Source organism: Agromyces protaetiae, assembly GCF_030866785.1.
GTDB classification, from domain to species: domain Bacteria; phylum Actinomycetota; class Actinomycetes; order Actinomycetales; family Microbacteriaceae; genus Agromyces; species Agromyces silvae.
Window position 1 is genome coordinate 114,425 of sequence record NZ_CP133018.1, and the last position, 112,220, is coordinate 226,644.

At 70.6% G+C, this 112,220-nt stretch carries 111 protein-coding genes and 1 pseudogene (2 of these 112 running past the window's edge); 63 read left to right on the forward strand and 49 right to left on the reverse strand.

All coding sequences use genetic code 11. The features are described from left to right. The 3 genes from QU602_RS00530 to QU602_RS00540 all read left to right on the forward strand — a co-directional run. On the forward strand, positions 1–427 hold the 3' portion of the coding sequence (locus tag QU602_RS00530) for an MFS transporter (RefSeq protein ID WP_308798166.1). Its footprint begins 917 nt before the window's first position; the window shows 427 of its 1,344 coding nt (coding positions 918–1,344); its start codon lies beyond the left edge, outside the window; the stop codon is at positions 425–427. A 163-nt stretch (positions 428–590) separates the two neighbouring features. Then, on the forward strand, positions 591–1,406 hold the full coding sequence (locus QU602_RS00535; RefSeq protein ID WP_308798167.1) for an IclR family transcriptional regulator: 816 nt from the start codon (positions 591–593) through the stop codon (positions 1,404–1,406). A gap of 87 nt (positions 1,407–1,493) precedes the next feature. Continuing rightward, a complete protein-coding gene (locus QU602_RS00540; protein ID WP_308798169.1) occupies positions 1,494–2,348 on the forward strand; it encodes a fumarylacetoacetate hydrolase family protein in 855 nt (284 codons plus the stop codon). 52 nt (positions 2,349–2,400) lie between these two features. On the opposite strand, the gene QU602_RS00545 is transcribed toward QU602_RS00540, so the two are convergent. Next, positions 2,401–3,222, reverse strand: coding sequence for an MBL fold metallo-hydrolase (locus tag QU602_RS00545; RefSeq protein ID WP_308798170.1), 822 nt, complete (start codon positions 3,220–3,222; stop codon positions 2,401–2,403). A gap of 84 nt (positions 3,223–3,306) precedes the next feature. Next, positions 3,307–3,801 (reverse strand): winged helix-turn-helix transcriptional regulator, encoded by a 495-nt coding sequence (locus QU602_RS00550; RefSeq protein ID WP_308798171.1) that lies wholly within the window; start codon positions 3,799–3,801, stop codon positions 3,307–3,309. 86 nt (positions 3,802–3,887) lie between these two features. On the opposite strand from QU602_RS00550, the gene QU602_RS00555 reads away from it, so the two are divergent. After that, positions 3,888–4,550 carry a dihydrofolate reductase family protein gene (locus tag QU602_RS00555; RefSeq protein WP_308798172.1) on the forward strand — a complete coding sequence of 221 codons (663 nt, stop codon included), beginning with the start codon at positions 3,888–3,890 and terminating at the stop codon, positions 4,548–4,550. Between the two features lie 12 nt (positions 4,551–4,562). Further along, the gene (locus QU602_RS00560; protein ID WP_308798174.1) at positions 4,563–5,129 is read left to right on the forward strand and encodes a dihydrofolate reductase family protein; all 567 of its coding nucleotides are present in this window, start codon (positions 4,563–4,565) and stop codon (positions 5,127–5,129) included. A 40-nt stretch (positions 5,130–5,169) separates the two neighbouring features. Here the strand turns inward: QU602_RS00560 and QU602_RS00565 are convergent, their stop codons facing one another. Genes QU602_RS00565 through QU602_RS00575 form a run of 3 tightly spaced genes read right to left on the reverse strand, consistent with a single transcriptional unit; the run spans position 5,170 to position 8,289 of the window. Continuing rightward, positions 5,170–5,991 carry a carbohydrate ABC transporter permease gene (locus tag QU602_RS00565; protein WP_308798175.1) on the reverse strand — a complete coding sequence of 274 codons (822 nt, stop codon included), beginning with the start codon at positions 5,989–5,991 and terminating at the stop codon, positions 5,170–5,172. After that, positions 5,988–6,926, reverse strand: coding sequence for a carbohydrate ABC transporter permease (locus QU602_RS00570; RefSeq protein WP_308798176.1), 939 nt, complete (start codon positions 6,924–6,926; stop codon positions 5,988–5,990). Before QU602_RS00570 ends, QU602_RS00565 begins: the two co-directional genes overlap by 4 nt. Positions 6,927–6,942: 16 nt before the next feature. Then, positions 6,943–8,289: an ABC transporter substrate-binding protein gene (locus QU602_RS00575; protein ID WP_308798177.1), complete on the reverse strand. Its 1,347-nt coding sequence runs from the start codon at positions 8,287–8,289 to the stop codon at positions 6,943–6,945. Between the two features lie 118 nt (positions 8,290–8,407). Between QU602_RS00575 and QU602_RS00580 the strand changes: the two genes are divergently transcribed. After that, complete coding sequence (locus QU602_RS00580; RefSeq protein ID WP_308798178.1) at positions 8,408–9,079, forward strand: TetR/AcrR family transcriptional regulator; 672 nt, start codon at positions 8,408–8,410, stop codon at positions 9,077–9,079. Here QU602_RS00580 and QU602_RS00585 read toward each other — a convergent pair. After that, the gene (locus QU602_RS00585; protein ID WP_308798179.1) at positions 9,025–9,768 is read right to left on the reverse strand and encodes an alpha/beta hydrolase; all 744 of its coding nucleotides are present in this window, start codon (positions 9,766–9,768) and stop codon (positions 9,025–9,027) included. The genes QU602_RS00580 and QU602_RS00585 overlap by 55 nt on opposite strands. A 167-nt stretch (positions 9,769–9,935) precedes the next feature. On the opposite strand from QU602_RS00585, the gene QU602_RS00590 reads away from it, so the two are divergent. After that, positions 9,936–10,400 carry a heme-degrading domain-containing protein gene (locus QU602_RS00590; RefSeq protein ID WP_308798180.1) on the forward strand — a complete coding sequence of 155 codons (465 nt, stop codon included), beginning with the start codon at positions 9,936–9,938 and terminating at the stop codon, positions 10,398–10,400. A gap of 77 nt (positions 10,401–10,477) precedes the next feature. Here the strand turns inward: QU602_RS00590 and QU602_RS00595 are convergent, their stop codons facing one another. Together QU602_RS00595 and QU602_RS00600 are read right to left on the reverse strand one after the other, a co-directional pair. Next, positions 10,478–10,801, reverse strand: coding sequence for a DMT family transporter (locus QU602_RS00595; protein WP_308798181.1), 324 nt, complete (start codon positions 10,799–10,801; stop codon positions 10,478–10,480). Continuing rightward, a complete protein-coding gene (locus tag QU602_RS00600) occupies positions 10,798–11,157 on the reverse strand; it encodes a DMT family transporter (RefSeq protein ID WP_308798182.1) in 360 nt (119 codons plus the stop codon). Before QU602_RS00600 ends, QU602_RS00595 begins: the two co-directional genes overlap by 4 nt. A 108-nt stretch (positions 11,158–11,265) precedes the next feature. Between QU602_RS00600 and QU602_RS00605 the strand changes: the two genes are divergently transcribed. Next, on the forward strand, positions 11,266–12,972 hold the full coding sequence (locus QU602_RS00605) for a long-chain-fatty-acid--CoA ligase (RefSeq protein ID WP_308798183.1): 1,707 nt from the start codon (positions 11,266–11,268) through the stop codon (positions 12,970–12,972). Between the two features lie 34 nt (positions 12,973–13,006). On the opposite strand, the gene QU602_RS00610 is transcribed toward QU602_RS00605, so the two are convergent. Together QU602_RS00610 and QU602_RS00615 are read right to left on the reverse strand one after the other, a co-directional pair. After that, positions 13,007–13,987: an aldo/keto reductase gene (locus QU602_RS00610; protein ID WP_373692957.1), complete on the reverse strand. Its 981-nt coding sequence runs from the start codon at positions 13,985–13,987 to the stop codon at positions 13,007–13,009. 43 nt (positions 13,988–14,030) lie between these two features. After that, entirely contained in the window at positions 14,031–14,471 is a 441-nt protein-coding gene (locus tag QU602_RS00615; protein WP_308798185.1) for a MerR family transcriptional regulator, read from the reverse strand. 181 nt (positions 14,472–14,652) lie between these two features. Here QU602_RS00615 and QU602_RS00620 point away from each other — a divergent pair, with 181 nt between their 5' ends. Beyond that, positions 14,653–15,291: a hypothetical protein gene (locus tag QU602_RS00620; RefSeq protein WP_308798186.1), complete on the forward strand. Its 639-nt coding sequence runs from the start codon at positions 14,653–14,655 to the stop codon at positions 15,289–15,291. Then, positions 15,288–16,052 carry a PspA/IM30 family protein gene (locus QU602_RS00625; protein ID WP_308798187.1) on the forward strand — a complete coding sequence of 255 codons (765 nt, stop codon included), beginning with the start codon at positions 15,288–15,290 and terminating at the stop codon, positions 16,050–16,052. The genes QU602_RS00620 and QU602_RS00625 overlap by 4 nt, the downstream gene beginning before the upstream one ends. Positions 16,053–16,150: 98 nt before the next feature. Here the strand turns inward: QU602_RS00625 and QU602_RS00630 are convergent, their stop codons facing one another. After that, the gene (locus QU602_RS00630) at positions 16,151–16,387 is read right to left on the reverse strand and encodes a hypothetical protein (protein ID WP_308798188.1); all 237 of its coding nucleotides are present in this window, start codon (positions 16,385–16,387) and stop codon (positions 16,151–16,153) included. A 362-nt stretch (positions 16,388–16,749) separates the two neighbouring features. Between QU602_RS00630 and QU602_RS00635 the strand changes: the two genes are divergently transcribed. Continuing rightward, positions 16,750–17,619 (forward strand): PrsW family intramembrane metalloprotease, encoded by an 870-nt coding sequence (locus QU602_RS00635; protein WP_308798189.1) that lies wholly within the window; start codon positions 16,750–16,752, stop codon positions 17,617–17,619. Between the two features lie 170 nt (positions 17,620–17,789). Here QU602_RS00635 and QU602_RS00640 read toward each other — a convergent pair whose 3' ends face one another. Both QU602_RS00640 and QU602_RS00645 read right to left on the reverse strand, forming a co-directional pair. Then, positions 17,790–18,692: a polysaccharide deacetylase family protein gene (locus tag QU602_RS00640; RefSeq protein ID WP_308798190.1), complete on the reverse strand. Its 903-nt coding sequence runs from the start codon at positions 18,690–18,692 to the stop codon at positions 17,790–17,792. A 153-nt stretch (positions 18,693–18,845) separates the two neighbouring features. Further along, entirely contained in the window at positions 18,846–19,460 is a 615-nt protein-coding gene (locus QU602_RS00645) for a polysaccharide deacetylase family protein (RefSeq protein WP_308798191.1), read from the reverse strand. Between the two features lie 849 nt (positions 19,461–20,309). Between QU602_RS00645 and QU602_RS00650 the strand changes: the two genes are divergently transcribed. Continuing rightward, positions 20,310–22,364 carry an HNH endonuclease signature motif containing protein gene (locus QU602_RS00650; protein ID WP_308798192.1) on the forward strand — a complete coding sequence of 685 codons (2,055 nt, stop codon included), beginning with the start codon at positions 20,310–20,312 and terminating at the stop codon, positions 22,362–22,364. Positions 22,365–22,500: 136 nt separating this feature from the next. On the opposite strand, the gene QU602_RS00655 is transcribed toward QU602_RS00650, so the two are convergent. The 6 genes from QU602_RS00655 to QU602_RS00680 all read right to left on the reverse strand — a co-directional run bounded on the left by QU602_RS00655 (position 22,501) and on the right by QU602_RS00680 (position 27,085). Beyond that, on the reverse strand, positions 22,501–23,556 hold the full coding sequence (locus tag QU602_RS00655) for an NAD(P)H-dependent flavin oxidoreductase (RefSeq protein WP_308798193.1): 1,056 nt from the start codon (positions 23,554–23,556) through the stop codon (positions 22,501–22,503). Positions 23,557–23,578: 22 nt separating this feature from the next. Continuing rightward, entirely contained in the window at positions 23,579–23,932 is a 354-nt protein-coding gene (locus tag QU602_RS00660; RefSeq protein WP_308800238.1) for a Fe-S protein, read from the reverse strand. A 138-nt stretch (positions 23,933–24,070) separates the two neighbouring features. Further along, a complete protein-coding gene (locus QU602_RS00665; RefSeq protein ID WP_308798195.1) occupies positions 24,071–24,532 on the reverse strand; it encodes a GNAT family N-acetyltransferase in 462 nt (153 codons plus the stop codon). A gap of 389 nt (positions 24,533–24,921) precedes the next feature. Further along, complete coding sequence (locus QU602_RS00670) at positions 24,922–25,734, reverse strand: M23 family metallopeptidase (RefSeq protein ID WP_308798196.1); 813 nt, start codon at positions 25,732–25,734, stop codon at positions 24,922–24,924. Positions 25,735–25,751: 17 nt separating this feature from the next. Continuing rightward, positions 25,752–25,949: a hypothetical protein gene (locus tag QU602_RS00675; RefSeq protein WP_308798197.1), complete on the reverse strand. Its 198-nt coding sequence runs from the start codon at positions 25,947–25,949 to the stop codon at positions 25,752–25,754. Positions 25,950–26,026: 77 nt separating this feature from the next. Then, positions 26,027–27,085, reverse strand: a complete 1,059-nt coding sequence (locus tag QU602_RS00680) for a DNA polymerase IV (protein ID WP_308800239.1) — start codon at positions 27,083–27,085, stop codon at positions 26,027–26,029. Positions 27,086–27,231: 146 nt separating this feature from the next. Between QU602_RS00680 and QU602_RS00685 the strand changes: the two genes are divergently transcribed. The 6 genes from QU602_RS00685 to QU602_RS00710 all read left to right on the forward strand — a co-directional run bounded on the left by QU602_RS00685 (position 27,232) and on the right by QU602_RS00710 (position 33,374). Next, the gene (locus QU602_RS00685) at positions 27,232–28,038 is read left to right on the forward strand and encodes an aldose epimerase family protein (protein ID WP_308798199.1); all 807 of its coding nucleotides are present in this window, start codon (positions 27,232–27,234) and stop codon (positions 28,036–28,038) included. After that, positions 28,035–28,907: an NAD-dependent epimerase/dehydratase family protein gene (locus tag QU602_RS00690; protein WP_308798200.1), complete on the forward strand. Its 873-nt coding sequence runs from the start codon at positions 28,035–28,037 to the stop codon at positions 28,905–28,907. The genes QU602_RS00685 and QU602_RS00690 overlap by 4 nt, the downstream gene beginning before the upstream one ends. Beyond that, a complete protein-coding gene (gene dgoD / locus QU602_RS00695; RefSeq protein WP_308798201.1) occupies positions 28,904–30,058 on the forward strand; it encodes a galactonate dehydratase in 1,155 nt (384 codons plus the stop codon). The genes QU602_RS00690 and dgoD overlap by 4 nt, the downstream gene beginning before the upstream one ends. Before the next feature lie 111 nt (positions 30,059–30,169). Next, a complete protein-coding gene (locus tag QU602_RS00700) occupies positions 30,170–31,435 on the forward strand; it encodes an ABC transporter substrate-binding protein (protein ID WP_308798202.1) in 1,266 nt (421 codons plus the stop codon). Positions 31,436–31,521: 86 nt separating this feature from the next. Next, positions 31,522–32,436, forward strand: coding sequence for a carbohydrate ABC transporter permease (locus QU602_RS00705; RefSeq protein ID WP_308798203.1), 915 nt, complete (start codon positions 31,522–31,524; stop codon positions 32,434–32,436). Positions 32,437–32,516: 80 nt separating this feature from the next. Next, positions 32,517–33,374: a carbohydrate ABC transporter permease gene (locus QU602_RS00710; protein ID WP_308798204.1), complete on the forward strand. Its 858-nt coding sequence runs from the start codon at positions 32,517–32,519 to the stop codon at positions 33,372–33,374. Positions 33,375–33,449: 75 nt separating this feature from the next. On the opposite strand, the gene QU602_RS00715 is transcribed toward QU602_RS00710, so the two are convergent. The 3 genes from QU602_RS00715 to QU602_RS00725 all read right to left on the reverse strand — a co-directional run bounded on the left by QU602_RS00715 (position 33,450) and on the right by QU602_RS00725 (position 36,361). Further along, entirely contained in the window at positions 33,450–34,382 is a 933-nt protein-coding gene (locus tag QU602_RS00715) for an amidohydrolase family protein (RefSeq protein ID WP_308798205.1), read from the reverse strand. After that, positions 34,369–35,511 (reverse strand): SDR family oxidoreductase, encoded by a 1,143-nt coding sequence (locus QU602_RS00720; protein ID WP_308798206.1) that lies wholly within the window; start codon positions 35,509–35,511, stop codon positions 34,369–34,371. The genes QU602_RS00715 and QU602_RS00720 overlap by 14 nt, the downstream gene beginning before the upstream one ends. A gap of 82 nt (positions 35,512–35,593) precedes the next feature. Beyond that, on the reverse strand, positions 35,594–36,361 hold the full coding sequence (locus QU602_RS00725) for an IclR family transcriptional regulator (protein ID WP_308798207.1): 768 nt from the start codon (positions 36,359–36,361) through the stop codon (positions 35,594–35,596). A gap of 144 nt (positions 36,362–36,505) precedes the next feature. On the opposite strand from QU602_RS00725, the gene QU602_RS00730 reads away from it, so the two are divergent. Genes QU602_RS00730 through QU602_RS00745 form a run of 4 tightly spaced genes read left to right on the forward strand, consistent with a single transcriptional unit; the run spans position 36,506 to position 39,977 of the window. After that, positions 36,506–38,473 (forward strand): alpha-ketoacid dehydrogenase subunit alpha/beta, encoded by a 1,968-nt coding sequence (locus QU602_RS00730; protein WP_308798208.1) that lies wholly within the window; start codon positions 36,506–36,508, stop codon positions 38,471–38,473. 9 nt (positions 38,474–38,482) lie between these two features. Beyond that, on the forward strand, positions 38,483–38,803 hold the full coding sequence (locus QU602_RS00735) for a muconolactone Delta-isomerase family protein (protein ID WP_308798209.1): 321 nt from the start codon (positions 38,483–38,485) through the stop codon (positions 38,801–38,803). Continuing rightward, the gene (locus tag QU602_RS00740; RefSeq protein WP_308798210.1) at positions 38,800–39,267 is read left to right on the forward strand and encodes a VOC family protein; all 468 of its coding nucleotides are present in this window, start codon (positions 38,800–38,802) and stop codon (positions 39,265–39,267) included. The genes QU602_RS00735 and QU602_RS00740 overlap by 4 nt, the downstream gene beginning before the upstream one ends. Continuing rightward, positions 39,264–39,977 (forward strand): SDR family NAD(P)-dependent oxidoreductase, encoded by a 714-nt coding sequence (locus QU602_RS00745; protein WP_308798212.1) that lies wholly within the window; start codon positions 39,264–39,266, stop codon positions 39,975–39,977. Before QU602_RS00740 ends, QU602_RS00745 begins: the two co-directional genes overlap by 4 nt. A gap of 80 nt (positions 39,978–40,057) precedes the next feature. Here the strand turns inward: QU602_RS00745 and QU602_RS00750 are convergent, their stop codons facing one another. Further along, complete coding sequence (locus QU602_RS00750) at positions 40,058–43,213, reverse strand: hypothetical protein (protein WP_308798213.1); 3,156 nt, start codon at positions 43,211–43,213, stop codon at positions 40,058–40,060. A gap of 191 nt (positions 43,214–43,404) precedes the next feature. Between QU602_RS00750 and QU602_RS00755 the strand changes: the two genes are divergently transcribed. From QU602_RS00755 to QU602_RS00815, 13 genes are all read left to right on the forward strand, one after another. Then, the gene (locus QU602_RS00755; RefSeq protein ID WP_308798214.1) at positions 43,405–43,953 is read left to right on the forward strand and encodes a dihydrofolate reductase family protein; all 549 of its coding nucleotides are present in this window, start codon (positions 43,405–43,407) and stop codon (positions 43,951–43,953) included. A gap of 305 nt (positions 43,954–44,258) precedes the next feature. Further along, positions 44,259–44,723, forward strand: coding sequence for a fluoride efflux transporter FluC (locus QU602_RS00760; protein ID WP_308798215.1), 465 nt, complete (start codon positions 44,259–44,261; stop codon positions 44,721–44,723). Further along, positions 44,720–45,097 carry a fluoride efflux transporter CrcB gene (gene crcB / locus QU602_RS00765; protein WP_308798216.1) on the forward strand — a complete coding sequence of 126 codons (378 nt, stop codon included), beginning with the start codon at positions 44,720–44,722 and terminating at the stop codon, positions 45,095–45,097. The genes QU602_RS00760 and crcB overlap by 4 nt, the downstream gene beginning before the upstream one ends. Positions 45,098–45,164: 67 nt before the next feature. Beyond that, the gene (locus QU602_RS00770) at positions 45,165–46,211 is read left to right on the forward strand and encodes a LacI family DNA-binding transcriptional regulator (RefSeq protein WP_308798217.1); all 1,047 of its coding nucleotides are present in this window, start codon (positions 45,165–45,167) and stop codon (positions 46,209–46,211) included. 208 nt (positions 46,212–46,419) lie between these two features. After that, positions 46,420–46,917 carry a RidA family protein gene (locus tag QU602_RS00775; protein ID WP_308798218.1) on the forward strand — a complete coding sequence of 166 codons (498 nt, stop codon included), beginning with the start codon at positions 46,420–46,422 and terminating at the stop codon, positions 46,915–46,917. 1 nt (position 46,918) lies between these two features. Then, positions 46,919–48,082 carry an ABC transporter substrate-binding protein gene (locus QU602_RS00780; protein WP_308798219.1) on the forward strand — a complete coding sequence of 388 codons (1,164 nt, stop codon included), beginning with the start codon at positions 46,919–46,921 and terminating at the stop codon, positions 48,080–48,082. Positions 48,083–48,153: 71 nt separating this feature from the next. Continuing rightward, on the forward strand, positions 48,154–49,062 hold the full coding sequence (locus QU602_RS00785) for a branched-chain amino acid ABC transporter permease (protein ID WP_308798220.1): 909 nt from the start codon (positions 48,154–48,156) through the stop codon (positions 49,060–49,062). A 3-nt stretch (positions 49,063–49,065) separates the two neighbouring features. Next, entirely contained in the window at positions 49,066–50,997 is a 1,932-nt protein-coding gene (locus QU602_RS00790; RefSeq protein WP_308798221.1) for a branched-chain amino acid ABC transporter ATP-binding protein/permease, read from the forward strand. Continuing rightward, positions 50,994–51,728, forward strand: coding sequence for an ABC transporter ATP-binding protein (locus QU602_RS00795; protein ID WP_308798222.1), 735 nt, complete (start codon positions 50,994–50,996; stop codon positions 51,726–51,728). The genes QU602_RS00790 and QU602_RS00795 overlap by 4 nt, the downstream gene beginning before the upstream one ends. Then, entirely contained in the window at positions 51,725–53,368 is a 1,644-nt protein-coding gene (locus QU602_RS00800; protein ID WP_308798223.1) for a gamma-glutamyltransferase, read from the forward strand. Before QU602_RS00795 ends, QU602_RS00800 begins: the two co-directional genes overlap by 4 nt. A 63-nt stretch (positions 53,369–53,431) precedes the next feature. Next, positions 53,432–53,626, forward strand: a complete 195-nt coding sequence (locus tag QU602_RS00805) for a hypothetical protein (protein WP_308798224.1) — start codon at positions 53,432–53,434, stop codon at positions 53,624–53,626. A 111-nt stretch (positions 53,627–53,737) separates the two neighbouring features. Next, positions 53,738–53,953, forward strand: a complete 216-nt coding sequence (locus QU602_RS00810) for a hypothetical protein (protein WP_308798225.1) — start codon at positions 53,738–53,740, stop codon at positions 53,951–53,953. 64 nt (positions 53,954–54,017) lie between these two features. Beyond that, entirely contained in the window at positions 54,018–54,233 is a 216-nt protein-coding gene (locus QU602_RS00815; RefSeq protein ID WP_308798225.1) for a hypothetical protein, read from the forward strand. Between the two features lie 159 nt (positions 54,234–54,392). On the opposite strand, the gene QU602_RS00820 is transcribed toward QU602_RS00815, so the two are convergent. From QU602_RS00820 to QU602_RS00830, 3 genes are all read right to left on the reverse strand, one after another. Continuing rightward, positions 54,393–54,905: an ASCH domain-containing protein gene (locus tag QU602_RS00820; protein WP_308798226.1), complete on the reverse strand. Its 513-nt coding sequence runs from the start codon at positions 54,903–54,905 to the stop codon at positions 54,393–54,395. Positions 54,906–55,009: 104 nt separating this feature from the next. Next, positions 55,010–58,270 carry an immunoglobulin-like domain-containing protein gene (locus QU602_RS00825; protein WP_308798227.1) on the reverse strand — a complete coding sequence of 1,087 codons (3,261 nt, stop codon included), beginning with the start codon at positions 58,268–58,270 and terminating at the stop codon, positions 55,010–55,012. Between the two features lie 201 nt (positions 58,271–58,471). Then, positions 58,472–58,828, reverse strand: coding sequence for a DUF7882 family protein (locus QU602_RS00830; RefSeq protein ID WP_308798228.1), 357 nt, complete (start codon positions 58,826–58,828; stop codon positions 58,472–58,474). A gap of 180 nt (positions 58,829–59,008) precedes the next feature. Here QU602_RS00830 and QU602_RS00835 point away from each other — a divergent pair, with 180 nt between their 5' ends. Next, positions 59,009–59,470: a MarR family winged helix-turn-helix transcriptional regulator gene (locus QU602_RS00835; RefSeq protein WP_308798229.1), complete on the forward strand. Its 462-nt coding sequence runs from the start codon at positions 59,009–59,011 to the stop codon at positions 59,468–59,470. Positions 59,471–59,493: 23 nt separating this feature from the next. Here the strand turns inward: QU602_RS00835 and QU602_RS00840 are convergent, their stop codons facing one another. After that, positions 59,494–59,838: a hypothetical protein gene (locus tag QU602_RS00840; protein ID WP_308798231.1), complete on the reverse strand. Its 345-nt coding sequence runs from the start codon at positions 59,836–59,838 to the stop codon at positions 59,494–59,496. A 206-nt stretch (positions 59,839–60,044) separates the two neighbouring features. Here QU602_RS00840 and QU602_RS00845 point away from each other — a divergent pair, with 206 nt between their 5' ends. Continuing rightward, positions 60,045–60,191 (forward strand): hypothetical protein, encoded by a 147-nt coding sequence (locus tag QU602_RS00845; protein ID WP_308798232.1) that lies wholly within the window; start codon positions 60,045–60,047, stop codon positions 60,189–60,191. A 71-nt stretch (positions 60,192–60,262) separates the two neighbouring features. Then, positions 60,263–62,167 carry a Na+/H+ antiporter NhaA gene (nhaA, locus tag QU602_RS00850; RefSeq protein ID WP_308798233.1) on the forward strand — a complete coding sequence of 635 codons (1,905 nt, stop codon included), beginning with the start codon at positions 60,263–60,265 and terminating at the stop codon, positions 62,165–62,167. Between the two features lie 211 nt (positions 62,168–62,378). On the opposite strand, the gene QU602_RS00855 is transcribed toward nhaA, so the two are convergent. Genes QU602_RS00855 through QU602_RS00870 form a run of 4 tightly spaced genes read right to left on the reverse strand, consistent with a single transcriptional unit; the run spans position 62,379 to position 65,924 of the window. Further along, the gene (locus QU602_RS00855) at positions 62,379–63,209 is read right to left on the reverse strand and encodes a class II fructose-bisphosphate aldolase (protein ID WP_308798234.1); all 831 of its coding nucleotides are present in this window, start codon (positions 63,207–63,209) and stop codon (positions 62,379–62,381) included. Beyond that, positions 63,206–64,186, reverse strand: a complete 981-nt coding sequence (locus tag QU602_RS00860) for a 1-phosphofructokinase family hexose kinase (RefSeq protein WP_308798235.1) — start codon at positions 64,184–64,186, stop codon at positions 63,206–63,208. The genes QU602_RS00855 and QU602_RS00860 overlap by 4 nt, the downstream gene beginning before the upstream one ends. Continuing rightward, positions 64,183–65,052, reverse strand: coding sequence for an ROK family protein (locus QU602_RS00865; protein ID WP_308798237.1), 870 nt, complete (start codon positions 65,050–65,052; stop codon positions 64,183–64,185). The genes QU602_RS00860 and QU602_RS00865 overlap by 4 nt, the downstream gene beginning before the upstream one ends. Further along, the gene (locus tag QU602_RS00870; RefSeq protein ID WP_308798238.1) at positions 65,049–65,924 is read right to left on the reverse strand and encodes an SIS domain-containing protein; all 876 of its coding nucleotides are present in this window, start codon (positions 65,922–65,924) and stop codon (positions 65,049–65,051) included. Before QU602_RS00870 ends, QU602_RS00865 begins: the two co-directional genes overlap by 4 nt. A gap of 147 nt (positions 65,925–66,071) precedes the next feature. Here QU602_RS00870 and QU602_RS00875 point away from each other — a divergent pair, with 147 nt between their 5' ends. The 5 genes from QU602_RS00875 to QU602_RS00895 all read left to right on the forward strand — a co-directional run bounded on the left by QU602_RS00875 (position 66,072) and on the right by QU602_RS00895 (position 71,452). Continuing rightward, a complete protein-coding gene (locus tag QU602_RS00875) occupies positions 66,072–66,869 on the forward strand; it encodes a DeoR/GlpR family DNA-binding transcription regulator (RefSeq protein WP_308798239.1) in 798 nt (265 codons plus the stop codon). Between the two features lie 192 nt (positions 66,870–67,061). Next, positions 67,062–68,291 carry a Gfo/Idh/MocA family protein gene (locus tag QU602_RS00880; RefSeq protein WP_308798240.1) on the forward strand — a complete coding sequence of 410 codons (1,230 nt, stop codon included), beginning with the start codon at positions 67,062–67,064 and terminating at the stop codon, positions 68,289–68,291. Next, complete coding sequence (locus QU602_RS00885) at positions 68,288–69,592, forward strand: ABC transporter substrate-binding protein (protein WP_308798241.1); 1,305 nt, start codon at positions 68,288–68,290, stop codon at positions 69,590–69,592. The genes QU602_RS00880 and QU602_RS00885 overlap by 4 nt, the downstream gene beginning before the upstream one ends. Then, positions 69,589–70,554 (forward strand): carbohydrate ABC transporter permease, encoded by a 966-nt coding sequence (locus QU602_RS00890; RefSeq protein ID WP_308798242.1) that lies wholly within the window; start codon positions 69,589–69,591, stop codon positions 70,552–70,554. Before QU602_RS00885 ends, QU602_RS00890 begins: the two co-directional genes overlap by 4 nt. After that, entirely contained in the window at positions 70,547–71,452 is a 906-nt protein-coding gene (locus QU602_RS00895) for a carbohydrate ABC transporter permease (RefSeq protein ID WP_308798243.1), read from the forward strand. The genes QU602_RS00890 and QU602_RS00895 overlap by 8 nt, the downstream gene beginning before the upstream one ends. A gap of 244 nt (positions 71,453–71,696) precedes the next feature. Here the strand turns inward: QU602_RS00895 and QU602_RS00900 are convergent, their stop codons facing one another. From QU602_RS00900 to QU602_RS00920, 5 genes are all read right to left on the reverse strand, one after another. Then, the gene (locus tag QU602_RS00900; RefSeq protein WP_308798244.1) at positions 71,697–72,533 is read right to left on the reverse strand and encodes a MetQ/NlpA family ABC transporter substrate-binding protein; all 837 of its coding nucleotides are present in this window, start codon (positions 72,531–72,533) and stop codon (positions 71,697–71,699) included. Positions 72,534–72,627: 94 nt separating this feature from the next. Next, positions 72,628–73,383, reverse strand: a complete 756-nt coding sequence (locus QU602_RS00905) for a methionine ABC transporter permease (RefSeq protein WP_308798245.1) — start codon at positions 73,381–73,383, stop codon at positions 72,628–72,630. After that, entirely contained in the window at positions 73,380–74,360 is a 981-nt protein-coding gene (locus QU602_RS00910; protein ID WP_308798246.1) for a methionine ABC transporter ATP-binding protein, read from the reverse strand. The genes QU602_RS00905 and QU602_RS00910 overlap by 4 nt, the downstream gene beginning before the upstream one ends. Before the next feature lie 119 nt (positions 74,361–74,479). Continuing rightward, entirely contained in the window at positions 74,480–76,408 is a 1,929-nt protein-coding gene (locus QU602_RS00915; protein WP_308798247.1) for a glycoside hydrolase family 15 protein, read from the reverse strand. A gap of 40 nt (positions 76,409–76,448) precedes the next feature. Beyond that, on the reverse strand, positions 76,449–77,843 hold the full coding sequence (locus tag QU602_RS00920) for an MFS transporter (protein WP_308798248.1): 1,395 nt from the start codon (positions 77,841–77,843) through the stop codon (positions 76,449–76,451). 144 nt (positions 77,844–77,987) lie between these two features. Here QU602_RS00920 and QU602_RS00925 point away from each other — a divergent pair, with 144 nt between their 5' ends. Genes QU602_RS00925 through QU602_RS00940 form a run of 4 tightly spaced genes read left to right on the forward strand, consistent with a single transcriptional unit; the run spans position 77,988 to position 79,234 of the window. Next, the gene (locus tag QU602_RS00925; RefSeq protein ID WP_308798249.1) at positions 77,988–78,272 is read left to right on the forward strand and encodes a hypothetical protein; all 285 of its coding nucleotides are present in this window, start codon (positions 77,988–77,990) and stop codon (positions 78,270–78,272) included. A 39-nt stretch (positions 78,273–78,311) separates the two neighbouring features. Then, positions 78,312–78,560: a hypothetical protein gene (locus QU602_RS00930; RefSeq protein WP_308798250.1), complete on the forward strand. Its 249-nt coding sequence runs from the start codon at positions 78,312–78,314 to the stop codon at positions 78,558–78,560. Positions 78,561–78,608: 48 nt separating this feature from the next. After that, positions 78,609–78,851 carry a type II toxin-antitoxin system Phd/YefM family antitoxin gene (locus tag QU602_RS00935; RefSeq protein WP_308798251.1) on the forward strand — a complete coding sequence of 81 codons (243 nt, stop codon included), beginning with the start codon at positions 78,609–78,611 and terminating at the stop codon, positions 78,849–78,851. Further along, the gene (locus QU602_RS00940) at positions 78,848–79,234 is read left to right on the forward strand and encodes a type II toxin-antitoxin system VapC family toxin (protein ID WP_308798252.1); all 387 of its coding nucleotides are present in this window, start codon (positions 78,848–78,850) and stop codon (positions 79,232–79,234) included. The genes QU602_RS00935 and QU602_RS00940 overlap by 4 nt, the downstream gene beginning before the upstream one ends. 27 nt (positions 79,235–79,261) lie before the next feature. Here the strand turns inward: QU602_RS00940 and QU602_RS00945 are convergent, their stop codons facing one another. Next, complete coding sequence (locus QU602_RS00945) at positions 79,262–79,645, reverse strand: DUF2255 family protein (protein WP_308798253.1); 384 nt, start codon at positions 79,643–79,645, stop codon at positions 79,262–79,264. 138 nt (positions 79,646–79,783) lie between these two features. Between QU602_RS00945 and QU602_RS00950 the strand changes: the two genes are divergently transcribed. Then, positions 79,784–80,869: an alpha/beta hydrolase gene (locus QU602_RS00950; protein ID WP_308798255.1), complete on the forward strand. Its 1,086-nt coding sequence runs from the start codon at positions 79,784–79,786 to the stop codon at positions 80,867–80,869. A 58-nt stretch (positions 80,870–80,927) separates the two neighbouring features. On the opposite strand, the gene QU602_RS00955 is transcribed toward QU602_RS00950, so the two are convergent. Continuing rightward, positions 80,928–81,731, reverse strand: a complete 804-nt coding sequence (locus tag QU602_RS00955; RefSeq protein ID WP_308798257.1) for a GAP family protein — start codon at positions 81,729–81,731, stop codon at positions 80,928–80,930. 109 nt (positions 81,732–81,840) lie between these two features. Between QU602_RS00955 and QU602_RS00960 the strand changes: the two genes are divergently transcribed. Then, positions 81,841–83,013, forward strand: coding sequence for a sensor histidine kinase (locus tag QU602_RS00960; RefSeq protein ID WP_308798258.1), 1,173 nt, complete (start codon positions 81,841–81,843; stop codon positions 83,011–83,013). After that, complete coding sequence (locus QU602_RS00965) at positions 83,010–83,669, forward strand: response regulator transcription factor (protein WP_308798259.1); 660 nt, start codon at positions 83,010–83,012, stop codon at positions 83,667–83,669. Before QU602_RS00960 ends, QU602_RS00965 begins: the two co-directional genes overlap by 4 nt. A 336-nt stretch (positions 83,670–84,005) precedes the next feature. On the opposite strand, the gene QU602_RS00970 is transcribed toward QU602_RS00965, so the two are convergent. Beyond that, positions 84,006–86,525: an MMPL family transporter gene (locus tag QU602_RS00970; RefSeq protein WP_308798260.1), complete on the reverse strand. Its 2,520-nt coding sequence runs from the start codon at positions 86,523–86,525 to the stop codon at positions 84,006–84,008. A 91-nt stretch (positions 86,526–86,616) separates the two neighbouring features. On the opposite strand from QU602_RS00970, the gene QU602_RS00975 reads away from it, so the two are divergent. Beyond that, on the forward strand, positions 86,617–87,228 hold the full coding sequence (locus tag QU602_RS00975) for a TetR/AcrR family transcriptional regulator (protein WP_308798262.1): 612 nt from the start codon (positions 86,617–86,619) through the stop codon (positions 87,226–87,228). Positions 87,229–87,322: 94 nt separating this feature from the next. On the opposite strand, the gene QU602_RS00980 is transcribed toward QU602_RS00975, so the two are convergent. The 3 genes from QU602_RS00980 to QU602_RS00990 form a co-directional block, all read right to left on the reverse strand. Continuing rightward, positions 87,323–88,315: an NAD-dependent epimerase/dehydratase family protein gene (locus QU602_RS00980; protein WP_308798263.1), complete on the reverse strand. Its 993-nt coding sequence runs from the start codon at positions 88,313–88,315 to the stop codon at positions 87,323–87,325. Between the two features lie 109 nt (positions 88,316–88,424). Further along, positions 88,425–89,807: a flavin-containing monooxygenase gene (locus QU602_RS00985; protein ID WP_308798264.1), complete on the reverse strand. Its 1,383-nt coding sequence runs from the start codon at positions 89,805–89,807 to the stop codon at positions 88,425–88,427. Between the two features lie 4 nt (positions 89,808–89,811). Next, entirely contained in the window at positions 89,812–91,500 is a 1,689-nt protein-coding gene (locus QU602_RS00990; RefSeq protein ID WP_308798265.1) for a glycoside hydrolase family 13 protein, read from the reverse strand. Between the two features lie 219 nt (positions 91,501–91,719). On the opposite strand from QU602_RS00990, the gene QU602_RS00995 reads away from it, so the two are divergent. The 3 genes and pseudogenes from QU602_RS00995 (at position 91,720) to QU602_RS01005 (ending at position 92,854) form a co-directional block, all read left to right on the forward strand. Beyond that, positions 91,720–92,334, forward strand: coding sequence for a TetR/AcrR family transcriptional regulator (locus QU602_RS00995; protein WP_308798266.1), 615 nt, complete (start codon positions 91,720–91,722; stop codon positions 92,332–92,334). A gap of 89 nt (positions 92,335–92,423) precedes the next feature. Then, positions 92,424–92,615: pseudogene (locus QU602_RS01000) on the forward strand (hypothetical protein); the annotation flags it as partial. A 47-nt stretch (positions 92,616–92,662) separates the two neighbouring features. Continuing rightward, positions 92,663–92,854, forward strand: a complete 192-nt coding sequence (locus QU602_RS01005; RefSeq protein ID WP_308800272.1) for a hypothetical protein — start codon at positions 92,663–92,665, stop codon at positions 92,852–92,854. A gap of 17 nt (positions 92,855–92,871) precedes the next feature. Here the strand turns inward: QU602_RS01005 and QU602_RS01010 are convergent, their stop codons facing one another. Continuing rightward, the gene (locus QU602_RS01010; protein ID WP_308800273.1) at positions 92,872–93,204 is read right to left on the reverse strand and encodes a hypothetical protein; all 333 of its coding nucleotides are present in this window, start codon (positions 93,202–93,204) and stop codon (positions 92,872–92,874) included. 116 nt (positions 93,205–93,320) lie between these two features. Here QU602_RS01010 and QU602_RS01015 point away from each other — a divergent pair, with 116 nt between their 5' ends. The 3 genes from QU602_RS01015 to QU602_RS01025 all read left to right on the forward strand — a co-directional run bounded on the left by QU602_RS01015 (position 93,321) and on the right by QU602_RS01025 (position 94,717). Next, positions 93,321–93,641 carry a DUF7882 family protein gene (locus tag QU602_RS01015; protein WP_308798267.1) on the forward strand — a complete coding sequence of 107 codons (321 nt, stop codon included), beginning with the start codon at positions 93,321–93,323 and terminating at the stop codon, positions 93,639–93,641. A gap of 13 nt (positions 93,642–93,654) precedes the next feature. Beyond that, positions 93,655–94,119: a DUF4383 domain-containing protein gene (locus QU602_RS01020; protein WP_308798268.1), complete on the forward strand. Its 465-nt coding sequence runs from the start codon at positions 93,655–93,657 to the stop codon at positions 94,117–94,119. An 85-nt stretch (positions 94,120–94,204) separates the two neighbouring features. Continuing rightward, entirely contained in the window at positions 94,205–94,717 is a 513-nt protein-coding gene (locus QU602_RS01025) for a MarR family winged helix-turn-helix transcriptional regulator (protein ID WP_308798269.1), read from the forward strand. 3 nt (positions 94,718–94,720) lie between these two features. Here QU602_RS01025 and QU602_RS01030 read toward each other — a convergent pair whose 3' ends face one another. Together QU602_RS01030 and QU602_RS01035 are read right to left on the reverse strand one after the other, a co-directional pair. Continuing rightward, positions 94,721–96,544, reverse strand: coding sequence for a glycoside hydrolase family 2 protein (locus tag QU602_RS01030; RefSeq protein ID WP_308798270.1), 1,824 nt, complete (start codon positions 96,542–96,544; stop codon positions 94,721–94,723). Between the two features lie 125 nt (positions 96,545–96,669). Continuing rightward, positions 96,670–97,695, reverse strand: a complete 1,026-nt coding sequence (locus QU602_RS01035) for a LacI family DNA-binding transcriptional regulator (protein ID WP_308798271.1) — start codon at positions 97,693–97,695, stop codon at positions 96,670–96,672. Positions 97,696–97,857: 162 nt separating this feature from the next. Here QU602_RS01035 and QU602_RS01040 point away from each other — a divergent pair, with 162 nt between their 5' ends. From QU602_RS01040 to QU602_RS01055, 4 genes are read left to right on the forward strand one after another with little or no spacing between them, the layout of a single operon-like run. Beyond that, positions 97,858–99,168 (forward strand): ABC transporter substrate-binding protein, encoded by a 1,311-nt coding sequence (locus QU602_RS01040; protein WP_308798272.1) that lies wholly within the window; start codon positions 97,858–97,860, stop codon positions 99,166–99,168. A gap of 2 nt (positions 99,169–99,170) precedes the next feature. After that, a complete protein-coding gene (locus QU602_RS01045; RefSeq protein WP_308798274.1) occupies positions 99,171–100,226 on the forward strand; it encodes a carbohydrate ABC transporter permease in 1,056 nt (351 codons plus the stop codon). Further along, positions 100,223–101,119 (forward strand): carbohydrate ABC transporter permease, encoded by an 897-nt coding sequence (locus QU602_RS01050; protein ID WP_308798276.1) that lies wholly within the window; start codon positions 100,223–100,225, stop codon positions 101,117–101,119. The genes QU602_RS01045 and QU602_RS01050 overlap by 4 nt, the downstream gene beginning before the upstream one ends. Next, positions 101,116–102,126: a glycoside hydrolase family 43 protein gene (locus tag QU602_RS01055; protein WP_308798277.1), complete on the forward strand. Its 1,011-nt coding sequence runs from the start codon at positions 101,116–101,118 to the stop codon at positions 102,124–102,126. Before QU602_RS01050 ends, QU602_RS01055 begins: the two co-directional genes overlap by 4 nt. Before the next feature lie 46 nt (positions 102,127–102,172). Here QU602_RS01055 and QU602_RS01060 read toward each other — a convergent pair whose 3' ends face one another. Beyond that, the gene (locus tag QU602_RS01060; RefSeq protein ID WP_308798278.1) at positions 102,173–102,886 is read right to left on the reverse strand and encodes an SOS response-associated peptidase; all 714 of its coding nucleotides are present in this window, start codon (positions 102,884–102,886) and stop codon (positions 102,173–102,175) included. Between the two features lie 326 nt (positions 102,887–103,212). Between QU602_RS01060 and QU602_RS01065 the strand changes: the two genes are divergently transcribed. Next, entirely contained in the window at positions 103,213–104,520 is a 1,308-nt protein-coding gene (locus QU602_RS01065; RefSeq protein WP_308798279.1) for an ABC transporter substrate-binding protein, read from the forward strand. Between the two features lie 110 nt (positions 104,521–104,630). Next, positions 104,631–109,211 carry a polysaccharide lyase family 8 super-sandwich domain-containing protein gene (locus tag QU602_RS01070; RefSeq protein WP_308798280.1) on the forward strand — a complete coding sequence of 1,527 codons (4,581 nt, stop codon included), beginning with the start codon at positions 104,631–104,633 and terminating at the stop codon, positions 109,209–109,211. A gap of 137 nt (positions 109,212–109,348) precedes the next feature. On the opposite strand, the gene manB is transcribed toward QU602_RS01070, so the two are convergent. The 3 genes in view from manB to QU602_RS01085 are tightly spaced (at most 59 nt apart) and all read right to left on the reverse strand, a layout consistent with a single transcriptional unit that may run on beyond the window. Continuing rightward, positions 109,349–110,797, reverse strand: coding sequence for a phosphohexomutase domain-containing protein (manB, locus tag QU602_RS01075; protein ID WP_308798281.1), 1,449 nt, complete (start codon positions 110,795–110,797; stop codon positions 109,349–109,351). A 1-nt stretch (position 110,798) separates the two neighbouring features. Next, complete coding sequence (locus QU602_RS01080; protein WP_308798282.1) at positions 110,799–111,887, reverse strand: glycoside hydrolase family 130 protein; 1,089 nt, start codon at positions 111,885–111,887, stop codon at positions 110,799–110,801. A gap of 59 nt (positions 111,888–111,946) precedes the next feature. After that, positions 111,947–112,220, reverse strand: partial view of a carbohydrate ABC transporter permease gene (locus QU602_RS01085; RefSeq protein WP_308798284.1) — the 3' portion only. 629 nt of this gene lie beyond the right edge of the window; only the last 274 of its 903 coding nucleotides appear in the window; its start codon lies off the right edge, out of view; the stop codon is at positions 111,947–111,949.

A 112,220-nucleotide genomic window follows, 5' to 3' on the forward strand; every position in this document is an offset into this window, starting at 1 on the left:
GCTGTGGGCGGCCCTGAGCGACCGGGTGGGCCGCCGGCCCGTCTATGCCGGCGGCGCGATCGCCTCGATCGTCTGGCTCGCGCCGTTCTTCATGCTGCTCGAGACGCTCTCCCCGCCACTGCTCATCATCGGGTTCGTCGTCGGTCTTGGCATCTTCTACCCGGCGATGCTGGCGCCGCAGGCGGCGTACTACGCCGAGCTCTTCGACACCCGCACCCGCCTTTCCGGATTCGCGTTCGCGCGTGAAGTCGGCTCCGTGCTCTCCGGCGGCTTCCTCCCACTCATCGCGACCGCGCTCCTGGCGGCCGTCGGCCACTGGTGGGTCATCCTCGTCTACCTCGGCTTCCTCACGCTGCTGACGCTCATCGCGCTCGCGTTCGGTCCCGAAACCCGGCACGAAGACATCGAAACCGTGCCCTCGGACTGACCAGAGCTCCGGGAGGCGATATCTCCGGGCGCGCAGCGGTGACCTCGCCGCTGCGCGCCCGGCTTCTTCACGGGCCGGCTGCGGGACGTCGCGGGCGACTACTCGACGTGCGTTCCATCTGGTGGAATACTGATCTGATACATTGAACGGTATCAGGAGCAGAATGTCCGAATCAGAATCGGTCCCCGTGGACCCCTCCGTCTCCGATGCCGGTCCCGTCGGCGCGGAGCGCGTGCTGACGGTGCTGGTCGAGCTGGCGAAGGAGCCCGAGGGGTTGAGCCTCGACGAGCTGACCAAGCGTGTCGGAGCGGCGAAGCCCACCGTGCACCGCGCGCTCGGATCGTTGGCGCGCCTCGGCCTCGCGAACCGGCTCGCGCGTGGCCGCTATGTGCTCGGCGACGAGTTCCTCCGCTTGGCGTTCCTGCACCAGGACCGACGCCCCGACCGTGCACGGGTGGAGCCGTTGCTGGAGGCGCTGACGGCGACGTTCGGAGAGACCAGTCACTACGCCGTGCTCGACGGCGACGACGTCGTCTACCGCGCGAAGCGCGATCCGGCCGAGGGCGCCGTGCGACTCACCTCGACCGTCGGCGGCCGCAATCCCGCCTATCGCACGGGAGTCGGCAAGATGCTGCTCGCCTGGCGGTTCGAGTCGTTCGAGGAGGCCGAGCACTGGGCCGCCTCCGAACCCCGGGAGCAGAAGACGCCCACGACGTTGACGGCGCCCCGGGCGCTCGCGACCGCGTTGCAGGAGGCTCGGGAGCGTGGCTACGCGACCGACGATCAGGAGAGCGAACCCGGGGTCAACTGCATCGCGCTGCCGGTCTTCCTCGATTCGCCGCAGGTGCCGACCGGCGCGCTCTCGGTGAGCGCGCTCGCGTTCCGGACCCCGCTCGGCGAGCTCACCGACGCCGTCGAACGCATTCGTGCCATCGCCGACGAGCACCACGTGCGCACCCGGCCGGAGACCGACGGGTAGACGAGATCACCGGGTAGACGAGATCACCGGGTAGACGAGACCACCGGGTAGACGACCCGGCTCAGAGAGAAAGAGGAACACGGCAGCATGCGATTCATCAGAGTGGGAGAGCCCGGCCGCGAACGACCCGGCGTCGATGTCGGATCGGGCCGGTTCGTGGACATCTCAGATCTCGTCCCCGAGATCGACGGCGCGTTCCTCGCGTCCGTGGCCATCCCCGAGATCGAGGCGCTCGTCGCGGAGCGCGTCGCCGCGGGATCGGTCGAGACGCTCGGCGACCGGCGCCTCGGCGCGCCGATCGCGCGGCCGCACCAGATCCTGTGCATCGGACTGAACTACCGGGACCACGCCGAGGAGACGGGGCAGGCGGTGCCCGACGAGCCCATCCTCTTCACCAAGGCGCCGAACACTCTCGTCGGCCCCAATGACGACGTGCAGATCCCCCGGAACTCGACCAAGACGGACTGGGAGGTCGAGCTCGGGGTGGTCATCGGCCGCCGGGCGAGCTATCTCGAGACCGACGAGGAGGCCGAAGCCTGCATCGCCGGGTACGTCCTCGTGAACGACGTGAGCGAGCGGGAGTTCCAGATCGAGCGCGGCGGCCAGTGGTCGAAGGGCAAGTCCTGCCCCACGTTCAATCCGGCCGGTCCGTTCCTGGTGACGCCCGACGAGGTCGGCGACGTGCTCGACCTCGGGCTCTGGCTCGACGTCGACGGGGTGCGCAAGCAGGACAGCTCGACGTCGCAGATGGTCTTCAGCCCCGCCTTCATCGTGCGCTACCTCAGCTGGTTCCTCACCCTCGAGCCCGGCGATCTGATCAACACCGGCACGCCGCCCGGCGTCGGCATGGGCTTCAGCCCGCAGCAGTTCCTGCACGGTGGCGAGGAGGTCCGGCTCGGCATCACGGGTCTCGGCGAGCAGCGGCAGCGCGTCCTCGCCTGACGCGCCGACGCGCAGACCTGGTGGGGCGGCGGTGACCGCCCCACCAGGTCCGCTACTCGGAGGCCGCGTCGGAGGAGCGGCGCGTCAGCGCCTCGAGTTGCCATCGGTGCACGTCGGGCAGCCACTCCAACGGGGCCGCGGGCCCGACTCGCACGTCATCGGGCTCGCGGCCGTCGCGCACGGCTTCGACGTAGGCGCGATCCTGTGCGATTCGCGCCCGGAACGCCTCGGATCCGCCGACCGAGCCGTGGCCGGGAATGACGACGTCGACCTCGTCGGCCACGCCTTCGAACAGCCGCAGTGCGGCGAGGTAGTCCGCGATCGGGTCCGCGGCCTCGAGGTCGAGGAACGGCATCAGGATGTCGGAGAGCATGTCGCCCGCCACGAGGACGCGGGCGTCCTCGATCAGCAGTGCCGCGTGGCCTGTCGCGTGGGCCCGGTGCTCGAGGACCCGGATCTCGGGGCCGTCCCACGGGATCAGAGCGGCCCCGGCCGGGAGGGCGGTCAGGAGTCCGAGCAGGTGCATCGGGATCTCGTCGGCATGCTCCGGCGGCAGCCCCTCCGCGATCTGGGCCTGCCAATCGGCATGGGTCAGCAGCTCCCGGATCGAGGCGGCACCCCGCGCGGTCCCGTACCGCGGCACGTCGCCGAAGGCGGCGTGCCAGAGCACATGGTCCCAGTCCGGATGCGTCGAGAATCCCGCCACTACGGGCTGACCGAGCTCGGCCACGTCGTGCGCGAGGTCCGCCAGGTCGCGGTCGGTGACGCCGGGGTCGACGAGCAGCACTCCATCGGTGCCCTGCACGACCGTCGAGGTGCTCTGGATGAACTCGCTCTCGTGCACGAGCACGCCGTCAGCGACTCGAGTGAGCATGAACTGCCTCCCGCCTTCGGGTGCGATCGTGTGTGGTCGAGACGGTAGTACGGCGCGGTCGCCGCCGCCATCGCGGGCGGTGCGTCAGCCGGCGCGCATCGTGTCGTCGTAGGCGGCCGCGAGCTGCGCACTGGGCCGCGGTGCGTCGGGGACGGGCCTGGCGATGCCGAGGTGCAGCTCTCGGAGTTCGTCCATCATGGCGTCGACGAGCTGCGGGCCGCCATCCCGCAAGAGCTCGGCACGCACCCTGAGACGGCGCTCCCCGTCGCGATGGGCGAGGCCCCAGTTGCCGAGCGCGACCATGATCGGCAGTACCTGGATGCCCGCCTCGGTGAGCGAGTACGCCGCGCGCTGACCGCGTCGAGCCTCGTCGCGGGTGAGGAGCCCGGCGCCGACGAGCCGCTTGAGCCGGTTCGCGAGGATGTTCGACGCGATGCCCTCCTCGGATCCGGCGAGCAGCTCCCGGAAGTGACGGCGGTTGCCGAACATGACGTCGCGCAGCACGAGCATCGACCACGGGTCGCCGAGCACCTCGACGGCGGCATTGATCGCACAGCCCGAGCGCGGAGCGTCTTCCATGACACCCAGCCTAGTGGTTGCACATTGCAATCGCTTCCGTTAGCGTGCCGAGTGATCCTGATCCGCGCTCACTCCGGAGGCCGACGATGTCGCTCGTACGCGTACAGAACTTCTCCATCTCGCTCGACGGGTTCGCCACCGGGGAGGGGATCAGCGTCGACGCGCCGTTCGGTCACGCCGGCGAGCGGTTGCACGAGTGGATGTTCGCGACCCGCTTCGGGCGGGCGATGTTCGGCGGCGACGGCGGCTCCGACGGGGTGGACAACGCATTCGCCGAGCGCCACGAGAGCCTCGGCATCGGCGCCGAGATCATGGGTCGCGGCAAGTTCAGCGCGTCGACCGGGCCGTGGACCGACCTCGGCACCGACGACGAGTGGCGGGGCTGGTGGGGCGACAATCCGCCCTTCCACACCCCGGTGTTCGTGCTCACGCACCATCCACGACCATCCATCGAGATGGAGGGCGGCACCGTCTTCCACTTCGTCGACGCGTCGCCGCAGGAGGCCCTCGCGCTCGCGCGCGAGGCGGCGGGCGACCGCGATGTGCGGCTCGGTGGCGGGGCGACCTCGATTCGCGAGTTCCTCGCCGAGCGGCTCGTCGACGTGGCGCACCTCGTGGTGGTCCCGATCGTGCTCGGCCGAGGCATCCGGCTCTGGGATGGCCTGGAAGGCCTCGAAGCCGACTACGACGTCGAGCAGGTCTCCTCACCGAGCGGCGTCGTCCACCTGACGTTCACGCGGCGAGGCTGAGGGGAGCGGCACATGGGAAAGGTCGCCTGGGGGTTCACGTCCTCGATCGACGGATTCATCGCCGGGCCCGGCCATGACATGAGCTGGCTGTCCGCGGGCGAACCGTTGGTTGACGGCACGATCGAACGCATGGCGCGACGGGTCGGGGTGATCATCTCGGGCCGGGCCGGCTACGACGCGGCGCTCGCGCAGCGCGACGAGCGCGACGAGATGACCTCCGAGGCCTACGGCGGCGCGTGGTCCGGTACGGAGTTCATCCTCACCCACCGTCCGGAGGAGCTCGCCGACGATGCATCCGTCATCGCGCTCGACTGCGACGTCATCGAGGCGATCCGCCGGGCGCAAGAGATCGCCGGCGACGCCGACGTGCAGATCATCAGCGCCGACATCGCCCGGCAGGCGCTCGAGCACGACCTCATCGACGAGCTGCAGGTGTTCGTCGCCCCGGTGTTCCTCGGCGACGGCACCCGCATCTTCGACGTGCCCGGCGGGCGCCGCGTCGACTGGGAGCTCGTCGAGATCTTCGAGGACAGCCCGCGCAGCTTCGGACGGGTGTACCGGCCGAAGGGGCGGCTGTGACCGCCGTGAGCTGAGGTGAGCGGACCTCCGGGACGCGCCGTCAGCCCTTGACGGCGCCCGCGAGGACCGCCTTGACGAAGTGACGTTGGAGCACCAGGAACACGAGCAGCGTGGGCACCATGAGCAGGATCGCTCCAGCACACAGGAGCGCCAGATCCGTTCGGTACTGACCCTGGAACGCGCCGAGGGCTCCGGCCATGGTGCGCCGCGACGGATCGTCGATGAGCACGACGGCGAGGATGAAGTGGTTCCACGTGTTCAGGAACTGCAGGAGGCCGAGCGTCACCAGTGCAGGGACCGCGAGGGGCAGGTGCACGTGTCGGAACAGCTGCCAGGCGTTCGCACCGTCCATACGGGCGGCTTCCGAGATCTCGGCCGGGATGGAACGGAAATGGCCGGTCATCCAGAACACACCGAACGGCATGGCGAGGCCGATGAGGGGCAGGATGATCGCCCACTGCGTGTTCAACGTGCCGAGATCGCGGGCCTGGTAATAGAGCGGGATGACCGCGGACTCGAACGGAATGGTCAGTCCGAGCAGGAAGGCGACGAAGATCGCCCGGCGACCCCATGGCCGGAGGTGCCCGAGCGCGAAGCCGGCGAAGGTGGCGAAGGCGAGTGCTGCGGGGACGACGCCCAGGACGATGAGCACGCTCGACTGTGCGAGCGTCAGGAAGTCGGTGGCCTCGAACGCGATCGCGAAGTTGCCCCACTGGGGGTCGGCCGGCCAGGTCAGCCCGGCCGGGGTGCGCCCTTGCGGGTGCAGCGCGGTGACGAGCATGGCCAGGAAGGGCAGCACCATGGCGAGCATGAGCGCCACGAGGGTGAGGGTGCCGAGGGCCTCCGATCGTCGGTCTCTCATCGCGTACCCCGCTCCCGGTTGAGCCGCTGCACCGGGAGCACGATCGCGACGATGATCACGAGGAGCACGATCGCGAGAGCCGAGGCCAGCCCGACCCGGTTCTCGGTGAAGGCGAGCCGGACGATCTGCACACCGGGGACCATCGTCGTGTAGCCGGGTCCGCCCTGCGTGGTCATGTAGACGAGGTCGAAGCTGGCGATGGCGGCGATCAGCGTCACCGTGACGCACACGACGACCTCATGGCGGAGGCCGGGGAGCGTGACCGCGAAGAACTCCTGCACCGCATTCGCACCATCGAGTCGGGCGGCTTCGTAGAGCGACGCGTCGATACGCCCCATTCCCGCCGAGAACACCACGGTGCAGAACCCGATCATGACCCAGGACCCGATGATCCCGATCGCCGGGAGCGCGGTCGTGAAGTCCCCGAGCCATGGGCGCGCGAGCCCGCCCGCACCCACGGCACGGAGCACTTCGTTGATGGGGCCGGTATCCGCGTACATCCACGTCCACGCGACGGCGGCCGCGGCGAACGGGACGATCTGCGGCAGGAACAGCACGGTGCGGGATGCCGAGACGAGGCCGGACCTCCCGACCGCGCGTGCGGCCGCGGCGGCGAGCAGCCCGAGCGCGACCGGCACAGCGCAGAAGAACAGGATCAGGGTGAGCGTGTTGCGCAGTGAGCCGTAGAGCTGGGGGTCCGTGATGACGCTGACATAGTTGTCGAATCCGGCCCAGGTGGCCGGCCCGATCCCATCCCAGTCGTAGAAGGAGTATCGGAGCGCCTGCGCCAGGGGGTACAGGGCGAAGACGGCATACATCACCGCCGCGGGGGCGATCCAGAGGTACACGGCGGCTCGACGCAGGCGGCGCCGGGTAGCGGATGGCTCGATCGCCGGCGCCTCGGTCGCCGGTGCCTCGATCGTTCGGTCGGTCACGTGCAGCCCTCGGTGCCTATCGGCCGCGCGCCGACGTCGCCGCAGCGTAGTCGGCCTGGAGGTTCGCGAGGAACTCCTCGGCGGTGACGTGACCGGCGATGAGCAGATCGCTTTGGGGGTCGAGGGTCGCGCTCGACATGCCTGCGGTCGCGTTGGCGAGGAAGTCGACGATCCCGTCGGCCTCGACGACCTGGTCGAACGCAGCGATCGTGTCGGCGAACACCGTCCCCGTGGGGACAGGCGGCGGCGACAGATCGGCGGGTCCTCCGGCGGCGAGGCCGCCGACCTCGGCGAGGATGGCTCGTGCCTCGTCGCCGTTGAGCCAGTTCAGGAATGCGGCGGCCTCGTTCGGGTGCTCTGCGCCGGAGGGGATCACGAGTGCATTCGGGGCGGCCATCGTCTGGAACCCCGTCGGCGGCTCGGCCGGCGGGAGGAGGAAGAAGCCGAACCGGCCGGGGTCGACCGTGTCCAGGCCGGCCGCGAACCAGCTGCCGTTGTGGAAGAACAGGCTCTCGCCGTCGCTGAACCGCCCGAAATCCAGGCCCGGGTCTGCGGAGCCGAAGTCCCTTGGGAAGTACCCCGCCGCGATCCACTCCTGGAGGGTTCGCGCGGCGGTCTCGGCCTCCGGGGTCTCGATCGTCGCGCCCGGCACATTGAACACCCAGTCGGAGACGGCGTCGGCGCCGCCGTACGCCTGCGTGAGGCCCTGGAACAGGTAGGCGGGATTTCCCATCAACGGCGTCGTGCCGTGTTGGGCGGCGGTGGCGAGCATGCCCTCGAACTCGTCGAGCGTCGAGGGCGGGCTCGTGTAGCCGAGCTCTTCGAGTCGGTCCCGGTCGTAGTAGACGCCGACCAGGCCGAACCCCGCGCCCATGCCGTACAGCGCGCCCTCCCCGCGGACCCGGCCGTCCTCCGCGATGGTCCACTGCTCCAGTTGCGAGCGCGGGAAGTCGTCCCATCCGTACGCCTCTGCATATGGGTCGAGGGTGAGCAGCAGGCCGTTCTTCACGGCGTCGCCGGGCGCGGCCAGCCGGAGCAGGTCGGGTGTGTGCTCGGCCGCGAGGTATCGCGGGGCGTTCTGCTGCAGCGTGTCGAACGCCTCGGTCTCGAGCTCGACGGTCACCGTGGGGAACTCGACCTCGAAGGCCTCCGTGAGTGATTCCCACAGCGCGACCTGATCTTCGTTGACGCGGGCCGTGATGCGAACGGGATCCGATCCGAGCTCGGTGCTCACGGCCGGTGTCGACCGGGTCGGGGCGACTCCGCCGGGCGCATCGCAGCCGGTGAGCAGGAGCGCGGCGCTCAGTCCGAGTGCCGCGGCGAAGCGGGTTCGCGAACGGATCGCGTGGTCGGTCGTGTGCATCGGGCGCCGCCTCTTCCTTGAAAACGAGTCGTGATGGACTGCCGAAAACTGAATTGGCAGTCAGTATCGCATAAAACTGACTGCTCGGTAAACTATCCGGTGAATCGAGGAGGAGCCGATGGCACAGTCCCGCACGTCGCCGACGGGTGGCTACGCCAAGGGCAGGGAACGGCGAGACCGGTTGGTCGATGCGACCATGAAGCTCGTGGCCCGCAACGGCTCCCGCGGGACCACGCTGGCGCAGATCGCCGCGGAGGCCGAGGTCTCTCAGGCCGCGGTGATGTACCACTTCGCCACGAAGGACGATCTGCTCAAGGCGGCACTCGACAAGCGCGATGAGCTCGAGAGTCCCGACTTCGAGGACGTCACGATCGGCCTCGGCGTCTTCGACCTCATCGCGGGTGCCGTGCACCAGTGGGGCGCGCGCCCCGACGCGGTGGGCATGCACACGGTGCTGGTCGCCGAGAACGTCGGCGTCGACGGCCCGCTGCGGCCACGTCTGCGTGCACGGTACGAGCGCACGGTCGACCAGCTCGCCGGCATCCTCGCGTCGGGTCAGGCCGACGGGCGGATCCGTCCCGACGTCGACCCCCAGCTCAAGGCGATCGAGGTGCTCGCCTTCCTCAATGGCCTGGAGACCGCCTGGCTGCTGAATCCCGAGGCGCCCGTCGCCCAGGCGGCGACGCAGTGGGCCGCCCACCAGAAGCTGAGCCTTGCGTCGGGCGGGCGGATCGGTCACGCGGGCACTGGCAACCAGGAGATGACGTCACCGATCCGGCGATCCCAGTAGTCCCAGGTGTGCGCGCCCGGTCCGAAATCGACGTCGATCGGAAGGTTCCGTTCGCGAGCTGCGGTGACGAACACCCGGTTCTCGTCATAGAGCGCATCCTCGGTTCCGCAGCACACGCGCAGCGCGGGGAGGGTCGCGCCGGTCGACCGCGTGTGGAGGAGATGGACGACGTCGTCCTCGCCGCCGACGATCGACTGCGAGTCGAAGATGCGGTCCCAGAGGCCGGACTCGAGCCGCCCCGCGCCGGGGACCGTGCGAGCCGCGAGACCGAGTGCGCCCGACAGGCTCGCGGCCGCGGCGAATCGCTCGGGGTGTCGGAGGGCCCATTTCATCGCCCCGTAGCCGCCCATCGACAGTCCGGCCACGAAGGTGCGATCCCGGGCCACGGGCACCTGGAACATGCGCTGCACCATCGCCGGGAGCTCGGTCGTGAGGAACGACCAGTAGGCGCCCCCGTGTGCCTCGTCCGTGTAGTACGACCGATGCACCTGCGGCATCACGACGGCGAGGCCGCGGGCCGCGGCGTACCGTTCGATCGCGGTGTGCCGCAGCCACATCGTGTCGTCGTCGCTCAGGCCGTGCAGCAGGTACAGCAGCCCGCGCGCGGCCGTCCCCTCGGGGAGGATCGCGGTGAAGGATGAGCTGAGCTCGAGCACCTCCGAGCGGAAGGCGCAGGATAGGACGGCCATGAACGCTCCAATACTGAGTAGGTAGTCAGTATCGCCGGAGCGAGCCCGCCGCGCAAGCTCGTGGCGGGGAGCGCCCTCAGCCGATCGCCGGCCGCCGACCCCGGACGACCCCGCCTGCGCCTACTCTGTCGAGCGAGGCATCCGATTCGTCTCGGAGGAGAGAGCACATGAGCGACGTCACCGAACTCGAGGCCGAGGCCGCCGGCCTCGTCTTCGCGCGGTTCGACCACGAGGACGCGTGGGCGATCGGCGCCGACCTCAGGGCACGCGCGCTCGAGGAACACCTGCCGATCGCGATCGACATCCGCACGGCCGCGGGCACCGTGCTGTTCCACGTGTCGCTGCCGGGCGCATCGGCCGATCAAGAGCATTGGCTCCGCGGCAAGGCGGCGGTCGTGTTCCGCTTCTCGGCGAGCTCGGCGCTCATCGCGGCTCGCTTCGCCGAGACGGGCGCCGGGCCGAACGGATGGCTCGATCCGAACGAGTACGCGCCCACCGGTGGTGGCGTGGCGGTCACGGTCGAAGGGGCCGGGGTGGTCGCGGCGGTGACCGTGTCCGGCCTGGCGTCGGCCGACGACCACGCGCTGGCCGTCGACGCGATGCGTCGCCGCATCCGCGACCAGCTCGGGTGACTCCTCGTCGGCGCCTCCGGCCATTGCTCGCGACGACGCGCTCGCCCGCATGACCGATTCCCGTACGCCCGGCTGGCTCAGTGCGCCGGGTTGCCGAGCTCGATCAGCAACACCCCGCCGACGATCAGCGCGACGCCGAGTGCCATCACCCAGGTGAACGGCTCCTTGAAGAGCAGACGACCGAGCAGGGCGGTCAGCGCCACGCCGACCGCGGTCCAGATGCCGTAGGCCACGCCGATGGGCATGCCGTTCGCAAGCGTAAGCGACAGCAGCCAGAACGCCACGAGGTAGCCGGTGACGACGGGCAGCAACCAGATCTTCCTGCCGTGGGCGGCCATGCGCAGCGACAGCGTCGCACCGACCTCGGAGACGATCGCGCCGCCGAGCAGCAGCCAGATCATGCGCCGACCCGTTCTGCCGCCGCCGCGCGCCGCGTCGCGAGCTGCGAGCCGAGCTCGACGAGGAGGACACCGCCGACGACGAGGCCGATGCCGATGAGCATGACCGGCGTGAGCGGGTCGCCGAGGAGCGCCCAGCCGAGCACGGCGGTGAGCACGACGCCCGAGGCGCCCCAGATGCCGTAGGCGACCCCGAGCGGCATCCCGAGCCGCAGCACCTGCGAGAGCAGTGTGAACGAGCCGACGTATCCGACGACCACGATGACGAAGAAGAGCGGCTCGGTCTGCGCCGCGCTGAGCGAGAGCGACGCCGCGACCTCGAGCGCGATCGTCACCGCCAGCAGCCACCATTTCGCCATGTGATCTCCTCCTGCGTCTCCTGGCCGCGAGATCACCGTAGTGGCTCGACTGACAGTGGTTGAGGAGGTTGCCCGGGTAAAGATGGGCGGAGCGGGTCTGGGGGAACGATGAACGCGTATGAGCAACGGCCATGGTTGGCGCACTACGCCGAGGGCGTGCCCGAGGAGATCGAGGCGCCGACGCAGACGCTGGTCGACATGATCGAGGACGCGACCGCGCGGTTCGGGCGGCGCACGGCCCTCGAGTTCTTCGGCGCCGAGACCAGTTATCGCGACCTCGGCCGGCAGATCGCGCGCGTCGCCGAAGGGCTGCGGCGGCTGGGCGTGCGGCCCGGCGACCGGGTCGCACTCGTCCTGCCGAACTGCCCGCAGCACGTCGCCGCGTTCTACGGCGTGCTCCGCCTCGGCGCGATCGTGGTCGAGCACAACCCGCTGTACACGCCGCCCGAGCTGCGGCACCAGTTCGAGGACCATGAGGCGAAGGTCGCGATCGTGTGGGACGCCGTCGCCGACACGGTCGCCGACTTCCCCCGGGACATCCGCCCCGAGCACATCGTCGCGGTGGACCTGACCCGGGAGCTCCCGCTCGGAAAGCGCCTCGCGCTGCGCCTGCCGATCCCGAAGGCGCGCGCCTCGCGCGCCGCGCTGACGACCAGGCCGACCGCGCGGGGCATCCTCGACTGGGGACGCCTCGCCGGCAGCCGGCCGATCTCGAAGCGGCACCCACGCCCCGCGCTCGGCGACACCGCGCTGCTGCAATACACCAGCGGCACGACCGGGACGCCCAAAGGCGCCGTGCTCACGCACCGCAACCTCCGCGCGAACGCCGCGCAGGGACGCGCCTGGGTGCCCGGCCTGCGCGACGGCGACGAGGTGTTCTACGGCGTCCTCCCGCTGTTCCACGCCTACGGCATGACGCTCTGCCTCACGTTCGCGATGAGCATCGGCGCGCGGCTCGTGCTGTTCCCGAAGTTCGACGTCGACCTGGTGTTCGCGGCCGCCCGGCACTCGCCACCGACCTTCCTGCCCGCGGTGCCGCCGATCTACGACCAGCTCTCACGCGCGGCCGAGCGACGCGGCACGGGGCCGCTGACCGGGATCCGGTTCGCGATCTCGGGCGCGATGAGCCTGCCGCCGCAGACCGTCGACCGCTGGGAGACCGTCACCGGCGGACTGCTCGTCGAGGGGTACGGCATGACCGAGTCCTCGCCGGTCGCGCTCGGCAACCCGATGGGGCCCACCCGGCGCCCGGGCACGGTGGGCGTGCCGTTCCCGAGCACCGAGATCCGGGTCGTGGACCCGGAGCGGCCCGACGTGGACCGCGCGGCGGGCGAGGAGGGTGAGCTGCTCCTCCGCGGACCGCAGGTGTTCGAGGGGTACTGGCGCCGACCGGCGGAGACGGCGGAGACGCTGTCGCCAGACGGCTGGCTGCGCACCGGCGACATCGTCCGCGTCTCCGACGACGGGTTCGTCACGATCGTGGACCGGGTCAAGGAACTCATCATCACGGGCGGGTTCAACGTCTCGCCCTCCGAGGTGGAGGGCGTGCTCCTCCGCCATCCCGATGTGCGTGGTGCGGCCGTCGTCGGGCTGCCGCGCGCCTCGGGCGGCGAGGAGGTCGCCGCCGCCGTCGAGCTGCGTGAGGGCGCGGTCTTCGACGACGGCGCGCTCCGTGAGTTCTGCCGGGCGAGCCTCACGCCGTACAAGGTCCCGCGGCGCATCGTCGAGGTCGACGAGCTGCCGCGTTCGCTCATCGGCAAGGTGCAGCGGCGCACGGTGCGCGACGTCCTGCTCGAGCGGCGCGCGAAGGGCTGAGGCGCGGCCGGCGCCCTCCCGGGCAGGGCGCGCCTCAACGGTCGGCACCCGGCGGCGCCTCCCGCACGTCGCGGTGGCCGACGATCTGCTCGCTCGGCAGTGCGTCTGCGAGCTCCGAGCGGTCGCGCTCGGTGAGCACGAGCCCGGTCGCGCCCAAGTTCTCGTCGAGCCGCGCGCGCCGGCGCATGCCGGGGATGGGCACAGCGCCCTCGGCGATGACCCACGCGAGCGCGACCTGGGCGAGCGTCGCATCGTGCCGGGCGGCGATGGCGGCGACACGATCGGCGAGGCACCGGTTGGCGGCGAACGCCTCGGGCTGGAACCGGGGCAGCGTGCGCCGGGCGTCGTCGGCGTCGAGCTCGTCGAGTGAGGCGAGCGCGTCGGTCAGCATGCCGCGACCGAGCGGCGAGAACGCGACGAGCCCGATGCCGAGTTCGCGCATCGCGTCGAGCTCGCCATTGTGCAGCACGTCGCGCGCGAACAGCGAGAACTCGGACTGGACGGCCGCGAGCGGGTGGACGGCGTGCGCGCGCCTGATGGTCGCGGCCGATGCCTCGGACAGGCCCAGGTGTCGCACCTTGCCCTCGGCGACCAGCTCGGCCATCGCGCCGACCGACTCCTCGATGGGCACGTCGGGGTCGACGCGGTGGAGGTAGTACAGGTCGATGCGGTCGGTGCCGAGGTGCCGGAGCGAACGCTCGGCCGCCCGCCGGATGTAGGCCGGCGTGCCGTTGCGCCCGTGGACGGTGCCGTCGTCGTCGGTTTCGGCCGACGCCTTCGTCGCGAGGATCACCTCGTCGCGGCGCGGGCCGAGAGCGCGGCCGATGAGCCGCTCGTTCTCGAACGGGCCGTACGCCTCGGCGGTGTCGATGAACGTGACGCCGAGGTCGACGGCCCGCCTCAGCGTGGCGATCGACTCGGTCTCGTCGCTCGAGCCGTAGAAGGCGCTCATGCCCATCGCGCCGAGTCCCATGACGGGGACGCGCAGCCCGTCGCCGAGCGAGGTGAGCGGCATCGGGCCGGGTGCCGGGCTGGGTGCGGTGGTCGAAGCGGGGTGTTCAGTCGTCATGGATCGCATCCTCCTCATCGCCCACGTACGCGCGGTACGCGGCGATCTTCGTGTCCAGCGCGACGAGGTGCCGCCGCGTCTGCTCGAGTCGTGCCACCACGGCGTCGCGGTGCGTCTGCAGCACCTCGAGCCGCTCCCGCTCGGACCCCGGGGTCCGGCTGATCGCCGCGATCTCACGGATGCGGGCGATCGGCATCCCCGTCTCGCGAAGCATCACGAGTCCGGCGAGCCAGTCCAGGTCGGCCCGCCGGAAACGGCGATGGCCGTTACTGCGGCGAGCTGCTGGGTCGAGCAGCAACCCCTCCCGCTCGTAGTAGCGGAGCGTCTCGACGCTCAGCCCGACGACCGCGGCCGCCTCGCCGATCGTGAGACCGTCGGCGGGCACGTCGGCGTCGAGCTGGGGGACGAGGGCGGGTGGCACGCGATCCATGGAACAACCTATAGCGCGCTTCAGGTCAAGCGGGAAGGCCCGACGCGGATACGCTTCTCGACGCCTGTCTGAGAATTCCTCGGGCGGGGGTGCCGCGCGACTCGATCAGGGGTATGTTGACCGAAACACGCGTTATATCGCGTGCTGACGTCGTCGTCGCTACCCGGAAGGGGTGAGGCTCGTGACCGGTATCGAGATCGTCCTGGCCGTGCTCGGAGTGATCGTGCTGCTGTCGGTCGGCGTGGTCGTGGCGTTCGTGTTCGTGCTCCGAGCCGTGTTCCGCAAGATCCGGCACAGCCGGGCCGTCGGTGGCGCGGCGCTCCGTGCCCGTGCCCGGGTCGCGCGCGGTCCGCAGCGCACGGTGCTCGGGCTCCGGGTCCGGCTCGACGAGCTCATGCGCAGCGGCCGGGCGGCCGTGCAGATCGCCGCCGACGGCGGCGGCCCCCGCGGCGAACTGCCCAGGCTGTTCGCACGTGTTGAGACCGAGGCATCCGTACTCGACCGGCAGCTGCGCTTCATGGAGAGCGAGACCGACCAGGCGGCGCTCGCCGCCGAGCTGCCCGCGGCGCGCGGGCGCGTCGAGCAGGTCGAGGTGCTCGTGCGCCGCGTGCGGCACGCCGTCTCGGCGGGGCTCACCGGCACCTCCGACGACGCGCTGTCGACGCTCGGCGCCGAGGTCGACCGCGAGGTCGCGGCACTGCACGCCGGTGTCGAAGAGCTCCAGCGACTCAACCGGCGCGACGGTCGCGTCGGGATGACCGGGCAGGCCGGGCCGTCGCCCGCCGCCTCCACCGTCCGAGCGAGAGGGAACCAGCCATGAGCAACAGCAACTCGTCGAGGGTGCGCACGATCTTCCGAGCCAAGACCACGAAGGCGCTCGACCGCATCGAGGACCCGAGGGAGACGCTCGACGACAGCTACGACCAGCAGGTGAAGCTCTTGCAGCAGGTGCGCCGCGCGGTCGCCGAGGTCGCGACCGCGAAGAAGCGCATCGAGCTCCAAGGTGAGGAGATGGGCGCCCGCTACCAGCGGCTCGGCTCGCAGGCGGGCGAAGCGCTGGCGCAGGGCCACGAGGACCTCGCCCGCGCCGCCCTCGAGCGCCGGGCGATGATCGAGGGTCAGGTCGCCAAACTGCAGCAGCAGTTCGCCGCGCTCGACCGGCAGACCGCGCAGCTCCAGGAGCGTGAACGTCGCCTGACCGACCAGGTCGCGGCATTCCGCATCGAGAAGGAGACGATCAAGGCCACCTACACGGCGTCCGAGGCGCAGGTGCGGGCCAACGAGGCGGTCTCGGGCCTCAGCTCGTCGATCCAGGACGTCGGGTCGAGCCTCGACCGCGCACGCGACCGCGTCGCGCAGATGCAGGCCCGAGCCGCGGCCACCGACGAGCTGCTCGCGAGCGGCGCGCTCACGGACCTCACCGCGACCCCCGACGCCGACATCGAGCGCCAGCTCGCGGCGGTCTCGGCGCAGGCCGACATCGACCGGCAGGTCGAGGCGATGCGGCGGGGCGGCCCCGGCGCGGCGCGGCCGGGCGAGGTCGCCGGCGGCTGGTTGAGCATCGGGCGGTCGGGCGAGTAGGGGCGGATGTCGAGGCGCCGCCGCCGCCCGGGGGTGTGCGGCGCCGGCGCGGCGCCGCTCAGGGTGGTGCGGAGCCGGTGAGGGTGGTGCGGCGCCGCTCAGTGCGCGTCGTTGTCCGCCGGGGGCGGTGACCCCGGCGCGGCGCGGCGCGACGTGATCTCCGTGCCGAGCCGGATGCCGCCGAGGACCACCAGGACGAATCCGACGACCATGCACACGATTCGCAGCCACATGGGTGCGTCGGGATAGAGCGACGTGGCGGCGAACGCGAACGTCGCGCTGACGAAGTACCAGACCGCGATCTGCGCCGGGGCCTGGTCGGAGTCGGTGGTCACGTGACATGCTCCTCACTGCTCGATGGGTGCGGCTCGTGGGTCCGACGCTACGCGGAACGGATGCCCCGGACATCCGTCGCGCGGGGGACGTCGCGGGGGACGTCGCCGGGGAAACTGAGTAGTTCCATACGTTTGACTAGACCGCGTGCGCCGAAGCTGCCATCGTCAGCTGATTTGTCCACCTGATAGGGGAGAGCACACCGATGGTCAGCGCGTCATCCGAGGCGACGAGGTCAGTGGATGCGGCTTCGGAAGAAGCGCACGCCACACACTCGAGGCGCCCGCACGGCTCCAAGCACGAACGTCACTCCAAGCACCACAAGCCGGGCAAGATCTCGCACCGCGGGAGCCGAACGATCCCGTTGCTGCTCGCGGGAATCGCGCTGTGGGCGTTCATCGGCCTCGTGCCACTGCACCTCCTGCACAACGGCGTGCTGATCTACGTCTGGATCGTGCTCGGCGCGGCCGTCGTGCCCGCCGCGGTGCTGTGGGCGATGGCGCACCGGCTGCTGCCGGGCGACTCGCTGCGGCCGGGCAAGCTCGCGCTCATCGCGGTGTTCGGCGGATTTCTCGCGGTGACCCTGGGCGGCACGCTCGACAGTCTCGTCGCGCTCATCCCGCAGCCGCACCCGGGCGACAGCCCGGACGGCGTGGTCTCGCTGCTGGCCGCGGGCTTCGTGGAGGAGTTCTCCAAGGCCGTCATCATGGTCGTCGTCGGCTGGCAGGTCGCGAAGACCACGCGGAACGGCCTTTTCGTGGGTGGCGCCGTGGGTGTCGGGTTCTCCGTGCTCGAGACGATCGGCTACATCGCCGCCAGCTACGCCGGTGAGCACCCGGTGATCGACGCCGGCTGGGTCGCGATCCAGCGCGGAGTGTTCGAGCCGGTCGGTCACGTGCTCTGGAGCTCGCTGCTCGGCGCCGCGATCTTCTACGCCGCCTCCAAGACCGGTCGTTTCCGCCTGACCTTCGGCGTGATCGGCGCGTACGTGGGTGTCGCGGTGCTGCACGGCATCTGGGACGGAGCCGCCGACCTCGTGTCCGCGCTGACCGGCAGCCAGCCGCTCACCGGTCTCACCGAGATCCTGTCCTGGATCGTCGTGATCCTCGTCGGCGGTCTGGTCTGGCGGAAGGTCGCTCGGGCGCACGACCCGCGCCGGGTCGCCGCGGCTGCGGGGGCGGATGTCTCGGCGGATGCTCCGGCCGAGGACTCCCCGGAGCGGTCGGCGACGTAGCACGCGAACGATGAAACGGCACGGGTCGCAGGACCCGTGCCGTTTCGCGTGTCCGGGAGACAGGTGCCCGAGGCATCCGGATGTCTCGGGTGTCTGGATGTCTCGTCGCGTCTGGGTCGCGTGGAGTCTGGATGTCGCGTGGCCGAGGGATCCCGCAGGCGACGCTCGGGTCAGAGATCCAGGTGGACCAGCGAGACGCCGTGTGCGCGAAGGTCGGTCGCGGCCCGGATGGCTCCCTGGGCGGTGCCGCTGCCCGGCTGATTCAGGTGTGCGATGACGATGTCGCCGGGGCCGGCGCTCATGAACTCGGCGTGCACCGTCGCCGCGTCATAGGTGGCGCCGCCGTCGCCGTTCACCGTGAACCCGATCGGCAGCTCGCCGAGGTCGTGCACGATCTGGACCGAGACGTCGTCGTAGTGGGCGGTGCCCGAGCGGAAGTACCGGGGCGGCGCGCCCGTCACGCCGGCCAGCAGCTCGTGGTTGCCCCATACCTCGGCGACCGCCTCGTCGACGCTCGTGGTGCCGCGGATGCCGTAGGCGTCGGCGCCGTCGACGGAGAGCGGGAGATGGCGGGTGCCGTGGTTGGCGAGCACGAAGAGCGGCTCGGCGGCGAGTTCCGACGTGAGCGCGGGGTGCCGCTCGACCCAGCGCGCATTGAGGAACAGGGTCGCCGGCACGCCCGCCCCGCGGAGCCCGTCGAGCAGTGCGTGATCCACGCCGTCGCCGCCCGACCCGCCGCAGGCGTCGAAGGTCCACGCCACGCGCGGGCGCCCGTCGGGCTCGAACGGCACGTGCAGTGACGAGCGGATCCCGGGGAGCGATGTGCCCCACGCGCCGGCGCGCGTGTTCGCGTGGCGGGCGGCGACCTGCGCGGGTGCGGGTGCGGGTGCGGGTGCGGCGGGTGGTGGCTCGAGCGGGTGCGGGGGTGGCGGCGCCGATGGTCGCGGGCGGGTCCGGATCGGAGCAGGGGGAGCGGTCGAGGCATCCGGACCGCCGGATGTCGTGCAGCCGGCCAGGGTGCCGACCGCGCCGACCGCAAGGACCGCGAGCAGGCTTCGGCGGGTCACGGTCACTTACAAGAGGATAGCTGTCTCCGTATGGCGGGCGTTGCGTGGCTGCGCCGGGTGGCCGGGCGGGGCTCATGGGTGGGAGCGGCGGGGCTCGTGGGTGGCCGGGGCGGGGCGGGGTGTTGGCCGCGGCGGGGCTCAGGGGTGGCCGGGTGCGGCTCAGGGGTGGGATTCGCTGGCGAACACGTCGTTGAGGGTCACGGTGGTCAGGCCGCGATCTTGGATGATCGAGCGCAGCTGCGGGAAGACGTGGGTCACGGGGTCGAAGTTGAGATGCCCGATCACGATGTGCTGCGGCAGGAACCATTGGGTCGCGAGCTCGACGATGAGGGTCTCGCTGACCAGGCCGGAGTCCGAGAGCGAGCCGTACCAGAGTGTGGGCGTGGTGTAGCCGATGGATGCGGCGACGTCGATCACCCGGGCGTCGTAGTAGCCGTACGGCGGCCGGTAGAAGGGGCGCGCGTCGACGCCGTACAGTTCGCCGATGAGGTCGTGGGTGCGCTGGAGCTCGTCGCGGATGCCCTCGTCGCTGAGTTCGGTGAGATCAGGATGGCTCCAGGTGTGGTTCGCGAGCTGCACCTGGCCGCTCGACACGAGTGGCTGGAGGGCGGGCTGGTTCTCCCGCCAGGCATCGTACGTGCCGGTGGCGAAGAGCGTCAGCCGCGTGCCGGTGTCCGCGGCGAACGCCGCGTACGCGGCCACGACGGCCGAGCTCGCGCCGTCGTCGACGGTCCACGCGAGGAGCTGCCCGTCGCCGGGTAAGGAGGTGATCACGTCGGCGGGAGCGGGGATTCTCGTGAGGACCGGGGCCTGTTGCGGGGTCTCGACGGCGACCGGCGCAGTGGGAGCGGTCGGCTGCGGGCGGCCCGGAGGTGGGGGCGGTGGTGGTGGGGGTGGTGAGGCGCTCGGCGGGACCGGTGCGGCGCAGGCCGACAGCAGGGTGAGGGCCGAGCCCGTCGCGATACCGATCATGGCGCGACGGGTCACCGCTCGGTCGTTCGCTGACACCCGGGCCTCCTCGCTCGACGCGACACGCTGTCGCCAAAAGTGCTGTCGCCAAGAGTAGGGAGCGCGAGCGCTGCGTTCGGCGCAACGCGCAGGACCTGTGGAGAAATTCGGATCGATACCTCCGATTGGGGTGCGCGCGGATGGGCTGCGCGGGCCGAGCTCAGGGGACCGCGTCGGGGGGCGTGGCGGGGCGTGGCGGGGCCGGGGCTGTACCGGGCCGGGGGTGGGGCTGTATCGGGGGGCGTACCGCGGCCGTGTCGGTGCCTGGCTGAGCCGCACCGGGGCAGATCGGATCGGGCCGGGGCGTGTACAGAGGGCGTACCGCGGCTGTGTGTGGGGGCGTGCTGGGGTCGGACGGGGGCATGTCGGGGGTGTGCTCGGGCCGTGCCGGCGGCGGGCCGGGGTCGTGCCCGGCGATGATCATTGCTCGGCGTGTCGGTCACACCGCTGGACGTTGCGCTGGCAGGAGCCTGACGTGCCGGGGCGATCGATGCGAGCCGGGAGTGCTGGGGCCGCGATCTCCCGAGCCGGCGAGGATTCCACCGGGTGCAGAGCTGGGCGTGGAGGGGGGCCGGTCGCCGGGCGATGTCGGTGGGTCGGTGGATACTGGTGCGCATGACGATCTCTCCGCTTGACCGGTTGCACGCCGATCTCGGTGCGCTGGCCGTGGTGTGGGCGCAGGCGCAGCCTGCGTTCGGGGTCGCGAGTGCTGCCGGTGCGGGTGGTGGCGGCGATTCGGGCGCGGGTGTGAGTGGCGGTGCCGGAGCGGGTGCGGGTATGAGTGGCGGTGCCGGAGCGGGTGCGGGTGTGAGTGGCGGTGCCGGTGGCGGCGCGGGTGGCGGTTCCGGTGCGGGTGCGGGTGCGGGTGGTGGTGTGGATGGCTTTGCGGCGTTGAGTGGGCCGGGGTTGGTGCGGGTGGTCCAGGGTGCGGCGCGATTGAAGCGGTCGGTGGAGGCGTTTCTGGCGCTGGCTGGTGCTGAGGTCGCGGCCCGGTCGGCGCCGGAGTTCGGGGCTGAGAGCCTGGCGAAACAGTACGGGCACTCGTCCCCGGCGAAGCTGGTCGCGGCGGTGACCGGGGGCGGGCAGGGTGAGGCGTCCCGGTTGCTCGCGGTCGGTGAAGCGACCCGGCAGCGGGAGTCGTTCACGGGTGAGGTGTTGCCGGCGAAGTTCGCGCACGTCCGGGCGGGGCTTGATGCGGGGGTGTTGAGCATTGAGGCGGCGAATCTGATCACGGGCATGCTGGCCCGGGTCGAGCTGCGCACCGACCCTGGACGGTTGGCCGCGGCTGAGGAGCGCCTGGTGCAGGTCGCGGCCGGGCAACCACTGTCACTGGTCGGCCGGGCAGTCAAAGTTGCCGAAGCGCAGCTGAATGCCGGCGGTCTGGCGCGGGCCGATGCGCGGATGCATGCCGAGCGGTCGGTGACGTTCCGCGAAGACGCCGACGGGGTGTTCCATCTGCGAGCCCGCCTCGACCCGGTCACCGCGGCGCCGGTGAAGGCGGCGCTGGACGCGCTGGTCAGCGACGCACTCCGACGACGCGGGTCAGGCCGGGCGGCTGCCGCCGGCGCGGCTCGTGCTGCGCAGGTGGGACGCGGCACCGATGCCGCCGAGGTCTACACCCGTGACCGCATCCGGGGCATGAACGGTGCCCCCGGCACGAGCTTTGATGGCGATGACGTTGTCGGCGGCGGTGGCGGTGTCACGAACGGTGTCGGTGTCGGTCGCGGTGTCGGTCGCGGTGGCGGCGGCGGTGACGGTCGCAGTGGAACGAGCGGTGCAACGAGCGGTGGCGGTCTCGGTGGCGCCGGCGCTCCTGGCACCGTTGGTGGCGGTGGCCCGAGCGGTGGCGGTGGCACCAACGGTGGTGGCAGCGGCGGCGACGGCCGTGGTGCGGCGCCGGTGATCCAGGACAGGCGGTCGATCCCGCAGGTGCAGGCCGACGCGTTGGCCGAGCTGGCGCGGCACGCGCTGGGCTGTCAAGCCGCACCCGGGTCGGTACCCGCGACCACGATCGTGGTCCGGATGAGTCTCGACGCGCTCCGCGACGGCGTAGGGACAGCGGAGATCGATGGCATCGACCGGCCGATCAGCGCGGGCGCGGTCCGCAAGCTCGCCGCCGACGCCGAACTCATCCCCGCCGTGCTCGGCGCCGACAGCGTCCCACTCGACCTCGGCCGCGGCACCCGCCTGTTCACCCGGTACCAACGCATCGCGCTCATGGAACGCGACGGTGGGTGCGCGTCCTGCGGGGCGAACATCACCTACGCCGAAGCGCACCACATCGACTGGTGGTCCGCCGGCGGCACCACCGACCTGAGCAACGGGGTCATGCTCTGCGCCAGCTGCCACCACCAGATCCACGACCAAGGCTGGCAAATCCGCATCACCGGGCGCGACCGACGCGGGCAGGTCTGGTTCATCCCACCCCCACACCTCGACCCGAAACAGACCCCCAAACTCGGCGGCAAAGCCCGCTTCACCCCCACACCAGGCGCCCCACCACAACCCGACGCTGCTCCCGCAACCGAACCGCGAGGCCGCCCGAACGGCTCCAACCGCTCCGACGGCTCCGACGGCTCCGACCACGTTCGGCGAACGCGCCCTGCAACCGCCAACACCCGAGCGACCAGCCGGAACCGCCGCGCACGACCGGCCATCGAATCGCGCTGAACCGAGCACGCCGACGACGCCGAGCGAGCCAACCTTCGGGCATGCTGGTGGCGCGGAGCGGTCGAGTCGGTTCAGGCATACTGCGGCACCGAGCGATCCGGCCGGCTCGCGTATGCCGACGTGGGCGAGCTGGCGCTCAGCGGGGGAGCCCGGCCACGATCTCCTCGAAGACCTCGGCTGCGCGGGTCCGCACGGCGAGCGGCGCGGACTGGCCCATCCAGAGCGACTGCAGGTCGGCACGGCCGGCCGCACCGGCGGCGGCGCGGAACTGGCCGGTCAGCCAGTTCTGCACCGGGAACGCGGTGACCGACCCCGTGGACTCGATGTGGGCGACCGCGGCGTTGCGTGCACCGCGCGCGAGACGTCCGCTCATCGCCCGCGTCAGCACCGTGTCGTCCGGCGCGGTCGCCACGATCGCCGCGCGGTACGCGTCAGTGATTGCCGACTCCGTCGTGCGCAGAAACGCGGTGCCCACCTGCACACCGTCAGCGCCGAGCGCGATCGCGGCCGCCGCACCTCGGCGGTCTGCGATACCGCCCGCCGCGATCACGGGCACATCGACCGCGTCGACCACCTGCGGGATCAGCGAGAAGGCCCCGACGAGCGAGCGTTCGGCCTCCCGCAGGAACGACGGCCGGTGCCCGGCCGCGTCGGAGCCGGTCGCGACGACCGCGTCCACACCAGCGCCGGCCAGTGCCCGCGCCTCGGCCGGCGTGGTCGCCGACCCGATCACGCGGATGCCTCGGTCTCGACAGTCCAGCATCACCTGCTCGGGTGGCACCCCGAAGATGAAGCTCGCCACGGCCGGGCGCACCTCGAGCACCGCCGCCCACTGCTCCTCGAACGAGGGCAGCACGGCGCTCGGCGCACGCTCGGGAACGGCCACACCCACCGATTCGAACAGCGGACGCAGCGCCTCGGCGGCCTCGGCGAAGTCCGCCGTGCCCTCACGAACCGGCTCCGGCATGGGCAGCCACAGATTCAGGGCGAACGGCCGGGTGGTCGTCGCTCGAAGCGCCGCCCCGACCTCGAGGATCCGGTCGCGGTCGTATCCGTACAGCCCGAACGACCCAAGCCCGCCGAGTTCGCTCACCGCCGCGGTCAACGCCACCGAGGACGCGCCGCCGAACGGCCCCAACACCACGGGATGGGTGACCCCGAGGAGGTCGGTCAGCTCGCCCTGCGCCGTCATCCCTCCATCTTCCTCCCGGCGGCTACCAGATGACGGCGATGCCGGCGTTCGCCAGCGAGAGCACGCCGATCGCCCAGAAGATCCCGGTGGGCGCGCGCTCCCCAGACTTCCGCTGGCGCGCGTTGCCGATGCCGATGAGTGCGCCCAGCACGATGAGGATCGCGAACTTCACGCCGATCTTCGCGTAGTCGAGCTCGATGCCCGCCGGCCACGGCGCCGCGAGTGCGAGCCCCGTCACGAGTGAGATGAGCAACCCGACGTCCATGAGCCGGTTCGTCCGGAATCGCCGGGTCGCCGCCTCGGTGACCCACGCGCCGAACGTGATCGCGAATCCGACGATGTGGAGCAGGACGACGACGTCACGCAGCGTTTCCATTGGCACTCAGCTCTCTTCTCTCTCGCTCACTTGCGCACTTGCCCTCCACTCTGTCACGGCCGCACGTCGCACCCCGAGCGCGGGCCGGGCGTGGGCGCGGAAACCGACTTTCGATGGAGCGGCCGGCACCGACGGTGGTCAGGAGTGGGCCGCGGCCGGACCCGCGAGGTCCTGATACTGCGAGTTGCTCGCGATGAACGCGGCGACGACCGGGCAGCGCACCGTGAGCGGAACGCCCCGCCCGCGGAGGTCGTCGAGCGAGACGGCGATCAGGGCGCTCGCGATGCCGCGCCCACGGAACTCCGGGAGGACGGTGGTCGTCAGGACGACGACCCGGCCGTCCTCCTCCACGAAGCGGAGGTTCGCCACCTCGCGGTCGCCGATCGTCGCCGAGAAGAGCCCCTCGTCGGCGAGCCGGCGCACCGCGATCTCCGCCTCCGCCTCGGCCGACGGCGAGTCCACGGCGTCGAGGGCATCCGCCGTCACCTCGTCGACCAGCGCCGCCTGCCCCTCGTCGAGCAGCCCGGATCCATCGGGGTAGCCCGCCTGGTCCGGATACTCGAATCGCCCACCGTCATCCGCCTGGTTCGCCGCATTCATGTCGTCCCACTCCCTGCACTCGTCTCGCGCGTCGCCGCCACGTGTCCGCCCGCGGCCGGCGTGTCTTCATCAGTGAAGACCGAGTGGACCCGACGAGTGTGACGCGCCGCCGGTCGCGGGCCCGGTCGAGCGGATCCGCTCGCGACGCCCGGGCACCCCGTCGGTGACCGGATGCCACGTGCCGTCGCGCGCGACCTCGTACGCTGGGAACGCGCATGGCATGTCCTCATCAGCGAAGCCTGAGCGGATCCGGCGGGTGTGACGTGTCGCCGGTCGCGTGCCCGGTCGAGCGGATCCGCTCGCGACGCCTGGGTATCCCGTCGATGACCGGATGCCACGTGCCGTCGCATGCGACTTCGTATGCGCGGGACGCGGCCATCGTGTCCTCATCAGTGAAGCCTGAGCGGATCCGGCGGGTGTGACGTGTCGCCGGTCGCGTGCCCGGTCGAGCGGATCCGCTCGCGACGCCTGGGTATCCCGTCGATGACCGGATGCCACGTGCCGTCGCGCGCGACCTCGTACGCCCGGAACGCGCACGGCAGCCCGTGCGCCGTGAGCAGGTCGGCCGAGTCCATGAGCTGGAAGTGCAGGTGCGGCGACGTCGAGTTCCCGGTGTGGCCGACCCGGCCGAGGAACTCGCCGGCCCGTACCTTCTGCCCCCCGGTCACCGCGACCGTCCCGGGCGCGAGGTGCGCGAACCCCGCGAACACCTCACCGTTCGAGGCGTCGCGCGAATCGCGCGAATCGCGCGCGTCGTGAGCGGCGTCAGCGCCGCCCTCGGCGGAGGCATCCGTCGCCCTGAGGATCACGTGGTTCCCGAGGATCGCGGGCACCCGGTCGGGCGTGAAGGTCATCGCGGTGCGGAACGCGCGGAAGATCTCGCGGGCCGGGTTCACCCACTGCCGTTCGGCGACGCCGTCGGAGGCCGTCACGACCTCCGCGTCGAACGGCGCATGGATCGGCTCGCCCCACGCATAGCACTCGCGCGTGCGACCGCCGATCGTCTCCGTGCGCCACGACCGCGCGGGGTGCACGTGCACGCCCGGCCGGTCGTCGACGCGCACGAAGTCGAACGCGTACCGCTGGCCCAGCAGATCGGTGCCGTGGCTCGGCACCCGGTGCGCGGGCGTCGTGACCGCCATCCACCCCGCGCCGCGCAGCGGGAAGTCGACCACCAGCGGATGCCGCCGTGCATCGTCCACAGGTCTGAGGCGCACGCTCAGCGTGGCGTGCGGTGCCCGCCGCCCGTGTCGAGGTCGTCGCCGGCCTCCAGGTCGGGCCCGTCGCTCTCGGTGATGTTCGCGCCTTCGAAGAACGGGTCCACGCCGAGCTCGCGGTCGTGCTCGCGACGGAGGCGGGCCTGCTCAGCGTCGTCGTCGGGGAAGTCCCGGTCGTCGTGTTCGGGGGTGTCCGTCATGGCGCGTCCTCCTCGGTCGGTGATCGCCAGCGTAGGCGGGTGGGCTGGTCCGTGTCAGGGCCTTGCGTTCGCGTCGTTCACCACCCGCCGCGGGTCGGGGTGTGCCCGTCCCGTGCATCCTCGGGCATCGCCATCTCGGCTCTCAGCCCGAGCAGCCGCACGGGCCGCCCCGGCTCGATGCGGTCGGCGGCCAGGCCGAGGAACCTGGTCAGCACCTCGTCGCGATCCGAGGTCGAGGGGACTCGCCTGCTGAAGGTCTTCGTGATGAACGGGGCGTACCGGACCTTGAGGGTGATCGCCACGACCGGGCGGCCTTCGGCCGAGACATCCGTCAGCACCGCGTCCGCGAGCACCCGCAGGGCCGCCTCGACCTGCGGGGGATCCGCCAGGTCCTGCTGGTAGGTCGTCTCGCGGCTGTGGCCGCGAGCGACCCAGGGTGTGTCGTCGACGACGGATGCCCCGTCGCCACGCCCGAGCTCGGCGTACCAGGGCCCCATGCGGGGACCGAACTCGGCGATGAGCACGTCGTGCGGCGCGGCCGCGAGCTCGGCGACGGTGCGGATCCCGTGCGCGGCGAGCCGCTTCGACACCTTCGACCCGACACCCCAGAGCGCGATCGTGGGTCGATCGCCCATCACCTCGAGCCAGTTCTCGCGCGTGAGCCGGAAGACGCCCTGCGGCTTGCCGAACCCGGTCGCGACCTTCGCGCGCACGAGCGTGTCTCCGATGCCGACGCTGCAGTGCAGCCGGGTCTGCTCGAGCACCGCGCGCTGCACGTCACGCGCGTACGCCTCGGGGTCGTCGGTCGTGACGCCGACGAAGGCCTCGTCCCAGCCGAGCACCTGGACGGTCGCGCCGGGTTGCGCGCGCAGCGTCGCCATGACCTGGTCGGACGCCTCGCCGTAGGCTTCGTGGTCGACCGCGAGGATGACCGCATCGGGAGCCTTGCGGGCGGCGATGCGCAGCGGCATGCCCGAACCGACTCCGAACTCGCGCGCCTCGTACGAGGCCGTCGAGACGACCGCGCGCTCGTTCGGATCGCCCCGTCCGCCGACGATGACCGGCTTGCCGGCGAGCTCGGGGCGCCGCAGCACCTCGACCGCCGCGATGAACTGGTCGAGGTCGACGTGCAGCACCCAGGGGGTCGGGCGTCGGCTCACGCGACCAGTCTGGGTGACCACCCGCGGCGCGCGCCAGCATTGGCTCTGGCCGCGACGCCTCCCACTCGTTAGCATGGCGATAAATGGAAACGCGTTGTAGCTAATCGCGGATGGTGGGATGCATGGTGGGTTCAGTCGATGCGACGTCGGTGCGCATCGACGCGGGGCGGGGCGGCAGGATCACCTCCCTGCGTCACGCCGGCGTCGAATGGCTGAGTTCGACCACCGGGCCGTCGGGCGAGCCCGCGATCATGCTGTCGGGCTGGGACGAGATCGCACCGAGCATCGCGCCGGCGCACACCGACTCGGGCCGGCGGACCGCGTCGCATGGCGACCTCGTCAGGGCCGCATGGACCGCGGGCGACGACGGGTGGCTCGTGGCCGCGTTCTCGAGCCTGCACGGCACGTTCGCGCGGCGCGCGACCGTGACCTCGGACCGGATCCGCCTCGACTACCGGATCGCGACCGACGATGACGAGGCCCTGCTCTGGGCCGCGCATCCGATCCTCGACTGGCATGCCGGGACCGAGATCGTGATCGAGGGCGCCGAGGAGTCGGCCTGGATCCGAGTCGACGATCCCGGCCGGCCCGTGACCGCGGCTGCGCTCAGGCGCGCCGTGCGCGACCTCGATCCGTCGGCGAGCGGCAAGTACTTCCTGCCGGCCGAAGCCCGGCCCAGTGCGGCGCTCGTGCGGCGCACGGACGGCCGTGTCCTACGGCTTCGCTGGGACCCGGATCTGGTGCCCCACCTCGGCCTCTGGCTCGATCACGGTTCGTGGGGCGGGGCTCCGGTGTTCGCGATCGAGCCCACGACGGGCTGGGGCGACTCGCTGGACGAGGCGCGCGCGGCGGGCCGGATCATGCGCGTGCGGCCAGGCGAACCGCGCACGTGGTGGATCGAGATCGACGTTCCCAAGGAGGAACCATGAGTGAGCACGAGGTGAGCGGCCGGCGCATCCTCGTCACCGGCGCCGACGGCCTGATCGGCCGGCACGCGGTGCGGAGACTGCGCGAGCTCGGGGCGGACGTCGTGGCGTTCGCCCGGCGGTTCCGCACCCTCTCGGAGGCCGACGCCGAGCTCGTCGTCGGCGACACCCGGAACCCGGACGACGTCGCGCGCGCGGTGGCGACGGGCGTCGACGCCGTCGTGCATCTCGCGGCGATCTCGCACTGGACGAAGGGCACGGCGGTCGAGGTCTTCACCGCCAACACCGCATCGACCTTCACCGTGCTGGAGACGGCGGCTGCGGCGGGCGTCCGGGACTTCGTGGTCGCCGGAAGCATTCAGGCCAACGGGCTGGACGGCAATCCGGCGCGGCCGCTGCCCGCCTACTTTCCCATCGACGTCGGCCTCCCGGGCGAGGTCGCCGACGCATACTCCCTGTCGAAGACCGCGGACGAGCTGACGGCGGCGATGATCTCCACACGGTGGGGTGCGACGGTCATCACGCTCCGCTTCCCGCTCACCACGGATGCTGAGGAGCTGGCGGAGTTCCGCCAGGCCTGGTCCGACGATCCCGAAGGCGGGGTCAGGCTCGGCTGGGCGTACCTCGACGTCCACGACGCCGGCGACGTGATCGCGCGCGCGCTCGCGCTCGGCGGCGTCCGCGCCCCGATCGTGCACGTCGCCGCACCGGACACGCTGATCGGCGGCGACACGATGCGGTTGCTCGCCACCTACGCGGACGGCGTGCCGGTCCGACGGGAGATCCACGGCGACAGGGTCCCGCTGGACCTCGAACCGGCCCGCGCGCTCGGCCTGCTCCCGTCGGCGACCTCGATGAAGGAGATGCGATGAGGATCACGTCGGTCGAGACGTTCCCGATCTCGGATCGGCAGCTGCTGGTCAAGATCTCCACCGACGCCGGAATCGCGGGCTGGGGCGAGCCGACGCTCGAGACGTGGACGCGACCGGTCGCCGCGACCGTGGAGCAGATGGCCGAGTATCTGATCGGCAAGGACCCGCGCCAGATCAACCGGCACTGGCAGGTGCTCACGCGCGGCGGCTTCTACCGCGGCGGGCCCGTGATGGGCTCGGCCGTCGCCGGGCTCGACCAGGCGATGTGGGACCTGCTCGGGAAGTCGCTCGGCGCGCCGGTACATGAGCTGCTCGGCGGCGCCGTGCGCGACGCGATCCGGCTGTACGCGCACGCGAACACGGACGACCGGCTCGGCGATCCGGCCCGCGCGGCCGCGCTCCTGCGCGACGGCTGGACGATGGTGAAGCTCGTGCCGTACCTCAGCGCCGCGCCCCTCGAGACGCCTGGCTTCACGGAGCGGTTGGTGAGCGATCTGCGTGAGCTCCGGACCGTCGTGGGCGCCGAGGTCGACCTCGCGGTCGATCTGCACGGCCGGCTCTCGCTCGCACAGTCCCGGCGGTTCCTCGACGCGACCGCCGATCTCGGCCTGGTGTTCGTCGAGGAGCCCCTTCGCCCCGAGCACACCGGTCTCGTCGGCAGGCTCACGTCCGCGACGGCGACGCCGATCGCGTTGGGGGAGCGCCTCTATTCGCGGGCCGAGTTCCTGCCGGCGCTCACGGCCGGGGTCACGGTCGTGCAGCCGGATGTCTCGCACGCCGGCGGGATCTCCGAGGCGGTGAGGATCGCCGCGATGAGCGAGCCATTCGACGCGCTGCTCGCGCCGCACTGTCCGCTGGGGATCGTCGCGTTCGCCGCGTGCGTGCAGGTGGACGCGGTCGCGCCGAACTTCCTCGCGCAGGAGTGCATCGTGAGCTTCGACGGCGCGAATCCCGACACGGATCTCAGCTTCCTCCTGAATCCAGACGAATGGATGCCCCGTGACGGGTACCTGCCGTTGCCCACGCGTCCCGGGCTCGGCCTTGAGATCGACGAGGCGGCCGTGCGCGACGCGGCGCGCCACGACCGCACCGATCCGGGCGTCCGGCTGTGGTGGTCCGACCCGCGTGATCAGGGCTACCGCGAGTGGTGATTTGTGATTATTGAAATCCGACTCCATTTATTGAGGATTGCGTGTAGCGTGAGGGCATCGCGGCCGACCCGGGCCCACGATCCCGCAACACGTCACTCGAAGGAGAGCATCGTGCACAGCAGCAAGAACAGGTGGGCCGCCGCAGTCGTCGGCATCGCCGCCTCCGCGTTGGTCCTTTCCGCCTGCTCGGCGGGTACGGGAGGCGAGTCGACCGAGGGGGTCGAATTGACGGCGTGGGGCGCGCAGACGACGACCGACGCCACGAAGGCCATGATCGAGGCCTACGAGGAGGAGACCGGCAACACCATCAACCTCGAGATCATCCCCGACGGCTTCGACGAGAACCTGCTCACGCAGTGGGCGACCGGGGCCCGGCCCGACATCCTCTTCGGACAGCCGCTCCAGGGCGCGCTGCTCAAGCTCAATCCGACCAAGAACCTGCAGGATCTCTCAGACATGGCGTTCGTCGAGTCGACGAAGTTCGGCCTGGAGGAGGCCGGCACCGTCGACGGCGTCCACTACACGGCCACCTATGGCTTCCCGACGCTGTTCGGCCTGTTCTCCAACACCGAGGTGCTCGCCGCGAACGGCCTCGAGGTGCCGACCACGCAGGCCGAGCTCGACACCGCGATCGCGACCCTCACGGCCGCGGGCGTCCCGGCGTTCGGCGTGACGGGCGGCGACGCCTGGACCACCCAGCTGCCGTTCTTCACGCGCGTGACCGACGCCGTCGCCGACGGGCTCGTCGAGGAGATCAACACGGGCGAGGCCGAGTGGACCGACCCGCGCGCGGTCGAGGCGCTCGAATGGGTGCAGGGCCTCGTCACGAACGGCAGCACGAACCCGAACGCGAGCACGGCGGTCTTCGGCGACGATGCGGCCATGCTCGAGAACGGCGAGGTCGCCTTCGTCGCGCAGGGCACATGGCTCACGCCCGCGTTCACCGGCGGGCTCGAGAACATCGAGTTCACCGCGTTCCCGAGCGAGAGCGGCGCCGTCATGTGGCACTCCTCGAACCTCGTCTCCATCCAGCTGCCGATCACGGGCGATGAGACCAAAGAGGCCGCGGCCCGCGAGTTCGTCGACTTCGCCACCGTCGGCGACGGGTACCAGGTCTACCTCGAGGAGACGGGCGAGCCCTCGGTCATCGAGGGCGTCGACGACCCCGCCGACCTCGACCCCGTGCAGCAGAAGATCGTCGCCGCGTTCGAAGGGTCGATCCCGAGCATCGACACCCAGTCGGCCGCATCGCTGGGCGACTTCCCGGGCCTGATGGGCCAGCTGATCGCCGGCACGCTCACGCCCGAGCAGGTCGCGGAACAGCTGCAGCTGCAGTTCGCGGACAACGCCAAGCAGGCCGGAATCGAAGGCTTCTGACCGTGGGCGGGCCGGGGGCGTGAAGCCTCCGGCCCGCGCACCGTTCCAATGACGACCGGCCGAGCGCCGAGAGAGACGAGAACCACATGGCGTGGCTGGCCAGGATGGGCCGGGGGTACTCCCGGGCGCTCGGGGGACTGAGTCGCGGGGAACAGGCGCTCATGCTCGCCCTGCCACTCGCGTTCTTCGGCGTCTTCTTCCTCGTTCCGAACGTGCTGAACCTCGGGCTGGCGTTCACCGACTGGTCCTCCTACCGGGACGAGATCCAGTTCACTGGGCTCGAGAACTTCCAGTACCTGATGTCGACCGACACCCTCGGTCACGGTCTGCGCGTGACGCTGACGTACACGGTGCTCGTGGTGCTGTTCCAGAACCTGCTGGGGCTGGGCTTCGCCCTCGCGCTCGAGCAGAGCACCCGCGCGAATCGAGCCATCCGCGCGCTCATCTTCATCCCCGTCCTCATCTCGCCGCTCGCCGCGGGGTACATCTTCCGCGGTCTCCTCGCGTACGACGGCGTCTACAACCAGATCCTCAGCGCCCTCACCGGCCAGGAGGTGCGCATCGAGTGGCTCGGCAGCGTCGAGTGGACGCTCGTGATCGTGGCGGCGATCCACGCGTGGAAGTTCTTCGGCCTCACGACGCTGTTCTACATCGCGGGGCTGTCGACCGTGCCGGGCGAGCTGACGGAGGCCGCGCGCCTCGACGGTGCCGGCTACTGGCAGACGTTCTTCCGGATCAAGTGGCGGATGATCTCCGCGGCCGTCACCATCAATGTCGCGCTCGCGTTCATCGGCACGCTCAACTCCTTCGAGGTCATCCTGGCCACGACCGGCGGCGGACCGGCACGGGCGACCGAGGTGCTCAACATCTACGTGTTCCAGGAGTTCGGCAACGGCGTGTTCGGGCGGGCCACGGCGATGACCCTCGTCCTGTTCCTCACCGTGCTCGTGCTGGCCGTCCCGCTCATCTCCTTCCTGCGCCGGCGAGAGGTCCAGGCATGACATCCACGTCCACGCGAGCGACCGCGTCCACCCCCACGCCGACGGCCACTGGCGCGCATTCCGGCGCACCGATGCGGCCGGTGACGCCGGGGAACACCCACGTGCTCGCGCGACGTCGGCGCCGGCGCGAGGGCCTCCGCCTGAGCCTCACGCTCATCGCGGCCCTCGCCCTCGTCGGGCTCCCGCTGTACGTCCTCGTGATCACCGCCATGAAGCCGGTCGACGAGGCACGTCGCGTCACGATCGACCCGCCGACCCAGTTCGCCTTCTTCGACAATCTCGCGACCGTGCTGGAGGACGGCACCGCACTTCGCGGCTTCATCAACAGTTGCATCGTCGCGGTGCCGACCATCCTGATCACTCTGCTGCTCGCCGCGTGCGCGGCCTGGGTGTTCGGGCGCTCCCGGTCGCGGAAGCTCAACATCCTCTACTACGTCGTGATCACGGGCATCATGCTGCCGCCGGCGATCATCCCGACCGTCCGCGTCCTGCAGACCCTGGGGCTCGACGGCAATCACGTCGGACTCATCTTCTTCTACTGCGGCACGCAGTTGGGCGCCGCCGTCTTCCTCATCACCGGATTCGTGAAGGGCGTGCCGTACGAGCTCGAGGAGGCCGCCCGGCTGGACGGGGCCGGTCCGCTGCGGGTGTTCTGGTCGGTGATCCTGCCGTCGCTGCGTCCGGCGGTGCTCGTCTCGGGCGTGTACCTGACGCTGACCGTCTGGAACGACTTCTTCTACGCCTACTTCGTGCTGAGCACGCCCGCGCAACGGACCATGCCGCTCGGGCTCTACGGCTACGCCTCCGCGAACCTGTTCCAGTACAACTGGGGGCTGGTGTTCAGCTACGTGCTGCTCACGAGCGTGCCGATCGTCATCGTGTTCCTGCTCGCCCAGAAGCGGATCGTCTCGGGCCTGCTCGGCGGCGCCGGCAAGTGAGCGGCGGCGACCGGCCGGGTGGGTGGGCCGGCGGTCTCGTGAGCTCGCGCGTCGACGTGTCAGCGTGCGGGCGGGTCACCGCGTGAGGTCGTAGCAGGCCGTCGCGGTGTCGCGGAGCATCGCCGCGCGCTCGGCGGGGTCGAAGCCGGCGATCGCGCGTTCGAACGTCTCCCAGACCTGCGCGTAGGACACGCCCTCGGGCTCGACCGGGAAGTTGCTCGCGAACACGACCCGCGCCGGGCCCGCGAGCTCCAGCGCGCGAGCGATCAGCGGGTCGATCCGCTCCGGCGTCCACGCTGCGTCCACCATGCCGAGGCCCGAGATCTTCAGGATGCCTCGGGGTGCGGCCTGCAGCACGGCCGTGAGGCCGTGCGCCCACTGCTCGCGCCGCGCCTCGTCCTTCGGCACGCCGGTGTGGTCGATGACGACCCGCAGGTCCGGCGCCTCGCGCAGGAGCGCCGCGGCCTGCTCGAGCTGCTCCTGCCAGACGAGCAGTTCGAAGACGAGGTCGCGCCGCTCGAGCTCCTGGAGCCCGCGCAGGAACGCGGGGTCGTCGAGCAGGTTGATGCGCGGGACATCCGCTCGCTCCGATCGCGGATCGAACCACGCTTCCTGACGGATGCCGCGGAAGACCGGGTACGCCGCGTGCCGGTCGAGCACGTCCCCGAGCGCGTCGCTGCGCAGGTCGGCGTAGCCCACGCAGGCCGTCGGCATGCCCTCTACGTCGTGCAGCTGCTGCATCCAGGCCGTCTCGGCGACGGGGTCGCTCGCGTGGTCGACCTCGGCCTGCACGTGGACGATGCCCGCGAGCTCGACGGCGGCCGTGTCGCGGCGCCACTCGGCCGCGCCGTAGCTCGCCGGGAGTCCGGCCGCGTCGGCCGACTCGAGCCACGGGTAGCGGAAGCGCGTTCGATCCCACAGGTGCATGTGCGTGTCGACGACGCCCACGCCGGCTGCACCGGTCGCGCCGGCTGTACCGGTCGCGCGGTCGGCATCAGTCGAAGTCAAAGCGCGCCTTGCCGTCGGGGCTCATCGTGACCAGCCCGCCGTCGACCAGCAGGTCGGTGCCCGTGACATAGGTGGCGTCGGGGCCGAGTAGGTAGACGATCGCGCCCGCGGCCTCGTCGGGTTCACCGCATCGGCCGAGCATGCAGTACTGGCCCCAGCGGGGATCCCACGTGTCGCGGTCGCCGCCCGCCGACCGCTCGAGGACGTCGGTCCAGATGTACCCGGGGCTCACGCTGTTGACCCGGATCCCGTCGGCGCTCAGGTCGAGCGCCTGGCAGCGCGTGAGCGAGAGCACCGCACCCTTGACCGAGTTGTAGGTCCAGCGGTCCGCTTGCGCGACGTGGCCGGAGACGCTCGCGACGTTGACCACCGCGGGCGCGGTCGAGCGTCGCAGCGCAGGGACGGCGAGCCCGACGAGCCGGGCAGGCGTGATCAGGTTGGTGTCGACGGTCGTGACCCACTCGGCGCGTTCGGCGGCGACGCCGGCCATGACGAATGCGGCGGCGTTGTTGACGAGCAGGTCGAGCACGTCGTGCCGCTCGCTGAAGGCGGCCATGACCCGCTCGGGCGCGTCGGGGAGGCCGAGGTCGACCACGCACGGGCGGAACCGGTCGCCGAGCTCGTCGGCGACCGCGGCGAGGCGTTCGGCGTTCCGGTCGACGCCGAGCACGACGGCGCCTTCGTGCACGAGCCGGCGCGCGGTGGCCTCGCCGATGCCCGATGCCGCGCCCGTGACGATCGCGGTCCGGCCGCCGAAGCGTTGCGGCACGGCCGGCGCGTCCTCGAGTGTCGAGGGGTCGTTGAACGTGGTGAGACTGCTGAAGCGCCCGTCTTCGACCCGGAAGAGATTCACTCCCGTGAGCGGGAAGGTGCGGCCGGCGTGATCGCGGAAGCTCGCCTCCCAGGAGATCGCGGCCTCGCGGTCGTCGCCGAGCACAGCCCCCATGCGCACCTCGAGGCCCGGGAAGCGTGCTGCGCTGGCCGCGTAGAACTCCCGGATCGCCTCGCGCCCGTGCACGGTGCCGGACGGCCCGCTCCAGACCGCATCGGGCGTGAAGAAGCCGAGGATCGCGTCGAGGTCTCGCGACTCCTCTGCATCCCAGTAGCGGCGAGCCAGTTCCGCGATCATGGCGGGTCCCTTCGTTGCGACGACGAACCCAGTCTAATTCATACTGTGCGACTCGAACAGTACTTATCTGAAACCGCGGTCCTCAGCCGCGCCAGGCCCTCGTGACGTCGGATGCGGCTCGCACCACCTTATCCTTGAGCGCCCGATCGATCTGGGCCGCGCGGATCGACGGCGCGCTCAGCGCGATCGAACCCGCCACCCGGCCGGTGGGGTCGAAGTACGCGGCTGCGACGCAGCACACGCCCTCCTCGAACTCCTCGTTGTCGAGCGCGTATCCGCGGCGACGCGTGAGGTCGATCGCGCTCCGTGCGTAGGCGATGCGCTCGTCGCCGCGGGTGGTGGTCCGCGACAGGCGGGCGAGCTGGCTCTCGAGCTCCTGCGGTTCGAACTGCGCGAGGATCGCGCGCCCCGAGGCGCGTCGGTCCTCGTTCCCCGAGTAGCCGACGCTGAGGCCGCTGATCCGCAGCGACTGGGGGCTCTCGGCCACGAAGCGCACCACGGCGGCACCGTCTTCGAGGCACGTGAGGTACACCGTCTCCCGGGTCTGCGCGGCGAGCTCGCTCACGATCGGCTCGGCGACGTCGATGACGTCCGCGGCATTGGTGAGTGCGCTCGCGAGCACGCCGATGCGGTAGCCGATCGCCACCGAACCGTCGGCGCGGCGGCGCAGGTGGCCCTCCGCGACGAGCGTGTTGACGATGTGGTAGGTCGAGGAGAGATTGTGGCCGAGGATGCGGGCGATGTCCCGGACCTGGAGCGGCCGGTCGCTCTCGGCGACGATGTCCAGCACCCGGAGCGCGCGCTGGACGGTGAGCAGCCGCGTGCCCGATTCCTCTGCGATCTGAGCCATGCGCACCTTCTTCGACGTGGGGTTCGGGATCCCCGCCAGCGTAGCGCCGCGCGCCCCCTCTTCACTCATATCCACATTACCGCTTGCTATATCTGGACCCAGCATCGCATTATATGAATCAGACTGTTCGAAATATGGAGTGCCATGCCTCGCTACGACCTTGACCCCGAGTCCGCCTACCGCCGGATGCTCGAGATCCGAACCCTCGAGACGCGGGTGCACGAGCTCTCGCTCGCGGGTGAGATCGCGGGCTCCGTGCACCTCTGCCTCGGTCAGGAGGCGATCCCGGTCGGCGCGATGGCGGCGCTCGAACCCGGCGACCTCTCGTTCGCGACCTACCGCGGTCACGGTTGGGCGATCGCGTCGGGCGCGCCGCTCGCCGCGGTCATGTCCGAGATCTTCCACCGGGTGGACGGCACGAACGGCGGCCGCTCCGGCTCACCCCTGCTGAGCCATCCGGCGAGCGGGTTCATCGGCGAGAACTCGATCGTCGGCGCCGGCTACCCCATTGCCGCCGGCGCAGCGCTCGCACTCGCGGCACGCGACAGCGGGGCGGTGGCGATCACCAGCGTCGGCGACGGTGCCCTGAACCAGGGCGCCACGCTCGAGGGGATCGCCTTCGCGGCCGGCCTTCGCCTCCCCGTCATCTTCGTCTGCGAGAACAACGGCTGGTCGGAGATGACGCCGACCGCGCAGACCGTCGTCACGCCCGACCTCGCCACGCGAGCGCGTGGATTCGGCATCACCGCGCTGACGGTCGATGGCGACGACCCGTTCGCGGTCCGGGACGCGACGGCCGAGGCTGCGTCGCGCTGCCGCGCCGGCGAAGGGCCCGTCTTCCTCGAGTTCACGACCTCGCGGCTCAGCGGGCACTACACGCGGGACATCGAGCACTATCGGCCCGCAGGCGACAAGGCTGCAGCCGTCGAGGCGGACCCGCTCGCACGCCTGAGGAACTCCGGGCGCATCGCCGACGACGTCATCCGGCGGATCGACGCCGACGTCGCCCAGCGCGTCGAGGACGCCATCGAGGCGGCCCGCCGCGCGCCCGAGCCGGACCCGTCCACCGTCGCGGACCACCTCTACGGCGAGCCCGTCGAACTGGCGCCGCTGATGGTCCAGCCCGCGGCGGAGCGCACGTACCAACGCGCGCTCAACGACGCGCTGCGACAGGAACTCGAGCAACGAGAGGACGTCATCGTCTACGGCGAGGACGTCGGGTTCGCGGGCGGCATCTTCGGGGTCAGCCGCGGCCTGCAGAAGACGTTCGGGCGGAACCGGGTGTTCGACACCCCCATCGCCGAGGCTGCGATCCTCGGCTCGGCCGTCGGGTCCTCCATGACCGGGCTTCGCCCGGTCGTCGAGATCATGTGGGCGGACTTCGTGTTCGTCGCGCTCGACCAGCTCATCAACCAGGCCGCGAACGTCCGATACGTCAACCGCTCCGCACTCTCGGCGCCGATGACGGTCCGCATGCAGCAGGGCGCCACGCCCGGATCGTGCGCGCAGCACTCGCAGAGCATCGAGGCGATCCTCGCCCACGTGCCCGGCATCAAGGTCGGTCTCGCGAGCAGCCCGCAGGACGCCTATGACATGCTGCGCGCGGCGATCGCGGATCCCGACCCGACGGTGCTGATCGAGCATCGCGCGCTGTACCAGACGACCGGCGAGGTCATCCGGTCGGAGGCGCCGGCACAGCGCGCCGAGGGTGCGCGGCTGCGCGCCGACGGCTCGGACGCCGCGATCATCACCTGGGGCACGATGGTCGACGAGGCGCTCGCCGCCGCCGAGGAGCTGCGTTCCGAAGGCGTCGAGGTCGCCGTGCTCGATCTGCGCTGGCTCCGGCCGCTCGACGAGACCGCGATCGACGCGGTCGTCGCACGCGCCGGCGGCCGCGTGGTCATCGCGCACGAGGCCACCACGACGGGTGGCGCCGGCGCGGAGGTCGCCGCCGGCATCCTCGAGCGCAGCACGGATGCCTCCAGCCTGAAGCTCCGGCGCATCGGCACCGACGCCCTCCGCATGCCGTCGTCCCCGCGGCTCCAGGAGGCCGCGGTCCCCGGTCGTGCGGACCTCGTGCGGGAGCTTCGCGACGTCTTCGCGCTCGCCTAGCCTGTGGTCATGGACTTCCTGGTCGAGACGACCATCGACCGGGCGCGGTTCGAGGCGGAGGCCGCCGACCGCACCGCCGTGCTCGAGGCCGAACAGGTCAGGGCCGCCGCGCTCGCCGCGGCCGGCCTCCTGCTGCGGCTCTGGCGACCCGCCGATCGCGCCGACGAGTGGTGCAACCTCGGGCTCTGGCGTGCGCAGGACGCGGACGCCCTTCGCACGGCGCTGGAGAGTCTGCCGTTGGCCGAATGGATGGCCTGGGACATCCGCCCCCTCACCGACCACCCGAACGACCCGCGCCGCTCGGCACCGAACTCCGGGAGCACCGCATGATCACCGGCATCCTGCACCACGGCATGACCGTCTCCGACCTCGACCGATCCGTCGCCTGGTATCAGGACGCGCTCGGACTCGAGCTCGTGCACCGGCAACGACAAGAGAACGCGTACACCCAGACGCTCGTGGGCGTGCCCGGTGCCGTGCTCGAGGTCGCGCAACTGGCCGTGCCGGGAGGCTCAGGGACCCGCTCGAGCCATGACGTCGAACTGATCCAGTATGTCGTCGGCTCGACCGGTCGCGGCGAGGACGAGGTGAGCGATGTGGGCGTCGCGCACCTCGCGTTCCTGGTGAACGACATCGAGGCGGCGGCGGCCAGGGTGGTCGCCGCGGGCGGGCGACTCAGGAATCCGCCGGTCGAGGTGACCGCCGGAGCGAACCGCGGCGGGAAGGCGTGTTACTTCCACGATCCCGACGGCAACACGCTCGAGCTCATGCAGCGCCCGGCGGTCTCCGCGTGACGGGCGTCGGAGTGGCGGTCGTGACCGGCGCGGCGGGCGGCATCGGCGCCGAGGTGGTGCGCCGGCTCGTGCGCCGGTTCGGCACCGTCGTCGCGGCCGACCTCAGGGGTGCGGCGACCGAATGGGATTCGGCGGCCGTCGTCGGCGTGGACTGCGACGTGTCGTCCACCGACAGCGTCGAGGGCGTGGTCGCGCTCGCCGGAACGCGCGGTGAGCTGCGGGCCGTCGTGACCTGCGCCGGCGTCGTCAGCGTCGGAACGCTGCCCGAGACCACGGACGACCAGTGGGACGGCGTCCTCGACATCAACCTCGGCGGCACCATGCGCGTCTGCCGGGCTGCGATCCCCCGCCTCGCGCCGGGGTCGGCCATCGTCACGGTGGCCTCGATCAGCGGACGGACGGCATCGACCTTCGCCTCGCCCGCGTACGTCGCGTCGAAGGCGGGCGTCATCGGCCTCACCAAGAGCCTCGCTGCGCAGCTCGGCGAGGCCGGGATCCGGGTGAACGCCGTGGCGCCGGGCATCATCGACACCCCGATGATCGCGTCCTACGGCGACGACCGGAAGGCGCTGCTTCGCTCGCGGATCCCCGCGGGCCGTCTCGGCGCGGCCGAGGACGTCGCGCGGACGATCGAGTTCCTGGCGACGCCCGACAGCGACTTCGTCACCGGCGCGGTCATCGACGTCAACGGTGGCCAGTTCATCGCCTAGCGTTCCTTACGAGTTCCGACGACGTGTGAGGGGGTGCGGGCCGAGGCCCGCACCCCCTCACGTGTGCGATCTGCGTGTGGTTATCCGAGCGTGCGCCGACGACGCAGGACGACCGTCGTGAGCAGCGCCCCGAGTGCCAGCACGGCGAACGCGAGCGCACTCAGAAGGGTGCCGTCGAAGCCGGTGCTCGCGAGTGCGCCGGTGGAGGACGCGGGCGACGAGCCTGCGCCGGCCGAGTCGCTGCCGCCGGTGCCGGATCCGCCCGTGCCGGGTCCGCCGGTGCCGGGTTCGCCGGTGCCGGGTCCGCCGGTGCCGGGTCCGCCGGTGCCGGGTTCGCCGGTGCCGGGTTCGCCGGTGCCGGGCTCCTCACCCGAGTCGGCGAGCGTCCACCGGATGCTCGGGTCCCATGCGACGGAGTCGAAGGCGATCGTGGTGCCACGGTTGACCACGAAGCTCACCCGGCTGCCCTCCTCGAGCGCGGTCTCGATGAGCGGGGTCTCGATCGCCTCGCCCGAGGGGACGGTCACCCAGCCCGTCTCGGGCCAGACCTGCACGTCGTCCACGAGCACCCGGACACGTACGCCGTCGCCGCCCGGGCTGCCGACCGAGATCCGGCTGGGCAGGATCTCGCCGGCGCCGTCGACGTGACTCGTCCAGACGCGCACGGAGTCGGCGGTCATCGACGGGTGCTGCCACGCGTCGCCGATGGTGAGGTACCCGGGCGCCGACCAGCGACTCGTCCGCTCGTCCCAGGTCAACGGGGTGACACCGCCGGCCTCATGGGCCTCGTACGACCAGCCGCGCCCGCCCTGCTCGCGCGTGAAGTCCGAGCTCGCGGTGGTCGAGACCACCTCGGCGAGCGGCGACTGGTTGCCGTCGCCGTCCACCGCGCGAACCGTGTACTCGGCTTCGGCGTCGCCGCCCTCGATGAACGCGTACGCCGCCTTCCCCGAGGTCGCGACGACCACGCCGTCCTTCAGGACCTCATACTTGGAGACCCAGTTGTCGTCCACCGCGTGCGTCCAGGTGACCGCGATGCCTTCGAAACCCATCTCCGTGGCGGGCGTCGCGGTGACCTCGGTCGGCGCAGCGGGCGGCGTCGTGTCGGTCTGCGCACCGGGGAAGTCGGTGACGTTCAGCCACACGAGATCGCCGCCCCAGTTCTGCGCGGTGATGCCGTCGGCCATCCACTCGGCGCCCGTCTTGGTCGACGTCGCGAGACTGTTCTGGAAGGTCACCGAGTAGTCGAGCTCCGGGTCGAGACCCTTCGGGTAGACGGTGACGCCGTCCTCGACGAAGTTGTCCCGCGCCGGGACGATCACGCCCGCGGTGTTGTCGCTGTTCATGCGCTGCACGAAGTAGATCTGCTCCTCGCCGACCACTTCGGGGTGGTACAGCTGCGACCAACGGCCCGCGAACTCGTTCGCCTTCATGAACTGCATGATGTCGACGTACTTGGTCCAGAGCTGCGTACCACCCGGATCCTTGAGCAGCGTCCAGCCGTTCCATTCCATGCCGCGCTGCATCTGGGCGACGATGGCGGTCTGGTCCGGCCCGAAGTCCCAGCCCCAGAACTTGTCCTGCGGGTAGAGGAACGACGGCGTCCAGCTCGACCACTGTCCTGGCGCGCCATCCGTCACCTGCACGAGGTCGCTGTTGTGCACCGACGCGAGGTTCAGGATGTTGCCGCCGCACATGTTCACATTGACGCCGGCTTCGGGGTTCGCCTCACGGAAGTCGGCCATGAGCTGGTAGAAGTTCTCGTTCGCGTGGATCGGGTTGACGCCCCATCCGTCGAAGCTCAACCCGCCCATGTCCTGACGCCAGATCCACGGCCCGAACTCATCGGACTTCTCGTTGAGGAGATCGAGCATCCAGGCGACCGCGTCGTCGTTGTCCATCCGCAGACTGCCCGCACCCCACTCGCAGAACGAGTGGACGTCGCGCGTCACCCGCCAGTCGGGGTTGTCCTGGTACACGGCCGAGTCGGGTGAGGCGTCCCACGGCGGAAGCCACACCATGTAGCCCATCTCGTTCTTGGCGCTGAACGATCCCAGCTCGCCGAGATCGGCGCCCGTGGAGTTCACCCAGTCGCCGGTGTGGTTGATGTTGCCCTCCTTGCCGTGCCAGCCGGCGTCGAGGTGGTTGATGTCCGCGCCGATCGCGCGCCAGCCCTGCACCATGTCGAAGAGGCCCTCGTTGGTGAACGAGCCGAGGTCGGTGTTCCACGGCGCCGGGAAGTTGTACGGCTTCGCCGCGGCGACCCAGTCGTCGTTCGTCAGGTCCCACTTGTGGCGGTACTGGAAGTTCTTGTACATGTTGCCGGCGTCGTCGAGGTCGCCGGCGAATGCGACGAGGTGCGCGGTGCCCATGGTCCATGTCTCGTCGGCGGCGATCGTCAGGCCGTTCGCCCCGTAGGCGTCGACGATGATCGAGCCGCTCGAGGTCATGCGGGTGAACGTCGACCCGGTGTAGCTCCAGCCGGTGAGCAGGCCGTCGTCGTGCTGCACGTCGCGCACGATCACCTCGGGCAGGTAGTCGAGCGACCCGACGTACTGGGTCTGCAGGTCGAGCACCCACCCCGGGCCGGGAACCACGGTGTGCGGCTTCAGCGAGTTCGGGGAGTTGTACCCGCCGGTGAAGTAGGTGACCTCGGCGTCGCCTGCGGCGAAGCTGTCGGTGAGCGCGGTGTGGTTGAGCACCAGCGGGTCGGAGACCACGAGGTCGCCGCCGGAGATGTTCGTGTAGGCGAAGTGCTGCTCGATCGCGGACTCGCCGGCCCAGACCGAGTAGTTCGCGTCGACGCGGAACCGCGCGTTCTCGACGGTGATCCGCAGATCGGCACGGTCGATCACCCCGTCGCCATCCACGTCGACCGTGGTGCACGCGTCCTCCACGAGCTCCCAGCCCGGGCTCGAGCCCTGGTGCTCCACGCGCGGAGAGGACTCCGCGATCTGGAACTCGGGCGCGGGAGCAGACGGCGACATCAGCTCGCGGCCGCTCACGAGGTTGGTCAGCGCGGTCTGCTGGAACCGGCCGTCCGCGCTCAGGGTGAGTTCCTTGCTGATGCCCTCGTTCGCGAGGGTCCAGGTGCCCTCGGCGGCGTCGCGCTGCACGCTGGGCCCGCACTCGGTGACGTCCGCCGCCGCCACCGTCGTCGAGGCGACGGTGAAGCCCGTCGCCAGCAACGCGCCGACGGCGACCGTCGCCGCCACCCGTCTTCTCTGTTGTCGCATGTCTTCCCTCTACTTCGTCGTAGCCGGCCGAACCTCGGCCCTCAGGAAGACGCTAGCCAGAATGTGTATGAATCTGGAAGACGATTCGGTTATATGAAATGACGCAGACCGTGATCGGCCTCCACGTGGTCCGCCCGCACAGTTCCGGTTCGAGGCGGCGTGCATGACGCTGCGGGCGCTACGCTGCGGGCATGCGGCGACTCAGGTACTCCATCAACGTGACGCTCGACGGGTGCGTCGACCACCGTGGGCCCCGGGCCGATGAGGCGCTGCACCGGTACCATGCCGCCTCGCTCGCGCGGGCGGATGCGCTGCTGTTCGGGCGGGTGACCTACCAGATGATGGAGGAGGCCTGGCGCCCGCCAGCCTCGGACGCGATGCCCGACTGGACGCGGTCCTTCGCGCGCATGATCGACGGTGCGAAGAAGTACGTCGTGTCGACCACCCTCGACCACGTCGACTGGAACGCGGAGCTCGTGCGCGGCGACCTCGGTGGCGCCGTGCGCACGCTGAAGGACGAGCCCGGCGGCGAGCTCTACGTGGGTGGCGTGACACTCCCGACCGCGCTCGCCGAGCTCCGCCTGATCGACGTCTACGAGTTCGTCGTGCACCCGAGGGTCGCCGGTCACGGCCCTCGTCTACTCGACGGGCTGTCCACACCGCTCGACCTCGAGCTGGTCGGCCGTGAGGAACTCGGCTCGGGCGGCGTCGTGGCGATGCGGTACGAGCCGCGAACCTGATCGCGACGCTTCCGTCGTCACACGAGTCGGGCGGGCTGCGCCTTCGGCGTGTGTGTTCGTCGTTGCCATCGAGTCGCCCCCCGCCCTGCACCGGCATGGCACCTGCCGCGTCGCTTCAAGGGCCCGACCGCGCAGCGCCACGTCGGCGGTTTTCGGACTGGGTGGGTGCCGAGCGCCACCCGGAGGGCGAGACGCTCGCGAGCCTCGGCGGGCCGCGGGCCTGACGCCTGACCCGTGACGCTGAGATCCGAGGCCGCGCCCCGAGGCATCCGTCTCGCCCTCGACCTGTGCCAAGCTCAGATCCCATGGCACAGGTCGACTGCTCGGCAGGCGCTCGCGCACCGCACCCGCGGCCTGCGCATCGGCAGTGGCGCTACGTCGGACTCGTCGCGGCCGGAGGTGCGCTCGGCACGTCGCTGCGCGCCGCGGTGACGTTGCTGGTGCCCGAGGTCGACGTGTTCCCCGTGGCCACGTTCGGCGTCAACCTCGTCGGCGCCTTCGTGCTCGGTGTGGTGCTCGAGGCCTTGGCCCGGTCAGGGCCGGACGAGGGGCCGCGCCTCGGCGTGCGGCTCTTCGTCGGCACGGGAGTGCTCGGCGGGTTCACGACCTACAGTGCGCTCGCGACGGCGACCGCCGAACTGACCTCGGCCGGGTCGACCTGGTGGGCGATGGCGTACGGGTTGGGCACGGTGCTGCTCGGTGCGGTCGCGAGCGTGGGCGGTATCGCCCTCGGCGGACTCATCGGGCGTCGACGGGGAGCGGCATCGTGACGCCGTGGCTGTTCCTCGTGATCGCGGCGGCGGGCGGCGTCGGCGCCGCGCTCCGGTTCGTGATCGGCGGCATCGTCACGGGGTGGACCCGCCGCCCGTTCCCGGTCGCGACCGCGCTCATCAACCTGACCGGCTCGTTCGCGCTCGGTCTGCTGACCGGCGTCGCCGGCAACGGATGGCTCGCGCCCGAGGTGACCGCGATCGTCGGCGTCGGCCTGCTCGGCGGGTACACGACGTTCAGCACCGCGAGCGTCGAGACCGTCCGTCTCGCCCAGGAGCGCCGCTACGGCGCCGCCCTCGGCTACGGCCTCGGCAACCTCGTCGCCTGCTCCGCCGTCGCGCTGCTCGGCATCTGGCTCGGCTCCCTCGCCTGATCGACCGCCCCCGCAGCTTGAGTAATCCATTAACTGCCGGGATGATGGTCCCGAACCGGAGGACGACATGGCTGAACCGCGTCGCCGCGCGGCCCGCGAGACCACAGGCGCGACGCGCCAAGTGACGATGGACGACGTCGCGCGCGAGGCCGGGGTCTCGGTCGCCACGGTCTCCAACGCGCTGCTCGGGCGCGGACGCATGCTCGACAGCACCCGCACGCGCGTGCTCGGCATCGCCGCCCGGATGAACTACACGGTCAACCAGAACGCCCGGAATCTGCGCACCGCGCGCGCCGGGGCGATCGGGGTGCACCTCCCGGAGAACAAATCGGGCCTCGCGTACTACATGGACTTCTGCTTCGGTGTCGTCGACGTCGCCGAGGAGCACTCGCTCGCCGTCACGCTCATCCCGGGAGGCCGACCGGAAGTGGCGTTGCGCGCCCAGGTCGACGGGTTCGTGCTCGTCGATCCGCCCGTCGGCGATGTGGTCGTGGAGGCGATCCTGACCACCGGCAAGGCGGTGGTGAGCGGCGACGGCACCCCGCCCGGGCTGCCCGAGCCGAGCGGGCTCGTCGCCTCTGACCATCGCGCGGGCATCCGCGCCGTCCTCGAGCATCTGACCGAGCGGGGCGCTCGACGCGTCGCGCTCATCTCGGCGGGGAGGAGTGCGCGCTGGTCGGCCGATGTGGAGGACGCATACCTCGAGTGGTCGAGCGAGCACGACCGCGAGCCGATCGTGGTCGGCGGCTCTCGCCTGGTCGATGCGGCGACCGTCGAGTCGCTGACCGACTCGTTGCTGGACGGTCCGAAACCCGATGCGATCGTCGCGGTGCCGATGGATGCCGCCGTCGGCGTCGTCTCGGTCGCTCGCGATCGAGGTCTGGACGTGGGGTCGGAGCTCCTGGTCGCGGGGTACACCGACAGTCCGTCGCTGTCGGTGAGCATCCCGCCGATCACCGCCGTCGACGCCGCCCCGCGCGAGTTCGGGCGCGCGTGCGCACGCATGCTCGTGCGTCAGCTGGCCGACGCGGACCGGCCCGTGCCTGGCGAGGTGGAGTCGTTCCCGATCGCCTTCGTGGAGCGGGCCTCCACCCGCGGCGCCCGGGTCGAGTGAGCTGACCCGATCGCGCACTCGCGCCCGTCCCGACGGACGAAGCGGGTCGGGCTCGACCGCGGTGCCCATGTTTCGGCCGTGTGAATTCCGGCCCGACTCGCCGCCTTTTTTGAAGTCCGCCATTGATATTTCGATTAAGCGGTGTGACGATTAACCATCGCGACACCCCCCGTTGCGATCCATCTGCCATCACGCCCCAGGAGGTCGCATGACCCAGTCCTTCGAGGCACGAGTGCGCGAGCTGGGACTCGAGATCCCCGACTACGCGGCTGTGCCGTACCACGGCCTGAAGTACGGCTCCATGAAGCCGTTCCACCAGGTCGGCACCCTGCTCTTCCTCTCCGGCCACGTGGCCGACCGGCCGGGGCACGAGGGCGTGCCCCCGTATCCCGGCCGGCTCGGCGCCGAGGTCACCGTCGAGCAGGGCTACGAGTCCGCGCGGCTCACCGCGCTCAACTGCCTCGCGACCATGCGCCTCGCCCTCGGCTCGCTCGACCGCATCAAGGCCGTGGTCGGCTCCACCAACTACGTCCACGTCGCCCCCGGCTTCACCGACGTGCACCTCGTCTCCAGCGGAGCCACGGATCTGCTGCGCGACGTGTTCGGCCCCGAGAACGGCGTGGGCGGCCGTGCGACCTTCGGGGTCGCCGCCCTCGCCGGGAACCACTGCTTCGAGAACGTCCTCACGATGGAAACGGTTGACTGACATGACCTTCACCCCCCGAACCCGCCGAACCCGCCGAACCCTGCTCGGCGCCACCGCACTCGCCTCGGCCGTGCTCCTCGCCGGCTGCGCCGGCTCGAACGCGTCCGCCGACGGCGATGGGGGCGGCGACGAGATCGTCCTGGGCTTCACCGCGACCATGACGGGCGACTTCGCCAGCTACGGCATCCAGCTCAAGGAAGGCGTCGAGTTCGCCGTCGCCGAGATCAACGAGGCCGGCGGTATCGACGGCAAGCAGGTGCGCGTCGTATCGGCCGACGACGAGGGCAAGCCGGCCAACGGCCCCGTCGTCGCGCAGCAGTTCTGCGACGACTCGTCGATCTCCGCCGTGCTCGGCTACAGCTTCTCGAGCGTCGCGCTGTCGGCCCTGCCCGTGTACGACCAGTGCGGACTGCCCGTCGTGGCCTCGGCCGTCACCTCGCCCGAGCTGAGCGGTGCGAGCCCGGTGTTCTTCCGCAATATCTTCACCGACTCGTTCCAGGGCGCCGAGATGGGCGCGTTCGTCGCCGAGCACGAGGGCGCGAAGAAGATCGCCGTGCTGCACCAGCAGGACGACTACGGCCAGGGCATCGCCGCGGCGTTCTCCGAGGCGTTCGAGGAGGCGGGCGGCGAGGTCACGAGCACGCAGGCCTACCAGCTCGGCACCGTGAGCTTCACCACGCTCATCGACACCGCCCTCCGTGACGACGTCGACGGGATCTTCGTGGGCGGCTTCTACACCGAGACGTCGAAGATCGCGTCGCAGCTTCGCGAGGCGGGAAGCGACGTGCAGCTCTATGCGGCCGACGGCACCGTCCACCCGGACTTCCTCGAGCTCGGCGGCGACGCCGTCGAAGGCACGATCGTCTACACGGGCTTCGCGGCGGTCGCCGCACCGGACTCGCCCTTCGTGACCGACTTCACCGAGGCATCCGGCGCCGAGCCTGGTACCTGGACGGCGCTCGCCTATGACGCCGTGCAGGTCGTGGCGAAGGCCATCGAGGACGCCGGCAGCGCCGACCGTGAAGCGATCGTCAGCGCACTCGCCGCGCTCGAGCCGTTCGACGGCGTGACCGGCCCGACCTCGTTCGACGAGAACGGCGATCGCGCCGGCGAGCTCTTCTATCTGCAGGTCGTCGACGGGCGCTTCACGCTCATCGAGGACTGACCGGCATCGACTCCGGCCGCCGCGACCTCGCGCGCGGCGGCCGGAGCCTGCCCTGACGTCGGGACATCACTGTGACTCAGGAACTCATCAACGGCCTCGCCCTCGGCGGCATCTACGGCCTGCTCGCGGTCGCGTTCAGCGTGGTGTACGGCGTGCTCGGCATGGTGAACTTCGCCTTCGGCGAGATCTTCATGTTCGGTGCGTTCGGCGCGCTCGTGGCCACCCAGGTCAACACGCAGATCGCCGGCCAGGACCTGCCGGGCCCCGGATTGCCGCTCTGGGTCGCCGTCATCGTCGGCGTCGTGGTAGGCGCGTTCGTCGGCTGGCTGGTCGAGCGGCTCGCCTACAAGCCGCTGCGAACCGCTCCGATCCTCTCCATGCTGATCACCGCGATCGCCGTGTCGATGCTGCTGCGCGCGATCGCGACCTTTCTCTTCGGCGCGCAGCAGAGCGTCGTCCGCGGGCCGGATCTCGGCGGCGCGATCCACGTGCTCGGCGCCCGCGTGCAACCCATCGACATCGTCATCTTCGCGATCGCCCTCGGCGCGATGGCGATCTTCGCGGTGATCGTCAAGTTCACGCCGGTCGGTCGCGCCATCCGCGCGATCGCCATCGACAAGGACGCCTCGAGCCTCATGGGCATCAGCGTCGACCGCATGATCTCCATCACCTTCGTGCTGGGCTCGATCATGGCCGCGATCGCGGGCATCCTCTACTCCACGCGCTACGGGTTCGCGTCGGCCGGCATGGGATTCATCCCCGCGCTGAAGGCGCTCGTCGCCGCGGTCCTCGGCGGCATCGGCAACATCCCCGGCGCCTTCCTCGGCGGCCTGGTGATCGGCGTGACCGAGGAGCTCGCGGCCGCGTACGTGCCCCAGGGCTCGGCCTACCGCGACGTCATCGCGTTCGCGGTGCTCATCATCATCCTCTGGCTGCGCCCGCAGGGCCTGCTCGGCAAGCGACTCGTGGAGAAGGTGTAACCGATGATCACCGACATCCGATCCCGCATCCACGCGACACCCTGGCTCCGGTTCGCGGTGCCCGCCGTGGCGGCGCTCGTCGCGCTGGCCTTGCCGATGCTCCTGCCGGGCGACAAGTGGGTGCGCGTGGCCGCGCTCGCGCTCGTCTACGTGGCGCTCGCGTCCGGCCTCAACCTGCTCGTGGGCATCACGGGACTCCTCGACCTCGGCTATGTGGCGTTCTTCGTCGTCGGGGCGTACACGACCGCGATCCTGACCGTGCGGGTCTTCATCGACGGGCTCGGCATGGACCCGAGCGCACTGTGGTGGCTGCTGCCGATCAATCTGCTGGCCGCGGTCGTGCTCGCGGGGCTCGCCGGGGCCATCATCGGGTATCCGACGCTTCGCGCGCGTGGCGACTACCTCGCCATCATGACGCTCGCGTTCGGCGAGATCGTGCACCTCGTGTCCATCAACTGGATCGATCTCACGGGCGGCTCGGTCGGCATCCGCGGCATCCCGCCCATCGAGCTGTTCGGCTTCAAGCTGACCAGTCCGATGGCGACCTACTACCTGATGCTCGTCGTGGTCGCCGCGCTCCTCGTCGTGATCGCCGGCATCATCGCGTCGCCCGTCGGCCGCGCCTGGGTCGCGATCCGCGAGGACGAGCTCGTCGCCGCCTCGGTCGGGGTCAAGACGCGCCGGTACAAGCTGCTCGCCTACGTGTGCGGCGCGTCGGTCGCGGGCGTCACCGGCGTGTTCTTCGCGCACATGCAGCAGTTCATCAACCCGGACAGCTTCACGCTCGAAGAGAACTTCATCATCCTGAGCCTCGTCATCCTCGGCGGGTCGGGAACGTTCTGGGGCCCGGCCCTCGGCGCGGGGCTGTGGATCTTCTTCCAGGCGTTCGCACGCGACCTCGAGATCGTGCAGCAGCACCCGGAGTTCCGCACCGGCATGCTCGCGCTCATCGTCGTGATCCTGATGATCGTCCGCCCCGGCGGCATCGTGAGCGCGCAGCCGCGGCTCACACGTGCGGGCGCCATCGCACGCGCGACCGCACGGCGCGCGGCCGCGGGCGCCCTCGGGTCCGCCGGCCCGAACGCGCGCGACGACGCGCGCGCCGCGGGCACGCCCGCCGCGGGCACGCCCGCCGCGGGCACGCCCGCCGACCACTCCACGCCCGAAGGCGACGGTCCGGTGCTCGAGGTCGTCGATCTCGGCAAGCGGTTCGGGGGCCTCAAGGCGCTCGAGGGCGTCTCGTTCGACCTGCGCCGTGGCGAGATCCTCGGCCTCATGGGCCCCAACGGGGCCGGCAAGTCGACGCTGCTCAATGCGCTGTCCGGCGTCTCGCCGGCGACCGAGGGCGGCATCGTGCTCGCGGGCGAGCGCATCGAGCGCCTCAGCAGCGACCAGGTCTCGACGAAGGGCATCGCGCGGACGTTCCAGACGGTCCGGCTGTTCTGGGAGATGACGGTGCTCGAGAACCTCCTCGTCGGCGCGCACGACCGCCTCAAGGGGTCGGTGCTCGCGTTCGCGTTGCGCCTCCCGTCGCGGACGGCCGCCGAGGCGGAGGCGGTGGCGGATGCCTCGGATCTGCTGCGGTTCGCGGGCATCGACGAGTTCGCCGACACGAAGGCCGTGCGGCTCACGTACGGGCGGCAGCGCCGGGTCGAGATCGCTAGGGCGCTCATGACCCGCCCCCGGGTGCTCCTGCTCGACGAGCCCGCCGCCGGCATGAACGAGTCGGAGACCCGCGAGCTCGCCGAGCTCATCCTCCGCGTGCGTGACCGCGGCGTCGACGTGATCCTCATCGAGCACGACATGGACCTGCTCATGTCGATCTCGGATCGCATCGTCGTCCTCGACCACGGCGTGGTCATCGCCTGCGGCACCCCCGATGAGGTGCGCCGCGATCCCGCCGTCGTCGAGGCCTATCTCGGGAGCCCAGCATGAGTCTCTTGACCGTCGAGCACCTCGACGTCCACTACGGGTCGGTGCACGCCGTGCGCGATGCCGCCTTCCACGTCGACGAGGGCGAGCTCGTCGTCATCGTCGGTGCCAATGGCGGCGGCAAGTCGAGCATCATGCGCGCCGTCTCGGGGCTCGTCAAGAGCCGAGGGAGCATCGCCTTCGACGGCCGCGACCTCTCGCGCACCCGCGCCGACGCGCGCACCCGCGCCGGGCTCTGCCAGGTGCCGGAGGGCCGGAGGATCTTCGGCGCCATGTCGGTGCTCGAGAACCTCCAGGTCGCCGCATGGGGCACGCGCCGACGGGTGAAAGACGAGTCGCCCCGCATTTACGAGCTGTTCCCGATCCTCGAGCAGCGGGCCGAGCAGACGGCCGCGACGCTCTCGGGCGGGGAGCAGCAGATGCTCGCCCTCTCCCGCGCACTCATCCGCCGACCGCGCCTGCTCATGCTCGACGAACCCTCGATGGGGCTCGCCCCGCTCATCGTCGCCCAGATGTTCGAGCTCATCGCCGCCGTCAACCGGGACGGCACGAGCGTGCTGCTCGTCGAGCAGAACGCGACGCAGGCGCTGTCCATCGCCGATCGCGGCTACGTCATGGAGACCGGGCGTCTCTCGGGCGGCGGCGACGCGCAGCAGATGCTGCAGGACACCTCGCTGCACGAGGCCTACTTCGGCCGCGCACGCGATCACGACACCGAGACAGGAACCGAATGAGCACCGCCCTCAACCCCGCCAGGGGCATCGCCCTCGCCGCGCCGCACCCGGCCGCCGTGGATGCCGCCCGAGAGGTGGTCGACGCCGGCGGCAACGCGGTGGACGCCGCGCTGGCCGCCGCCGTGGCCCTGACCGTCGTCTACCCGCACATGTGCAGCGTCGGCGGCGACGCGATCGCCGTGCTGCGGACAGCCGACGGCGACGAGGTCTGCGTCAACTCGACCGGCGCGTACGGGCGCGGCTGGCTCCCCGAGCAGTGGGGGCCCGACGAGTCGCTTCCAGTGACCGGGCCGCTCACCGTCTCGGTCCCGGGGGCGGCGGCCGGATGGGGCGAGCTCTGGCGGCGCGCCGGCTCGCTGCCGATCGCGACGATCCTCGCACCCGCGGTCAGGCTCGCGGAGGACGGCATGACCGTGAGCGCCGGGCTCGCCGCATCCCTCGCCGAGTACGCCGACCGGCTGCGGCCGGATCCGGGCATGCGGGCCACATTCTTCGACGGCGACGAGCCGGTGCGCGAGGGCGCGCACGTCGTCCAGCCGGCACTCGCCGCGACCCTCCGCGCGCTCGCGGAGCACGGGTTCGACGAGCTCTATCGCGGGGAGCTCGCCGGCGCCTTCGCGGACGGCCTCGCCGATCTCGGCGTGCCGGTCACGACCGAGGATCTCGCGGCGCACCGGGTGCACGTCGAGCCGCCGCTGGTCGGCGAGATGGCCGGGACCCGGGTGTCGACCGCGCCGCCGAACTCGCAGGGCTTCACGTTCCTGCGGACCATCGGCGCAGCAGAGGCGGGCGGGGGCTGGCGCGGCCTCGACCCCGCCGTGCTGGCCGAGCTCTTCCACGCGGGCGACCGCCTGCGCGACCTCGTGCTGGCCGATCCGCTGGTCGCGCCCGTCGACGTGTCCGGATTCCTCACGCCGCCGGCGCTCGCCGAGGCGCGTGCGGACGCCGAGCAGGCCCTCGTGACCGGCGAGCGACCCGAGGTCGCCGCCCGGCCTCGGCCCGGTGGCGACACCATCGCGGTGACGGTGGTCGACGCCGACGGCACCGCGCTCTCGCTCATCCAGTCGGTGTTCCACGCGTTCGGATCGCTCCTGCTCGAGGCGCGCACCGGGCTCGTGCTGCACAACCGTGCGTCCTTCTTCAGTCTCGACCCCGCATCGCCCAACGTGCTCGCACCCGGCAAGCGCCCGGGGCACACGCTCGTCCCCGTGATCGTCTCGACCCCAGACGGCGCGGTCGCCGCCCACGGCACCATGGGCGGCAAGGCGCAATCGCAGATCCATGCGCAGCTGCTGCGCCGGACCATGCTCGGCGACGATCCGGCGGCGGCGGTCGCGGCACCGCGCTTCATCGTCGGCGGCACCGAGGTGGGCGACACCGAGGACCGCATCTTCGTCGAGGGCGGCCACGAGCCGGGCATGGTCGCGGCGCTGCACCGCACCGGCATGCGGCTCGTGGTCGCCGACGGGCGCGACAGCGAGGCCGGCCACGCGATGATCGCGCGTCGGGATGCCTCGGGCGCGCTGTCGGCCGGTGCGGACCCGCGCAGCGACGGCGCGGTGCTCGTCGTCGAGGCAGCCGCGCTCGTGGCTGAGGTGTCGGCGCTCGTGGCCGGCGACGCCGAGCCCGCGCCGGCTTGACTCGCGCCGGTTTGACCCGCGCTCGCGCGTTCCCTGCTCAGGAACATGTGAGGCTTCGGCGGCGTGCCGGCGCCGCGCCGACGGCGTGTCGCGTCGGTGTTCCTGAGGAGGGATGTCTCGGGCGCGCTGTCGGCGGGTGCGGATCGGCGTAGCGGCGGCATGGTGTTCGCCGCCGAGGCATCCGCGCTCGTGGCTGAGGTATCCGTGCTCGTGGCCGGCGGCGCCGAGCCGCGCCGGTTTGACCCCGCGCCGGTTTGACCCCGCGCCGGCTTGACCCCGCGCTGGCTTGCCCCGCGCCGGCTTGACCCCGCGCCGGCTTGGCCCGCGCTCGCGCGTTCCTTGCTCAGGAACATGTGAGGCTTCGGCGGCGTGCCGGCGCCGCGCCGACGGCGTGTCGCGTCGGTGTTCCTGAGGAGGGATGTCTCGGGCGCGCTGTCGGCGGGTGCGGATCGGCGTAGCGGCGGCGTGGGGTTCGTCGCTGCGGCATCCGCGCTCGTGCACGGGGTATCCGCGCTCGTGGTATCCGCGCTCGTTGCCGAGGCATCCGTGCTCGTGCCCGGCTGCGCCGAGCCCGCGCCGGCTTGACCCCGCGCCGGTTTGACCCGCGCTCGCGCGTTCCTTGCTCAGGAACATGTGAGGCTTCGGCGGCGTGCCGGCGCCGCGCCGACGGCGTGTCGCGTCGGTGTTCCTGAGGAGGGATGTCTCGGGCGCGCTGTCGGCGGGTGCGGATCGGCGTAGCGGCGGCGTGGGGTTCGTCGCTGCGGCATCCGCGCTCGTGCACGGGGTATCCGCGCTCGTGGTATCCGCGCTCGTTGCCGAGGCATCCGTGCTCGTGCCCGGCTGCGCCGAGCCCGCGCCGGCTTGACCCTGCGCCGGCTTGGCCCGCGTTCTCGCGTTCCCTGCTCAGGAACATCTGTGGCTTCGGCGGTGTGTCGGCGCCGCGCCGACGGCGTGTCGCGCCGGGGTTCCTGAGGAGGGACCGGGGCGGACGGCAGTGGGCCGGCCGCGCGCTCGGGCCAGGTGGTCAGGTGAGCGAACGCCAGGCGACGTCGAAGCGCTCGAAGACGATGTCGTGGGCCTCGGTCCACTCGAAGCCGAGCGCGGCACCGACGCGCGTCCAGTAGCGGCGGTGCCCGTCGCGCCAGGTGTCGAGGGTGCGATCGTCTTCGCCCTCGTCATGGGCGAACCGCGCGTCGACGCTCGTGAACGGGCCGATCCGCAGCTCCGTGCTGCGCAGGATGACGCGCGGACGCCCCGCGGAGTCGCAGGCGATCCAGTGGCTGCCGATGCGCGGCAGCGGCTGACCCTCGTGTGCGAACTCCGCCACCAGTCCCGCGGTGGCGGTCTTGGTGCCGTCGAGCACGAGGGCGAGCAGCTCATCGGTCAGGTCGGCGTGATCGCCGAACCGCTCGACTGACGGTGGCTCCGGGTCCAGCGCGCGATCGGGATGTGCGGCGCGGTACTCCTCCCACAGCCGCACGCCGGCTGCGTGATCGACGGGGGCGTTCGCGCGGCGGGCGGGCTGGTCTCCGGTCACGACTTCAGCATGGCCGATGGCGGCGGATGGCGCGACGCGAGGCGGGGAGGCGAACGGCCCGGGGGAGCGTGAGCTCCGCCCGGGCCCCTCCGGTGTGCAGGTGGTTACGCGCGCGCGGTGCGGCGGCGCAGCACGAGGCCGGCGCCGACGAGCAACACGAGCAGGCCGCCGAGCAGCGGCAGCGTGCCTTCGAAGCCCGTGTCGGCGAGCTGGCCGCCCGAGCCGCCCGACCCGGCCGGGGTCGAGGCCGCAGGCCACGTGAACTCGAGCCACTGCGTGACCGAGCCGTCGGCGGCGTACGCGGCGAGGCGGTGCGTGCCCGCCGCGAGGTCGCGCGGCAGCGCGAGACTCACCGCTCCGCCGGCGGTCGGCGTGATCGTCGCCAGCCGCTGCGGCTCGGAGGAGACGAAGAACGTCAGCTCCTCACCGATGAACCGGTCGGCGACGCGCACCGAGATCGTGCCGGCCGCGCGGTCGAGACCGAGCAGCTCGAGCGTACGCAGATCCGACGGCAGATCGGCGCCCGGCAGCGGCACGATCGTGCCCGGGTTCGGCTCGGGCTCCGGCTCCGGCTCCGGCTCCGGGTTGGGCTCGGGCTCGGGCTCGGGTTCGACGGTGGCCTCGACCACGGTCACGACACGCGTCGCGGTCGCGGTGTTGCCCGAGGCATCCGTCACCGAGTACGTGAGCGTCGAGACGCCCGCGACCGAGGTGTCGACCGTGCCCGTGACCGTGACGGCCGCGGTGAGGTCGCCGTCGACGGCGTCGATCGCCGAGACCCCGGCCATCGGGTCGAACGCGTCGCCGACCGTGAGCTCGGTCGTCTCGGGCACCGTGAGCACGGGCGCCGTGACGTCAGGCTCGACGACCTGGTGCAGCACGACCCGGTCGACGACACCGCGGTCCGTGGTGCGGTAGGTGGTCGCGGTGAGCGTGCCGTCCGTCACCTCGATGTTCATGAAGCTCGGCACGCGCTCCTGCAGCGCGACCGCGTCGTAGCCGAACTCGACCGTGTCGCGGATGGTGTAGTACTTGCTGCCGCTCGACGAGTTGCCGGTCAGGTAGAGCACCTGGCCCTCCTCAGGGCGGAGCTCGGCATTCGTGTCGACCTCCTGCACCGGGGTGCGGCCGTCCATCAGGTAGCTGCGCGTGTAGACGTGATCGTGGCCCATGAGCACCAGGTCGATGTCATTCGCCGTGAACACGGGGGAGAGCTGCTCGCGACGCTCGACGATGTCGGCGCTGAGCGAGTGGTTCGCGACGCTGTAGATCGAGTGGTGGAAGGTCACGACGCGCCACTTGGCGTTGTCACCCTGCTCGGCGACGACCTTCTCGACGTACTCGGCGTGCCGCGCGTTGTCGCGGTTGTTCGAGTTCAGGGTGATGACGAGGACGTCCTTGTAGATGAACCAGTGGTTGCCGCCCGACTGGCTGGCCGAGCCGGGAGCGCCGTAGGTCATGTCGAGGTTCGGCATGTTGAAGTGCGTGTTGTACGCCGTGCTGCCCACGTCGTGGTTGCCGTTGACCGTGGCGATCGGGATCTCGCGCACGAGCTCGGGCGCGAGGAATCCGTCGTACTGCTCCTCGTTGCCCGCGTGCTCGACCTGGTCGCCGCCCGAGAGCAGGAACTCCGAGGCCGGGAACATCTCGTTCGCGACCCGGGTCGTGTTGAGCCAGCCCTCGGCGTCGCGCGGGGTGTTGCCCGACGCCCCGATCTGCGCGTCGCCGACGTACAGGAAGTCGAAGTCGCCGTCGAACGACGCGGTCTCGAAGCCGTACACGGGCGACCAGCCGCGCTCGTTGCCGACGCGGTAGACGTACGCCGAGTGCTCGGCGACGCCTGCGATCGTGGCGTGGTGCCAGAACTGGCCGTCGGCGGCTTCGCCGCTCGTCGACTCGAACGCGGTCACGCCCTCGGTCGGGAACGTGTCGCCGGTCATCGCCGCGGCGGGCGCGACCTCGACACGGGCGGCGCCCGGCAGGCTCGCGTACCAGGCGACGTTGCGGTCGGCCTCGGTCGCGCCGACGTTCAGAATGACGTCGCTGACCGTGATGGGCGCGTTCGGGTCGAGCGGCGGGATCACGTCGAGCTGCTCGAAGTCGAAGAAGATGTCCGAGCTCGACGCGCGGTCCTGATAGAGCGCGACGGCGACGGTGTTCTCGCCGGCCTGCAGTGCCTCGTTGGGGATCGTGAAGCTGCTGACGACGGGCGCACCGTTGCTCGCACCGAGGTACTGGAGGTTGCCCTGGGCGGGGTCGAAGCCGTCGTCGAGGAACCCCGCGACCTTCTCGCCGTTGACCCAGACGCCCAGCGCGTCGTCGTAGCGCACGGTACCGCGGAGACGGATGCCTCCCTCGACCTGCTGCTCGGTCAGCGCGACGTCGGTGCGGAAGAAGAACGTCTCGATGTTCGTGGTGCCGCCCGGCTTGTACTGCGTGAGCAGGGTGTTGACGGCGTTGCCGCTCACCGGGACCTGCGCGCCGCGGAGCGCGCCGAACGACGCCTTGGCGGTCTTCCACGACGAGTCGTCGTAGTCGGCGCCGGTCCACGAGAAGAGCTCGCCGGTGCCCGCCGGGTCGACGCCCGTGTCCTGGTAGCGCCAGTCGGTCGTCTCGGTCGAGATGACGCGCGTCGGATCCTGCGGTTCGGGCTCTTCCGTGCCGCCGCCCGCAACGAGCTCGAGCTGCTCGAAGTCGAAGTAGATGTCAGAGCTCGTGTCGCGGTCCTGGTAGAGCGCGACGGCGATCGTGTTGTTGCCCTCGATCAGCAACTCGGGGTCGATCGTGAACGAGCGCACGATGGGCGAGCCGCCGCCGTTGCCGACGTACTGCATGTTGCCCTTGCTCTCGTCGAAGCGCTCGTCGACGAAGCCGGCGACCCGCTCGCCGTTGACGAACACCGCGAGGGCGTCGTCGAAGCGGACCGTGGCCTCGAGGCCCTCGGCTGCCTCGACCTCGTCGGCCGTGATGGCGACGTCGGTGCGGAAGAAGAAGGTCTCGACGTTGGTCGAGGTGCCGGGCTTGTACTGCGTGAGCGGGGTGTTCACAGCGTTGCCGCCGACGGGCACGTGCGCGCCGCGCAGTGCGCCGAACGATCCCTTGGCGGTCTTCCACGACGTGTCGTCGTAGCCGGCCGCGGCCCACGAGTAGATCGGGCCGTCGCCGGCGGGGTCCGCGGGGGCGTCGTGGTAGCGCCAGTCGGTCGACGTGGTGTCGATGAGGGTGCGGTTCTCGACCGCGGCGGTGGCGTTGGTGTCACCGGCGGCGTGCGCCGGGACCGCCGGGAGGGCGATCAGTCCGGCGACGAGGGCCGCGGTCAGCGCCGCGGCGCCGGTGCGGCGCCGGAAGTGAGCATGGGAATGCACGGGACTCCTTGCGAAGGGACGATGCGCGCGCGACGAAGCACAGGCGCGAAGGGGGACCCTTCGAGGCAACCGGGCGTGGGTGTCCGGCTCGCGCGCAGTCGGTGAACCGCGGGTGGCCGTGGGGTGAGCGATGTGTGTCGGCGGGCGCGCTCGCGCGCCCGGACCGCCGGGTCAGGCCGCGCTCGCGCGCGGACCGCCGGGTCAGGCCACGCCGGAGAGTTCCCGTGTGCCGTCGGCCGTCGAGGCGGTGGGCACAGCTTCGCGGTCGCCGAGATCGACGGTGACGCCCCCCGTGGAGTTGGCCTGCTGCATCAGGCCCTCGAGATATGCGCGGTTGAGCGGATCGGCCGCTTCCGAGTCGAAGACGAAACGCAGCGGGATGGATGGCTGCAGCCAGATCATCGAACGGCCGGGCTCGACGCCCGGTCCATGTGTGTAGCTCAGGGTGAATGCTTCGTTGCGGCGGAGCTTCACCGCGATGACCACCTTCAGATAGGCGAGCAGTCGGTCGTCGATCTCGATCGGGTGCGAGCCCGTTCCGTAGTACAGCGTTCCCATGGTGACTCCTTCACGAGAGGCCGCTGGGAGCCCCTGCCGCTCGGCGGTGCGGGCAAATCCCAGACCGTGTCGGCATTCCGATTGTACGCCTATTTAGCTAATCCATCTAATAGCTCGCACATTTAGCTAGATATCTGAGATAGTCTCTCGGTGTGCCGGAGAGTGCGAAAGGATGTCGCTATGAGCTCTGACGCTCCCTCGAAGCAGGGTCTGGCATCCGCGCTGCAGCAGTACGTGCAGGCGAGGAGCGCCGCGTTGCTGCTCGCGAGGAAAGAGCTGCGGATCGGCGAACTCGACGCGAGGGCACTGCTCTACATCGCCGATCACCCCGGCACCCGGCCGACGTCGCTCCGGGAGTACCTCGGCATCACCTCGGCCGGAGTGACGACGCTGATCGACCGGCTCATCGAACGCGGGGCCGTGCGCCGTGAGGTCGATGCCGAAGACCGGCGGGTGAACCGCATCTCGGTCACCGTCGACCTCGCCGGCGACCCCTGGTCGGCGCTGACCCGCTTCGACCGCGACTTCAGCGCGGCGATCGACGCAGGAGACCAGCGGGCGATGGCCGAGTTCGCGACCGCCCTCGCCGCGCTCACCATGACGGTCACCGGAGCGGGGCGGCGGGCAGCAGAAGCCGGCTGACGGTCGCTCCGGCGCCTCGGAGGTCAGGCTTCGTCGTCGCCGGAGAAGTCGGCCGACTTCGCCTGGAGGAACGCGCATAGGGCCGAGACCGTCGCGAGTTCGGACGACAGGTGCAGCACACCGGCGGGGTCGAGCATCAGCGAGGCGTCCCGCGGCTCGAACGTGACGAACCACTTTCTTGAGCCGACCGTCTCCGGCTGGATGTAGGTGTCCGTCGAGGCGCCGGTCAGGCTCACGCTGACGAGCCCGGTGTCCGCGCCGTTCGCCCCGTCCTGGTGCACGACCTTCAATGAGGCGCCGTGCGGGTAACCGAGACCCTCGAACTCGCGCAGCCAGCCCTCGAGCGTGCGGAAGCTGAGAAATGGCATTCGAGACCTCCGCTCCCGAGACGGCGGTCGGTCCGCCGTCACCGCATGGATGTCTTCACAGTATGGCCGGGTTCTCAGGCGTACGCCGAGATGCGCGACACCGAGGGCTCGACGGCCCGCGGGGCGGCGCCGTTCGCGCGTCGCCGCGTGACGCGAACGGCCCGCTCGGGGTGGCCGCGGTCGGTGGCTGAGCCTACGCTCGTCGCATGCGGGTGACGATCATCGCCACGGACCCGAAGACCCACGAGGTCCGCATCATCGAGGCCGACGGCATCGACGAGGCGACGGCGACCGAAGCCGCCCGTGCCCAGGTGCCCGTCGGCTGGCAGGCGCTGAGCATTCGCAAGGTGTGACCGCGCCGGTTCGCGGCGCGGTCACGGACATCTTCACGTACAGGAAACATGAGCACCCCTAAGCTGGCTCCGTGAGCGCCCCCTCCGCCACGACGAACGAGCGCAGCATCCGGAAGGCGAAACACCTGGGCTCAGGTGATCGCCCGGCCGCGGCGCTGCTGCTCATCTTCACGTTGCTCGCCATCGTGTGGGCGAACTCGCCCTGGGGCTGGACGTACGAGGCGTTCTGGGACCTGCATCTGGAGATCGGGCTCGGCGACCTCCAGCTGAGCGCGTCGCTGCACCAGGTCGTGAACGACGCGATCATGACCCTGTTCTTCTTCGTCGTCGGCCTCGAGGTCAAGCGCGAGTTCACGATCGGCGAGCTCACCGACCGCTCCCGTGCCATCGTCCCGGTCGTCGCCGCGCTCGCCGGGCTGATCGTCCCGGCGCTCATCTTCGTGGCCTTCACCTTCTCGACCGGCGAGGCGCAGGCGTGGGGCGTGGTGATCTCGACCGACACCGCGTTCCTGCTCGGTGCGCTCGCGATCATCGGGCCGAAGTTCCCTGCGCGGCTCCGCACGTTCCTGCTCACGCTCGCGGTCGTCGATGACGTCGGCGCGCTGCTCGCGATCGGGGTCTTCTACAACTCGGGCATCGATGTCGTGCCGCTCGCGATCGCGGTCGTGCTCATGGTCGCCCTCGCGCTCGTGCGCTTCCTCCGGGCGGGCCGCGGCATCGCCTACGCCGTGCTCGGCATCGCGCTCTGGATCGCGGTCGCCGAGGCCGGCATCCACCCCACGCTCGCGGGCGTCGCGGTGGCCCTGCTCATCCCCGTGTACCCGCCGAGACGGAGCGAGGTCGAGCGCACCGCCGAACTCACCCAGGCATTCCGCGAGTCGCCGAACACCAAGTACGCGGCTGCGGTCGCCCGAAGTCTCCGTGAGTCGCTCTCGATCAACGACCGGCTGCAGGCGGCGTGGGGGCCGTACATCTCGTTCCTGGTGCTGCCGCTCTTCGCGCTCGCCAATGCCGGCGTGCATCTCGACCCAGAGACCCTCGGCGCCGCGCTCGTCTCCCCGCTCACCTGGGGCGTCGTCGCGGGCCTCGTGGTGGGCAAGTTCATCGGCATCACCGGCGCGACCGCGCTGATCAGGGCGCTCGGCAAGGGGCGGCTCGCGCCGGGGCTCGGGATGCCCCGCATCGCCGGCGGCGCGGCGCTGTCGGGCATCGGGTTCACCATCTCGCTGTTCATCGTGACGATCGCCCTGCCCGACCCCGAGCAGCAGGACCTCGCGAGAGTCGGTGTGCTCGGAGCATCCGTCATCGCCTTCGGCCTCGGCTGGCTGATCTTCGTGGTCGCCGACCGCCTGTCGCCGCCCGTCGCGGTCGGTGCGGTGCTCGCACGACCGGTCGACCCCGAGCGCGACCACATACGCGGCCGCGTTGACGCGCCGTACACGATCGTCGAGTACGGCGACTACGAGTGCCCGTTCTGCAGCCGGGCCACGGGCTCGATCGACGCGGTGCGCGAACACTTCGGCGATGACATCCGTTACGTCTGGCGCCACCTGCCGCTCGAGTCGGTGCATCCCCACGCGAAGGAGGCCGCGCAGGCGGCCGAGGCGGCGGGGCGGCAGGGCAAGTACTTCGAGATGGGGCACCTGCTCTTCGCCCATCAGAACGAGCTGGAGACCGACGACCTCGTGGAATACGCACGTGAACTCGGGCTCGACGTCGACCGGTTCGTCGAGGACCTGCACTCACCGAAGGTCGTGCGCCGCGTCGAGGACGATCAGCTCGACGCCGAGATGATGGACCTGCACTCCACGCCGACCTTCTTCATCGGCGACCGCCGGCACAAAGGCCCCTACGACTCGGCCACCCTCATCCGCGCGCTCGAGGCGCAGGGCGCGCAGGGGGCGCAGGGCGCGCAGGGGGCGCAGGGGGCGCAGGACGCGCCGGCGCCCGGCGCGACCGCCGAACCCCCGCGCTGACGCCCCTCGACGACCTGATCCGCGACCGTCCGGTCGACCGCGCCCGCGTGGAGTCGCACAAGAAGCGGATGCCGGACGAGATCCGCGCGTATCGAACTGGGCGACGGGTGCATCCAGATCGCGTGGAGCGCGGGGCGTTTCGTGCCGGTGCCTGCCTCCAATCCAACGGTGAGATCTGCGGCGGTGGGGTGCACGCTCGGCGCGGGTGGGATCAGCCGAACGCGAGCAGGCCGAGCAGGCGCTCGGTCTCTCGCGCGACGGCCTCGCGCCCGGGAGCGACGTACTTCCGCGGATCGACGTGGCCCTGTTCGAGCGCCGTGCCTACGGCGTCCGTGAAGAGCACGTTGAGGTGGGTTGAGACGTTGATCTTCGCCATCCCGGCCTCGACCGCGGCACGCAGCTGCTCGTCGGGCAGGCCGGAAGAGCCGTGCAGCACGAGTGGGACCCTGGTCGCCGCCGCGATGCGGGCAATGAGATCCGAGTCGACGGCCGCTTCGCGAGTCGTCATCGCGTGCGACGTGCCGACCGCGACCGCGAGCCAGTCGACTCCGGTGGCGGCCACGAACGCTCGGGCGTCGCCCGGGTCGGTGCGGACGCCCGGGGCGTGCACGCCGTCCTTCCCGCCGACCTCGCCGAGCTCCGCCTCCACGAGCACACCGCGCTCGTGACAGAAGGCGGCGACCTCGGCCGTCAGCCTGACGTTCTCGGCGTACGGGAGGGTCGAGGCGTCGAACATGACGCTGTCGAAGCCGAGTCCGACCGCTTCGTGAACGAGCTCGACGTCGTCGGCGTGGTCGAGGTGGACGAGTGCGGGCACCGACAGCGATCGGGCGATGCTGAGCGTCGCCAGCGCGATGGGGGCGAGCCCGCCGTGGTAGGCGACGCAGTTCTGGCTGATCTGGAAGACGACGGGGCGCCGGGACCGCTCGGCACCTTCGGCGATCGCTTCGGCGTGCTCGAGGAGCACGACGTTGAAGGCGCCGACCCCGGTGCGCCTGTCGCGCGCTCCTGAGACGAGGTCGAGCGTGGTCTGCGTGTTCACGAAGGGCTCCGTTCGGGTCCGGCCGGAAGAGGAGAGGAATCGGCGGCAAGCCCGATGCGCGTGCCGAGCTCGGGCAGGAGTGCGGGATCGAGCTCACCGGCGACGGCGCTGAGGACGGCCGCGGCGCCGCATACCGCAGCCCACCGGAGGGCGATGATGGGGTCGCGGCCGTCCGCGAGTGCCGCGACGAGACCCGCGGTCGCGGCGTCACCGGCACCCGTGGGGTTTCCGTGGACGCCGGGCACGGCGATCTGTTCGTGGACGGTGCCGTCGGCGAGCCGCATCGCGGCGCCTCGCGAGCCGCGCGACACCACGACGTCCGATCCGTGCCGGCCGAGTTGCGCGAGCGCCTCGTGGGTGTCGGTCCCGCCCACGGCGTCGCGCATCTCCTGCTCGTTCGCCTTCACGATCGCGGCGCCGGCTGCGGCGGCGGCCAGCAGCGGTGGCCCGCTCGTATCGACGACGACGCGGGCGCCGCGCGACCGTGCGGCCAGGATGAGCGCCCCGACGTCGGTCGCCGCGATCCCGGGCGGGAACGACCCCGCCACGACGACCCAGTCGCCCGGGCCCGCGTTCCGGCTCACCGTCTCGCAGAGCCCGGCCCACTCCCGCGCGGTCACGCGCGGACCGGGCTCGGCGAAGAGGGTCGGGTGTGCGATGCCGTCGACGATCGCGACCGTCGTGCGCGTCTCGCCCGCGATGCGACAGGGGGCGACCGGGATCCCGTCGGCTGCGAGGGTGCGTGCGATCCAGTCGCCGGCGTCGCCGCCGAGCGGCTGCAGCGAGGTCGCGTCGCGTCCGAGCGTGCGCAGCACGCGGGCGACGTTGAGCCCCTTGCCGCCGGGCCGGCGGCGCACGTCGGCGACGCGCACGGTCTCGCCCAGGGTCTGCCGGCCGACGGTGTACGTGATGTCGATCGCCGGGTTCGGCGTGACCGTCAGGATGCGAGGCCCGGTCTGCCGTGCCGGGACGTTCACGACGGATGCTTCGCGATGAGCGCTGCGCCGAGCGCCGCCGCACGATCGCCGAGCTGCGCGGGAACGACGTTCGGGCGATGCAGCGGTCCAAGCCGCTCGTCGAGCGCTCGCACGAGGGGAGTGAAGAGTATCGCGCCGGCCAGTGCGAGGCCGCCGCCGATGACGATCGTCGTCGGCGCGATGGTCGCGGTCATTCCCGCGAGTGCGTCGGCGAGCACGTCGACGGTGTCGTTCCAGACGGCGGTCGCTGCGGCGTCCCCGTCGCGGACGCGCCGAACCACGGCCTCCGCGTCGGCGAGGGCCGCGCGGCGTGCGGTGCCGGCGGCGGAGGCGACCTCCTCGACACGCCGGCCGGCGAAGCGAACGTCGGAGACGCGGACCTGGCCGATCTCTCCGGCCCAGCCGCCGGCTACCAGCGGAACCCCGTCGATCAGGATCGCCGCGGCGATCCCGGTACCGATCGGGACGAAGGCGATGGTGCCCGTCGCATCGGCGGCCGCGCCCCACCGCGCTTCGGCGAGGCCGCCCGCGCGCACGTCGTGACCGAATCCGATCGGGCGTCCGAGGCGGTCCTCGAGCATGGCGGCCATCGGGAGGTCGCGCCAGCCCAGGTTCGCCGAATGCACCGCCATGCCGCGCGTCTCGTCGACGATTCCGGGCACGACGACCCCGACGGGCAGCAAGCCGTCGTCGTCGGGAACGTCGGCGAGAATGCGGGCTACCGCGTCGACGACCCCGTCGCCCAGCACATCCGGCGATGGGGTCTCCCGCCGCACCAGCTCGAGCACCCGGCCGTGTGCGTCGGCGAGCACGGCCTTGATGCTCGTGCCTCCGACATCGACTCCGATGGCCCGCGAGACGCTCACGCCAGGATCACGGACCGGGTGAGTGCGCGCGGACGGTCGGGGTCGAGTCGCTTGGACTTCGCGAGGGCGACGGCGAAGCGCTGGGCGACGACGAGTGCGGCGAGCGGGTCGAGCTCGTGCTGGACGAATGTCGCACCCGTGGCGGCGACCTCGTCGACGAGCCCGTCGGGGGTGCCGCCGATGCTCCACACGAGACGGCCGGGCTGGGCGATGGCGATGGGACCGTGCCGGTAATCCATGGCCGGATACGACTCCGCCCAGAACTGTGCCGCCTCGCGCGTCTTGAGCGCCGCCTCGTATGTGAGGCCGACGGCCCACCCGGTGGCGACGAACGTGCACTGGTCGACCGCGAGCAGGTGGTCGATGTCGATCGTGAGCGCCGTCTGCGCGTCTGCGATGGCGGCGCCGAGGTCTTCGCCGTAGTGACTGCGGAACAGCGCGAGCACGCTCGTGGCGAATCGGGTCTGCACGACCGACTGCTCGTCCGCGAACGCCAACTCGATCGTGTGCCGGGCGTGAGCGGCCGCGGGCGACTGGCCGACCGCGGTGATGAGCGTGGACGGCTCGTCGGTGCCGCGGAGGAGATCGATGATCTCGGTGGTCGTGCCCGATCGCGAGATCGCGATCACCCGGTCGTACCGGCGTCCGGCGGGGAACTCGCTGGTCGCGAACGCATCGGACTCGCCGAGGCCGAGGGCCTCACGGCGCGCGGCGGCGGACATCGCGACGAACCAGCTCGTGCCCGAGCCGACGAAGGCGACGCGCTCACCGGGGTTCGGCAGCGCGTCGGTCACCGAGGGAGCCAGCTGGGCGGCCTGGGACCAGGTCTGCGGCTGCGACGCGATCTCGTCATCGACGAAAGTACTGCTCATGCTTCTGCTTCCTGAGAGGATGTAGATCAATTGTGATTGTTTAAAGTGCATTTGATCAGAATCGCTCACCGGCGTCAAGCGCCAGGTCGAGGCCGGGTGACTCGCGGCCCGAGCCCGCTGTGGGACGATGAGCGACTAGGAGGGCCCATGCATCAGCAGCAGCGCTTGAATCTCGTGCTCGAGATGATCAGCGAGCGCGGCAACGTCTCGATCACCGATGTGAGCGAGCAGCTGCACGTGTCGACCGCGACCGCTCGCCGCGATCTGAACACACTTGCCGAGCAGCGCCTCGTGACCCGTACGCACGGGGGTGCGTCCGCACTCGGCTCGGGCTACGAGCTGCCGCTGCAGTACAAGATCGCGCGGCAGGCGGATGCGAAGCTCGCCATCGCCCGCGCGGTCGAGGAGCTGGTGCCGCACGGTGCGACGATCGGGATGAACGGCGGCACGACGGTGACCGAGGTGGCGCGTGCACTCGGCCGCAGCGAGCGTCTGCAGTCAGTCGGCGGCGAGCCGGGCGTCACCATCGTGACGAACGCGCTGAACATCGCGTTCGAGTCATCCGTGCGCGAGAACATCAAGATCGTGGTGACCGGAGGCGTTCCGCGCCGGCAGTCGTACGAGCTCATCGGGCCGCTCGTGGGGCGGTCGCTGCACGACTTCAGCCTCGACGTCGCCGTGCTCGGCGTCGACGGGTTGAGCGCCGAGTTCGGCGCGACCACGTTGCATGAGGGCGAGGCCGATGCGAGCCGCCACATCGCCGCCGTCGCTCGCCGGGTGATCGTCGCGGCGGACTCGACGAAGCTCGGTCGCAGCACGTTCGCGCGGATCTGTGCGCTCGACGAGGTGAACGCCCTCGTGACGGACGAACCGCTCTCGCCGCGGATGGAGGCGCAGTTCGCCAAGGCCAACATCGAGGTCGTCGTCGCAACCGCGCCGCGCTGACGCCGACGTGCGCGGCCGCTGATCCTCGCCGTGAGCTCGGCGGGTGTTTCGCGCACGTAAAAGATCGACGTTCGACTGGATGCCCGCCCGCACCTCGTCCTAGTGTTTGCGCATGCTCGATTTATGCCGAGAGATGACAAATTCGATCACGGCGTGCATGATGGGTTGCATGCACAGCGAAGTGAGGCGTCCGTGACGCACCCATCGTCCGCTCGCGGCGCCGAGGGGCCGCGTATCGCGGTCGTCGGCGTCGGGGCGCGCAGTGTGATCGCGCACCATGCGCCGGTCGTCTTCGACGGCGCCCGGATCGTCGCCGCGGTCGATCCGGCCCGGCAGGGGCGCGCGCGGGCCGCCGCCCTGTTCCCGGGCGTTCCCGTCTTCGACGACGTCGCGGAGCTCCTCGCCGCCGAGGCGGTCGACGCCGCCATCGTGACCTCGCCCGACGACACCCATGCGGACCTCGCCGTCCACCTGCTGGGTGCGGGCGTCGCGGTCTACCTCGAGAAGCCGCTCGCGACCACGCTCGCCGACGCCGATCGTGTGCTCACCGCCGCCGCAGAGGCCGGGGGGATCCTCTATGTGGGCCACAACTTCCGGCACGCCGGCGTCGTCCGCCGGATGAAGGAGATCATCGACCGGGGCGACATCGGCGCGGTGAAGACCGTGTGGGTGCGCCACTTCGTGGGCAACGGCGGCGACTACTACTTCAAGGACTGGCACGCCGACCGGTCGCGCACCAACACGCTCCTGCTCCAGAAGGCCAGCCACGACCTCGACGTCGTCCATCACCTCAGCGGTGCCTTCACCCGGCGGGTGGTCGGAATGGGCGACCTGATGGTCTACGGCGACGTGACCGATCGCCGCGAGCGTCCGGATGAGACGATGCCCGACTGGTTCTCGTTCGACAACTGGCCGGCGTCCGCGGCGACGGGCCTGAACCCCACCGTCGACGTCGAGGATGTCTCGATGATGCTCATGACCCTCGACAACGGCGTGCTCGCGAGCTACGAGCAATGCCATTTCACCCCCGACTACTGGCGCAACTACACCGTGATCGGCACGGAGGGACGCCTGGAGAACTTCGGCGACACCGCCGGGGGCGTCGTCAAGGTGTGGAATCGTCGTCGCGAATGGGCGGCAGCCGGTGACGAGGAGCACCCGATCGAGGGTGTGGCGAGCGGCCACGCGGACGCCGACGCCGAGACGATGCGTGAGTTCCTCTCCCACGCCCTTAATGGCACCCCCACCGTCGTATCGCCCCTCGCCGCGCGCGCCGCCGTCGCCGCAGGTGCGCTCGCGGCCGACTCGATCCGCAACGGGTCGATCCCCCTCGAGGTCCCGCCGTTGCCTCCCCATGTCGTGCACTACTTCACCTCGCAGCACCCCCACACGCACCACACGTCTGAAAGGAACCTCCGATGACCCACACCCGACGGGGCGCCCGTGCGCTCGGCACGGCAGCCCTGGCCAGCGCCGTCGCGCTCGCCCTCACCGCCTGCGGCGGCAACTCCGGCTCGGAGGGGTCGGGGGAGTACGCCGCACCCGCCGAGGATCTGACCGCGACGATCACCTACGGACTTTGGGACCAGTCCCAGGTCGCGGCGATCGAGGACAGCATCGCCGGATTCAACGAGATGTATCCGAACATCACGGTGAACCTCAGCGTCACGCCGTTCAGCGAGTACTGGACCAAGCTGCAGACGCAGGCGTCGAGCGACACCCTCCCCGACCTGTTCTGGATGAACGGGCCGAACATCCAGCTGTACGCGCTGAACGGCAAGCTCGAGCCCATCACCGGAGCGGTCGACGCCGGCGACATCGACCCGGCGAACTACCCCGAGTCGCTGGTCGACCTCTACACGGTGGACGACGTGGCCTATGGCGTACCCAAGGACATGGACACCATCGGCGTCTGGGTCAACCGGGAGCTCTTCGATCGGGCCGGCGTCGAGGTGCCCGCCGACGACTGGACGTGGGACGACTTCCAGGCCACCGCCGCCGAGATCTCCACCGCGCTCGCCGCCGAGGGATCGTACGGCGCCGCCGGCGGCATGGACGGACAGACGACCTACTACAACACGATCTTCCAGGCCGGCGGCAGCGTCATCGAAGGGCAGAGCTCGGGGTACGCGAGTCCCGAGGCGCAGGAGGGCATCCAGTTCTGGACCGACCTGATCGCCTCGGGTGGATCGCCCACGATCGCCCAGCTCACCGACACCTCAGCCGACCAGTGGTACACCTCGGGCAAACTCGCGATGTACTGGGGCGGCAGCTGGTTCCGCTCGGCGCTCACGGACGTGCCGTTCGTCGACAGCGTGGATGTCCTTCCGCTTCCTCGCGGGACGGAGCAGGCGACGGTCATCCACGGCGTGTCCAACGTGGTCGCCGCCGCCTCGGGTGAGAAGCAGGCGGCACAGGCGCTGCAGGTGTACCTCGCGAGCGAGGAAGCGCAGCAGGCGCAGGGCGACTTCGGCTCGGTCATTCCCGCGTTCGCGGGGACCCAGAACTCCTTCGGCGAGTCCCTCCCGCAGGCGAACCTGCGGGTGTTCCTCGACGCGGTCGACTACTCGCGTCCGCTCCCGGTGAGCGCGAACTCCGCGGCCTGGAACGCGCTCGAGGCCGAACTGCTCCCGCAGGCCTTCTCGGGCGAGCGTCCCGTCGCGGACGTGACGGCCGAACTGGCCGAGAAGATGGACGAAGCGCTCGCGAAGGAAACGAATTGACCGTAGCCGAGCGCGCCACGGTCGCTCCCGTCGCTCCCTCACGGAGCGGCGGGGGCGGCCGTCGTGTCCCCGACCGCCGACGTCGGGGACACGACGGCTGGTGGGCGCTGGTGTTCGTCGGCCCGCTCGTGCTCGGGATCGGCGTCTTCTACATCTTCCCCATCATCCAGACGGCGGGGTTCTCGTTCACGAGTTTCGGCGTGTTCGGCGACGCGACATTCGCGGGTCTCGAGAACTTCACCCGGCTCTTCACCGCGGAGGGCTTCTACCTCTCGCTCGGCAACACGCTCTTCTACACCGCCATCGTCCTGCTGGGCATCCCCATCGCCGTGCTCCTCGCGAGCCTGCTCAACCTCCCCGGGCTCCGATTCGCTTCGGTCTACCGAGTACTCTTCTTCCTGCCCTACGTCGCGATGCCGACCGCGATCGCATTCGTCTGGCGCATCATCTTCAACGGTGACTTCGGCATCCTGAACTACCTGCTCTCATGGGTGGGGATCGACGGCCCGTACTGGATCAGCACGCCGGGCTTCGCGATCTTCGCGGTCGCGATCGTCGGCCTGTGGAGCTCGCTGGGCTTCTCGATGATCGTGCTCGCCGCGGGGCTCAAGACCATCCCGCCCGAGCTGTACGAGGCCGCCTCGCTCGACGGAGCGAGCCGCTGGCGTCAGTTCCGGTCGATCACCGTGCCGCTGCTGTCGCCGAGCATCTTCTTCGTCACGATCATCACCGTGATCGCGAGCTTCCAGCTGTTCGACCTGCTGTACGCGATCCTCGGCACCACGGCGACCAACTCGACGCTGCCCCGCAGCATGTCCCTCGTCTACTACTTCTACCAGGCGGGCTTCGTCAACAACGAGAAGGGATACGCCGCGGCCATCGCGATGATCATCTTCGTGGTCATCGGCCTCGTCACGTTCCTGCAGTTCCGACTCCAGCGGAGATGGGTCCACAATGGCTGACACAGCGACCCGGACCCTCGTCGTCGCCCCGTCGCGTCGCCGCGGGGATGCGCCGCAGTCCGCTCGCGCGGGCGCGCGTCGACTGGCCGGGCAGAGGTACGTCGGAGCACACGTGGTGCTCATCTTCGGTTCCGTCCTCATGGCGTTCCCGTTCGTCTGGCAGGTCATCATGTCGCTGTCGACGAACGAACAGGTCCAGAGCGTCACGCCCGTGTTCTGGCCGGGGGAGCTGCAGTGGGCGAACTACGCGAAGGTGTTCGAGCGCCTGCCGTTCTTCGAGCAGTTCGGCACGTCCGTGCTCATCACGACGATCCGCACGGTGGCGCAGCTCGTGCTGTGCACGATGGCGGGCTACGCCTTCGCGCGCCTGAAGTTCCGCGGGCGGGGCATCCTGCTCGGCGTCGTGCTGTCCATCCTGATGGTGCCCTCGCAGGTGTACCTGCTGTCGCAGTATCAGATCATCCAGAACCTCGGACTCCTGAACTCGATCGGCGGGCTGGTGCTGCCGGGACTCTTCAGCGCCTTCGGCACCTTCCTGATGCGCACGGCATTCCTCGCGATGCCGGATGAGCTCGAGGAGGCGGCCCGGCTCGACGGAGCGAACACCTTCCAGATCTTCTGGCGGGTCATGCTTCCGCTGGCCACGCCGAGCATGAGTGTGCTGGCGATCACGACCGTCCTGTGGTCGTGGAACGAGCTGCTCTGGCCGCTCGTGGTCACGAGCTACACCTCCGACATGCCGCTGTCGGCCGGACTCGCGACGTTGCTGAGCGACCGCACCACGGACTATCCCGTGGCGATGGCCGCCAGCCTGCTCGCCATGGCACCGGTGCTGATCGCGTTCATCATCCTCCAGCGACGGGTGATCGACGGGCTCGCGTCCTCCGGGCTCAAGTGAGCGGAGGGCGCGGGTCCATCGCGACGGGCGGATGCGGCGCGCCTCCGGTGGCCTCGGCCGCGTGCCGGACGCCTTGTGCGAAGCGCTCGACGCCGGCGGTCATCGGATGCCTCGCCCGCTCGTCGAGTGCGGCGTCGAGGTCGAGCGCAGCCCTGATGAGACCGAGCACGACAGCGGGGCGGATGCCGAAGCATCCGCCCCTCTGATCGGGTGCCCGCCGAAGCGGGCGCCGCACTGATCCGACTCAGTCGACCGGGACGATGAGTCCGTTCCAGGTCTCGAGGATGTAGTCCTTGGTGCGCTGATCCGTGAGCAGCTCGACGAGCGCCGCGATGCGGGGGTCGTCCTCGAGCTCGGGCGTCGTCGCGAGGATGTTGTAGTAGTTGCTGTCGGTGCCCTCGATGAGGATCGCCTGGTCCTCGCTGAGGCCGGCCGGGATCGCGAAGGCGGCCGTGACGAACACCGCGTCGTTGTCGGGCAGCGCGAGCGCGAGGCTCGCGTTCTCGATCTCGGTGAACTGCAGGTTCAGCGGGTTGTCGGTGATGCCGTCGAGGTTGGTCGCGCCGTCCTCGATCTCGATGATGCCCTCCGACGCGAGCAGGCCGAGCGCGCGGCCCTCGTTCGTCGGGTCGTTCGGGATCGCGACGGTGTCGCCCTCGGCGAGGTCGTCGAGGCTCGTGAGCTCCTCGCTGTAGAACGCGGCGGCGGGCAGGTAGATCTCGCCGGCCGACACGAGCTCGCCACCGGCCTGCTCGTTGTACGTCTCGAGGAAGGTCGTGTTCTGGAACAGGTTCGCGTCGGTCGAGCCGTCGGTGAGCGCCGGGTTCGGCGTGTTGTAGTCGGTGAACTCGACGTACTCGATCTCGAGGCCGGCCTCCTCGGCCAGGTTGTCGTTCACCCACTTCAGCAGGTCGCCGGCGGGCGTCGGCAGCGCGCCGACCTTGATGGTGCCGAGGCTGTCGGACGAGCCTTCGGTCGCCGGCTCGTCGGACGCGCCCGAGCAGGCGGCGAGGCCGACGGTGAGGGCGGCGACGGCGGCGACGGCGAGGCCGCGTCGCGCGAAGGTGCGGGTGAGCTGCATGGTGACTCCTCTGGATGGGTGCGGTGCGTAGGGTGCGGTTCGGGTCGAGACGGATGCCTCGGTGCCGGCGTCTGGTGCGGCGCCGGCGGATGCCTCAGGCGGTGCGTTCGGCCTCGTCGATCTCGAGTGCCAGCCGGCGGTCGCGGCCGCTCGTGTGGTCGAGTCGGCGCGCGAGCAGGTTCGCGGCCGCCTGCACCACCTGGACGATGGCGAACAGGACGACGATCACCGCCGCGATGTGGATCCAGCTGTACCGCTGGAACCCGTAGGTCAGCGCGACGTTGCCGAGGCCGCCGCCGCCGACGACGCCCACCATCGCGGAGAAATTGATGATCGAGGTGATGGTCGTCGCGGTGCCGAGCACGATCGACGGGGCCGCCTGGGGCAGGATCACCCGCCGGATGAGCAGCCACCGCGACGCGCCGAGCGACTCGGCCGCCTCGAAGAGCCCGCCGTCGACCTCCTTGATCGCGATCTCGACGACGCGTGCGAAGAACGGGATCGCGATGATCGTGAGCGGCACGATCGCGGGCCCCGTGCCGATGAACGAGCCGATCAGCCACCTCGTCACGGGGATGAGCGCGATCATGAGCACGATGAACGGCACCGAGCGGCCGAGGTTCACGATGAACCCGAGCACGCGGTTGATCGTCACGCCCAGTGCGCGCGAGCCGAAGGGCGCCTCGAGGAACCGGCCGCGCTCGGTGCCGACGAGGACGATGCCGAGCGGCAGTCCGATGAGCACGGTGAACAGCAGCGCGACGCCCGTCATCCACAGGGTCTCGAGCGTGCCCTTCAGCATGACCTCGGCGAGGTCGGACCAGAAGGTGGGGGAGTTGACGTCGATCACGGCGCGCTCACCACGTCCACGCTCACGCCGCGCGCGCTGAGGAAGCGCTCGGCGCGGTCGACGTCGTCGGTGCCGCCGGGGATCGCGAGGCGCGTGCGCCCGGCCTGCTCGCCGGCGATCGTCGTGATCGTCGCACCGAGGATCGAGACGTCGAGCTCGAGGTCGCGGGCGAGCATGGCGATCGTCGGCCGCTCCGCCTCGCCGCCCGCGAACGTGAGGTCGAGCACGCCGTACCCGGGCAGTTCGGGCACCTCGCCGAGCGGGAACAGGTCGTGCGCGAGCCGGCTCCCGGGCGTGCGCACGAGGTCGAGCAGCGGACCCTGCTCGATGACGCGCCCATGCTCGAGCAGCGCGGCGCTGTCGCAGATCTGCTTCACGACGTCCATCTCGTGCGTGATGAGGAGCACGGTGAGTCCGAGCTCGGTCGAGAGCTGCCGGATGAGCGCGAGGATCTGGCGCGTCGTGTCGGGGTCGAGCGCGCTAGTCGCCTCGTCGGAGAGCAGCACGTCGGGCTTGGACGCGAGGGCGCGGGCGATGCCCACGCGCTGCCGCTGTCCGCCTGACAGCTCGGCGGGGAACGCCTCAGCGCGGTGCGCGAGTCCCACGAGATCGAGCATCTCGAGGGCGACCGCGCGTTTCGCGGAGCGGGTCGTGCGACCGGATGCCTCGAGTGCGAACTCGACGTTCTGCGACACCGTGCGGTTGGCGACGAGGTTGAAGTGCTGGAACACCATGCCGATGCGGTGGCGGGACTCGCGCAGGGCGCGGCCCTCGAGCGCGCTGATCTCGACGCCGTCGACGGTGACCGTGCCGCGGTCGGGCCGCTCGAGCGCGTTGACGGTGCGCAGCAGCGTCGACTTCCCTGCGCCGGACTGGCCGACGACGCCGAAGATCTGGCCGCGGGCGACCTCGATCGACACGTCGTCCAGCGCACGCACGCTGCCGTACGTGCGCGTGACACGGTCGATGGTGATCATGGAGCCTCCGGGGGCGGGCGGTGGGACGGCGCGCTCCCTTGCGGCTTCGTTCTATTCGACCCGATGGTGACGCGGACGTGTCGCCATGTGACGAATCATGACTCGGCGGGCGTGACGAATCATGACGGCGGCGCGGGCGCGGGCGGCGCGGCGCGCGGGGCGCGCGGCGCGCCTCCGGTGGCCTCGGCCGCGTGCCGGACGGCTCGCGCGAAACGTTGGACGTCGGCGGTCATCGGATGCCTCGCCCGCTCGTCGAGTGCGGCGTCGAGGTCGAGCGCGGCCCTGATGAGCGCGAGATGGGTGAACGCCTGCGGGAAGTTGCCGAGCTGGAGGCCGTTCGGGTTGATCTCCTCGGCGTACAGGCCGACGTGGTTGCCGTACGTCAGCATCTTCTCGAACGCGTACTCGGCCTCGTTGAGGCGGCCGGCATCCGTGAGTGCCATCACATAGAAGAAGGTGCACAGCGAGAACGTGCCCTCCTCGCCCGGGAGCCCGTCGGGCGACGCCGACGGGTTGTAACGGTACACGAGGCTGTCGGTCACGAGCTCCTCGGCGATCGCCTCGAGCGTCGAGACCCACATGGGGTCGTGCGGCGAGATCATGCCGACCAGCGGCATGAGCAGCGTGATCGCGTCGACGACCTCGGTGTCGGGGTGCTGCGTGAACGCCCGGCGCTTCGGGTTCCAGCACTGCGTGAACACCTGCTCGTAGATGGCGTCGCGGGTTTCCATCCATCGCTCGAGCGGCGCGGGCCGGCCGCGCTCGCGCGCCATGCGGATCGCCCGGTCGAACGCGACCCAGCACATGATGCGGCCGTAGGTGAACGCCTTGCGGCCCCCTCGGGTCTCCCAGACGCCTTCGTCCGGCTGATCCCAGTGATCGGCGAGCCAGTCGAGGATGCCGAGCAGCTGGGTCCAGCCCGGGTGGCCGAGCGGCACCACGTGGTCGACGATGGCGATCGCATCCATTGCCTCGCCGTAGATGTCGAGCTGCAACTGATCTGCGGCGCCGTTGCCGACGTGCACCGGGCGGGACCCCGCGTATCCTTCGAAGTCGTCGAGCGTGAGCTCCTCGAGGTCGGACGACCCGTCGATGCGGTACATGATCTTCAGCGGCCCGGAGGCGTCGCCGGCCTGTTCGACGACCCGGTCGCCGATCCACCGCGTGAAGGCGACGGCCTCCTCGACGTACCCCAGCGCGAGCAGCGAGTAGACCGAGAACGACGAGTCGCGGATCCACGTGAACCGGTAGTCCCAGTTGCGCACGCCGCCGAGCTGCTCGGGGAGCGCGGCGGTCGGTGCCGCGACGAGCGCGCCGCTCGGCGCATACTGCAGGAGCTTCAGCACCATGGCCGACCGCTCGACGGCCTCGCGCCAGCGCCCGCGGTACGTGCCGCGGGCCAGCCACTCCCGCCAGAACGCGACCGTCTCGGCGAACCTCGCCGAACCCTCGCGCTCGTCGAGCTCACGCGGGGCGCCGGCCGGCTCCGTCTCGAACGCGAACCGCCGGATCTCGCCGGCGGACATGGTGATGGTCTCGTCGACGTCGTCGCCGTCGAGGGTGTCGGGTCGGAGCCCGTGCAGGGCGGCGTGCATGTCGCCGGCCTCGAACCGCACGCCGTGCCCGGTGAGCGTCGCGGTGTGCGGTCGGCGGCCGTAGTCGAACCGTGGGCGGCACTCGACCCGGAAGGTCAGCTGGCCGCGCACGACGCGGATGCCCCGCGCGATCACCCGATTCGGTGTCGCGACGGTGGGGTCGTCGGCGACGGGCATGAAGTCGATCACCTCGCCGACGCCGTCGGTGCTCATGAACCGGGTGATGAGCACGGCCGTGTCGGGGAAGTACATCTGCTTCACACGCAGGTCGTCGCCGACGGCACGGACGCGGAAGTACCCGCCTTTCTCGCGGTCCAGGAGCGACGCGAAGATCGAGGGTGAGTCGAAGCGCGGGGCGCAGAACCAGTCGATCGTGGCATCGGTGGAGACGAGGGCGATCGACTGCAGATCGCCGATCATGCCGTGGTCGGCGATCTCGGGGAAGTCCTCCATGGTGCGTGCCTTTCGTCGCTGCAGCGTCCCCGCCGCGGGTTCATTTCGTGGTCACACCGACCTTCCGCGGCAGGAAGACGGCGGCGATGAGGCCGATCACGCTGATCGCGGCGAGCCAGACCATGGCGTCGCCGTACGCGCGTGCGCCGTCGGCGATGTTGGCGACGAGGATGGTGCCCGCGATCGCCATGCCGAGCGAGGAGCCGAGATTGGAGACGCTCCGTGACAGGCCGGAGATCTCGCCCTGGAGTCGCTCGGGGAACGCCGACTGCACGACGTTGACCGACGGCGTCAGCATCAAGCCGATGCCGGAGCCGAGAAGGAACAGCCCAGGGGCGAACGACCACGCCGACGTGCTGACGGTGGCGAGCCAGAGCAGCACACCCACGCCCGCGACGGTGATGAGGAATCCCGCGAGGATGAGTGTGCGTTGCGCGAACGAGCGCGCCAGCCGCCCTGCGGCCACCGAGGTCAGGAGCAGGCCGACCGTCGCCGCGGTGAAGATCACCCCGGTCTCGATCGCGTTGTAGCCGCGTACCACCTGCAGATAGGCGGACACCACGAACGAGGAGCCCATCAGCACGAGCCATTGCACGTTCTGCGTCACGAGCGCGACGTTCGACGTGCGATTGCGGAACAGCTCGAGCGAGAGCAGCGCCTCTTTGCCCCGCCGCTGCCGCCGGCCCACCCACCAGAAGAACACCGCGAGCAGCGCCGCACCGCCGACGAGCCCGATGATCATGAGCGTCAGGCTGTTGTCCGCAGCGAGGATGCCGAGCACGAGCACGATGAGCCCCGCGGCCGAGAGCACGGCGCCGACGGTGTCGAACGGTCGCTTCGGGTCCGCGGGGATGGGGTCGTCGAGGTTGCGGCTGAGCAGCAGGATCACCACGATGATGAGCGCCTGGAACACGAACGCGGCCCGCCAGCTGATGCCGGTCGCGATCAGGCCGCCGATGAGCGGGCCCGCCGCCGCGCCCACGCCGCCCATGCCGCTGATGATGCCGAACGCCAGCGCTCGGGTCGGGATGTCGGGCAGCAGGACCGTGGTGAGGATGTAGACGGGAGGGATGAGCAGGGCGGTGCCGATGCCCTCGAGAATCGAGTTGCCGACGATGAGCACCCCGAGACCCGGGGCTGCCGCGCTCACGAGCGCGCCGACGCCGTAGACGGCGAGGCCGAGCATGAAGAGGCGTTTGCGGCCGAACAGGTCGGTGAGCTTGCCGGCCGGGATCATGAGTGCGGCCATGGTGAGCAGGAAGAGCGTGATGCTGACCTGGATGCCCTGGACCGTCGTGTTCAGATCACGACTCATGTCGTTGATCATCACGTTCATGTTCGAGCCGGCGAAGCTGCAGATGAACTGGGCGAGTGCGAGCGGAGCGATGACGCGGCGGAGCTGTGTGCGTGACGAGCTGGGTGCGGCTGCGGTCATGACGACCCCCGATGCCGGGACCCTCCCGACAGCACCCAACGGTAGTCCCGCAGCAGGCGCGGCGAAAGAGTGAGATCGACTCGATTTCCTGCGCAGGCGCTCGAATGGATCGTCGAAAGACCGAACGCTCGGTAGCCTTTCCGCATGCCTCGCACTCCCAGACCCTCGCCTGCGGCCCTCGCGCCGGGTTGGCCGACCACTCCGTCGAAGGATGCGGCCGGCGAGGCGGCGAGGCAGTTCGCGGTGCGTCTTCGCGAGGCGGTCGACGCGAAGGCCGATGGGAGCGTCCGAAAGGTCGCGCGCGTGGCGGGGCTCAGCCATGCCACGCTGCTCGCCATCCTGGGCGGGGCGACCTGGGCCGATCTCTACACCGTCGCGAAGCTCGAGGTCGCGCTCGGCGAGGCGCTCTGGCGCGGTCCTGTGCGCTGAGCTCCCCGAGCGGTGCCGGCTCGGCATAGAGTATCTGTCATGTCCGGTCAAGAAAGTGACCACATGGTCGATGCCCGCATCGCCGAGTTCCGGCGGAACGTCACGGCCGCGCTCGCAGGCAGGCCGATCTCAGAGGTCGCCGCGAATGCCGGTCTCCATCCAGATGAGGTGATCGAGCTCATCTCCGGCGGGCCGGCCGCCGATCTCTTCGTCCTCGCGCGCCTCGAGGCCACACTCGGCGTCGCCCTCTGGCCGCGGCCGGGTGCACCTGGGGGCAGCACCAGGTAGACGTAGTCTTCATGACTTAGTCATCTCGCCTGACGTTCGGGAGGACGCGTGAAGACCGTGAATGTGCACGAGGCGAAGACGCACTTGTCTCGCCTGATCGCCGAGACCGCCGAGGGGGACACCATCGTCATCGCCCGCGCGGGCAAGCCGGTTGCCAAGCTCAGTCCGATCGACGCGGTCGAACGACCGGTCTCGAGGATCGGGTTCATGCGTGGAGCCGGGATTGTGCCCGACGACTTCGATCGCATCGATGAAGAGGAGATCCGCGTGGCATTCGAGGGCGGCGCATGATCTTCCTGCTCGACACGCAGCTGCTGCTCTGGGCTGCGCTCGATGACCCGAGGCTGAGCCGCGAGGCGCGTCGGCTGATCGGCGACCGCGCACACGAGCTGACGTTCAGCGCGGCGAGCGTCTGGGAGGTCGGCATCAAGGCGGCGAAGGGGCGCGCGGACTACCAGATCAGCCCGCGGGTGTTCCGAAGGTCGCTCCTCGAGAACGGCTACGACGAACTGGCGATCTCGGGGCTGCATGGCATCGAGGCGGGCGCGCTGCCATCCGTGCACCGCGATCCATTCGACCGGATGCTCATCGCGCAGGCGCGTGTCGAGGGTATCCCGCTGCTCACGGCCGATGAGCGGCTCGCGGCATACGGCGAGCCCGTCATCGTCGTCTAGGGCGGGTGCCGGCCCCGAGACCCCTGGTCAGGCGGTGTCGGCCGGCGCGAGCCGGAACGTCGTCTCCACGACCGAGGGGCCCACCACGGTCTGCACGACCGAGGCCGGATGCCGCCGGTACTTCTCCTGGTACGCGGCATCGAGGGCCGCGTGCGAATCGGGCTCGGCATCGACGAACGCGACATCGCGCTCGACGCCGCCCGCGCGCACCCGGCCGGTGCGGCTCGCCTTGGCCCGCCGGAACCAGCCGTTCTCGGGACCGTACGCCGACCGCACGTACAGGTCGTCCCCGGATCGCACCACCCAGATGGTCACGTACGGGCGGAGCGAGCCGTCTGGTCGGTACGACGCGACCTGAAGTTCCTCGGCCTCGCCGATGCGCTGCAGCTCATCGTCGGTCCACGCGCTCATCACGCACCTCGCTTCTGATTCGAATGCCGGCTCATTCGAGTATGGGCCCGGCCCGCGACATCCGCCCGGGGTTGCGAGACGCGGCTCACGCCATGCCAAACTGAGGCCCGTCTGTCGTTTTTCGCGGAGGGAGCACCGGTGAGCGCTGCGGTCGACGGAGCAGAGCACCGCACGGCACCTCGCGGCCGGCGTCGCCTCCGCCTCTCGCCGCGCGCACGACGACGTCTCGGCTGGACGGCCGCCGCCATCGTGTTCGTCACGGTCGTCGTCGCGATCGTCCTGCGCTCGACGCCGTGGCCGTCGGCGATGGCGATCCGCGCGGTCTTCGAGCGCGGGGGAGCGCAGACCGTCGAGGAGATGACGCCGTACGTCCCGGACACCCCGCTCACCGAGCACCTCGACGTGCAGTACGCCGACGGCTCGGCGGGCGCCGACACCACACTCGACGTGTTCAGCCCGGGCGCGGGCACCGAGGCCCTGCCCACCGTCGTCTGGGTGCACGGCGGCGCGTGGATCTCGGGCTCGAAGGAGAACGTCGACCCCTACCTGCGCATCCTCGCCAACGAGGGCTTCACCACGGTCGGGCTGAACTACACGGTCGGCCCCGAGGCGACCTATCCGACGGCCGTGACCCAGCTCAACCAGGCGCTCGGATATCTGACGGCGAACGCGGCCGAGCTCGGCATCGACCCCGATCGCATCGTGCTCGCGGGCGATTCCGCCGGATCGCAGCTCGCGAGCCAGCTCGCGGTGCTCATCACGAACCCCGACTACGAGACGCTCGTCGGCATCGAGGCGGCGATCGCACCCGATCAGCTCGCGGGCATCGTGCTGAACTGCGGCGTCTACGACCTGCAGGGCATGGCCGACCTCGGCGGGCTCGCCGGCTGGGGCTTCAAGACCGCGCTGTGGGCGTACACCGGCGAGCAGGACTGGTCCAACACGGCGCAGTCGACCCTCATGTCGAGCATGGAGCACGTCACCTCGGACTTCCCGGCGACGTTCATCACGGGCGGCAACGGCGACGGCCTCACCTGGCTGCAGTCGGTGCCGATGCACCGCGCACTGCAGGCCGCCGGCGTCGACGTGACCGCGCTGTTCTGGGCGGAGGGTCACGAACCGGCGCTGCCGCACGAGTACCAGTTCCACCTCGCGCAGTTCGAGGAGGCGCACACGGCGCTCGCCGAGACGGTCGCGTTCCTGCAGCGGGTCACCGCCGGCTGAGGGCGCTCCACGGCGCATCCTTCGGTCACGGATGTCCCGGGCGCCAGTCCGTACCCGGTCAGCCGCCGAACCCGAAGAGTCCCAGCTGGGTCGCCGCGTCGCGGGCGAGGAGGAAGCCCACGATGCCCACGATCCACGCGGTGTTCTCCGCGGAGGTGCGTTCGAGCCATCCGGCCAGGCGTCGCAGCGGCGGCTCGACGAGTCGGCGCGCGAGGACGCGCCCCGCGAGCAGGAGCAGCGCGGGCGCGATCATGACCGCGCAGTACGCGGCGAGCACGCCGACCCAGATCTCGGCGGGGAGGCCGGCCGCCGTGATCATGCCGACCGCGCCGAGGTACGGCAGCATGGTCGCGAGCTCGACGACCCCGGCGCCGAGCGCGAGCCCGACGACGATCGCGGGTGACCCGTCGCCCATCGCGCGTTCGCGCCAGCGCACGAGGCGGCCGGGACGTCGCGGTTCGGCCGGGCTCGGGGCATCCGGCCCGCTCACGACCGTGGAGCCGTCGCTCGCCACCCGCGTCTCCGGCGCTCGCGTGCGAGCGGCCGAGGACCCGGCCGGCGGTCTCCGGCCGATGAAGAAGCTGCCCGCGAGCAGCGCCCCGCCGAGGAGGAGCTGCACCCAGCGCGCCACCGGCGTCTCCAGTGCGCCCGCGGCACCCTCGAGGATGACTCCGGCGCCCGCCGTGAGCGCGATGCCGACCGCGAAGTAGAACACGGCGATGATGCCCAGGTAGAGCAGCACCCGGCCTGCGCGCACACGCCCGGGTGCGACGAGGAAGAACAGCGGGATGAGCAGCGTGCCGATGCTCAGGCTGTCGACGAGCGCGAGCGCGGCGAGCGTGAGGCCGAGTTCGATGGTCATGCCACCAGCGTCGGCGCCGGGCGCACCCGCGCGCGTCCGGCGAACGTCGTGCCCCGCGTACATCCTTCGACCGACCGGCGCCCGCCCGTCGTGTGCTGGGATGAGAGGCATGGCGGAACACGGGGTTCGGGCGCGCGCGGTGCGCATCTACCGCGCCCACCCCGACGGGTTCGCGGCGCTCGGCACGGCGCTCGCCGGCATCGCGCTCACCCTCCTCGGGATCAACGGCCTGTGGGTCGACGCGCCCTGGACCGAGGGGATCGACCCGCTCTGGCATCTCGTGCCCATCCTGCTGGGCTCGGCGGTCATGCTGGTGAAGCGGCGGCTGCCGTTCACCGCGCTCGCCGCGGGTTCGGTGCTGTTCCTGGCCGACGGGGTGCTCGGCGGCAGCCTCGGCATGGTGCTCGTGTTCTTCGACCTGCTCTACTCGGCGGTGCTGTTCGGCGCCGCGCACCGCGTGCGCGTGCTGCTCGCGGCGATCGTGGTGGTCGTGGTGGCCGCGCTCGCCGCCCCGCTGCTCGTCGGTCAGGACCTCCGCAACGGCGTGTTCTTCGCGCTGCAGGCGTTCGTGCTGCTCGGCACGCCGTACTGGTGGGGGATGTCGGTGCGGCGCAGCCGTGAGCTCGCCGCGGTGTCGGAGGCGCGGGCGCGCGACGCCGAGCGGCTGGTCGCCCTGCAGCGCGACGAGGCGGTTCGCGAGGAGCGCGAACGGATGGCGCGGGACCTGCACGACGTCATCGCGGGCAACCTCTCGGCCATCGCGATCAATGCCGAGGCGGCGCTCGCCGGACCGCCCGGCGAGCGGGATCGGGCCGCGCTCCGCGCCGTCCGCGAGGCGGGTGTCGCGGGCCTCGACGAGATGCGCTCGATGATCCTGGTCCTGCGCACCGGGGACGACCCGCTCGTCGCTCCGCCGCGGCTCGCCGCGCTCGCCGAACTCGTCGAACGAAGTGACGGCGTGCGCGCCTCGGTGGTGGGGTCGGTACCGGTGCTGCCGACCGCGATCGATCAGGCGCTCGCGCGGGTCGTGGGGGAGAGCCTCACGAACGCTGCGCGGCACCGGCCAGGCGCCGAGGTCGAGATCCGATTCGACGAGGCATCCGATGCCGTCGAGGTCACGGTGACGTCGACCGGGGGCCGGCCACAGGCCGGGTCCCGGGGAACCGGCCACGGGATCGATCTCATGCGCGAGCGCGCCGAACGGCTGGGCGGGGTGCTCGAGGCGGGGCCGGCCGGCGAGGGTTGGCGCGTGCGCGCCCGCGTGCCGAGGAGCGCGTCGTGACCGGGCGCCCCGCGCTCGTGCGGGTGCTGATCGCCGACGATCACGCCGCGATCCGGGCGGGGCTGCGCCTGCTCCTCGACGGCGATGGCATCGAGGTCGTCGGCGAGGCCGCCGACGGCGCCGCGGCGATCCGCAACGCCCGCGCGCTGCGGCCCGATGTCGTGCTCATGGACGTGCGCATGCCGGGCACGGACGGCATCGAGGCGACGAGGGCGATCGTCGCCGAACGCCTCGCGGACGTGCTCGTGCTGACGTCGTTCGATCTCGACGACATCGTGTTCGGCGCCGTGCGCGCAGGCGCGGCCGGGTTCCTGCTGAAGTCCGCGAGCGGACCGGCGATGCGCGAGGCCGTGCTCGCCGTGGCCCGCGGCGATGGCGCGCTCGCCCCCGAGGTCACCCGCCGCCTGCTCGACCGCTTCGCCGGGGCGCCCGAACCGGCCGAATCCGCGACGGTCCCCGGTCTCGACGCGCTCACCGACCGCGAGCGAGACGTGCTCGCCGCGCTCGGCCGGGGCCGCTCGAACGCCGAGGTCGGCCGCGAGCTCGGCATCAGCGAGGCGACCGCGAAGACGCACGTCTCACGAGTCCTCGCCAAGCTCGGCGCCGCCTCTCGCATGGAGGCCGCCGTGCTCGCCCGCCGCGCGGGCCTCGCCTGACGAGCCCGGTCCTCATACCCGGCAGCGAGCATCTTATGAAAACTCGCCGTTTCACATGAAGGCGCGCGGACGACGTGCTGCGCGCGCTCGACCGGTTCGCGGCGCGGGCGGGCCGTCGCGGCTGACGAGGCATCCGCTCTGGTTCCTTGCTCAGGAAGGATGTGCCGACCGGCGGCGTGTTGCGCTGCGGCGCGCCGCAGCGCAAGCCGTTCTTCCTGAGTACGGGCGGCCGGCTGCGGGATGTGCGGGGCGAGCACGTCGGGCGAGCGGGCTCGCCGACTCAGCGCTGACGGATGCCTCGCGGCCGGCGTCGGCCGCGAGGCATCCGCTCGCTCGCTAGTGCGTCGCCGCAGGCTCGCGCTCGGCGGGTGACGCCGCGTGGTGGCGGCGCTCGAGGGCGGCGCCCTCGACGTCGACGTTCGGCATGATGCGGTCGAGCCACTTGGGGATCCACCAGGCCGAACGGCCGATCAGATGCATGACGGCCGGCATGAGCAGCATGCGCACGACGAACGCGTCGACGAGCACCCCGAAGGCGAGGCCGAAGCCGATCGACCGGATCATCGTCGACTCGGCGAAGATGAACCCGCCGAACACCGAGATCATGATGAGGCCTGCCGCGATCACGACGGACCGGCCCGCACGGAACCCGCGCGCGACCGCGAGCCGCGCGGGCGCACCGTGGACGTACGCCTCGCGCATGCCCGAGGCGAGGAAGAGCTGGTAGTCCATTGCGAGCCCGAACAGGATGCCGACGAGGATCACCGGCAGGAAGCTCAGGATCGGCCCCGTCTGGATGCCGAGCGGTTCCGCGAGCCACCCCCACTGGAAGAGCGCGACGACCGCGCCGTAGGTCGCGAACAGCGAGAGGATGAACCCGCCGGTCGCGATGAGCGGCACGAGGATGGACCGGAAGACCAGGATCATGATCAGCAGCGACAGGCCGACCACGACCGCGAGGTAGAGCGGGAGCACGTCGAGCAGATTCTCGGAGATGTCGATGTTGATCGCCGCCTGGCCCGCGACGCCGAGCGCGATGTCGCCGTCGACCGGCGGCAGGTCGCGGAGGTCGCGCACGAGCTGCTCGGTCGTCGGACTGTTCGGCCCCTCGGTCGGCACGACCTGGAACGCCGCGAGACGCTGGTCGTCGGAGACGGCGATCGGCGCGACGGCCGTGACGTGCTCCTGATCCGCGATCGTGCGCGCCACCTCGAGCTGGGCCTCGTTCACCGCGTCGTCGTCGAGCCCGTCGGGAAGCGCCGCGGTGACGAGCAGCGGGCCGGTCGCGCCGGCGCCGAACGCCGCCTCGGTCGTGGCGAACGCCTGATAGGAGGCGGACTCGTGCGGCTCCGACGAGCCGTCGGGCAGGCCCACCCGCATCGAGAGCGCGGGGATCGCGATCGTGAGGAGCGCCGCGGCCGTCGCGAGCACGGTCGCCACCGCGCGCCAGTTCGACATGGGCTTCGCGCCGGTGTCGTCGTGGTGCACCTCGCCGATGCGGGCGCGAGCGCGCCGGCCGAGCACCCGCACGCCGATCAGGCCGAGCAGCGCGGGAGTGAGGCTCACCGCGATGAGCACGGCGACGGCCACGCCGATGGCGCCGACCGTGCCCATGAGCCCGAGGAAGGGCACGCCGGTCACGTTCAGCGCGAGCAGGGCCACGATCACCGTGGTGCCCGCGAAGACCACGGCGTTGCCCGCGGTGCCGTTCGCGAGGCCGACCGATTCGCCGACGTCGGCACCCTCGAGCAGCTGCTTGCGATGGCGGTTGATGATGAACAGGGAGTAGTCGATGCCGACCGCGAGGCCGAGCATGACCCCGAGGATCGGGGTGACCGAGGCCATCTGCACGACGCCCGAGAAGGCGAGGCTGCCGAGTGCGGCGATCGCGACGCCGACGAGTGCCGTCATGATCGGCAGTGAGGCGGCGAGGACCGAGCCGAGCATGACGAGCAGCACGACCGCGGCGAAGATCACGCCGACGATCTCGCCGATCCCGAGGAGCGAGGGGACGCCCTGGGCGATGTCGGTCGAGAACGACACCTGCACGCCGTCCACCGGCTCGGACTCGAAGTGGTCGATGACGGCCTGCTTCGACTCCTCGGGGAGCTCGAGGCGCGGCTCCGTGAAGGCCACGTTCACGAGCGCGGTCGAGCCGTCCTCGGACACCACGCCGATGCCGTCGGCGAGCCCGAGCAGCTCCTCGCCGCGGGCGAGCTCGGCCTCGCCGGAGGTGAGCTCAGCACGGCTGGCATCGATCGTCGCCTGCTGCGTCTCGAGCTGGGCGAGGCCCGCGTCGAGCTGCGCCTGCTGGGCGTCGAGCGGCGCGAGCGCCGCAGCGGGCGCGCCCGCCGCCTCGGCCTGCGCGCGGGCCGCGTCGAGCTGCGCCTGTCCGGCCTCGAGCTCGGCGCGGGCGGCGTCGAGCTGCACCTGACCGTCGTCGAGTTGCGCACGCCCGTCTTCGAGCTGCTGCCGGCCGTCGACGACCTGCTGACGCTGGTCGGTGAGCTGGGCATCGGCTTCGAAGGGGTCGACGAGCGAGGCGACGTCGGGCAGGTCGGCACCGCTCGCGACCAGGTCGCTGATCGCGGAGCGCTGGTCGTCGCTCAGCGCTGAGCCGTCGTCGGTCTCGAAGACGACGGTTCCGGATGCCCCGCTGAAGTCGGGCAGGCGTTCCTGGAGCTCCTCGGTCACCTCGCCGGAGGCCGTGCCCGGGATGTCGAAGCTCGTGGCGAGCCCCTTGAACCCGATCGCGAAGCCGATGCCCGCGACGGCGAGGATGCCCACCCACGCGATGATGACCGTCCACGCGCGTCGCGCCGCGAACGTGCCGAGCCGATAGAGCAGTTCCGCCACGTCAGTCCCTCTCCGGGATCCGGGCCGCCCCGAGATCCGCGGACTAGAATACGCAACGGATCGTCTCGCTGACTGAACATAGGATGTGAGGATGGCGGAGGGACGGCGCGGAGCGGCGCGGAGCGAGGCGGCTCGGCTCGCCATCCTGCGCGCGACGGCCCATCAGTTCGCCGAACGCGGATACGACCATCTCACGATGGAGGGCATCGCGGCCGAGGCCGGTGTCGGCAAGCAGACCATCTACCGGTGGTGGCCCTCGAAGGGCGCGCTGGTCGCCGAATGCCTGCTCGAGGGCGTGCTCATGCCCGATCACTTCCTCCCGCCCGACACGGGCGACGTGCGCGCCGACCTCACCGCGTGGCTCGTCGAAGTGCTCACCTTCATCGGCGATGAGCGGAACGAGGCGTTGCTCCGCTCGCTGGTCGCCGCCGCGAGCGAGAACGCCGAGGTCGGACGGCGGCTGGACGAGAGCATCTTCTCGGGCTCCGCGCTCGTCACACGTCTCGAGGCCGCCGTCGAGGCATCCGATCTGCGTCCCGACGCGCCCATCCCCGAGATCATCGAAGCGCTCGTCGGCGCGCTCGTCTTCCGCGTCCTGACGCGGACCCCCGTGTCGCCCGGCCTCGCCGACCGGCTGGTCGAGGCCGTCGTCGGACCCGCCGCACCCTCCGGTGCCGTCGGCGAGCCGCCCGCGCCACGATAGGCGCACGGCTCGCCGGGAGCAGGAGCGGAGCCGGGGCCGGGCCTACGGACGAGTGGGTGTTCGCCACATGGTGCGAGGCTTCAGCATCGCCGCGTCACCGCGCGCCGGCGGGCATGTGCTCGTCGTACCAGTTCCTGGCGTCGCGGACCGCCCGGTCGAGATCGCGCGGGTGATAGCCGAGGTCGCGGCGGGCGGCGCTCCAGTCCGAGGCCTGCGGGGCGGACAGGTACTTCGCCATCCCAGGATCCATCGCCGGCGGGCGGCCCGTGAATCGCGCGGCGAACTGCGAGACCGCACCCAACGCCGCCAGCCCGGTGGGTGAGACGCGGGTCGGCATCCTGGCGGCACCGATCACCTCGGCGATGCGAGTGAACATGTCCACGTAGGTCCGGTTCTCGCCGGTGAGGTTGTAGCCCGCCCCGGTCCGCCCGCGCTCCGCGGCCGCGACCATGCCGTCCGCCACCGCGCGGACGTCGCAGAACGACGACGTGCCGGGCGGAGCGAACGTGAGCTTGCCGGCCTGCAGGTCTCGGACGACCCGTCCGAGTTGGAGGGTGTGGTCGTAGGGGCCGATCATGAAGCCGGGATAGACGACCACGACGTCCAGGCCACGCGCGATCCGCGCCCTGGCCTGCGCCTCTCCCTCGGCCTTCGAGTCCGCGTAGTCGTAGCCGATGCCGAAGAACGAGCGGTCGCCCGATCGCTCGGGGAGGGCGGAGCCGTCGCGGTTGTAGCCGTGCACGTCGAGCGTGCTGGTATGGATGAATCGCCCCACGCCCGCCGAGAGGCTCGCGTCCGCGAGGGCGATCGTGGCCTCCACGTTCACCTTCCGGCGCCGCGCGGCGAGCCGGTTCCACGTCGACGTGTCGCCGGCGACGTGGAAGACCCAGTCCTGGCCGTCGACGAGCGGGGGGAGCTCCGCGGGGTCGGTCAGGTCCGCGAGCTGTACGCGCAGCGGAAGATCCTCCAGATACCGCGTGGTCGAACCGGGCGCGCCGGTCGCGAGGACGTCGTGGCCGCGCTCGAGCAGGCTTCGCACGAGATTGCTGCCCAGGAATCCGGTGGCACCGGTGACGAGACAACGCATGGGTTCTTCCTTCAGATCGGTCGGGCTCAGGCGGCCCGAGATGGGGATGGCGACGCTCAGGTCCGGGGGAGGAGCTGATCCAGCTCGAGGGCGAGCGGGCGGCGGGCGGTCACGGCGCCACCGCTGTTCGTGCGTCCGCTCGCGCGTCCGCGTGGATGTAGGTGGCGAACCGTCCGGGCTCGAGGTCGTCCCAGCCCATCCGCGAGGCGAGCCGCCGGAGCTCGCGACGGAAGGCGCGCACCTCGACGTAGGTCGCGTGCCGGTCGCTGCCCACGAAGCGGATGCCTCCGGAGAGATCCGGCGTCTCGGTGGCCACGATGTGCCGCAGGCGCGCGGCGCGCGCGGGGTCGGTCCGGATGTCGCTCAGGTGCTCGGCCACGAGGTGCGCGATTCGGTCGAACAGGGTGTACGCGCTCGAGTTCACCTCGATGTAGCTGAGGCCGAAGAGCCCGGGGCGTGGGGCGAACGCGTTGAGGTACATCTTCGGTCGTCCGCCCACCCAGTCGAGGTACTCGTGCGGCAGGTAGGGGATGGACATGTCATAGCCGGTCGCGAACATGACGAGGTCGACGGCCTCGCGGGTGCCGTCGGTGAAGACGACCTCCCCGCCCTCGAACCGGCCGATCCCGGGCTTGGCGGTGATGTCGCCGTGCTGGAGGTAGTGCAGGAGCTGCGTGTTGATGAGCGGATGCGACTCGAAGAGCCGATGCTCGGGCCGGGGCAGTCCCCAGCGCCGGACGTCGCCGATGACGATGGGCGCGAACACCCGGTAGAGGAGCCGCTCCAGCCAGATCGGGAGGTGCTCGGTCGTGTCGGCGGGCTTCCCGAAGAGGTGCTTGGGCACGAAGTGGTAGCCGCGCCGGGTGCTGATGAACGCACGGCTCGCGTTCGCCGCCGCGTCGCAGGCGATGTCGGCGCCCGAGTTGCCGAGGCCCACGACGAGCACCCGTTTGCCGGCGAACTCCTCGGGCGCGACGTAGGTCACCGAGTGGCGGATCTCGCCGGCGAAGTCGCCGGGCACCTCCGGGAGCTTCGGATCCCAGGTCACGCCCGTGCAGCAGATCACCGCCGACGCCTCGAGGTCTGACGAGTCGGTGCTGACGGTCCACACCCCGGTCGTCTCATCCTGGCGGATGCCGGTGACCGCGGTGCCGAACCGGATGCGCTTTCGAAGGCCGTACGCCTCGGCGAACCCGCGCGTGTACTCGAGGATCTCCGCGCGCGACGGGTAGTCGCCGAACCGGCTCGGCATGGGCGTATCGAAGAAGCCCGACTTGTCCCGTGACGAGATGAAGTGCGCGCTCTGGTACATCGGCGTCCCCGGGTTGTCGAGATCCCAGATCCCGCCCACGTCGACGTGACGCTCCAGATGGACGTACGGGATGCCTCGGGTCAGCAGCGCACGCGCTGCGGCAAGGCCGGACGGGCCGGCGCCGACGATGACGACCGGGTGGGTCTCAGACGGCGGAACGAGAGGAATGTTCGTCGACATGGGTTCACCGCTCCTCTGACTCGGTCTGCAGCCAGACGGTGGCGTTGCCGGGCAGCTCGCCGTCGGGCGTGAGCGGAAGCGAGCTCACGAGGACGCGTCCCGGAGGCAGCGGGACGGCGGACGCGCCGAAATTGGTGATCGACGTCCAGCCGGTGCTCCGGGAGAAGGCGAGCACGTCGTCGCCGAGGTCGAGCCAGACGACCGTCTCGTCCGCCTGCAGCTCGCCGCGGATGCGGAGCGCCGCCCGGTAGAGCGAGAGCGTGGAGCCTTCGGCGCCGGTCTGCGCCTCGACCGAGAGCGATCCGAACCACTCGGGCTGCGGCAGGTGCGGCGCGTGGTTCCCGAAGCCGAAGGACACACCATGCGTCGTCCAGGGCAGCGGCACGCGGCATCCGTCTCTGGTCACGACGACCCCGTCGACGAGGTGCGCCATCGGGTCCTGCCACTGCTCGGCCGGGATGTCGGTGACCTCCGGGAGTCCGAGCTCCTCTCCCTGATAGAGGTAGGCGCTTCCGGGCAGGGCGAGCGCGAGGAGCGTCGCGGCGGTCGCGCGCTGCAGACCGACCTCCGCATCCACCGCGTCGATCCGCCGGGTGTCGGCGGCGTCCGGCAGCCCGAGCCGGGTGGCGTGGCGGACGACGTCGTGGTTGGAGAACACCCAGGTGCTCGAGCTGCCGGCGCGCGCGGCCAGATCGAGGTTGTGCTGCACGATCGCCGTCACGTCGCGCGCGCTCCAGGGTGCGGTGAGCAGATCGAAGTTGAAGGCCTGCCCGAGGCTGTCCGCGCTCGCGTAGCGAACCCTCCGATGCGGCGCCACCCACGCCTCGGCGACGGCGAACAGCGGCGGCGAGTACCTGTCGAAGACGGTGCGCCACTCGGCGTAGATGTCGTGCACCTCGTCGCGGTCGAAGAGCGGATGCTGCCCTTCGGCGAACGGATCGTCGAAGACGAGGCCCTTCAGGATGGCCAGGCCCGGTGCGATCATCTCCCAGCTCGGGAGCGGATCGCGGAGATCCTTGGCCAGGCCCATCGCGACGTCGACGCGGAAGCCGTCGACGCCACGGTCGCCCCAGAACCGCAGCGTGCGGAGGAAGTCCTCGCGGACCTCGGGATGCTTCCAGTTCCAGTCGGGCTGGTTCGGCGTGAAGAGGCCGAGGTACCACTGGCCGTCGTCCACGCGCGTCCAGGCGGAGCCGCCGAAGAGCGCCGACCAGTCGGTCGGCGGAAGCTCACCGTTCGCGCCGCGGCCCTCGCGGAAGAGGTAGCGGTCGCGGGCGGGCGAACCCCGTCCCGCGGCGAGCGCCTCCTGGAACCAGGCATGACGGTCGGAGCTGTGATTGGGGACGATGTCGACGATGATCTTGATGCCGTGGCGGTGGAGCTCGTCGACGAGCGCGTCGAAGTCCTCCAGCGTGCCGAGCGTCGGATCGACGTCGCGGTAGTCGTCCACGTCGTAGCCGCCGTCGGTCAGCGCCGAGGGATAGAAGGGGCTCAGCCAGACGGCGTCGACGCCGAGCGAGGCGAGGTACTCCACGCGCGAGCGCACGCCGCGCAGGTCGCCGATCCCGTCGCCGTTCGAGTCCGCGAAGCTGCGGGGATAGACCTGGTAGACGACGGCCTGCCGCCACCAGGTCGGGTCGTTCGCGTCTCCTCGTCGCGCGTGCTCGACGGTGGTACTCGGATTGGACGACATGCTCGCTCCGTTCGGTTCTCGACGGCGACGCGGAAGTCTGCGCCGTGAGCGACACGGTAGCACGAAAATATCCACATGGATAATTTCATGCGTCGCGCTGACTCGCGCTTCGCGACGGGGTCGAGTCACGCGCTGGTTCGATCCGCATACGATGTCGGAGGACGGGCGGGCCGCGCAGTGGGGTCCGCCGACATCGACCGGACATCGAATGAGGGACGCGTGGCCCAGCACTCCGATCGCGGCCCGTACGCGAAGAGCGCGATGCGCAAGCAGCAGATCGTCGACCGGGCGCTCGAGGTGTTCCACGAGCTCGGGGCCGACGGCACGTCGCTGCGCTCGATCGCCGATGCGCTCGGGGTGACCCACCCCGTGCTCAAGCATCACTTCGGATCGCGCGAGCAGCTGTTCCTCGAGGTGCTCAGGCAGGCGGACGCCCGTGCGCGCGAGCAACTCGCGAACGAGGAGAGCGAGAGCCCGGCCGGCTTCGCGGCGGCGATGGCCGACCTGAGCCTGCATCAGCCGGGGTTGATGGCGCTCTACAACGCGATGATCGCGCGCGCGCTCGAGCGAGACAACGCATACTCGCGCGAGTACTTCGTCGAACGCTACCGCGAGATGCGGGCGGATGTGACCGGGATCCTGCGCGCCGGCCGCGAGGCCGGGGTCGTGCGTGAGGACGTGCCGCTCGAGACCACCGCCGCGCTCGTCATCGCCGCGAGCGACGGGCTGTCGACGCAGTGGCTGCTCGATGACCGGGTGAACATGCTCGACGGTATGCGCCTGCTCGGCGAGCTCCTCCTGCCGCCCGGCGCGAGCTCGGTCGGGACGGCCTAGCGCCAGCGAAAATATCCACACGGATAATTTCTGCTAGCCTGCGGGTCAGCCGGTCGTGGATCGGCGCGCACGCCGCGCCTCGGCGTGCGGTGAAACACGCGCACGGCGCCGGGGCGCGGTCGGCGATCACGCATGGATTCATCAGGTCGGCACCGATCGTCACCGCTGCCGCGCTCATCATGTTCGCGGTGTTCGCGACGTTCGTGCCCGGCGCCGACTCGACGATCAAGCCGATCGCGCTGGCGCTCGCCGTCGGCGTCTTCGTCGACGCGTTCGTCGTCCGGATGACCTTCGTGCCGGCGGTGATGAAGCTCCTCGGCGAGCGCGCGTGGCAGATGCCGGGGTGGCTCGAGTCGCGGCTGCCGACGGGGACGTCGACGGCGAACATCTCGACCGCCACCTCGCCGAGGCCGACCCGACGTCCCCCGGCCCGGGCGATGCATCCGAGACGGTCGACGTGGCATCCGGAGCCGGCGCTGACGCCGACTCGTCCGCACCGGTGGCCGAACCGAGGCGCTGACGCCGCTCGGGCACGGCTCAGGCGTACTCGTCGATCGTGGCCACATCCTCCATCTCATCGGGCCATTCCGGTCGTGACGGTTGGAGCAGGAGCGTGCGGCGTTCGAGATCCGCGACGACCTCCGACGACGGGAACTCGTCGATCGCGTCGCCGACGGGGACGTCGAGGAGCTGACTCGCAGGCCCCAGGAGGAGATGCGCTTTGGCGATGGTGCCGCCCTCGACGAGGACCGGGATCGTCACGACGTCCGAGGTGTGGTCCTCGGCGAGCGCGCGCGCGTAGCGGAGCGTCGCCTTGCAGACGGCATCGGCGGTGATCACGGATCCGCCGGTGTAATGGAGACGTCTCATGGAGGCGATCATCCGCGCGGACATCTGGACCGCAAGGGGGTTGCGGTCGGGTGTGGGGGGACGAAAATGGCGCCATCGGACAACAGCGGTCGCGATTCCGGAGAGGGGAGCGGGCGATGGGGAAGTTCGTCTATGACGGCACGATCCGGGTCGACTTCGATGATCGGGTGCTCGCCCATCTGCAACTCGTCATCGGTTCGAAGCTGCGTCGGGGCGAGTCCTTCCACTTCACCTGGAAGGACGATGTGTCCACCGGCGATGGCCGCACCATCATCTGGGTGCACCCGGCCGCCTCGATCGTCTACAAGTTCTACGGCAGCCGCACGCCGTCGATCAATCGGGCCTGGCTCGATCGCCTCGCCGAGACGGCCAACGCCACGAGCGGCCTGCACATCGTGCCCGAGCCGCCCGACTACCCCCCGGAGCCCGCACCCTGATCAGGAGGTCGCCATGCACAGCACCGCTCGCTCCGCCGGACGCACCCGCTACGCGGAGACGACGATCCAGAAGGTCGCCCTCGTCTACGGCATCGTGTTCCTCGTCGTGGGCGTCGCCGGGTTCATCCCGGGTGTGACCGTGCAGCTCGAGACGATCCAGTTCGCCGGGCACGAATCCCAGGCATTGCTGCTCGGCGTGTTCCAGGTGTCGATCCTGCACAACATCGTGCACCTGCTCTACGGGCTGGTCGGGCTCGCGGCCGCCACCGGGTTCGCGGCCTCGAAGAACTACCTCATCTGGGGAGGCGTCGTGTATGCCGTCCTCCTCGTGTACGGCCTGTTCCTGAGCGGCGACCACCCCGCCAACTTCGTGCCGCTGAACAGTGCGGACAACTGGCTGCACGGCGTCTTGGCCGTGACGATGATCGCGCTCGGCATCCTGCTCGGCCGGCGGGACGTCGCGACGCGCACGGCGTGAGCGCCGGTGCGTGCACCCCGTGAAGGGGGAGCTTGACGCGGGGCGGTTTTGGGGAGATAACTGGGGTCTAGGTAGGGAGGCACCCGTGACCGCCCAAGACGAAACCCGAACCGTCGCCGGCGAACCCGACACGCTCGACACCGAAGCCGTGGCCCGGCTCAATGGGGCGATCCTGCCCTTGCGCCGTGCGCTGGTCCGGCTCGCCCGCACCGACGTCCGTCTGCCCGAGCTGCCCGACTCGCAGGTCGAGTTGCTGCGCGCACTGCCGTCCGGCGTGGTGAGACCGCCTGGCGAGCTCGCCGCTGAGCTGGGATTGAGCCGGCCGGCCGTGAGCAATCTGCTGAAGACGCTCGAGGCCGACGGTCTGATCACCAGGCATCACGCCGAGACGAACCGGCGGTACGTCGACGTGAAAGCCTCGAAGCGGGCCATCCGTCGCCTCGCCCGCTTCGATCGGGCGAGCGCCAAACGCCTCGGTGAGGCCGCGGGTCAGCTCAGCGAGGCCGAGCGCGACGCGCTGATCGCCGCACTGCCCGCGCTCGAGCACCTGCGTGATGCGGTGCGCGCGGTGGGCGCCGCTCACCGCGCCGAACACTGACGGTCAGCGCGCGGTCTCGCCGAGGACGATCGAGCGGAGCGTCTCGACCGGCAGTTTCGGCCGCCGGTGCTCGTCGGTGAGTCCGTTCGTCTCCTGCCGGGTGTCGGTCAGCTGTGTGTAGCAGAACCCGGCGAGCACGGGCGATGCCTGGAGGGCGCCGACGAGGTCTCGGAGACGGCGCTCGAAGTCCTCGGCCGTCGACGCGGCCGAGTACCCCCACGCGTCGGCGGGCGCCGACGGGGCGAACGAGACGCCGCCGAACTCCGTCACCATCACGGGGGCGCCGTCTCGAGCGGCCGACGTGAGGGTGAGGCGTCGGCCGGCCGGCCCGACGCCGCTCACGAGGGCGTCGACGGATGCCTCGTCACCATAGGATCGGCGGAGCTCCGCGCCGCTCGTCGCATAGTCGTGAATGGTGAGCAGGTCGGACTCGGCGTGCTCCCACCCATCGTTGGAGATCACGGGCCTGGTCGGGTCAAGGGCCTTCGTGAGGTGGAACAGGGCGCGGATGTACGCCTGCTGCGCCGGGTCGTGGGACGCGTGCTGGACGCCCCAGCTCTCGTTGATCGGCACCCAGGTGACGATCGACGGGTGCGAGGCGTCGCGCGTGACGACCTCCATCCATTCGGTGACGGTGCGCTCGATCGCGCGGGGGGAGAACTCGAAGGCGCTGCCGATCTCGCCCCAGACCAGCAGACCCAGTCGGTCGGCCCAGAACAGGAGCCGCGGGTCTTCGGCCTTCTCGTGCAGTCGGACCGCGTTGAAGCCCAGCTCCCGGATCAGCTCGACCTCGGCGCGGAGCGCGTCGGCGCCGGGCGCGGCGAGGTGGGTCTCCGGCCAGTAGCCCTGTTCGAGGACCGAGCGCACGTAGTACGGGCGATCGTTGAGGAGGAACCGGCCGCCGTGGACGTCGACGCTGCGAAGTCCGAGATACGACAGGACCTCGTCGACGACGGTGCCGTCCTCGTCGACGATCCTGAGCCGTGCATCCAGCAGCGTGGGGCGTTCCGGCGACCAGAGCAACCGCTCGTAGGCCTGTCCGTTGCCCTGGTCGGGCAGGTGCAGCGTCACCGCCTGCTCGGGCTCGCGGAGCGGCGTACGCATGGCGGCCAGCTCGACGCCGTCGTGCTCGATGCGGACGTCGAGCAGGAGGCGTCGGCGCGGCCGCCGCGACAGGCGAACCCGGAGGTCGACGCTGGCGCGGACGAGATCGGCGGCCCAGCCGAGTCGGACGAGGTGGTCGTCGGGGACCGCCTCGAGCCAGACCGGCTGCCAGATCCCCGTCGTGCGGTGGTACCAGATGACATGCGGCTCCTCGAGCCAGTCCTGCTTGCCGCGCGGCTGCGAGACGTCGGCATGATCGTCTTCGGCGCGGACCACGAGCGAGAAGCCGGTCGCGACGAGGTCCGCGGGGATCTCGAGCGCGAAGGGCGTCTGACCGCCCTCGTGCACGCCGAGCAGGCGGCCGTCGGCCCAGACCTCGGACCGGAAGTCGACCGCGCCGAAGTGCACCAGCACGCGGCTCGTCCCGTCGACGGCGCCGGCCGTGCCGAGGTCTTCCGTGCTGACGTGGCGCCGGTACCAGACGATCGGGTGGAAGCCCGTGTCGCCGATTCCCGACGCCGGCGACTCCGGCGGGAACGGCACCGTGATGGTGCGGTCGAAGGCGGCGCCGGCCAGGTGCCACCCCTCGTGGCGGCCTCGATCGTCGTCGTCGTACGCGAACTCCCACTCGCCGGTCAGGTCCGCCCAGGCCTCGCGACGGAGCTGCGGTCGAGGATAGGTGCCGTCCAGGGCCGCTGCACGCTTCGACGTCGAGATCTGCATGGCTGGAATCATCCACTATTCGTGCAGCGCTGTAAAGCCGAGCGCGGGTGAGCGGCACTCGGGTGGCTGCCGCGCCGTCATGGGCCGCGCCGTATCGTGCCGTGCCGTGCCGTGCCGCGCCTCGCTCAGCCCGCGGGCGCGCTCTCCCGAACGGCGATCGTGTGGTCGACCACCACGTGGCGGCCCGGCCCATGGTGCCCGCGCATGCGCTCGAGCAGCAGCTCGAACGCGCGCTCGGCCAGGGCGCGTTTGTCGGGGGCGATCGACGTGAGGGTCGGTGCCGTGTACGCCGTGATCGCCGTGTCGTCCCAGCCGACGACGGCGATGTCCTCGGGCACCGCCAGGCCGGCATGACGGAGCGCGGTCACGGCCCCTGCGGCGAAGCGGTCGTCGCGGCAGAGCACGGCGTCGAACTCGAGTCCGGCCGCCACCGCGGCGTCGACGGCGGCGTGCGCATCCTGCGCGCTGAAGCCGTCGGCGGTGAGGACGAGCGTCGGGTCGGGCCGGATGCCGGCCTCGATCAGCGCCTCCTGGTAGCCGAGCAGGCGTTGCCGGTTCGTGGCGGTGACGTCGCCGTGGACGAGGCCGAGGAACGCGATGCGGCGGCGGCCGAGTGCGAGCAGGTGGCGGACGCCGGCGCCCGCCGCTGCGACGTTGTCGATCATGACGTGGTCGGTCGTGACGGGGGCCTCGACCTCCCCCAGGAGGACGAGCGGCAGGTCGTCGTGCAGCTTCGCGATCTCGAGCGTGGCCATGCGCGTGGGCTGGAAGATGACGCCGTCCACGAGGCCCGCCTCGCGGTCGCGCAGGACGGCGCGCTCCGCGACGGGGTCGTTGAGCGTCTGCTCGATGATGACGCGGTAGCCGCCCGCCGCGGCCGCGGCGGCGAGGTGACTGGCGATCTCGGCGAAGTAGGGGTGGTCGATCTCGGGCATGGCGAGGGCGATCATGCCGGTCTTGCCGGTCGCGAGGCGCCGGGCCGTGAGGTTGGGCCGGTAGCCGAGTTCGTCGATCGCCGCCTGGACCCGTTCGCGAAGCTTAGGTTGCACGTGCGCGTAGCCGTTCACCACGTTCGACACGGTCTTCATCGAGACGCCCGCGCGCTCGGCCACATCGACCAGCCTGACCCGACCCGCCATGAGGCCTCCCATCGCACCGGCACGATTCTAGGTGTCGCGTCGATCGCCAGGTCGTCACGATACCCCCTCGACAATCAGTTTACAGCGCTGTACCATCGCTGGAATCGCCGCGCTGCTGCGACGATCGGTCCGCGCCCAGCGCGTCGGACACGTTTTCAACGAGGAGGACGATCAGTGAGCAAGAGGCTACGGTTCACGCGGATCGCGCAGACTGCGGCGATCGCCGCGGCAGGCGCCCTGGTGCTGGCCGGCTGCAGCGGCGGCCAGCAGGGCGGGCAGGCCGGCGGTGAATTCACCGGCGAGTACGACGGGCCCGAGGTGACGCTGCAGTACTGGAACGGCTTCACGGGCGGCGACGGTCCGTTCATGCAGCAGATGGTCGACGAGTTCATGACCGAACACGAGAACATCAAGATCGAGAACACGACCCAGGAGTGGTCGGACTTCTACCAGAAGCTGCCCGCGGCGGTCACGGCGGGCGAAGGCCCCGACGTCGGCGTCATGCACCTCGACCAGCTCTCGACGATGGCGGCGCGCAATGTGATCGTGCCCGTCGACGACCTCGCCGAGGAGCTCGATCTCTCGGCCGACGACTTCACGCAGGAGGTCTGGGACGCCGGCGTGTACAACGACGCGCGGTACGGCATCCCGCTCGACGTCCACTCCCTGGCCATGTACTACAACACCGACCACTTCGCCGCGGCGGGCATCACCGAGCCGCCCGCCGATGCGGCCTCGTTCGAGGATGCGCTCGCCAAGCTCAAGGCCGCGGGCTTCGACACGCCGTTCTGGATGCCGGCCCTCTGGCCCGGGCACCTGATGGACCTGTCGCTGCTCTGGCAGAACGGCGGCGAGCCGTACGCCGAGGACGGCACCGAGGCCACCTTCGATTCGCCGGAGGGCGTCGAAGCGCTGACCTGGATGCGTTCGATGGTCGACCAGGGGTACAGCCCGTCCGACGTCGCGATCGACGCCCAGTACGTCGCCTTCAAGAACGGCGAGACGTCGATCACGTGGGACGGCATCTGGCAGATCAACGACCTGACCGAGTCCGGCCTGCCGTTCGCGGCGGCGCCGGTGCCGACGATCGGCTCCGACGAGGCGGTGTGGGCGAACTCGCACAACTTCTTCCTGCCGCGTCAGGCCTCACCCGATGCCGACAAGCAGAACGCCGCGAAGGTCTTCATCGCGTGGATGAGCGAGAACTCGGGCGAGTGGGCGCAGGCGGGCATGATCCCGGCGCGTCAGTCGGTGCGCGACAGCGGCGTGCTCGACGGCACCGTCCAAGCCCCGATCGCCGAACAGATCGACTCCATGCGGTTCCTGCCGCCGGTTCCCGGTCTCGGCCCGGTGCAGGCCGAGACGCTCGAGCTCGCCGTGTCCGACGCGATCCTCGGGAAGGCGTCGGCCGAAGAGGCGCTCACCCGTGAAGCCGACCGTGCGACCAAGCTCATGGAAGAGAACGCCGAGCGGTTCGGCGGCTGACCATGAGCATCGACACCCGTCCGGGCGCCTCCACCGCGGAGGCGCCCGGTAGGGCGGCACGTTCACGCGTCGTCGGCCGGCGCGACGCCGACCCGGCCAGGCAGAAGCCGTTCACCCCCTGGCTCTTCCTCGCCCCCTACCTGGTGCTGTTCATCGTCTTTGTGGTGGCGCCGTCGGTCTTCGGCATCTGGATGAGCCTGCACGACTGGGACTACACGCTGCCGAACCAGCCGTTCGTCGGCGCTGAGAACTACACCGACCTGTTCGACCCCGCGTCCGTGAACGGCGGCTCGTTCTGGACGTCCATGCGTGCGACCGGCATCTTCACCCTGTTCAGCGTGCCGCTGCTGCTCGTGCTGCCGCTGCTGGTCGCATTGCTGATGAACCAGAAGTTCCCAGGACGGAACTTCTTCCGCGCCGTGTACTTCGCACCGTACGTCCTCGGCGTCGCGGTGGTCGGCCTCATGTGGCGGTACCTGCTCGACAACAACATCGGGCTCGTGAACTTCTACCTCGGGCTGTTCGGGCTTCCCGACGACACGGCGTGGACGACCTCGCTGCCCGCCGCGTGGGTCGCGCTGGTCGGCGTGACCGTCTGGTGGACGCTGGGCTTCAACGCCGTCATCTACCTGGCCGCGTTGCAGGACATCCCGGCCGAGCTGTACGAGGCCGCCGAGATGGACGGCGCCAATGCGTGGCAGCGATTCCGGGCGGTGACCCTTCCCGGGCTGCGCCCGATCCTGACCTTCGTGACCATCAACACGCTCATCGCGTCGGCCAACATGTTCGGGCAGTCGTACATCATCACCCAGGGGGCGCCCGGGCGTGAGACACGCACGGCGATCTACCAGATCGCCGAGACCGGGCTCCGGAACTTCCAGATGGGCGACGCTGCGGCGATGAGTTACGTCCTCACCTTCTTCCTGATGCTGATCAGCGTGATCGTGTTCTGGCTGTTCCGCGAGCGGCGCGAGAAGGGCGAGCAGGACGACTCGCCCGTCGCCGCCGAGATTCCCGCGGGGGCCGCGGCGATCGTGAAGGGAGGGGCGACGCGATGACCGTCACCGTCGATCCGAAGACCACCGCGAACCCGGCTGTCGCCCCGCGCGGCGCTGACCCGCTCCGGCACCGGTGGGTCCGCCCGGTGCGCTACGTGCTGCTGGGGATCATCGCGCTGATCTACGTCAGCCCGATCATCTTCATGATCGTCACGTCGTTCAAGACCCGCGGCGACGCGGCCGGTGTCCCGCCGTCGTGGATCCCGGACCCGTTCACGACGCAGGCCTACGAGACCATCCTGGCCCCCGGCACCGGGACGCCGGTCTTCGTCTGGTTCCTGAACAGCCTCGTCGCGGCGACGCTGCACGCCATCCTCGTGGTCGTCACCGCATCGCTCGCGGCCTACCCGCTCGCACGCATGCGGTTCCGCGGTCGAGGCGTCGTGTTCGGCATGGTCATCGCCACGCTGCTGATCCCCCCGGTGATCCTGATCATCCCGAACTACCTCATCGTGTCCAACCTCGGCTGGTTGAACACCCTGGTGGCGATCATCATCCCGACCGCCGCGTCGGCGTTCGGTGTGTTCTTCATGCGCCAGTTCTTCCTGAGCCTGCCTGCGGAGCTCGAGGAGGCCGCGCTCATCGACGGGGCGAACCGGTGGGACACCTTCCTCCGAGTCATCCTGCCGCTCTCGCGTCCGGCGATGGCGACCCTCGCGTTGCTCGCGTTCCTCACCAACTGGAACGACTTCCTCTGGCCCGTGTACGTGCTGTTCAGCGCCGACGTGCAGACGCTGCCCGCGGGACTCAGCACGCTGCAGTCGGCGAACGCCGTGCGGTACGACCTGCTCATGGCGGGCGCCGTGATCGCGAGCGTGCCGGTGCTGATCCTCTTCATGTTCCTGCAGCGGTTCATCATCGAAGGCGTGTCCCGTTCGGGGCTGAAGGGGTGAGGCGGCCGGGCAACGCGCTCGCCGCGGCGGGCGCGGCGCTCACGGCGGCGATCGCGGGCGGGCTGGCCGGGTGCGCCGGCCCCGGCGGTCCGCCGGCGACCGAGGCGGCGACGGATGCCTCGGCCGAACCTTCGCCGTTCGAGCCGGTGATCGACCGTGACTTCCCCGACCCGGATGTGCTCTCCGCCGACGGCCGCTACTGGCTCTACGCGACGAACGGCAACGGCCGGAACGTCCAGGCCGCCGTGTCGGACGATCTCCAGGAGTGGGAGTTGCTCGCCGAGGACCCGCTGCCCGATCTGCCGAACTGGGTCATCCCGGGCAAGACCTGGGCGCCCGAGGTGACCGAGATCGCGGACGGGCAGTACGTGATGTACTTCACGGCCACGAACTTCTCGCCGGCGCGGCAGTGCATCGGGGTGGCGACCGCGACCTCACCCGAAGGGCCCTTCACCGTGGTCGGGGAGGGCATGCTGGTCTGCCCGGCGGACGAGGGCGGTGCGATCGACGCCTCGACCTTCGTCGACGCGGACGGCACTCCGTACCTGCTCTGGAAGAACGACGGCAACTGTTGCGGGCTCGACACCTGGATCAGCGCCGCGCCGCTCTCGGCCGACGGCCTGGCGCTTGCGGGGGAACCCACGCGCCTCATCATGCAGACCCTGCCGTGGGAGGGCGATCTCGTCGAGGCGCCGACGATGGTGGTGCGCGACGGGGTGTACCACCTCTGGTACTCGGCGAACGACTACGGCGGCGACGCGTACGCGGTCGGGCACGCGACTGCGACCGCGCTCGCCGGACCCTGGACGAAGGACGATGAGCCGTTCCTGTCGACCGATGACCTGGGAGGGGCGTTGCACGGGCCGGGTGGGCAGGACGTCGTCCGCACCGACGACGGGGACGTCTTCGTGTTCCACGCGTGGGATGACGCGTTCCTCGGCCGGCGAGTGCACACCGCAGCCATGACCTGGGACGGCGACGTGCCGTCGCTCGGGCTCGGGGGCTAGCCGAGCACCTCGTCGAGGTCGGCGGGCGCGGCGCGCGGTCGCCCGGTCATGCGCCGCCTTCCAGCGGGTCGATGAGCGTCGGGTCCTGCGGGTCGATGCGACGCTGGCTGTTCACGCGCGGGTCGACCTCGTACTCGCTGATGGTCGGTGCGACCCGGTCGGATGCCTCGTGCAGGAACTCGACCATCGCGGCCATGCCGCCCGCGTCGAGCTTCGCCGGGTCGAGATAGTGGTCGATCTGGTCGAGCGGGAGGTAGACCGGCATGCGGTCGTGGATCTCGCCGCTCGCGTCGCGCGCCTCGCGCGTGATGATCGAGGTGGACACCTGCCAGGAGCCGTCGTCGAGCTTGCGCGCGGTGGCGATGCCCGCCGCGGCCAGCACGTCGTCCGGCCCGTGCAGGAAGTGCGCGCGCTTGGAGCCGGGCTCGCCGGTCCACTCGTAGTAGCCGCGCATGGGCACGATGCACCGGCCCGAGGCGAACGCGCCCTTCCAGAGTCCGTTCGTCGCGACCGTCTCGATGCGCGTGTTGAACTGCGGCCGCTTGGAGTCGCGCATGAACGACGGGTGGAAGTTCCACACCGCGGGCTCGAGTCGTCGCACGAACTCGCCCGTGTCGGATTTCGCGCGCTCACGCACGATGGGCACGACGTCGGTCGGCGCGAGGCTGAACCTCGGTTCCCACTCGGGGAAGTCGTCTTCCGCGTCGAAGACGTCGGTCAGATCGGTGACCTTCTGCGAGACGACGAATCTTCCGCACATGCGCCCAGCTTGGCACGGACCACCGACCGAGCGGCGGGAGCCGGTGATTTACCGATTTAGCGATGCACGGTTTCAGCGGAGGCTTCGCGGTCTTCCATGCTGATCAGCACGCTCCCCGGCACCCGCCTATCCATGGACTCGACCCGCTGATCGGCATTTGACAGTGTGCTTCAGAACCGGTTTACTAGACGCGTTCCGTCCCGGCGGAGTATCGGCAGCGTCGCCCCCGGACGCACGTCGGTACGGCATGACCCGTCGAAGTGATCGCCCCATACACACCGCAGGAGGCTGACGTGGGCAGCCTTCATTCGAAGGAGTTTCGCGCAATGAAGCGTTCTGTAGGTGCCGCAGCAGTGGCCATCGTCGCCGGCTCGCTCGCGCTGGCCGGATGCAGTTCCGCCGGGTCCCAGGGGGGCGGCGGTTCCGAGCTCACGTCGGGCCCGATCAAGATCTGGTACTCGACCAACGAGCAGGAGATCGAGTGGGCTGAGGCGGTCGTCGAGGCGTGGAACGCCGAGCACCCCGATGAGGAGGTGACGGCCGAGGCGATCCCTGCGGGAAAGTCCTCCGAGGACGCCATCTCGGCGGCGATCACGGCCGGCAACACTCCGTGCCTCGTCTACAACACCGCGCCTGCTGCGGTGCCCGGCTTCCAGAAGCAGGGCGGGCTCGTGAACATCTCCACGACGTTCGACGACGGCGAGTCGTTCGTCACCGAGCGTTCGGGTGACGCGGCGGACGGCTTCAGGTCGCCCGACGGCGACCTGTACCAGGTGCCGTGGAAGGCCAACCCCTTCATGCTCTACTACAACAAGGACGTGTTCGCGCAGGCCGGTCTCGATGCCGAGAACCCCGCACTCGAGACGTACGACGACGTGCTGGCCGCGGCGAAGGCGATCAAGGACGCGGGCGCCGCGGACTTCGCGCTCTACCCGCCCGCATCGAGCGACTACACGAACGCGCTGTTCGACTTCTACCCGTTCTTCCTCGCCAACTCCGGTGGGGTCCAGCTCGTCAGCGATGGCCAGGCCACCTTCACGAGCGATGAGGGTCTGCAGACCCTGGAGTTCTGGAAGGCGCTCTACGCCGACGGGTACGCCTCGGCCGAGGCCTACAGCGGCGACGCCTGGGCCGGCCCCTTCGCCGACGGCGTCGCGGCCATGGGCATCGCCGGACCGTGGGGTGCCGGAGCGTTCGACGGCAAGGTCGAGTACGGGGTCGTGCCGCTGCCGACGGCCGAGGGCAAGACGATCGATGAGACCTACACGTTCGGCGACTCCAAGAACGTCGGCCTCTACACGTCGTGCGAGCACCAGCAGACGGCCTGGGACTTCGTGAAGTTCTCGATGGACGCGGACAACGACCTCGCGCTCCTCGAGACGACGGGTCAGTTCCCGATCCGCACCGACATCTCGGAGGTCGCGGGCGACTACCTGGCGGCGAACCCGTTGCTCGAGACCTTCTCGCTCGAGGTCCCGCTCACGGTCGACGTGCCGAACATCGCGAACGCGACCGAGATCTGGCAGACCTTCCGCGACGCGTGGAGCGAGGCGGTGCAGTCCGGTCAGGGCGACCTCGCCGAGGTCATGCAGGCGGCGGCGGACAAGATCGACACCCTCGCGTCTCAGGAGTGAATCGAGCGCGCGCCGTGCGGGACCTCCCCTCGCGGCGCGCGCCGCCCGCGTCGCGCGCCGCGCAACGAACTCGCGCGCACTCGTTCAGCATCGGCAAAGGAGCCACGTACATGAGACGGATCAAAAGCCTGCTCGCGTTCGCCGTCGCACTCGTGATCGGCGTCACCGGATTCGCCGTGACCCCGGCGTCCGCCGCGACGCCCGAGGATGACGTGCAGACGATCAACTCGCGTCTGCAGGAGTACTACCTGGGGCAGGGCGACGAGATCATCATCGCGAACGGCATCTACCTGGCACGTACTTCCGAGGCGCTCGAGTACGTGGAATCCCAGCAGCCCGATGGGTCGTGGGCCGATGTCGACTACACCGACCGCACGAGTTCGGCGAACGGTCGAACGTGGTCCGCGTACATCGCGCTCTACCGCATGCTCGCGCTGGCGCAGGCCTATCGCGACCCGGCGGCACCCGGCTTCGAGCGCCCCGAGGTGCTCGCGAGCGTCGAGCAGGCGCTCCGGCACTGGGATGTCGCCGATCCCGGGAACACCAACTGGTGGGAGACCGAGATCGGCGAGTCGATCGCGATGGGCCGCATCTCGATCTTCCTCGGCGACGTGCTGAGCCAGGACGCCCTCGACATCAGCCTGAAGCACAACACCGGCAAGCTCGACCCCGTGGGTGCGAACGGTTCGTGGCGCACGCACAACTTCCTCATGGAGGCCGTGTCGACGGGCGATCTGACCGCCATCGAGGCGGGCTTCGCCACGATGGTGCAGACCGTGCAGGTCGACCACTCGGGCGAGGTGCGCGAGGCCGTGCAGCCCGACGCGAGCTTCTGGGCGCACGGCGCCCAGCTGTACAGCGAGGGCTACGGCATGGTGCTGTTCACCTACACGGCCCTCTGGGCGGACGTCGCTCGCGGCACGGGTCTCGCGTTCTCGCGCGACCAGCTCGACGCGATCGCGTTCTACATCATCTCCGGGACGCGGTGGATGATCCGCGGCGAGATCGGCATGCTCTACCTGAACTACCGGGCGCCGAAGACGATCAGCGGGGTTACGAGCCACGCGTCGGAGTTCATCGAGCCCCTGCAGCGCATGGTGCGCACGGACGCGCTGTACTCGACGTCGTACCAGGCGCTGCTCGACAGCGTCATGGGCGAGACCCGCACCAACGGGGTGACCGGGAACAAGTATTTCTGGCGATCCGAGTTCGCCGCGCACCTGCGCGAGGACTACGGCATCTTCACGAGGCTCAACTCGAGCCGCACTCGCGGCAGCGAGTACCGTTCGACGTTCCGGCCCGAGATCGGCAATGAGATCGTGTGGAACTCGGCCAGTGCGACCGCGATCCAGGTCAACAACCGCGAGTACCTCGATCTCGGACCGACGTTCGACTGGTTCCACTACCCGGGCGTGACCGCGCCGTATGTCAAGGAGCAGACGCGCGGCACCACCGGCAACGGCGGCAGCTTCACGGGTGGCGTGTCCGACGGCACCTACGGTGCGACCGTCTACTCGCTCGATCGCGCCGCGACGAAGGCGAAGAAGAGCACGTTCTCGTTCGACGACGAGATGGTCGCGCTCGGGGCGGGCATCGAGTCGACGTCCGACGCCGCCGTGCACACGACCGTGAACCAGGCGGTCGCCAAGGCCAATGCCTCGGTCGACGGCGAGCCCGTCTCGGTGGGCACCGCATCGTCCGCCATCGACGATGCCGGATGGGCGTACAACGACGAGGTCGGCTACGTGTTCCCCGCTGACGGGGCGCTGAAGGTCTCCAACGCCGACCAGACCGGCAGCTGGCTCGGCGAGGACCCTGTGACCCGCCAGGCGTTCACGCTGTACTACGACCACGGAGTGCGGCCGGCCGACGCCGGCTACGAGTACATCGTGCTCCCCGGCGCGGAGCCCGGCGAGGTCGAGGCCTACGCCGCCGACCCGGCGGTCGAGGTCCTGAGGAACGACACGAGCGTCCAGGCGGTGCGCCACCCCGAGCTGCGCCGTACGATGGCGACCTTCTACCAGGCCGGCGCGCTCGACCTCGGTGGCGGCCGCGTGCTCGAGGTGAGTCAGCCGAGTCTCGTCATCCTCGACGAGTCCGGCGAGGCACCGGTGGCCAGCGTCGCGAACCCGAGCCAGCCCGGTGCCGTCGTCCACGTGTCGCTCACGGGAGCCGACACCTCCGCGCGTGCCACGTTCGGCCTCGGTGTGGGGGCGAACCTCGGCAAGACGGTCACCGCGCAGCTGGTGCCGTTCGAGTCCGGCGAGCACGCCGCGTACCAGGCGAGCGACGCGCAGGACGGCCACGGAGCCGCGCTGGCCGGCGACGGCGACCACGGCACCGACTGGCGGTCCGCCGGGGATGGAACCAGTTGGCTGCAGAAGGAGATCGGGGCCGGCGCGTTCCTCACCGGCGTCACGATCGCCTGGGGCGACGAGCCCGCTTCGCGCTACCTGCTGCAGACGTCCAGGGACGGCGTGACGTGGACCGATCAGCGGTTCACGCAGGACGGTACCGGCGGCGAGGTCCGTCTCGACGTCGCACCGGTGGCGGCCACGTACGTCCGACTGCTCATGGTCGAGAGCGCGAACGGCAACGGCTACGCCGTGCAGGAGTTCGAGGTCGACGCCAGCGTCAACGTCGCGCTCGGACGCGCGGTCAGCGCGTCGGGCGGCACCTCCGCCGGCAGCGTCACCGACGGCGCCATGGACACCCGCTGGAGCGCGAACAACTCCGACAGCGCCTGGGTGCAGATCGATCTGGGTTCGGTGCAGCCGCTCCGCACGGTCCGGCTCTGGTGGGAGGCGTCCTTCGCTCGTCAATACGCGATCCAGGTCTCGGACGACGGCAGTAGCTGGCGTGACGCCTACCGCACGTCCGGCGCGGGCAGCGATGGCGGCAGCGACATCGTCAGCGTCGACGAGGAGGCACGGTACGTGCGGATGCAGGCCGTCCAGCGCAGCACCACCCAGTACGGGGTGTCGCTCTGGGAGTTCGAGGTCTTCGCCGACGACGGCATCGCGAACGCACCGACGACACCGGCCGGTCGGGAGAACCTCGCCCTGGGACGTCCGATCGTCGCCGACTCGACCTACAACCCGACGGCGAGCGCCGCGAACGCGAACGACGGCAACCTGACCACTCGGTGGTCGTCCAACCGCCAGAACGCCCCGTACACCACGGAACGCTGGCTCCAGGTCGACCTCGAGGGCGTGCGGACCATCAACCAGGCGGTGGTGACCTGGGAGGCGGCGACCTCGAACGACTACCGGATCGAGGGCTCGCTCGACGGCGAGACCTGGCAGGAGCTCGCCCGCGTGCAGAAGACGTCTGCCGAGCTGAAGAACGTGGTCGACTTCGCGGGCGCGGAGGTGCAGTACGTGCGCGTGATCGGTCTGCCGGTCACGCAGTACGGGGTCTCGATCTTCGAGTTCGAGGTCTACGGCGGATACAACCTCGGCTGTGTGGCCTCGCCTGTGACGGCGGAGCGCAACAGCTCGGCGGTGCTCGCGGCATCCATCCAGCCGCTCGATGCGGATGACACGTTCGCGGCGTTCCCGCTGGATGCGAGCGTGGTGAGCGTCACCGGCGACCCGCGGGTCGGCGACGACGGCCGGATCGAGTTCGACGTCGCCACCGGCGACGCCGGAACCACCCCGGTGCTCGTCACGCACGGCAACGGCGACGAGTTCGCGTGGTGTCAGCTCACCCTTGCGGTCGACACGGCCGAGCTCGTGGAGCTGGTCGAACGGGCCGATACGCTCGACAGCAGGCACTACACGCCGGCCAGCTGGGCTCCGCTGCTTCCGGCGCTCGAAGCCGCCAAGGCGGTGCTTCAGGCCGCGGACGCCTCGCAGAGCATGATCGACGAGCGGGCCACGGCGCTCGCCGCGGCGCTCGACGGCCTCGTCGTGATCGAGCCCGAGCCCGAGATCACCGCCCCGTCGGCACCGCGCGACGTGGCCGCGTCCGCCTCCGGCGGCACCGTGCACGTCGTCTGGTCGGCACCCGAGACCGATGGCGGCGCGCCGCTCACGGGCTACGAGGTGACGGTGGGCGAGTCGGTCCTGTCGGTCGACTCGGCGACGCTGTCGGTGGATGTCCCGGGTCTCGCGCCCGGCACCTACACCGTCACGGTGCGGGCCGAGAACGAGGTGGGCTGGTCGGAGCCGTCGGCCGGGGTAGAGGTCGAGGTCGTCGACGGGACGCCCGTGCTGCCGACCGTATCGGTGGACGGAGTGCTGAAGGCCGGCGGCGAGATCACCGTGAGCGGTCGGGGTTTCACCGCCGAGACCGAATACGACGTCGAGCTGCGGTCGACGCCGCAAGCGCTCGGCGCGGCCATCACCGATGCACAAGGTGCCTTCTCGCTGGACGCGACGATCGCGGCCGACACCGTCGCCGGCGAGCACACGGTCGTCGTCATGCTGGATGGAACGGACGTCGCGTCGGCTCGTGTGCAGATCAGTCCGGCCGACGTCGATCCCGGGCCCGGGCCGGGGCCGGGCCCCGGTGACGGCCCCGGCGACGGGTCCGGCCCCGGCGGCGGCTCGTCGGGTGACCGCGACGGCGACCTCGCACGGACCGGCATCGATGTCGCCGGCCTGAGCTGGGCCGCGGGCGGCGCCGTGCTCCTCCTGCTCGTCGGTGCGGCGGTCATGATCCTTCGCCGTCGTCGCGCGGAGGGCTGACCGAAGACCTTGTGAACCGGAAGGGCCAGGCCGATCGGCCTGGCCCTTCCTTTCGGTGTATCGGCCCGGGAACCGGCCGTCCCATGGTGAAGCGTGTGCGAGCTCGGGTCGGGATGTCCTCGCGGCGCCTAATGTGGTTACGGCGTGCCGTCGCCGATCGCGGCGAGCACGAGGTCGCGCAGCCGCTGCACCATCGCGGCGTGCTCGCCTTCGATGTTCACCCGCAGGAGGGGTTCGGTGTTCGACGGGCGGACGTTGACCCACCAGCGATCGTTTCGGTGCCAGTGCGAGACCGTGAGGCCGTCGAGCCGGTCGATCTCCAGCGCGTCAGGTCCGGCGGAGCGGCTGAGCACGTCGAGCACGGCGCGCTGGGCACCCGCGACGTCATCGGCGGGGACATCGATCTCGCCCGACCGCACATACGGGTCGAGCGTCGCGACGAGCTCCGACAGCGGCGTCCGCTGCTCGGCGAGCGCCGCGAGCACATGCATCGCGGCGAGGAGCCCTGAGTCGGCACCGAAGAAGTCGCGGAAGTAGAAGTGCCCGCTGTGCTCGCCTCCGAAGACGGCGTCCTCAGAGGCCATGAGCGACTTGATGAAGGAGTGCCCGACTCTGGTGCGCACCGAATGTGCACCCTGCGCTCCAAGCAGCTCGGGCACGGCACGCGAGCTGATCGCGTTGTACAGCACGACCGGCACCTCCCCGAGGTCGGCGACCCGGCGTGCCTCGCGCAGTCCCACCAGCGCGGTGATGACGGAGGGGTCGACCCGCCGGCCGAGCTCGTCGACGACGAAGCAGCGGTCGGCGTCTCCGTCGAACGCGAGGCCGAGGTCTGCGCCGCGACGCACGACCTCGGCCTGCAGCGCCGCGGTGTTCGCGGGCACGAGCGGATTCGCCTCGTGGTTCGGGAACGTGCCGTCCGGTTCGAAGTACAGGGGTGCGATCTCGAGCGGAAGGTGCACGAGACCGGCGTCCGAGCCCAGCACGGCGGGTACCGTGAGCCCGGCCATGCCGTTGCCCGCGTCGATCACGACACGCAGCCGCCGCCCGCGCGTCAGATCCACGAGCGATCGCAGCCGTTCGGCGTACGCACGCAGCACGTCGATGCGATCGAGCGAACCGGCCGGCGATGCGGCGATCGGGGCACCGTCGAGGAGTTCGGCCGCGCGCGACTCGATCGCGCGCAATCCGGTGTCCTCGCCCACGGGCCGCGCGCCCGGGAGGCACAGCTTGATGCCGTTGTACCGTGCCGGGTTATGGCTCGCCGTGAACATCGCGCCGGCCGCGGCGAGGTGTCCCGAGGCGAAATAGAGTTCGTCGGTCGAGCACCGGCCGGCATCGAGCACATCGGCGCCGGCGGTGCGCGCGCCGTCGACGAACGCCGCGACGAGGGCGGGGCCGCTGTCGCGCATGTCGCGCGCGACGACGACGCGAGGCGCGGCCGCGCCGGCGAGCGGGCGGACGGTCATTTCGACGAAGGCCGCGCCGACGGCGTGCACGAGGCGCTCGTCGAGCTCGGCGGGCACGATCCCACGAATGTCGTACGCCTTCACCACACGCCGCAGGGCGGTGAGCGATCCGCTCACGTCAGCGGTCGTGACGGGCGAGCTCGGCGACGCCGATCGAGGAGTCGGCCATACCGTAGAAGACGAAGTGACGGCCGGCGATCTCCTCGATCGCGGTCGGGAACACCACGTTGCCGAGCGTGCCCTGCAGCTCGTTCTCGGTCTCGGGCACGAGCAGCGGCTCGGGTGTGCGCGCGAGCACCCGGCGCGGATCGTCCACAGCCAGGAGCATCGCTCCGGCGGTGTACCGGCTGCCGTGGGCGAGCTCGAAGCCCTTCGGCTTCGCGCCGGATACCCCGTGATGGACGATGAGCCAGCCCTCGGGCACTCGGAGCGGCGCAGGACCGCCGCCGATCTTCGCCTCCTCGTAGGCCATCTCGGGGGCCGCGATCATCTCGGAACGCTCGACGAGGGTCAGAGCCGACAGGTCGCGCGTCGCCGCCTCGAGGTCCACGTAGCCGATCCAGATCGAGGGCCGGTCGTCGTCGATGCCGGCGGGCGTGCGCGCACCCTCACCCGGACGCAACCAGTCGAGATCCCACATCGGACGGTGCAGGAGCGCGAGCGTCGGCCGGCCGTCGGGCCCCGGCACGGCCTCGGGGAAGAACACGATGTCCTTGTTGGGGAACAGGTTCAGGTCGAGATCGAGCTCCGGCTGGTACGCGAACCGGATCGGGCCCAGGCGACGCCAGTCCACCGTGTCGCGCGAGACCGCGAGTGCCGGCTTGGGCCCGAGTGGGCCGTACGCGACGTAGGTCATGACATGGACGCCGAGCGGTTCGACGAAGGTGATCCGCGGGTCCTCGACCCCCGCGTTCTGACGCCCGTACTCCCAGCCCTCGTCCGGTGCGAGCACGACGTCGAGTCGCTCGACCGCGACCGGGACGCCCTCTTCGACGACGACCCGCGCCCGCGCGATGCGCGAGACGTTGCCTGCCGCGACGATGCGCGGGTAGAGGTACAACTCGCCGTCGGGTCCCCACGCCGTCCCGGGGTTGAGCACGCCCTCGGCCTCGAGCGGGTTGCCGGGTTCGGCCGACATGATCGTCCCGAGGCGGCGCAGAGTGTACGGGACGGCGGTGCGGGGAACAGCGGGGTGTGCCTGGGTCATGACCTTGCCTTGGGAATCGAAAGTGGGACGTCGCCGGCGCCGGAAGGTGCCGGCACGGTTCAGCCCTTGATGGCTGAGCCGAGGTTCGCGGAGGTGAAGTGCCGCTGGAAGAGCAGGAACAGCACGACCGCAGGGACCGCGAGTACGCAGGCCCCGGCGAGGACGGCGCCCATCGGGTTGTCCAGGAAGTTGCCGTTCGACTGCGAGAAGTTGGCCAGGCTCACCGCGAGCGGCTGCATTGACGCGTTCTTCGTCACGAGGAACGGCCACAGGAACTCGTTCCATGGGCCGATGAAGGTGACGAGCATGGCGGTGAGCACCGCCGGGCGCACG

Excerpts from the sequence above, each read along its gene's own strand:
- QU602_RS00535 (WP_308798167.1), top strand. The coding sequence starts at position 591 with ATGTCCGAATCAGAATCGGTCCCCGTGGACCCCTCCGTCTCCGATGCC.
- QU602_RS00540 (WP_308798169.1), top strand. The coding sequence starts at position 1,494 with ATGCGATTCATCAGAGTGGGAGAGCCCGGCCGCGAACGACCCGGCGTC.
- QU602_RS00545 (WP_308798170.1), bottom strand. The coding sequence starts at position 3,222 with ATGCTCACTCGAGTCGCTGACGGCGTGCTCGTGCACGAGAGCGAGTTC.
- QU602_RS00550 (WP_308798171.1), bottom strand. The coding sequence starts at position 3,801 with ATGGAAGACGCTCCGCGCTCGGGCTGTGCGATCAATGCCGCCGTCGAG.
- QU602_RS00555 (WP_308798172.1), top strand. The coding sequence starts at position 3,888 with ATGTCGCTCGTACGCGTACAGAACTTCTCCATCTCGCTCGACGGGTTC.
- QU602_RS00560 (WP_308798174.1), top strand. The coding sequence starts at position 4,563 with ATGGGAAAGGTCGCCTGGGGGTTCACGTCCTCGATCGACGGATTCATC.
- QU602_RS00565 (WP_308798175.1), bottom strand. The coding sequence starts at position 5,991 with ATGAGAGACCGACGATCGGAGGCCCTCGGCACCCTCACCCTCGTGGCG.
- QU602_RS00575 (WP_308798177.1), bottom strand. The coding sequence starts at position 8,289 with ATGCACACGACCGACCACGCGATCCGTTCGCGAACCCGCTTCGCCGCG.
- QU602_RS00580 (WP_308798178.1), top strand. The coding sequence starts at position 8,408 with ATGGCACAGTCCCGCACGTCGCCGACGGGTGGCTACGCCAAGGGCAGG.
- QU602_RS00585 (WP_308798179.1), bottom strand. The coding sequence starts at position 9,768 with ATGGCCGTCCTATCCTGCGCCTTCCGCTCGGAGGTGCTCGAGCTCAGC.
- QU602_RS00590 (WP_308798180.1), top strand. The coding sequence starts at position 9,936 with ATGAGCGACGTCACCGAACTCGAGGCCGAGGCCGCCGGCCTCGTCTTC.
- QU602_RS00595 (WP_308798181.1), bottom strand. The coding sequence starts at position 10,801 with ATGATCTGGCTGCTGCTCGGCGGCGCGATCGTCTCCGAGGTCGGTGCG.
- QU602_RS00600 (WP_308798182.1), bottom strand. The coding sequence starts at position 11,157 with ATGGCGAAATGGTGGCTGCTGGCGGTGACGATCGCGCTCGAGGTCGCG.
- QU602_RS00605 (WP_308798183.1), top strand. The coding sequence starts at position 11,266 with ATGAACGCGTATGAGCAACGGCCATGGTTGGCGCACTACGCCGAGGGC.
- QU602_RS00610 (WP_373692957.1), bottom strand. The coding sequence starts at position 13,987 with ATGCCGCTCACCTCGCTCGGCGACGGGCTGCGCGTCCCCGTCATGGGA.
- QU602_RS00615 (WP_308798185.1), bottom strand. The coding sequence starts at position 14,471 with ATGGATCGCGTGCCACCCGCCCTCGTCCCCCAGCTCGACGCCGACGTG.
- QU602_RS00625 (WP_308798187.1), top strand. The coding sequence starts at position 15,288 with ATGAGCAACAGCAACTCGTCGAGGGTGCGCACGATCTTCCGAGCCAAG.
- QU602_RS00650 (WP_308798192.1), top strand. The coding sequence starts at position 20,310 with ATGACGATCTCTCCGCTTGACCGGTTGCACGCCGATCTCGGTGCGCTG.
- QU602_RS00655 (WP_308798193.1), bottom strand. The coding sequence starts at position 23,556 with ATGACGGCGCAGGGCGAGCTGACCGACCTCCTCGGGGTCACCCATCCC.
- QU602_RS00660 (WP_308800238.1), bottom strand. The coding sequence starts at position 23,932 with ATGGAAACGCTGCGTGACGTCGTCGTCCTGCTCCACATCGTCGGATTC.
- QU602_RS00665 (WP_308798195.1), bottom strand. The coding sequence starts at position 24,532 with ATGAATGCGGCGAACCAGGCGGATGACGGTGGGCGATTCGAGTATCCG.
- QU602_RS00675 (WP_308798197.1), bottom strand. The coding sequence starts at position 25,949 with ATGACGGACACCCCCGAACACGACGACCGGGACTTCCCCGACGACGAC.
- QU602_RS00685 (WP_308798199.1), top strand. The coding sequence starts at position 27,232 with ATGGTGGGTTCAGTCGATGCGACGTCGGTGCGCATCGACGCGGGGCGG.
- QU602_RS00690 (WP_308798200.1), top strand. The coding sequence starts at position 28,035 with ATGAGTGAGCACGAGGTGAGCGGCCGGCGCATCCTCGTCACCGGCGCC.
- dgoD (WP_308798201.1), top strand. The coding sequence starts at position 28,904 with ATGAGGATCACGTCGGTCGAGACGTTCCCGATCTCGGATCGGCAGCTG.
- QU602_RS00705 (WP_308798203.1), top strand. The coding sequence starts at position 31,522 with ATGGCGTGGCTGGCCAGGATGGGCCGGGGGTACTCCCGGGCGCTCGGG.
- QU602_RS00720 (WP_308798206.1), bottom strand. The coding sequence starts at position 35,511 with ATGATCGCGGAACTGGCTCGCCGCTACTGGGATGCAGAGGAGTCGCGA.
- QU602_RS00725 (WP_308798207.1), bottom strand. The coding sequence starts at position 36,361 with ATGGCTCAGATCGCAGAGGAATCGGGCACGCGGCTGCTCACCGTCCAG.
- QU602_RS00730 (WP_308798208.1), top strand. The coding sequence starts at position 36,506 with ATGCCTCGCTACGACCTTGACCCCGAGTCCGCCTACCGCCGGATGCTC.
- QU602_RS00735 (WP_308798209.1), top strand. The coding sequence starts at position 38,483 with ATGGACTTCCTGGTCGAGACGACCATCGACCGGGCGCGGTTCGAGGCG.
- QU602_RS00740 (WP_308798210.1), top strand. The coding sequence starts at position 38,800 with ATGATCACCGGCATCCTGCACCACGGCATGACCGTCTCCGACCTCGAC.
- QU602_RS00750 (WP_308798213.1), bottom strand. The coding sequence starts at position 43,213 with ATGCGACAACAGAGAAGACGGGTGGCGGCGACGGTCGCCGTCGGCGCG.
- QU602_RS00755 (WP_308798214.1), top strand. The coding sequence starts at position 43,405 with ATGCGGCGACTCAGGTACTCCATCAACGTGACGCTCGACGGGTGCGTC.
- QU602_RS00760 (WP_308798215.1), top strand. The coding sequence starts at position 44,259 with ATGGCACAGGTCGACTGCTCGGCAGGCGCTCGCGCACCGCACCCGCGG.
- QU602_RS00770 (WP_308798217.1), top strand. The coding sequence starts at position 45,165 with ATGGCTGAACCGCGTCGCCGCGCGGCCCGCGAGACCACAGGCGCGACG.
- QU602_RS00775 (WP_308798218.1), top strand. The coding sequence starts at position 46,420 with ATGACCCAGTCCTTCGAGGCACGAGTGCGCGAGCTGGGACTCGAGATC.
- QU602_RS00780 (WP_308798219.1), top strand. The coding sequence starts at position 46,919 with ATGACCTTCACCCCCCGAACCCGCCGAACCCGCCGAACCCTGCTCGGC.
- QU602_RS00790 (WP_308798221.1), top strand. The coding sequence starts at position 49,066 with ATGATCACCGACATCCGATCCCGCATCCACGCGACACCCTGGCTCCGG.
- QU602_RS00795 (WP_308798222.1), top strand. The coding sequence starts at position 50,994 with ATGAGTCTCTTGACCGTCGAGCACCTCGACGTCCACTACGGGTCGGTG.
- QU602_RS00800 (WP_308798223.1), top strand. The coding sequence starts at position 51,725 with ATGAGCACCGCCCTCAACCCCGCCAGGGGCATCGCCCTCGCCGCGCCG.
- QU602_RS00830 (WP_308798228.1), bottom strand. The coding sequence starts at position 58,828 with ATGGGAACGCTGTACTACGGAACGGGCTCGCACCCGATCGAGATCGAC.
- QU602_RS00835 (WP_308798229.1), top strand. The coding sequence starts at position 59,009 with ATGAGCTCTGACGCTCCCTCGAAGCAGGGTCTGGCATCCGCGCTGCAG.
- QU602_RS00840 (WP_308798231.1), bottom strand. The coding sequence starts at position 59,838 with ATGCCATTTCTCAGCTTCCGCACGCTCGAGGGCTGGCTGCGCGAGTTC.
- QU602_RS00845 (WP_308798232.1), top strand. The coding sequence starts at position 60,045 with ATGCGGGTGACGATCATCGCCACGGACCCGAAGACCCACGAGGTCCGC.
- QU602_RS00870 (WP_308798238.1), bottom strand. The coding sequence starts at position 65,924 with ATGAGCAGTACTTTCGTCGATGACGAGATCGCGTCGCAGCCGCAGACC.
- QU602_RS00875 (WP_308798239.1), top strand. The coding sequence starts at position 66,072 with ATGCATCAGCAGCAGCGCTTGAATCTCGTGCTCGAGATGATCAGCGAG.
- QU602_RS00885 (WP_308798241.1), top strand. The coding sequence starts at position 68,288 with ATGACCCACACCCGACGGGGCGCCCGTGCGCTCGGCACGGCAGCCCTG.
- QU602_RS00895 (WP_308798243.1), top strand. The coding sequence starts at position 70,547 with ATGGCTGACACAGCGACCCGGACCCTCGTCGTCGCCCCGTCGCGTCGC.
- QU602_RS00900 (WP_308798244.1), bottom strand. The coding sequence starts at position 72,533 with ATGCAGCTCACCCGCACCTTCGCGCGACGCGGCCTCGCCGTCGCCGCC.
- QU602_RS00910 (WP_308798246.1), bottom strand. The coding sequence starts at position 74,360 with ATGATCACCATCGACCGTGTCACGCGCACGTACGGCAGCGTGCGTGCG.
- QU602_RS00915 (WP_308798247.1), bottom strand. The coding sequence starts at position 76,408 with ATGGAGGACTTCCCCGAGATCGCCGACCACGGCATGATCGGCGATCTG.
- QU602_RS00920 (WP_308798248.1), bottom strand. The coding sequence starts at position 77,843 with ATGACCGCAGCCGCACCCAGCTCGTCACGCACACAGCTCCGCCGCGTC.
- QU602_RS00925 (WP_308798249.1), top strand. The coding sequence starts at position 77,988 with ATGCCTCGCACTCCCAGACCCTCGCCTGCGGCCCTCGCGCCGGGTTGG.
- QU602_RS00930 (WP_308798250.1), top strand. The coding sequence starts at position 78,312 with ATGTCCGGTCAAGAAAGTGACCACATGGTCGATGCCCGCATCGCCGAG.
- QU602_RS00940 (WP_308798252.1), top strand. The coding sequence starts at position 78,848 with ATGATCTTCCTGCTCGACACGCAGCTGCTGCTCTGGGCTGCGCTCGAT.
- QU602_RS00945 (WP_308798253.1), bottom strand. The coding sequence starts at position 79,645 with ATGAGCGCGTGGACCGACGATGAGCTGCAGCGCATCGGCGAGGCCGAG.
- QU602_RS00955 (WP_308798257.1), bottom strand. The coding sequence starts at position 81,731 with ATGACCATCGAACTCGGCCTCACGCTCGCCGCGCTCGCGCTCGTCGAC.
- QU602_RS00960 (WP_308798258.1), top strand. The coding sequence starts at position 81,841 with ATGGCGGAACACGGGGTTCGGGCGCGCGCGGTGCGCATCTACCGCGCC.
- QU602_RS00975 (WP_308798262.1), top strand. The coding sequence starts at position 86,617 with ATGGCGGAGGGACGGCGCGGAGCGGCGCGGAGCGAGGCGGCTCGGCTC.
- QU602_RS00980 (WP_308798263.1), bottom strand. The coding sequence starts at position 88,315 with ATGCGTTGTCTCGTCACCGGTGCCACCGGATTCCTGGGCAGCAATCTC.
- QU602_RS00985 (WP_308798264.1), bottom strand. The coding sequence starts at position 89,807 with ATGTCGACGAACATTCCTCTCGTTCCGCCGTCTGAGACCCACCCGGTC.
- QU602_RS00990 (WP_308798265.1), bottom strand. The coding sequence starts at position 91,500 with ATGTCGTCCAATCCGAGTACCACCGTCGAGCACGCGCGACGAGGAGAC.
- QU602_RS01010 (WP_308800273.1), bottom strand. The coding sequence starts at position 93,204 with ATGAGACGTCTCCATTACACCGGCGGATCCGTGATCACCGCCGATGCC.
- QU602_RS01015 (WP_308798267.1), top strand. The coding sequence starts at position 93,321 with ATGGGGAAGTTCGTCTATGACGGCACGATCCGGGTCGACTTCGATGAT.
- QU602_RS01020 (WP_308798268.1), top strand. The coding sequence starts at position 93,655 with ATGCACAGCACCGCTCGCTCCGCCGGACGCACCCGCTACGCGGAGACG.
- QU602_RS01030 (WP_308798270.1), bottom strand. The coding sequence starts at position 96,544 with ATGCAGATCTCGACGTCGAAGCGTGCAGCGGCCCTGGACGGCACCTAT.
- QU602_RS01035 (WP_308798271.1), bottom strand. The coding sequence starts at position 97,695 with ATGGGAGGCCTCATGGCGGGTCGGGTCAGGCTGGTCGATGTGGCCGAG.
- QU602_RS01045 (WP_308798274.1), top strand. The coding sequence starts at position 99,171 with ATGAGCATCGACACCCGTCCGGGCGCCTCCACCGCGGAGGCGCCCGGT.
- QU602_RS01050 (WP_308798276.1), top strand. The coding sequence starts at position 100,223 with ATGACCGTCACCGTCGATCCGAAGACCACCGCGAACCCGGCTGTCGCC.
- QU602_RS01060 (WP_308798278.1), bottom strand. The coding sequence starts at position 102,886 with ATGTGCGGAAGATTCGTCGTCTCGCAGAAGGTCACCGATCTGACCGAC.
- QU602_RS01065 (WP_308798279.1), top strand. The coding sequence starts at position 103,213 with ATGAAGCGTTCTGTAGGTGCCGCAGCAGTGGCCATCGTCGCCGGCTCG.
- QU602_RS01070 (WP_308798280.1), top strand. The coding sequence starts at position 104,631 with ATGAGACGGATCAAAAGCCTGCTCGCGTTCGCCGTCGCACTCGTGATC.
- QU602_RS01080 (WP_308798282.1), bottom strand. The coding sequence starts at position 111,887 with ATGACCCAGGCACACCCCGCTGTTCCCCGCACCGCCGTCCCGTACACT.